The sequence below is a fragment of the Sphingomonas gilva genome (assembly GCF_003515075.1).
Lineage (GTDB): Bacteria > Pseudomonadota > Alphaproteobacteria > Sphingomonadales > Sphingomonadaceae > Sphingomonas > Sphingomonas gilva.
In genome coordinates this window covers 113,150-213,411 of sequence record NZ_QWLV01000006.1, presented here as the reverse complement: position 1 = coordinate 213,411, position 100,262 = coordinate 113,150, and the positions used below count along the sequence as shown (strand labels likewise).

Below are 100,262 nucleotides of genomic sequence, written 5' to 3'. Positions count from 1 at the left end.
CGAAATCGCTGATGTTGAGCCCGATATGATCGATCATGCGGGTGATAACGCGCGCGACGGCGGCTGGCTCCACGATTCGCCGGGAGGCACCGTCTTCCCCCCATTCAAACCGGAAGACAGGTGTTTTGGCGCGGGGGGGGGGGGGGGGGGGGGGGGTGGGGGTGGGGGGGGGGGCGGGGGGGGGGGGGGCCGGCGGGGGGGGGGGGGGGGGGGCGCGGGGGGGGGGGGGGGGGGGCCCCCGCCACAAGCGATCCGCTCGCGGCGCTTCCCCCTCCACCAGCCTGCGGCTGGTCCCCCTCCCCCAGACAAGCTGGGGGAGGATCTTACTCCGGCGCGACCAGGGCGGCCGCCTTGACGCCGGGCTGCTCCACCAAGCGGATGTTGAGCTCCCTGAGCTGCTTGGCGGTGACCGGACCGGGCGCCCCCATCATCAGGTCCTCGGCGCGCTGGTTCATCGGGAACAGCACGACCTCGCGGATATTGGGCTCGCCGGCCAGAAGCATGACGATGCGGTCGATGCCGGGGGCCGACCCGCCGTGCGGCGGGGCGCCGCATTTGAACGCGTTGATCATGCCGGCGAAATTGGTGTCGACATCGGCCTGGCTGTAGCCGGCGATCTCGAACGCCTTGTACATGATGTCCGGCCGGTGGTTGCGGATCGCGCCCGAGGACAGTTCCACGCCGTTGCAGACGATGTCGTACTGATAGGCGAGGATGTCGAGCGGGTCCTTGGTCTCCAGCGCCTCCATCTCGCCCTGCGGCATGCTGAAGGGGTTGTGGCTGAAGTCCACCTTCTTCGCGTCCTCGTCATACTCGAACATCGGGAAATCGACGATCCAGCAGAATTCGAAGCGGTCCTGGTCGATCAGCTCGAGCTGCTCGCCGACGCGGGTGCGGGCGAGGCCGGCGAGCTTCGCGGCCTGCGCTTCCTTGCCCGCGGCGAAGAAGATGCCGTCGTCCGGGCCGAGGCCGAGCGCGTCCGCCAGCGCGTTCATCTTGTCCTCGCCGTGGTTCTTGGCGATCGGGCCGCCCCATTCGCCGCCCTTGCGCGTGGCGTAGCCCAGGCCGGGAAAGCCCTCCGACTGCGCCCAGGCGTTCATGTCGTCGAAGAACTTGCGGCTCTTCTCGGCGGTGCCCGGCGCGGGGATCGCGCGGACGACGTCGCCGCCCTCGACGATCGAGGCGAAGCGGCCGAAGCCCGAGCCACGGAAGTGATCTGAGACGTCGGCGATGATCAGCGGGTTCCTCAGATCGGGCTTGTCGTTGCCGTATTTGAGCATCGATTCGCGGTAGGGAATGCGCGGGAAGGGTGCGGCGGACACGCTGCGGCCCCTGCCCTGCCAATCGGCGAACTCCTCGAACACGCCGTGAAGAACGGGCTCTATCGCATTGAAGACATCGTCCTGCGTGACGAAGCTCATTTCGAAATCGAGCTGGTAGAACTCGCCCGGCGAACGGTCGGCGCGCGCGTCCTCGTCGCGGAAGCAGGGGGCGATCTGGAAATAGCGGTCGAAGCCCGCGACCATCAGCAGCTGCTTGAACATCTGCGGCGCCTGGGGAAGCGCGTAGAACTTGCCCGGATGGACGCGGCTGGGGACCAGATAGTCGCGCGCGCCCTCCGGCGAGGACGCGGTCAGGATCGGCGTCTGGAACTCGGTGAAGCCGGATTCGACCATGCGGCGGCGGATGCTGGCGATGACGTTCGAGCGCAGCATGATGTTGGCGTGCAGCCGTTCGCGGCGGAGATCGAGGAAGCGGTATTTGAGGCGGATGTCCTCGGGGTAGTCGGCGTCGCCCGCGACCGGCATCGGCAGGTCCTGCGCGGCGGACTGGACGATCGCCTCCTCCGCGCGGATCTCGACCGCGCCGGTCGGCAGGTTGGGGTTCACCGCCTCCGCCGCGCGCGCGACCACCTTGCCGGTGATCGTCACCACCGATTCCGCCCGCAGCGACTCGATCACCTTGAAGGCGGGGCCGTCGACCTCGGTGACGATCTGGGTCAGGCCGTAATGGTCGCGCAGGTCGACGAAGACGAGATCGCCGTGATCGCGCTTCCGGTGCACCCAGCCGGAGACGCGGACCGTCTGGCCGACATCGGATTCGCGCAGGGCGGCGCAGGTGTGGGTACGATAGGCGTGCATGACCGCGATCTCTTGAAAATGCCGTTCGGAAGGCCGCGCGCATCCCCGCCCAACCCCCTTTTGTCAAGGCGCACCGCCTCAGCTATGGGGCCGCGATGCATATCCATGACCTGATTACGGACTCGGCCGCTCTCGCCAATCTCTGCGCCCGTCTGGCCGATTCGCCCTTCGTCGCGGTCGATACCGAATTCATGCGCGAGAACAGCTATTGGCCAGAACTGTGCCTGATCCAGATCGCCGACGAGAACGAGGCGGCGGCGATCGACCCGATGGCGCCGGGCATCGACCTCAAGCCGCTGCTCGACCTGCTGACGACGAACGAGGACGTGCTGAAGGTGTTCCACGCCGGCGGCCAGGACATCGAGATCGTCCACAACCTGACCGGCAAGACGCCGCACCCGCTGTTCGACACCCAGATCGCGGCGATGGCGCTCGGGCAGGGCGAGCAGATCGGCTATTCGAACCTGGTCGATGCGTGGCTGGGCGTCGCGCTCGACAAGGGCGCGCGCTTCACCGACTGGAGCCGCCGGCCGCTCGACAAGCGCCAGATCGACTATGCGATCGCCGACGTCACGCATCTGGTGAAGATCTTCCCGCGGATGCTGGAGAAGCTCAAGAAAACCGGCCGCGGCGAATGGCTCGACCAGGAGATGGAGCGGATCGCCGATCCATTCAATTACGAGAATCCGCCCGAGCTCGCCTGGCAGCGCATCCGCATCGCCAGCCGCAAGCCGGAGGTGCTGGGCCGGCTGAAGGCGCTGGCCGCGTGGCGCGAGCGCGAGGCGCAGACCAAGAACCTGCCGCGCGGCCGCATCGCCAAGGACGAGACGATCGCCGATCTCGCCGGCAACCCGCCGCGCCAGCAGGCCGACCTCGCCAGGGTGCGCGGACTTTCGGCGAGCTGGGCGGGGAACGACATCGGCCGGCGGATGATGGAGGCGATCGCCGCGGCGGCGCCCATGCCCGCGAGCGAGTTGCCCGCGCGCGAGGACAGGAAGCCGGGCCTGGGCAAGGAGGGCGCGCTGGTCGCGGACCTCCTGAAGCTGCTGCTCAAGATCCGCGCCAAGGAGATCAACGTCGCCCCGCGGCTGCTCGGCCGCTCGGACGATCTGGAAGCGCTGGCGGCGGGGCAGCGCGAGGGGCTGTCGATCCTCGAAGGCTGGCGATGCGACCAGTTCGGCCGCGACGCGTTGGATCTGGTCGAAGGCCGGCTTGCCTTCGCCGTCGTGAACGGCAAGCTCAAGATGACCCGCACCGAAGGGGAGAATGCATAGATGACCCGCTCGATCGCCCTCTTGCCGCTGGCGGCACTCGCCATGGCCTGCACCCAGACGCCCGCGATGAACAACGCCGATCAGGCGTCGGCGGACGAGACCGTGGCGCCCGCAAGCAACACGCAGACGCCGGCGGGCGAAGGCATGGCGGACATGCCGATGGTGTGCGACGCCGAAGCCGTGCAGGACCTTGCCGGCAAGCCCTATACCGAAGCGGTGGGCCAGGACGCGCAGACGCGCAGCAACGCCAGGTCGATGCGCCTGATCCGCCCCGGCATGGCGGTGACGATGGATTACCGCAACGACCGGCTGAACATCGAGGTCGACGACAAGAACGTGATCACGACGGTCCGCTGCGGGTAGATTTTTGGAAACAAGCCCGTCGCCCCTGCGCAGGCAGGGCCTGGAACGCAACGAGTATGGCAAGCTTCGGCTGCCGGTGACGGGCTGATCTAAATCCTCCCCTGCATTCGGGACTGCATCCATTGCCACCACGTCACCCCCCGGACTTGTTCCGGGTCCATCGTGCCAAACAGCACAGCTCACGCGTTTTGGAGAGATGGATGCCGGAACAAGCGCGTCCCGAGCCTGTCGGAGGGTCCGGCATGACCGTCGAGAGTTGACGCGGTTCGTGCGCGTATAGATCAGACGAAGAAATTCCTCGAAGGCTTGCCGGCCAATTCTCCCTCAAACCACCAGATCCACAACCTCCGCCTCCTCGCCTTCCGCCGCCAGCAGCAGCGTCCGGTGGCACATGCCGGGATCGCGTTCGAAGCAGAGCAGCGCGCTCGGCTTCTCCGCCGCCAGTTCGCGCATCCGCGCCGCCGCGGCCCGCGCCTCGGGCAGTTCGAGCTGCCCGGCATAGACCGCCTCCAGCGTCGCCCGGTCCCCCTTCTTCGCCGCGTCGCGCCCCGGCTTGGGCGTGCCGAGCGGCTTCAGATGGACATAGTCGATCCCCACCGCCTCCAGCTCCGCCGCCAGGCTCGATTTGGAGAAGCCGGGGCGCCGCGACAACGGCAGCGCGCGCACGTCGATCACCCGCTCGACACCGGCCTTGCGCAATGTGGCGAGGAATTCGGCCATGGTCGCGCCTTCATAGCCGATAGTGAACACCTTCATGGCATCTCGCGGAAACCCGCCTCGATACTGTTGCCGTCGGGATCGATCAGGAACGCGGCATAATAATGCTGCGCCTCGCCGCCGCGCGGGCCCGGCGCGCCATTGTCGGTGCCGCCGGCCGCCAGACCCGCCTCGTGGAACGCGTCGACCGCTGCGAGGTCCGCGGCCGAGAAGGCGACATGCAGCGGACTCGCCGAGGTCCGGTCACCCTCGCGCCAGAAAACGGGCCGGTCGGTGCCGATCCACAGAAAGGGGATCGGCGCTTCGGCACTCCGTCCGATCAGGAACGATGTCGGCGAATTGTCGATCACCGCCAGCCCGATCGCACCCATCGTCGCGTCATAGAAACGGCGCGACCGCGCCAGATCGGCGACGCGAAAGCCGAAATGGTCAAGCATCGGGCCTCCTCATTCGGGCAGATGGCACACCGCCTCGACATTGATCCCATCGGGATCGAGCGCGAAGGCGGCGTAGTAGCGCCCCTCATATTGCGGCCGCAGCCCCGGCGCGCCGTTGTCCTTGCCGCCCGCCTCGAGCGCGGCTGCGTGGAAGGCGTCGACCTACGCCGCGGTCTTGGCGCGGAAAGCGACATGGCTGCCTTCGCCCGGCTGCTCGCCATCGGCGATGACGAAGAAGATCTCGTCGTCGCCCATCAGCAGCGCCTGGTTGCCCAGCGTGTTGGTCTCGGTGCGGACGGTGCGGATGCCGAGCGGCGCGAGCGCCGCCTCGTAAAACGCCCGCGACCGCGCGAAATCGCTGATGTTGAGCCCGATATGATCGATCATGCGGGTGATAACGCGCGCGACGGCGGCTGGCTCCACGATTCGCCGGGAGGCACCGTCTTCCCCCCATTCAAACCGGAAGACAGGTGTTTTCACGCGGAGCCGCGGAGATCGCGGAGAAGAAGAAGAAGAAGAAGAAGAGGGGTTCACGCGAAGGCGCGAAGGCGCGAAGAGGTATGTTCGCGCCGAGATCGTGGGAGGAAATGGCCCTTTGCCGCGCAGCGCCTTATCCTTCTCTTTCTCCGCGCCCTCCGCGCCTCCGCGTGAAAACACCTTCTTCTTCGCGCCTTCGCGCCTTCGCGCCTTCGCGTGAACCAATCCTCCACACGATCAGCATTTCCACGTCCTGCGACTTGACTCCAACACGATGTCCTGTTATTTCTGTCTTTACAGAAAGGACGGTATAGTGCAGCTGCTCGACCATCCCGACGCCCGCGCCTTCATCCTTCACTGGGGGGAGATGGGGACGCATTGGGGGGTCAACCGTTCGGTCGCGCAGGTCCATGCGCTGCTCTATCTCTCGGACAGGCCCCTCCCCGCCGACGACATCGTCGAGGGGCTGACGCTGGCGCGCTCCAACGTGTCGACCGCGCTCAAGGAGCTGCAGGGCTACGGCATCGTCCGCCGCGTGCATGTCGAGGGCGACCGGCGCGACCATTTCACCGCGGAGACCGATCTGTGGGAAATGCTGATGCGCATCGTCGCCGAGCGCAAGCGGCGCGAGATCGATCCGACCATCGCGCTCCTGGGCGAGCTCGCCGCGCGGCTGAAGGATGACGCCGCCGCCCCCGCGCAGCTGCGTGAGCGCGTCGGGCGGATGCACGAATTCCTCGGCACATTGGGCGGCTGGTACGAACAGGTCCGGGTCCTGCCCAGGCCCACCCTCGTCGCCCTGATGAAGCTCGGCGGCAAGGTCGCCCGCTTCGTCGCGCCGCTTGCCGGCAAAGCGAAGGATTAGGGTCCAAACTCAAGAAGCAAGGAGGTTGTCATGCATGTGCTCGACGAACGCCAAAAAGTTTCTGGATTTACAGAACTGAGCGAAGGATCGAAGGCGGCGCATTTTGGCTTCGATTGGGAACGGGATTATGGCGGAACCTATCGCCAATGCCCCTCCGCCTTCTGGCTCGCGCCCGACGCGGCGGACGTGTTGCCGCCCGCCGATCTGCTGCATCCCCGCCCCGCGCCGCCCGCGGCCGAGCCCCAGCCGATGATCGACCCGCCCGATGAGAGCGTCGACAACCGCGCATTCGGCGCAGGCCTGGCGATCCTGCTCGCCGGACCGATCTTCGTGATGAGCATCCCGCTCGTCGAAGGCCTTGCTGCGCCCGCGATCGCCTTCGCGATGATCGCAGCGCTTCCCTTCACGGTCGTGATCGGCGCGATCCTGGCCGCCGTCCCCGTCTGCCTCGGCTCGCTGCTGATGGGAAAGCTGGGCGAAGCGGGGCGCGGCTGGCGGCACCCGCTCGCCTGGATGGGCGTCGGCGCGCCGTTCGGCATGGTCCTGGCGGCGCTGTTCGGCTCCGGCCCGCAGGGGATCGGCGCGATGGCGATCACCGGCGCGCTCTGCGCCGGGGTCGCGCGGTGGAAGGTGCGCTGGGGCACGCCTGCTCAGCCCGCCCGCAACGTCCGGACGCCCGCCGTCGCGATCAGCGCCTGACCGCCGAAATAGGTCGGCCATACCAGCAGGTCGGGTATGGCCGAACCGGCGAGCGGCCCCATCCGCGCGAAGATCAGCAGGTCGGAAATCACGAACAGCACCGCGCCCAGCCCCAGCCGGTAGCGCGGGAACCGGCTGGCCCAGGCGGCCGCCGCCATCGCGCCGAGGCCCGTCGCATACAGCGTCACCAGCGGGTCGCGGGTCAACAACCACGAAATCAGCGGCGTTCCGATCAGCAGTGCGGTCGCCAGCGCGATCTGCGTGGAGCTCGGATTCGGCCGCCGGTTACGCAGATAGAGCGCGACCGCGACGATATGGCCCGCCAGGAAGGCGACCGCTCCCACGGTCAGCCCGTGCGTCTCGAGCAGCACGTCGCCCAGCGCATGCAGCGCCAGCACGAGCGCGAGCAGCCTACCGTCGCCGCTCTCCGCCTGCGTCGCCGCCCATGCCGCCAGCAGCCCGACGCCCGCGCCCTTCCAGGCGATCAGCGCCGCGCCGTGCACGCCCAGATCGTCGGCAAAGAAATAGCTCACCCCCGCGACGATCGCCGCCCACCAGATCCACCGCATCCCCTGTCCCCGCTGTCCTACATGATCGCGTTTCGCTATCGTGGTCGGGAGCTTGAAACAAAGCAACATGGTCGCGCAACGGAATTGCCGAACTGCTGCGACTTTTGCGACGCAAGGGCGAATCATTGGCGAATCACCAGGTGCATATCGTGGGCGGCGGCCTCGCCGGATCGGAGGCCGCATGGCAGCTGGCGGAGGCTGGTGTGCGCGTTCGCCTGTCGGAAATGCGCGGCAGTGGTGAGGTGACTCCCGCGCACCAGACCGATGGCCTCGCCGAGCTTGTCTGCTCGAACAGCTTCCGCTCCGACGACGCCGAATCCAACGCGGTGGGGCTGCTCCACGCCGAGATGCGGTCGCTGGGATCGATCATCATGGCGCAGGGCGACGAGCACCGCGTCCCCGCCGGTTCGGCGCTGGCGGTGGATCGGGACGGCTTCTCGGCCGGCGTCACCGCCCGCCTCGCCGCGCATCCCAATATCGAGATCGTCCGCGAGCGCATCGACACGCTGCCGTCGGAAGGCCTCACCATCGTCGCGACCGGCCCGCTCACCGCGGCGACGCTCGCCGCCAGCGTCGCCGGCGCGACGGGCAGCGATCATCTCGCCTTCTTCGACGCGATCGCGCCGATCGTCCACCGCGACAGCATCGATTTCGACACCGCCTGGTTCCAATCGCGATGGAATAAAGGCGACGGCAAGGATTACATCAACTGCCCGATGGATCGTGATCAATATGCCGCCTTCCACCAGGGCCTGCTCGATGGCGAGAAGACCGAGTTCAAGGACTGGGAGCGCGACACCCCCTATTTCGAGGGCTGCATGCCGATCGAGGTGATGGCGGAGCGCGGCTTCGACACGCTGCGCTTCGGGCCGATGAAGCCGGTAGGGCTCGACGATCCGCGCACCGGGCGCTGGCCGCACGCGGTCGTCCAGCTACGGCAGGACAACAAGGACGGCACGCTGTGGAACATGGTCGGCTTCCAGACCAAGCTCAAACATGCCGAACAGGTCAGGTTGTTCCGCACGATACCGGGCCTCGAGAACGCCGAGTTCGCCCGGCTGGGCGGGCTGCACCGTAACACCTTCATCCAGTCGCCGATCCTGCTCGATCGCACGCTGCGGCTGAAATCGGCGCCGCATATCCGCTTCGCTGGCCAGATCACCGGCTGCGAAGGCTATGTCGAAAGCGCCGCGATCGGTCTGCTCGCCGGCCGCTTCGCCGCGGCCGAGCTGGCCCGCGCGGATCTGCCGCCGCCGCCCCGCGAGACCGCGCTCGGCGCGCTCCTGTCGCACATCACCGGAGAGGCGGAGGTCGAGACCTATCAGCCGATGAACGTCAATTTCGGCCTGTTTCCGCCGATCCCGGGCAGGACCCGGAAGGCTGATCGCAAGAAGCTCTACACCGCCCGCGCGCGCGAAGCGCTCGCCGGATGGACGGCTAACCGTCCGACTCGACCGGCGGACAGTCGCGCCGAGCCGGAGCACGCCGCTTGACCGCGGTGGTGGCGAATTCGGTGCGGCTCATCGCGCCCGATTTGTCGCCGTCGGCGGTGGCGAACTTGGTGGTGGTCCTGATCGCCCACTCCTCGAAGCCCAGCCGGCCATCGCCGTTGGTGTCCAGCTTGGCATATGCCTTGCGCCGTTGCCGCAGATATTCCTCACGCGTGATCGCGCCGTTGCGGTCCCTGTCGTAGCGGTCGAAGCGGCGCTCCTCGCGGGTCTTGGCGGTCGCGGCGGGGACGGTCTCCGGCAAAGGCCGGGCGGTCGCCGCGGCTGGCGGCGGTGGCGGCGGATCGGGGATTGCCTGCTCGCTCGCGGCTTGCGAGTTCCACAGCACCAGCCCCGCCCCCATCAGCAGCATCGCCGACAGCGCTCCGGCAAGAAATCGCCACATTTTCAGTACCTCCCCGGCGCCGGATGCTAAGGCAATCACTATCGGCCGGTCAAACGGTGCCGAAGCGCCCGCAGCGTCCTGAGCGGGTGGCCCGCCGGCCGCAACCTGTCCGCGCCGCGCACCGTATCGCCCTGGGCCAAGGCCGCCAGCGCACCCAACGCCCGCAGCCGCAGCGGCCATGCCGCGTCCATTGCATGCCGCAGGGCACGCCCCGCCATGGCCAGCGCGCGCGCGCTCAGCGCCGGATCGGAACTGTGCCGCGCCAGATCGCACAACGCCCATCCGCGGCCCGCATCGTCCAAGGCTGGATGATCGGCGCCCAGCATCTCGGCGCCGAGCGTGAACATCCGCGCGCCCCGCCCTTCGGCGAAGGCGGCGAGATCATCATCGGTCATGTCCGGTTCGAGCAATGCCTCCCAGCCGTCGACCAGCGCGGCAAGCGCCGTCCCGGACATATCGGGCACCACGCCTGCCTCGATCAGTTCGACGAGCGCGGGGTCGGACGGAGCAGGCCCGCCGCCCAACCCCGACAGCGCCTCGTGCCACCAGGTCAGCCGCATCTGGCACAGCAGCGGATCGCGCGCGCCGCGCACCACCTGACCCAGCGCTTCGTCCAGCCCGAACAGGGCCGCCAGAGCTCTGCGGCGATCGACCGGCGCATAAGCCAGGGCCAGCACCCGGTCGGGATCGGACAGACTTTGCGTCATCGCGGGCCAACATATGGAAAACGCGCCATTAACCCTGTCGCTTGAGCGGCCATTAGCAACGATTGCCCGATAGCGTCCCTGATGGACCGGTAATTCGCCGGGTGGGGCATGCGCATGACTTCTATTCCTGACGCCAAGAATCCGCGGGCCGGAACGCTCCAGCGTCTCCGTCGCGATCGCGCGGGCAACACGATCGCGATGCTGGCGATCAGCCTGATCCCGCTCGCTGGGCTGGTCGGCGGCGCCGTCGACATGAGCCGCATGTACCTGACCAAGACGCGCCTGCAACAGGCGTGCGACGCGGGCGCGCTCGCCGGCCGCAAGGTCATGGGCGGGGGCACCTGGGGGCAGAGCAGCTATGCGCCGCGCAACGCGGCCGAACAGTTCTTCGACGGCAATTTCAAGACCGGCGATTACGGCACCAGCGACCTGACGCGCACCTATACCGAATCGGCGGGCAAGGTGTCCGGCACGGCGTCGGCCAAGGTGCCGATGACGCTGATGAAGATATTCAAGCACGCGACCGAGACGATCAGCGTCACCTGCGACGCCGAAATGCGTCTGCCCAACACAGATGTGATGTTCGTCCTCGACACCACCGGGTCGATGGCTTCGAAGGCAAGGTCATCGGACACCGACACCAAGATCGTGGGTCTTCGCAAGGCGGTGCGCTGCTTCTACGAAGTCGTCGCGCGGCTCGATACCGAGGCGACCTGCGGCTCCGGACCGGGCCCGAACGGCGGCACCGGATCGCAGGTGCAAATCCGCTTCGGGTTCATGCCCTACGCGACCAACGTCAATGTCGGCCGTCTGCTGCCCACGGCGTGGATGGCCGATCGATGGCAGTATCAGTCGCGCGAGGCGCAAACCACGACCGAGACGTATTACACGTACGAAACGCCCGGCCAGGTCACGCAAACCGGCAGCGACGGCCGCGACAATCAGGATACCGACAGCTGGGAGCGCTACGACCGCCACTATAATGTCACCTCGACCTGGTGCCGCGACAACCAGCCGGCAAACACCGCGCATGTTCCGGAGGAGAATGAGAGCGGGCCATTTGACGAGAGCACGACCGAATCCAACGGCGTTCGCACCGTCACATGGAAGACCAGGCAGCGGCACGAATATGTCGAATACAGGCGGACGCATAACAACAACAATCGCTGCACCTATGACATGCGCGACGTCGAATATGACATGATCCGCACCTATTCGCGGTCGGATGAAGGTGTCGAGAACACGCGCGTGGTGTTCAACCAGTGGCGTTACGCGCCAGTTATGCTCAACGTCAGCGGACTGAAGAACGGCACCGGCTGGAACGATGATCTGGTGCTGCCGATCGGCAATGGCGGATCGGATCGAACGATCGCCTGGGACGGCTGCATCGAGGAACGCGCCACGGTCAAGCAAGCGAGCTATTCGCCCATTCCCGCCGATGCCGAAGATCTCGACATCGACAACGTGCCGGTTGCCGGCGACCAGCGGACCCTATGGGGGCCGGCGCTGCCGGACGTTATCTATCCGCGACGCGTCACGAGCAACTGGAACCAGATGAATCGGGCGGAATCGCTCACCGCGACCAATTACTACAACAACGTTCCCTATTACTGCCCGACCGAGGCGCGGCGTTTGCAGCAATGGCCGAATGCAGCCGATTTCGACGATTATGTCGATCGGCTGGTTCCGGATGGAAACACCTATCATGACATCGGCATGATCTGGGGGGCGCGTTTCATGTCGCCCACGGGCATCTTCCGCGCCGACAACGAGTTCACGCCCCAGGGCGGCGAGATCGAACGCCACATGATCTTCATGAGCGACGGCGACACGGTGGCGAGCAACACGGACTATGGGCCCTACGGTTTGCCATGGTTCGATCGCCGCACCACCGACGACGGCGAAGCCCCATCGAGCAGCCAGCTGGTCGACCAGGTCAACGCCCGGTTCGAGGCGCTATGCACCGCGGTGAAGAACAAGAACATCACGCTGTGGGTGATCTCGTTCGGCGACGGCAACAACGAGACGACCAAGAACCGGCTGAAGAACTGCGCCACGCCGGGACGGTTCTTCCAGGCCGACGGCTCCGACGATCTGATCGCCACCTTCCGCTCGATCGCCGACCAGATCTCCCAATTGAGGCTCACCAAATGAGGCGCCTTGCCCGGTCTCTCCGGCGCGACAGGCGCGGCGCGACGCTGGTGGAGTTCGCTATCGTCGCGCCGGTGCTGTGCCTGTTGCTGATCGGCGCGTTCGACATGGGGCACACCCTCTACATGAAGACGGTTCTTCAGGGCGTGATGCAGAAGTCGGCGCGCGATTCGGGCCTGGAATCGGGGCTGGACAACCGTGAGACGATCGACGCCAAGGTGGAGAAGCAGGTGAAGGCGCTGGCCAACAATGCCGAAATCACCTTCAAACGGCGCTATTACCGCACCTTCTCGGCCGCCGCGGCGGCCAAGGCGGAGCCGTTCACCGACACCAACGCCAACGGCAAATGCGATGCGGGCGAGCCCTTCGAGGACCAGAACCATAACCATGTTCGCGACGCCGATGGCGCCGACGACGGCCAGGGCGGCGCCAAGGATTCGGTGCTCTACACCGTCACGGTCGAATATCCCCGGATGTTCCCGATGAATGCCATGCTGGGCTTTTCGGACACGACGACGGTCACCGGAGCCATGATCCTGGCCAACCAGCCCTATGGCGATCAGGGCAGCTATGCCGCGCCGACGGTGCGCAATTGTGCATGAGGACCGCGCGATGAAAGCCATTCCCGATACTCTGCGTCGGTTGCGGACGGACAAAAGCGCCGTCGCGCTGCTTGAATTCGCCTATGGCATGCCGGTCTTCCTGCTGATGATGCTGAGCGGGTCCGAGCTCGCCAATTATGTGACGACCAAGATGCGCATCAGCCAGGTCGCGTTGCACGTCGCCGATCATGCCTCGCGCATGGGAACCGGCTCGCTGCTGTCGGCCAAGACGATCAGCGAAACCAACATCAACGACGTGCTGACGGGGGCCGGCCTGCAGGCGGGCGAGCTGGACCTGTACGAGCACGGGCGCGTCGTCCTTTCGAACATCGAACCGGCATCCGCGCCCACCGGAAACGGCCGGGTGAAGGTGACCTGGCAGCGGTGCCGCGGGCTTACGTCGTTTCCATCCGACACCTACGGCAAGACGGGGAACGACAACCTGCCCGGCATGGGGCCGCCGGGCCGAACCGTCGGTGTGCCCGCAGGAAGCGCGACCCATTTCGTCGAGGTATTCTATGAATACCAGCCATTGATCGCAGGCAAGTTCCTCATGGGCGACCTTGGCACCATCCGGGAGATCGCGTCGATGACGGTGCGCGAGCGTCGCGATCTGACCAAGATCTACAATACCGAGAACGCGACCAAATCCACCTGCTGAGCCTTACATCTCGCCGCGCGCGCGGCGGATGGCGTACCATTTCTGCACGTTGGCGTTGTGCTGCTCCAGCGTGTCGGCGAAGATGTGCCCGCCGCTGCCGTCCGCCACGAAATAGAGCGCGGTCGAAGGGGCGGGATCGAGCACCGCGTCGATCGATGCGCGCCCCGGATTGGCGATCGGCCCCGCCGGCAACCCCGCCATCGCATAGGTGTTGTAGCCGTTCTGCGCCTGCAGCTCCGAACGCAGGATGCGGCGGCCGAGCGGCTTTCCCTTGGTTACCGGATAGATCACCGTCGGATCGGCCTGCAGCGGCATGCCGCGCTTGAGGCGGTTCGAATAGACCGCCGCGACCGTGCGCCGCTCGGCAGGCACGCCCGTCTCCTTCTCGACGATCGAGGCCAGGATGACCGCCTCTTCGGGGGTGGACACGGCGATGTTGGGCTTTCGCTTCTTCCAGGCGGCGGCGAGATATTCGCGCATCGCCTTCTGCATCCGCTCGAGAACCTGCGCGCGCGTATCGCCGCGCTGGAAGCTGTAGCTGTCCGGCAGCACGCTGCCCTCCGCCGGCACCGCCACCGGCCCCGTGAGCAGCGGCTCGGCCATCAGCTTTTCGTGCACCAGGATCGAGGGCATGCCTTCGGGGATGGTGACCATGCGCTGCAGCGTGCGGCCGCCCTGCAGCATCTTGAGGATGTCCGACTGGCTGATCCCGGCGGGCAGCTGATACTCGCCGGCGCGGATCGGCTCGCCCGAGCCGAACAGCCTGGCGAACAGCAGGAAACGGCCGGCGGAGGGGATCGCGCCCGCCTCCTCCATCGCCGTCGCCGCGCGCGTCAGGCTGGCGCCTTCGGGAACGAGGACGGTCCTGGGCTGCTCGAGCGGTCCCCTGCCGCCCCAGCTCTGCGCGACGAGGAACAGCGCGGCGATGACCGCGAGCGCCGCCGCCAGCCCGAAGCAGCCGAGCTTTCGCATGGGATCAGAGCGCCCGCATCACCAGGCTGGCATTGGTGCCGCCGAAGCCGAAGCTGTTGTTGAGCACCGCCTTGATCGGCCGCTGCTTCGCCTGGTGCGGCACCAGATCGACGCCCGCGCAATTCTCGCTTGGATTGTCGAGGTTGAGCGTCGGCGGCGCGACCTGATCGCGCATCGCGAGGATGCAGAAGATGCTCTCCACCGCGCCGGCGCCGCCCAGCAGATGGCCGATCGCCGACTTGGTCGACGACATGGACAGGTCGCCGATCGCGTTGCCGAACAGCTTCCTGACCGCGCCCAGCTCCAGCTCGTCGCCCAGCGGGGTCGAGGTGCCGTGCGCGTTGATGTAGTCGATGTCGGAGAGGGCGAGGCCGCTCTTCCGCATCGCCATCTCCATCGAGCGATAGGCCCCCGACCCTTCCGGATGCGGCGCGGTGACGTGATAGGCGTCGCCCGACAGGCCGTAGCCGATCACCTCGGCATAGATCTTCGCGCCGCGCGCCTTGGCCCGCTCATATTCCTCGAGCACGACGACGCCCGCGCCCTCGCCCATCACGAAGCCGTCGCGATCCTTGTCATAGGGCCGGCTGGCGCGCCAAGGTTCGTCGCGGAAACCGGTCGAAAGCGCGCGCGCCTGGCCGAAACCGGCGATGCCGATCGGGCAGATCGCGCCTTCCGCGCCGCCCGCCAGCATGACGTCGGCATCGTCCATCGCGATCATCCGCGCGGCGTCGCCGATCGAATGCGCGCCGGTCGAGCAGGCGGTGACGACGGCGTGATTGGGGCCCATCAGGCCGTATTTGATCGAGACCTGGCCCGAGATCAGATTGATCAGGCGCCCATGGACGAAGTGCGGCGAGACGCGCTTCGGCCCCTTTTCGGCGAGCACGAGCGATTCGCTCTCGATTCCCGGCAGCCCGCCGATGCCCGCGCCGATCGAGCAGCCCGCGCGGAGACGCTCTTCTTCGCTCATCTCGGTCAGGCCGGCGTCCTCGAGCGCCTGTCCGGCGGCGTCGATGCCATAGACGATGAACGGATCGACCTGGCGCTGGATCTTGTGATCGACGCGCTTGCCCGGATCGAAGCCATATTCGTGATCGGCCGGCTTCACCTCGCACGCATAGTTGGTCTGGAAATCGGTGGCGTCGAAGCGCGTGATCGTGGCCGCGCCCGATTTGGCGGCGAGGATGTTGGCCCATGCGGTTTCCACATCGGCGCCCAGAGGCGTGACGAGGCCCAATCCGGTGACGACGACACGACGCATAACAAGTCCCTCAATCAATCCGTAATAACGAAACGGCTCCCCGCCCCTGTCAAGGGATGGGGAGCCGGTCAATCGCGGCCCCCGAAGGGGCGGCACAGCCCTGCGGCCTTTCGCCTCAGCCCTTGTGCTCGTCGATATAATTGATCGCATCCTTGACGGTTCCGATCTTCTCGGCGGCGTCATCGGGGATCTCGACGCCGAATTCCTCTTCGAACGCCATCACGAGCTCGACGATGTCCAGGCTGTCCGCGCCCAGATCGTCGATGAAGCTCGCATCCTCGGTGACCTTGTCGGCCTCGACGCCGAGATGCTCGACGACGATCTTCTTCACGCGGTCAGCGGTCTCGCTCATGTAAGGGCTCCTGTTTTCGTTGTCCGTTGTTCAGCTTCGGCAGTTAGTGCGCAGGCGCGCGGGAGGCAAGCCCCGCACGGGTTCACTTTGTCCGCTTGACGACGGCGAGCGCCTCATCGGCCATGATGAGGCTTGTCATCATGGTTCCGAGTTTCGCGCCCATAGCTTGGTAGTCGGCGTCTTCGAATCCATCGATCTTGGCGCCTCTTTGAACGAAGAATTCGATTTGCTCCGCATAATCTTGTTCGGTCAGCGTTCCCGCCATGACGGCGACCCGCTTGGCGGGAGGCAACTGGGCGACATATTCTGCGACAGTGGCGTAACTGACGCCAAAGCTGGCAAGTTGGGATGCTGCGGCGTCCTGGGCCATGAGGGCAAGAACATAAGGGAAAGCAGCCTTCTCGCGCTCTGCCGACCAGCCGGATGATCGCGCGCACTCATTCACCAAAGCCAGCAATCTTTTGACGAGCTCCCGATCAGCTTCGCTTTCCGGATTAACGCCCCGCTGGAACACCACAGCAGCGCCTGCACGATCGTCAGGTGATGACAATCGATATCCACATCCCGCATCTTGGTCGTGCGGGACGTTTGTTGCCAACATAGTTGCAAGTAGAACGGCAATCATCGACATATCCCCCCATTTTTAGAATAGAGGCCTCATAGCATCGCCATGCCGCCGTTAACATGGATCGTCTGGCCGGTGACATAGCCCGCCTCATGGCTGGCGAGATAGGCGACCGCGGCGCCGATATCCTCGCCCTCGCCCAGCTTGCCCACGGGGATGCGGCCGGTGAGGGCATCCTTCTGCGCATCGGGCAGCACGTCGGTCATCGCGGTGCGGATGAAGCCGGGGGCGACGCAGTTGACCGTGATGCTGCGGCTGGCCAGTTCCTGCGCCAGCGCCTTCGACATGCCGACCAGCCCCGCCTTCGACGCGGCATAGTTCGCCTGGCCCGGATTGCCCGTCGCGCCCACGACCGAGGTGATCGAGATGATCCGCCCGAACCGCGCCTTCATCATCGGCTTGGCGGCGGCGCGGGCGAGGCGGAAGGCGGCTTCGAGGTTGACGCGGATCACCTGATCCCATTCCTCGTCCTTCATCCGCATGGCGAGGTTGTCGCGCGTGACGCCGGCGTTGTTGACCAGGATATCGAGCCGTCCGCCCAGCGCCTCGACCGCCTGCGGCACCAGCGCATCGACGGCGGCGCCGTCCGAGAGATCGCAAGGCGCCGCGACATGATCGCCGCCGAGCGAGCCGCGGAACGCCTCCAGCTTCTCGACATTGGACCCCGAAACCGCCAGCCGCGCCCCCTGCCCCGCCAGCGCCCGCGCGATCGCCGAGCCGATGCCCCCGGATGCGCCGGTTACGAGGGCGGTCATGCCTGTAAGATCGAACATCATCTGATTCCTTGATTTTGGTTCACGCGAAGGCGCGAAGGCGCAAAGGGCTTATAGTCGTTGACGACGCGCTTCAGCCCTTCCTTGAGCGTTACGCCGCCAAAATTGATAAGCAGCCCGAGGGGCTGCTTCGTCAGTCGCAGATAGGTCAGCAACTGCTTTGGATGTACCCCGTTCAGGCGATCAACAGACTTGATTTCGACCAGGAGTCGGCCGTTCACCAAAAGATCAATTCTGAACGCATTCTCGAAGCGGAGACCATCGAACTCGATGTCGACCGGCTGCTGGCGAAGCGCAACATAGCCCATCTGAGAAAGCCTGCCAGCAAGCAGCGCTTCGTACACGCTCTCCAGCAATCCAGGACCCAGCTCACGGTGCAACTTCAGCGCGACATCGATGACGTCCGACGCGATCGCCTCCAAGTCCGACATCTTCGCCTCCGCGCCTTCGCGTGAACCAACCCTTCTACCGCCTCACAGCGCCTTCGCCAGCGCCTCGATGTCGGCCATCGTCACCACGCTCGTCGGGGTGGCGTCGGGGGTTATGCGTTTGACCATCGGGCCGAGGACCTTGCCGCCGAATTCGATGAACTCGGTGACGCCGGCTTCCGCCATCGCCAGGACCGATTCGCGCCAGCGGACGGTGCCGGTGACCTGTTCGACCAGCAGCGCGCGGATCGTGTCGGGGTCGGCGACCGGCGCGGCGGTGACGTTGGCGTAGAGCGGCACCAGGGGCGCGCGGAGCGACGCCTTGGCCAGCGCGTCGGCCATCGCATCGGCGGCGGGCTGCATCAGTGCGCAGTGGAACGGGGCGGAGACGGGAAGCAGCATCGCCTTGCGCGCGCCGCGTTCCCTGGCGATCTCGATCGCCCGCTCGACCGCGCCCTTGTGGCCGGAGATCACCACCTGGCCCGGCGCGTTGTCGTTGGCGGCGGTGCAGACCTCGCCTTGCGCGGCCTCGGCCGAGATCTCGACGGCGGGCGCGAAATCCATGCCGAGCAGCGCCGCCATCGCGCCGACGCCGACCGGCACCGCCGCCTGCATCGCCTGGCCGCGCAGCTTGAGCAGCCGCGCGGTGGTGGCGAGATCGAGCGAACCGGCGGCGCACAGCGCGGTGTATTCGCCAAGCGAATGGCCCGCGACGAAATCGGCCTTGTCGGCGAGGCGGACGCCGCCCTCCTGCTCCAGCACGCGCAAGGTCGCGATGGCGTTGGCCATGATCGCCGGCTGGGCGTTCTCGGTGAGCTGCAGCTGGTCCTCCGGGCCTTCGCGCATCAGGCGGAAGAGGTGCTGGCCCAGCGCATCGTCGACCTCCTGAAACACCGCGCGCGCGGCGGGACTTGCGTCGGCGAGCGCGGCGCCCATGCCGACCGACTGGCTGCCCTGGCCGGGAAAAACGAATGCGCGCATGGCAATTCTCTCCAAAAAAACAGGCGCTCGCCCTAGAAAGCTGAACGATGCGTGGCAAGCCGACACCGCTTGCGACACTTTCGCTGCTTCCGCGACAATCGCCGGTTACACGCCGCCCCCAGATTGCTCCTGTCGCCGCTGAAGCGCGGCTCGAACAGGAGACAGTTCATGAGGAAGTTCATTCTCGCAGCCGCCGCAGCCGCCGTCGTGCTGACGCCGGTCGCCGGCGCGTCCGCCGCCCCCCGCAACGACCGGGTGGTGGTGAAGACGGTCAAGGCAAACAAGGTCAACAAGCGGATCGTGCGGCAGAACCGCCAGGTCATCCGCCAGAACCGCCAGATCGCTCGCCAGAACCAGCGCCTCCAGCGCCAATGGGCCAAGGGCCAGCGGTTCGATCGCCGCTATGCGGCCAACTACCGGGTGATCGACTATCGCCAATATCGCGGACGCCACCTCTATGCGCCGCCCCGCGGCTATCAGTGGGTCCAGTCGGACGACGATGCGGTGCTGGTCGCCGTCGCCAGCGGCCTGATCGGTGCGGTGCTCGGCGGCGTGCTGTTCAACTAAGGCCCGGAAGGACCGCCTGCCGGGGGCGGGGAGTTCGTCTCCCCGCCCCCTTTGATTTGCGCTTCGCGCGCCGCGATGAAGCGGCGCAGCAGCGCCAGGCGCAGGGCGATGTCGTCGCGATAGGAGGCGTCGGGCCCGGCCAGGGCGAGCGCGCGCGACCAATGGCGTTCGGCGGCGTCGAGCTCGCCCACGCGCACCTCTGCGAGGCCGAGGAAGAACCACGGCGCGGGATTGCCGGGCGCAAGACCCGCGGCATGTTCGAAGGCGAAGCGCGCGGCGGGCGAGATGTTGCCGCCGTCATGCTCGACCAGCGCGCTGCCGAGGGCGGTCCACAGCGTCAGGCTGTTGGGGTTCTGATTGAGCCCGCTCTTGATGAAGGCGATCGCTGTGCGCGTGTCCCCGCCGCGCAGCAGCGCGTCGGCGGGCACGAGCCACTGCGCGCTCGAACCGAAGCGTTCGGTCATCTCGCCGCGCAGCAAGGTCAATTCGGGATCGACCTCGATGCTGCGGCCGGCCGCGGCGACCGGGAAGCCCGGCTGGGACGGCCTGCCCTGCCAGGCATAGCCCGCCGCCGCCAGCATCACGCCTGCGAAGACGAAGGTCCACAGGTCGCGCCCCAGCCCGGCGAAGCGCCACAGCGCGGCGAGCACCGCCGCCGCCAGGCCGGCGAAGACGAGCCAGCCGATCATCGCCGCCTCCGGAACAGCCCGCGCGCCAGCCACAGGCCGAAGGCGAGGACGATGAGGGGCGCGATCCACAAGGGCGCGCTGCGCCACGACCAGGGCGGATCGTAGCTGACGGCGTCGCCGTAGCGGGCGATCAGCCAGTCGCGCACCTTGCCGGGGCTCTCGCCCGCGGCGATGCGCTCGCGCACCAGCGCGCGCATGTCGCCCGCCATGTCGGCGTCCGAATCGGCGATCGACTGGCCCGCGCAGACCAGGCAGCGGATCTCCTCCATCAGCGCGCGCGCCTGCGCCTCCCGCCGGGGATCGGAAAGCTGCCGGTTGGCGAGCTCCGCCGGCGGCAGCGCGGTCTGCGCCGCGGCGGGCGTCGCCGCCGCCAGCAAGAGAAAGCCGAGCACCCTCATCGCGCCTTCTCCAGCTCGGCGAGCAGCACCGGCACATCCTCCTCGGTGATGTTGCCGAGATGCTGGTGGCGGATCACGCCATTGCCGTCGACGACGAAGGTCTCGGGCACGCCGGCCGAGCCGAGCGCGAGCTGCACCTTGCTCGCATCGTCGCGGCCGATCGCGGCGAAGGGATCGCCGTGGCGATCGAGGAAACGCGCGATGTCGGCGGGCGTATCGCGGATGGCGATGGCGTCGATCCGCGCGCCCGCGGCCTCCAGCTGCAGCAGCTGCGGCGCCTCGGCGATGCAGGGGACGCACCAGCTGGCGAAGATGTTGATCAGCCGCGGCTCGCCGGTGGCGGCGCCGGTCACGGTGGGTCGGCCGGGAAGCGCCGCCGGGAGGGAGAAGGCGGGGAGCCTCTGCCCGACGAGGTGCGAGCGCAGCGGCTCGTCGGGCGGGCGGACCAGGCCATAGCCGACCACCGCCAGCACGACGGCGAAGAAGGCGAGCGGCAGCCACAGCGCCCAGCGTCTCACAGCCAGCTCTCCCTGAGCGCCGCCGCGCGCTCGCGCCGCCAGCGGCCGACGAGCGAGAGCAGCCCGCCCAGCGCGATCAGCGCGCCGCCGAGCCAGATCAGCGTGACGAACGGCTTCCACCACAAGCGGATCTGCCAGCGGTCGTCGTCGCGCGCGCCCATCACCGCGTAGAGCTGCCCGTCCCATAGCGTGCGGATCGCCGCTTCGTTGGTGTTGGTCGGCGGCGAGGCGAAGAAGCGCGCCTGGGGCAGCAGCCGCATCGGCGCGCCCCCCCGCACGGCGCGCAGTTCCGCCTCCAGCGCCGACCAGTTGGGCCCGGCGACGGGACGGACGCCCATGAACTTCACGCGGAACGGCCCGACCTCTAGCACATCGCCAAAGCGCGCGGCGGCGAGCGTTTCCTTCGTGAAAGCGGCGTTCGCGCTCATGCCGGCGAGGCTGACGGCGATTCCCAGATGGGCGATGACCATGCCCCAGGTGAACAGCGGCGTCCGCTTGAGGTTGCGGCCCCAGAGCGGAGCGAGGCTCGCCACCGCGACGCCGGCGGCGAGCACCAGGCCGATGAAGGGCATGACGCCCGCCTCCGCGCCGAGGATGACGAGCGCCAGCGCCATCGTCGCGCCCGCGATCACGGCGAAGCGCAGCCTTGCGCCCAGCGCCCCCAGCCGGTCGCTGCGCCAGCGCAGCAGCGGCCCGGCGGCCATGATCGCGACGAGCAGCAGCGCGATCGGGCCGGCGGTGGCGTTGAAATAGGGCGGGCCGACCGACAGCTGCTCGCTGAACAGCCCGTCGGCGATCAGGGGATAGAGCGTGCCGATCAGCACGATGGCGAGGATCACGGAGAGCAGCAGGTTGTTGGCGACGAGCGCGCCCTCGCGGCTGACCGGATCAAACGGCGCGCCGCTGCGGACATGCGCCACGCGCGACCCGTAGAGCGCCAGCGCGCCGCCAATATAGAGCGCCAGCAGCACGAGGATGAAGGTGCCCCGCGTCGGATCGACCGCGAAGGCGTGGACGCTGGTAAGGATGCCGGAGCGCACCAGAAAGGTGCCGACCATGGACATCGAGAAGGCGACGACCGCCAGCATCAGCGTCCAGGCGCGCAGGCCGTCGCGGGTCGCCAGCACGCTTACCGAATGGAGCAGCGCGGTCGCGGCGAGCCAAGGCATCAGCGACGCGTTCTCGACCGGGTCCCAGAACCACCAGCCGCCCCAGCCGAGCTCGTAATAGGCCCAATAGCTGCCCGCGGTGATGCCGATGGTCAGGAATATCCAGGCGATCAGCACCCAGGGCCGCATCGCGCGGGCGAATTTCGGCCCGACCTCGCCCGTCACCAGCGCGCCCACCGCGAAGGAGAAGGCGATCGAAAGCCCGACATAGCCGATATAGAGCGTCGGCGGATGGAAGGCCAAGCCAGGGTCCTGAAGCAGCGGATTGAGCCCCAGGCCTTCGGGCGCGGGCGGGCTCAGCCGCGCGAACGGGTTGGAGGCGAACAGCAGGAAGGCATAGAAGCCGAGCCCGATGAACGCCTGCGCGCCCATCGTCGCGGCGTGCATGGCGGAGGTCAGCTGGCGCTCGAAGGCGGCGATGCAGGCGCCGGCGATGGCCAGCACCGTCACCCACATCAGCATCGATCCCTCGTGGTTCCCCCACGCGCCGGCGATGCGGTACATCAGCGGCTTGGCCGAATGGCTGTTGGCGACGACCAGCTCGACCGACATGTCCGATCGCACGAACAGCCAGATCAGGATCAGGAACGATGCGGCGGCGAGCAGCCCCTGCACCATCGCCACCGGGCGCACCGCGGCGATCAGATCGCCGCGCCCCTCCTTCATGCCGATCGCGACCAGCGCCAGCTGTAGCGCGCACAGCGCGGCGGCGAGCCACAACGCCGCCAGCCCGGCCTCGGCGATCATGGCTCCAGGGTCTCGGTCTTGTGCTTCCCGCCTTCGAGCTGCGGCGGCATGTAGCGCTCGTCATGCTTGGCGAGCAGATTGTCGGCGATGAAGGTGCCGTCGGCGCGGAAGCGGCCCTCGGCGACCACGCCCGAGGCTTCCTTGAACAGATCCGGCGTCACCCCGCGGAACTCGACCGGGGTCCTGGCGGGGCCGTCCTCGACGGTGAACAGGATCGTCACGCCGTCGTCGCTGCGGCGGATCGATCCCTTCTCGACCATCCCGCCCAGCCGGATCGCGCGGCCGACCGGCACGCCCTCGCGCGCGACATCGGCGGGCGAATAGAAATAGGCCGCCTGCTCGCCCAGCGCGGAGACGGCGAGCACGCCCGCGCCGACGATCGCCGCCAGCGCCGCCAGCGCCAGGGTCAGCCGCTGATGCTTGGCCTTCATCGGCGCAGATCTTCGACCGCGCGTTCGGCGCGGCGCATCGCACGCCAGCTCGCGCCGATCAGCAGCGCCATGGCCGCCGCGACCACGCCATAGGCGGCGAGAATGAAGGGCCAGTGGTTCATGCCGCCATCCGACGCATCCGCGCCTCGAGCCTTTGCTGTGCGAGCATCGCCCGCATCCGCATCAGAACGATGGCGCCGAACACCAGGCTGAACCCGGTAAGCGTCAGCCACAGCGGCCACAGGATCGATCCGTCGATGCTCGATCCCGACACGGTGATGCTCGGCCCCTGATGCAGCGTGCGCCACCACACCACCGAATAGCGGATCACGGGCAGCAGCGCCGTCCCCGCGAGCCCGAAGATCGCCGGGATGCGCCCGTCGCCGCCGCGTTCGGCATCGGCGCGCGCCAGCCCGATCCAGGCGAGATAGAGAAAGAACAGCAGCAGCATCGACGTCAGCCGCCCGTCCCATTCCCACCATGTGCCCCAGGTCGGCCGCCCCCAGATCGATCCGGTGATCAGGCATAGCGCCGCGAAAACAGCGCCGGGCAGCGCCACCGCGCGCGCGGCGATCGCCGCCAGCGGATGCCGCCAGACGAGCAGGCTGAAGCTCGCCAGCGCGATGCCGGTCCAGCCGCCCATGCCGAGCCACGCGCTCGGCACATGGACATAGAGGATTCGCACGCTTTCGCCCTGCAGATAATCGGGCGGCGTCAGCGTCAGCCCGGCCCATGCTCCGACGGCGAGCAGCAAGAGGCCCGCCCACAGCAGCACCGGGGTCAGCGGGCGCGCGATCGACAGGAAGCGCGTCGGGTTGGCGAGGGCGTGGAGGGCGGGCACGATTGATGGCGGATTAGGGAAGATCGGACGGCAAATCCAGCCCGGAACCGTCGCCCCTGCGCAGGCAGGGGCCGCTTGGCTTGTGGCACATCCAAACGCCGCGCTTGCCGACCGAGGCCCCTGCCTGCGCAGGGGCGACGGGAATCACCCCCGCCCGATCAGCCGCTGGGCGATCCGGTCGGCGACGTCGGCGGCGGGCGCGCTCGTGCGGTCGCTCTCGTCCCACACCTCGGTCAGCCGTTCGGGGATGCGGGCGATCCGCGCCTCGACCTCGGCGCGGTCGCCCTGCCCGAGATATTCGAGGCCGACATTGATGATGCCCCCGGCGTTGATGACGTAATCGGGGGCGTAGAGGATGCCGCGCGCATGCAGCCGCGCCCCGTCCTCGCGCGTCGCCAGCTGGTTGTTGGCGCCGCCCGCGACGACCTTCGCATCGAGCGCGGCGATCGACGCCTCGGTCAGGATCGCGCCGAGCGCGTTGGGGCTGACGATGTCGCACGACACCGCGAGCAGTTCCTCCGCCGGGACGACATGCGCACCAAGCTCGGCAGCCAGTTCCTCGGCCTTCGCCGCGTTGACGTCGGCCAGCGTCAGCCGGGCGCCGTCCTTGGTCAGCAGCCTGGCGAGGCCGCCGCCGACGCTGCCCACGCCCTGCACCGCGACGTGCACGTCGCGCATCGAATCGACGCCCAGCGCGCGCTTCGCAGCGGCGACGACGCCCAGATAGACGCCCATCGCGGTAAACGGCCCGGGATCGCCCCCGGCATGCCCCGCGCCCACCGGCAGCCCGGAGACATGGCGCGTCTCGGTCGCCACCACCTGCATGTCCGCCTCGCTGATGCCGACATCCTCCGCCGTGACATAGCGCCCGCACAGCGATTCGACCGCGCGGCCGAACGCCTTCAGCATCTCCGGCGTCTTGGTGCGGTCTGCGTCGGCCAGGATCACGCCCTTGCCGCCGCCCATCGGCAGGCCGGCCATGGCGTTCTTGAAGCTCATCCCGCGCGACAGCCGCAGCGCATCGGTGATGGCGCGCGCTCCTTCGGGATAGTGCCAGAAGCGGGCGCCGCCCGCGGCGGGGCCGAGCGCGGTCGAGTGGATCGCGATAATCGCCGTCAGCCCGGCGCTCTTGTCGCGAATCAGGTGGACGCCCTCGTGATCGTCGAAATCCGGATAATCCCACACGGCCGTCATCGCGCACCTTCAGGTCTAGAAATGAAATGTCGCAGGTGCGTAATATTCTTATCGCGGCACGATGGCCAGTCCCAAGGGAAAAATGGGGCGATCGACGGGATCCGAACCCGCGACCTCCGGTACCACAAACCGGCGCTCTAACCGACTGAGCTACGATCGCCACGCGCAGCATCACTGCGAGAGCGCGCTCCATAGGAGTGAGCGTGCCCAGCGGTCAAGCAGCACCGCGCCCCCTCGCATCGGATGAGGCGAGACGCTATGGGCGCGGCCATGACCGCCGCCGCCCAGCCCGCAGGCTCCGGCCTGCCCCCCGAACCCGTCATCGCCAATCTGATGCGCGTCCGCGGCATCCAGCGCGTGCCGAGCCCCAGGCTGACCCTGTTCGTCCAGCGCGGCTTCCTCCCGCCCGATCTGTGCGCCGCCATCTGCGGGCTGATCGATTCGAACCGGCGTCCCTCGACCGTGTCCGATCCCAATGGCGACGACGCCTTCCGCACCAGCGAGACGTGCGACCTGTCGCCCGACGACCCGATCGTGATCGAGGTTGAAGCGCGCATCGCGGCGCTGACGGGCCTCGACCCGCAATATGGCGAGCCGATACAAGGCCAGCGCTACGCCGTCGGCCAGCAGTTCAAGGCGCACACCGACTTCTTCGACGTCGATGGAGTGGATTACGAGCGCTACACCTCGGTCGCGGGGAACCGCACCTGGACGGTGATGATCTACCTCAACGAACCCAAGGCCGGCGGGGCGACGCGGTTCAAGGAAATCGACAAGATCGTGCCGCCGGAGACGGGCAAGCTGCTCGCCTGGAACAACCGCCTGGCCGATGGCGGCCTCAACGGCGCGACGCTGCACGCGGGGATGAAGGTGCGGGCGGGCACCAAGTACGTCATCACCAAGTGGTTCAGGGAAAGGCCGTGGGGTTGGTAGGCGAGCGAGAAGCCAGCTTTTGCCGATTCCATCCTTGTCGCCCCTGCGAAGGCAGGGGCCTATCCCGACGCGCCATCAACCGCCGCGCTCGCGGACGGCAAAGATGGGCCCCTGCCTTCGCAGGGGCGACGGTTCAGGTCGATCTATTCGGATCAGATGCGGCAAACCGCCGGGCGTGGTGGGCGCAGCAGGGATTGAACCTGCGACCCCACCCGTGTGAAGGGTGTGCTCTACCGCTGAGCTATGCGCCCACGCCCGATCGGGAAAAGCCCAAGGGCCCTTCCCGGAAAAGACACGGGCGACACATCGTGCCGCCCGGTCCGAAAGCTCATATTGGCGCTCGCCGGGCTTGTCCAGCCCGCACGCGCGCCGGGCGGTCTTAGTTGACCGCGTCCTTCAGCCCCTTGCCGGCCTTGAACTTGGGCTGGGTCGACGCCTTGATCGTCATCGGCTCGCCGGTGCGCGGGTTGCGGCCCGTCGACGCCTTGCGCTTGCTGACCGAGAAAGTGCCAAAACCGACCAGGCGAACCTCGTCGCCCTTCTTCAGCGCGCCGCCGATCGTATCGAAGACGGCTTCGACCGCCTTGCTGGCGTCGCCCTTGGTGAGCCCGGTGTGGTCAGCGACCGACCCGATCAGTTCTTGCTTGTTCATGCCCTGGGAACCCCCATTTTGTTGCTATCGGCGATTAGACTCGGTGACTCGGGCCTAGCCGGTGGCGCAGTAAGGCCGCCACAAATCCCCGTGTCAAAGGCTTTTGCGCGATTCCGCCGCGGTTTTGCGGCGGAATCGCGTCAAAATGCTCCAATCAATGCCGAACCGCCTCGCCAAGCGGGGAAATCGGGTGCGGCGGCTGGGCGGCGAGCTCGTCCGCCTCGCTCCACTCGATCGCGGTGAGCGGCTCGACCAGCGCCAGCTTGAGCGCCTCGTCGACATGGCTGACGGGCACGATGTTCAGCCCCTCGCGGATGTTGGCGGGGATCTCCACCAGGTCCTTCTCGTTCTCCTGCGGGATGAGGACGGTGGTGATGCCGCCGCGCAGCGCCGCCAGCAGCTTCTCCTTGAGGCCGCCGATCGGCAGCACGCGCCCGCGCAAGGTGACCTCGCCGGTCATCGCCACCTCGCGCCGCACCGGCACGCCGGTCAGCGTCGAGACGATCGCGGTGACGATGCCGATGCCCGCCGACGGACCGTCCTTGGGCACCGCGCCCTCGGGCAGGTGGATGTGGATGTCCTTGCGGGCATAAAGGCTGGGCTTGATGCCGTAGCTCGGGCTGCGCGCCTTCACATAGCTGAACGCGGTCTCGACCGATTCCTTCATCACGTCGCCCAGCTTGCCGGTGATCTTGGCCGATCCCTTGCCGGGGACCGTGACCGATTCGATCGTCAGCAGCTCGCCGCCCACCTCGGTCCAGGCGAGGCCGGTGACCGCGCCGATCTGGTGCTCCTCCTCGCCCAGTCCGTGGCGGAATTTCCGCACGCCGGCGAAGTCGGCGAGGTTGTCGGGCGTGATCGTCACGCTCTCCACCTTGCCCTCCAGGATGCGGCGCAGCGCCTTTCTCGCCAGCTTGGCGATCTCGCGCTCCAGCGTGCGCACGCCCGCCTCGCGCGTGTAATATTGGATCAGCGCGCGCAGGCCTTCGGTGGTGAGGGTGAACTCGCCGTCCTTCAGCCCGTGCTGCTTGATCTGCTTGGGCAGCAGGTGGCGCTGGGCGATCTCGACCTTCTCGTCCTCGGTATAGCCCTCAAGCCGGATGATCTCCATGCGGTCGAGCAAGGGCTGCGGCAGGTTCAGCGTGTTCGCGGTGGTGACGAACATGATGTCGGACAGGTCGACGTCGATCTCCAGATAATGGTCCTGGAACTTGCCGTTCTGCTCAGGGTCGAGCACCTCGAGCAGCGCCGAGGCGGGATCGCCGCGGAAATCCTGGCCGAGCTTGTCGATCTCGTCGAGCAGGAACAGCGGGTTCATCGTCCCCGCCTTGCGCAGGTTGGAGACGACCTTGCCGGGCAGCGAGCCGATATAGGTGCGCCGGTGGCCGCGGATCTCGGCCTCGTCGCGCACGCCGCCCAGCGACTGGCGGATGAACTCGCGCCCGCACGCCTTGGCGATCGAGCGGCCAAGCGAGGTCTTGCCGACGCCGGGCGGGCCGACGAGGCACAGGATCGGGCCCTTCAGCTTGTTGGTCCGCGCCTGCACCGCGAGATATTCGACGATCCGGTCCTTCACCTTCTCCAGCGCGAAATGATCCTCGTCGAGGATCGCCTGCGCGGCGGTGATGTCCTTCTTGATCTTCGATTTCTTGCCCCAGGGCAGGCCGAGCAGGGCGTCGAGATAGTTGCGCACGACGGTCGCCTCGGCGGACATCGGCGCCATCGCCTTCAGCTTCTTGAGCTCTCCGGTGGCCTTGGCGCGCGCCTCCTTCGACAGCTTCAGCGTGGCGATCTTCTGGGTCAGCTCGGCGATCTCGTCGCCCTCGCCTTCCTCGCCCTCATTGCCCAGCTCGCGCTGGATCGCCTTCAGCTGCTCGTTCAGATAATATTCGCGCTGGGTCTTCTCCATCTGGCGCTTGACGCGGCTGCGGATCTTCTTCTCGACCTGCAGCACGCCCAACTCGCCCTCCATGAAGGCGAACACCATCTCCAGACGCTTCTGCGGATCGCCCTCGATCAGCAGCGATTGCTTGTCGGACACCTTGATCGCGATATTGGCGGCGACCGCATCGGCCAGCTTCGAGGCGTCCTCGATCTCGGCGAACTGGACCGCGGTCTCGGCCGGCAGCTTCTTGTTGAGCTTGGCGTAGTTCTCGAACTGGTCGACCACCGAGCGCATCAGCGCCGACACTTCGGGGCCCTCGACCACCGCATCGTCGATCAGCGTCACGTCGGCGTTCAGGAATTCCGCCCCCGCCTCGATCGATTCGAGGCGCGCGCGCTGCTTGCCCTCGACGAGCACGCGCACTGTGCCGTCGGGCAGCTTCAGGAGCTGGAGGACGGTCGCGGTCACGCCCATGTCGTAAAGATCGTCGCGGCCGGGATCGTCCTCGGCCGGATCGAGCTGGGCGACCAGGAAAATCTCCTTGTCGCCGGTCATGGCGGTTTCCAGCGCCGCGACCGACTTGTCGCGGCCGACAAACAGCGGCACGATCATCTGCGGAAACACGACGATGTCGCGCAGCGGCAGAACAGGGTAGGACTGGGTCATGCAATCTCCGAAGGAAGGCGCGCGTGCGCCTCGTTTGCCTGCATATATGGGAATGCTTGCCGCCGCATCAATCGCGTGCGCGATTCCGGCCACCGCGGCCGACCCCGGCAAGCCGCCGCTCACCCCGCAGACCGCCAAGTCGGGCGGGAAGCTCGACGCCGACCAGGCCAAGCTCCAGTTCGACACCGCCGACCTCGCCTTCGAGATATTCCCCGATCGCGAGGCGATCTCCGGCATCGCCACGCTCAACTTCACGGCGAAAGCGGCCACCGACCGGCTGGTCATCGATCTTGACCGCAACCTTCCCGTCACCGCCATCGCGATCGACGGACGAGACCTGCCGAAGACGGCGTGGAGCAATCCCCAGGGGCAGCTGACCATCCGCCTGCCCCGCCGCATATCGGCGGGCGGCAAGGTCTCGGCGCGGATCACCTATGGGGGCACCCCGCACGTCGCGATCCGCGCGCCATGGGATGGCGGCTTCGTCTGGGCCAAGACGCCCCAGGGCGCGCCGTGGATCGCGACCGCGGTGCAGGGCGCGGGCTGCGACCTGTTCTGGCCATGCATCGACCATCCGACCGCAGAGCCCAAGCGGATCGATCTCCACATCACCGTGCCCGACGGGCTGAAGGCGATCTCCAACGGTCGCCTGCTGCGGACCGATCCCCTGCCCGACGGCCGGTCGACCTGGCATTGGTCGGTGGCCAACCCCACCAACTACGGCATCGCGCTCAACATCGCGCCCTATGAAGTCATCCGCGGCACCTATCAGAGCCGTTTCGGCAACAGCTTTCCGATGGAATATTGGCACCTCCCCGGGCGCGAGGCGAAGGCCAGGGGCCTGTTCGCCGAGTTCGCGCCGACGCTCGACTTCTTCGAGGCGACGGTCGGCCCCTACCCCTTCGCCGGGGACAAGATGGGCGTGGTCGAAACGCCGCATCTCGGCATGGAGCATCAGACGATCAACGCCTATGGCAATGAGTACAAGAAGGACGCGACCGGCTTCGACTGGCTGTTCCAGCACGAATTCGCCCATGAATGGTTCGCCAACCAGCTGACCGCGGCCGACTGGGACGATTTCTGGCTGCACGAAGGATACGGCGCGTACATGCAACCGCTCTACGGCCGCTGGCGGGAGGGCGAGGCGCGCTACGCGTCGATGATGGAGAAATCCCGCAACACCATCGCCAACGCCGCGCCGCTGGTCTCCGGCAAGCCGATGGCGGCGGAGGACGTCTACCGCATCGAAGATGGCGGGCCGGGCCAGGACATCTACGTCAAGGGCGCATGGATGCTCCACACCTTGCGCAACCTGATCGGCGACGCGGCCTTCATCGAAGTGACGACTCGCGCCGTCTATGGCCGGCCCGACCCCAAGCCGGGCAATTTCGAGCCGCGCTTCAGCTCCTCGGCCGAGTATCGCGCCATCGTCGACCAGGTGACCGGCAGCGACTATGGCTGGTTCTTCGACGTGTACCTCGATGAGGCGGCTTTGCCCGAATTGGTCGAGACGCGGCGCGGCAACACGCTGTCGCTCGCGTGGAAAACCCCGGAGAACAAGCCCTTCCCCATGCCCGTGGAGGTGCAGGTCGACGGCCGGGTCCAGCGGCTGGCGATGACTGGCGGCAAGGACACGCTGACGGTGCCCGAGGGCGCGCATGTCGTGGTCGATCCATGGGCGAAGATCCTCAAGCGTTCGAAGGCGGTGGAGGACTATCAGGCGTGGCAGGAGGCGCAGGCAGGGAAATGACGAACAAGATCGCGGCCATGGTCGCGGGGCTTGCCCTGCTTTCGGCTGGCATGGCGCACGCGCAGCGGAAGGTCGAATCCCCGCCCGACCCCTATGTCCATGGCGAAACCGGCTTCAACTTTCCGGCTGCGGTGGGATCGTTCGCCCGCCAGGCGGTGATCGAGTATAACGAAGAGGGGACCGATGTCGGCGTCAGCTACGAACTGATCGCGGACGGCAGCATAGTCGCGCTGGTCAGCGTCTATGTCTATCCGTCGCCGTCCGATGACGGCGCGGAAGACGCCCAGTGCCGGACATCCTATGACGGGGCCAAACAGGCGATCACCGAGCGTTTTCCCGATGCGAAACTCGTGCGGGAGGATAGCCGTCCCGCCCCCGACGCCGACGCCCGGCTGGCGGGCGATCACGTCGCCTACACAATCACCGCCGATTTCTTCAGCCGGCAGGGCGCGGTCGCGTCCGAACTCTACGTCTACTGCCCGCCGAAGAGCGGCTGGCAGGTGAAATACCGCACCTCGACGCCGGCGGGCAGCGAACACGACGACGCCGTTCAGCGTTTCATGGGCGCGTTGGAATGGCCGGAAAATCTCGGCGGCTAGGGTTCGATCAGGGCACGATCGTCGTGAACAGATAGGCCGCGAAGATCACGAGATGGACGACGCCTTGCAGCACCGTCGTCCGTCCCGTGCCCAGGGACAGCACCGCCACCAGCAATGACAGGCCGAGCAGCGTCAGCCCTTTGGGATCGATGCCCAGCGCCAGATCCCAGCCCATCGTCAGGCTGACGATCGCAACCGTCGGGATGGTCAGGCCGATCGTCGCCAGCGCGGAGCCGAGCGCGAGGTTGAGGCTGGTCTGCAACCGGTTGCGCCGCGCCGCCTTGACCGCGGCCAGGCTCTCGGGCGCCAGCACCAGCGCGGCGATGACGACGCCGACGATCGCGATCGGCAGGCCCGCGCCAAGCACCGCGGCTTCCACCGTCGGCGCCAGGTCCTTGGCCAGCAGGACCACGCCGACGAGCGCGACCAGCAGCACGCCGAACGCGATCCACGCCTCGCGGCCGCTGGGCGGCGCGGCGTGGAGGTCGGCCGGTACGTCGCCCTCCACCGCGGGCAGGAAATAGTCGCGGTGGCGAACCGTCTGGATCAGCACGAAGGTGCCGTAGAGGATCAGCGAGACGATCGCGGTGAAGGCGAGCTGCGCGTTCGAATAGAATGGCCCGGGCGTGCTCGCGGTGTAGTTGGGCAGCACCAGGCTCAGCACCGCCATCGCCGCGAGCACGCCCAGCGCTGCGCTCACCCCGCGCTGGACGAAACGCTGTTCGTGGTGGCTGACCCCGCCGACCAGGATGCAGATGCCGACGATGCCGTTCAGGATGATCATGATCGCGGCGAACACCGTGTCGCGGGCGAGCGCGGTGGTGTCCCCGCTGCCCGACATCATCAGCGATACGATCAGCGAGACCTCGATGACCGTCACCGCCACCGCGAGCACCAGCGTGCCGAACGGCTCGCCCACCTTGTGCGCGACGACCTCGGCATGATGCACCGCGGCCAGCACGCAGCCGATCAGGATGGCGGCCGCCGCCACCACGCCGATCCCGCCCAGCTTCGCGAGCGACGAGACGATCGCCAGCACGCCGATCGCGGGCAGCGCCAGCGACCAGATTGGCAGCGCCTTGTGGGGCTTCGCGCTCATTCGAATCCCAGCACGATGGCGATGGCCGGAAACAGGTTCTGCAGGGCGTGGACGGTCGCCGCCATCAGCATGGCGATCCAGAAGCCGCGCGGCCGCCAGGTGACGAATATGGTCGAAAAGATCAGGAAGGGCCACCAGATGACCAATCCCCAGGTGGCGGCCATCAGGCTGTGCACGCCACCCCATGCGGCCGCGCTCGCCAGCACGGCCTGCCAGGGCCGCAGCCAGCGCAGCAGCAGGTCGATCACCCCGCCCATGATCAGCGATTCGATGAGCGGGCTGAGGACGACGACGCCGATCAGCACCACGGCAATGTTGTTTCCGAGCTCAGGCGCCTCCGCTTCGGGAACGATCAGCGCGATCGCCGCGCCCAGCGCCATGCTGCCGCCGATCGACAGCAGCCAAGCCAGGGCGATGGTCAGATAGGGCCGATCGCTCCGAAAGAGCAGACCGGGCAGGATAGCGAGCGGGCCCCGGCCGTGCTGCCACGCCGGGGCAAACGCGACCTCCGTCAAGCGGCGTCGCCCGCCTTTTCCTTTTCCTTCTTGGCGTAGACGCGCACGGGTTCCTTGCGGCCCTCGATCACGTCCTTGTCGATGATCACCTCATCGACGCCGTCCATGCTGGGCAGATCGAACATCGTGTCGAGCAGCGTGCCCTCCAGAATCGATCTGAGGCCGCGCGCACCGGTCTTGCGCTCGATCGCCTTCTTGGAGACCGCGACCAGCGCCTCGTCGGTGAAGCCCAGTTTGACCGATTCCATGTCGAACAGTTTCTGATACTGCTTGACCAGCGCGTTCTTCGGCTCGGTCAGGATCTTGACCAGCGCCTCCTTGTCGAGATCCTCGAGCGTCGCGATCACCGGCAGGCGGCCGACGAATTCGGGGATCAGGCCGAACTTGAGCAGATCCTCGGGCTCGCCCTGGCGCAGGATCTCGCCGGTGCGGCGCTCCTCGGGCGCCGCCACATAGGCGCCGAAGCCGATCGACTTGCCCTGCAGGCGGTCGGCGATGATCTTCTCGAGGCCCGAAAAGGCGCCGCCGCAGATGAACAGGATGTTGGTCGTGTCGACCTGCAGGAACTCCTGCTGCGGATGCTTGCGCCCGCCCTGCGGCGGCACCGAGGCGGTGGTGCCTTCCATCAGCTTCAAGAGCGCCTGCTGGACGCCCTCGCCCGACACGTCGCGGGTGATCGAGGGGTTCTCCGCCTTGCGGCTGATCTTGTCGATCTCGTCGATATAGACGATGCCCCGCTGCGCCCGCTCGACATTGTAATCCGACGCCTGGAGCAGCTTCAGGATGATGTTCTCGACATCCTCGCCGACATAGCCCGCCTCGGTCAGCGTCGTCGCATCGGCCATGGTGAAGGGCACGTCGAGGATTCGCGCCAGCGTCTGCGCGAGCAGCGTCTTGCCGCAGCCGGTGGGGCCGACGAGCAGAATGTTCGACTTGCTGAGCTCGACATCGGCGCCCTTCGCGCCGTGGTTCAGCCGCTTGTAATGGTTGTGCACCGCGACCGAAAGCACGCGCTTGGCGCGGTTCTGCCCAATGACGTAATCGTCCAGCACGTCGCAGATCTCCTGCGGCGTCGGCACACCCCCGTCCTTCTTGGAGACGAGCGCGGACTTCGTCTCCTCGCGGATGATGTCGTTGCACAGCTCGACGCATTCATCGCAGATGAACACCGTCGGGCCCGCGATGAGCTTGCGCACCTCGTGCTGCGACTTGCCGCAGAACGAGCAATAGAGCGTGCTCTTCGAATCACCGCCGCTCAGCTTCGTCATTCAATCCATCCTTGGCGCGGGGCCTCCGCGCACAGCTCATCGTGGCGGACCATGGTAGCCCGCAAACATCCTAAGCGGCAATTGCCTAAAATCTTTACCGCCTAATCGGCCTTGTCGCCGTTCACCGCCTGACCGACGGGATCGTCCGCCGGGCTCGGCCGCTTGTCGAACACCTCGTCGATCAGGCCGAACGCCTTGGCTTCGTCGGTCGACAGGAACTTGTCGCGATCCATTGCTTTTTCGATCTCCTCCAGCGGCTGGCCGGTATATTTCGCGTAAAGCTCGTTCAGCCGGTGGCGGATGCGCAGGATTTCCCTGGCCTGGATCTCGATGTCGGTCGCCATGCCCTGCGCGCCGCCCGAAGGCTGGTGGATCATGATTCGCGCATTGCTGAGCGCGACGCGCATGCCCGGCTCGCCGGCGGCGAGCAGGAAGCTGCCCATCGACGCCGCCTGGCCGATGCACACCGTGCCGACGCGCGGGCGAATATACTGCATGGTGTCGTGGATCGCCATGCCCGCCGTCACCACGCCGCCCGGCGAGTTGATGTACATGTAGATGTCCTTCTTCGGGTTCTCGGACTCGAGGAAGAGCAGCTGGGCGGTGATCAGCGAGGCCATGTGGTCCTCGACCTGGCCCGTCACGAAGATGATGCGCTCGCGCAGCAGCCGCGAGAAGATGTCGAAGCTGCGCTCGCCGCGGTTCGACTGTTCGATGACGATGGGAACGAGTGCATCGTGAAGCGGGTGCATAAAGTCTCTCTGGTTTGCCCACGGCGCGAAGGGAGCGCCGCCCGGGCCCTACATCGCGGTTCGTGCGCCGCGCTTCAAGGGGTGTCGGCGCCGGGCGCGGGATGCGCCAGATAGGCGAGCCGCTTCACCTCGCGCCGTCCGCGCACCACGGTGTCGAGGATCAGCCCGGCGAAGAAGCTCAGCGACGCGAGGATCATCAGGCCGGTGGCGAGGATGGCCGTCGGGAAGCGCGGCACCAGCCCGGTCTCGGCATAGGTCAGCATCAGCGGGATGGCGAGGATCACCGCCGCCAGCGCCAGCAGCGCCGCCAGCACGCCGAAGAACAGCAGCGGCCGCTCGATGCGATAGAGCGTGGCGATGGTGCGCAGGATGCGGAAACCGTCGCCATAGGTGCTGAGCTTCGATTCGGACCCCTCGGGCCGCGCGAAATAGGGCGTCTCGATCTCCGCCACCGGCATCCTGAGTTCGAGCGCATGGACGCTGATCTCGGTCTCGATCTCGAAGCCTGCCGAAAGCAGCGGGAAACTCTTCACGAAGCGTCGCGAAAACACCCGGTAACCCGAGAAGATATCGCTGAAACTCCGGCCGAACAGCTGCGCGAGGATGCCGGTCATCAGCCGGTTGCCGAACCGGTGCCCGCGGCGATAGGCGGCGACGTCGTCATCCACCCGCGCGCCGACCACCATGTCGAGCTGCTCGTCGAGCATGCGCGCGATCAGCTTCGGCGCGGACGCTGCGTCATAGGTCGCGTCGCCGTCGGCCATGACATAGATGTCGGCGTCGATATCGGCGAACATCCGCCGCACGACATGGCCCTTGCCCTGCATCCGCTCGCCGCGAACGATCGCCCCCGCGCCGCGCGCGACCGACACGGTCCGGTCGCCGCTGTTGTTGTCGAAGACGTAGATCTTCGCCTGGGGCAGCGCGGCATGGAACGCCGCGACCGTCTGCCCGATCGCGGCTTCCTCGTTATAGCAGGGCAGAAGAACCGCGATCCGCAAACGACACCCCCTGCCCCGTCCCTAGCGGACGAAGGTTTACGCCTTCTTGGCGGCCGGCTTCTTGGCCGGAGCCTTCTTGGCGGGCGCGGTCTCCTTCGCAGGCGCGTCCTTCTTCGCGGGCGCCTTCTTGGCCGCTGCGGGCTTGGCTTCGGCCGCCTCGGCCTTCTTCACCGGCGCCGGCTTGGCTTCGGCCGCTTCCGCCTTCTTGGCGGGAGCCTTCTTCGCGGCGGGCTTCGCTTCTTCGGTCACGGCTTCGGACTTGGCGGGCTTCTTCGCCGCCGCCTTCTTCGCCTTGGACTTTTCGTCATGATCGTGATCGTGCCCGCAGCCCGGCCCGTGGACGTGGCCGTCCTCGGATTCGATCGCCGCTTCCAGATCGGCGCGGGCGACCTCGCGGTCGCTGATCTCCGCCTTGCCGAACAGGAAATCGACCACCTTGTCCTCGTAGAGGGGCGCGCGCAGCTGGGCTGCGGCCATCGGCTCCTGCTGGACGTACTGGATGAAGCGCTGCTGCTCCTCGCCGCGATATTGCTGCGCGGCCTGCATGATCAGCCGGTTCATCTCCTGCTGGCTGACCTCGACGCCGTTGGCCTGGCCGATCTCGGAAAGGAGCAGGCCCAGCCGCACGCGGCGTTCGGCGATCTTGCGGTAATCGTCGCGCTCGGCCTCCATCTCCTTCATCGCAGCGGCCGGGTCGGCCTCATGGCTCGCCTCATGCTCCAGCTGCGCCCAGATCTGGTTGAACTCGGCCTCCACCATAGACGGCGGCACGTCGAAATCATGGCCCTCGGCCAGCTGATCGAGCAGCTTGCGCTTCATGTGCGTGCGGGTGAGCCCGTTATGCTCCTGCTCGATCTGCCCGCGGATCAGCTCCTTGAGCTTGTCGAGGCTTTCGAGGCCCAGAGACTTGGCGAAGGCATCGTCGATCCTGGTGTCGCCGGGCAGCTTCACCTGCTTGATCACCAGATCGAAGGTCGCGTCCTTGCCGGCCAGATCCTTCGCGCCGTAATCCGCCGGGAAAGTGACCTTGATCTGCTTCTCGTCGCCGGTCTTGACGCCGACCAGCTGGTCCTCGAAGCCCGGGATCAGGCGGCCGGAACCGATCGCCACCGACATGTCCGTGCCCGTGCCGCCCTCGAATGCGACGCCGTCGACCTTGCCGGTGAAATCCATCACCACCAGGTCGCCTTCCTTGGCCTTATGGGCCTTGGGCGCGTCGTCATACTGGGTCTGGCCCTCGGCGATCCGCGCGATCTGCGTGTCGACCGCGGTGTCGTCGACCGGCGCGGTCAGCCGCTCGAGCTTCAGCTCCTCGATCTTGGGCGCCGGCACCTGCGGCAGCACTTCCAGCTCGACCTTCACCTCGGCATTCTTGCCGGGCTCATAGCCCTCGCCCAGCTCGACCGAGGGCTGCATCGCGGGACGCAGCTTGTTGTCGGCCATCAGCTTCTGCACGCCTTCCTGGATCGAGCTGTTGAGCGCGTCCTGCATCAGCGCCGGGCCGTGCATCTTCTTGACGAGGTTGGCGGGCACCTTGCCGGGGCGGAAGCCGGGCATGCGCACCTGCGGCGCGACGCGCTTCAGCTCGGCGTCGACCTTGCCGTCGATCTCCTTGGCGGTGATGGTGAGCGTATAGGCGCGCTTCAGGCCCTCGTTCAACGTCTCGACAGTCTGCATTGCTCGTTCGATGCCTTTAATCGGAAGAGAATTTCGGGTGCCCCAGCTTCCGCTTCGGAAAACTGGTGCGGGCGAAGGGACTCGAACCCCCACATCTTGCGATACCAGAACCTAAATCTGGCGCGTCTACCAGTTCCGCCACGCCCGCTTGGACACCGCCGGTCGGCGGCGGTCTATAGCAGGGCGCGGGCGAAGGGCAAGCGAGCGGTGGAGCCGGGCGGCGACTGACGCGTTGAAGAGGGCCAAAGGAGATATGTGATGGCCAGCGTACCTAATAATCCGGACCCCGGCGGCGATCCGCTGTCCCCCGGCAGCACGCCCGACGAGATCATCCCGCCCACCCCCGATCAGGACAATCCCGCACCGATCGACGATCCCTCGCCCGATCAGGGCCCGATCGAGACCCCGCCGCCGGGAGAAGCCGCATGAGCGGCCGGCGCGGACCCGAGGATCGGGACGACGATCCCCGCAGCGATATCCAGCAGGTCGTCGAAAGCCGCAAGGACGATGCGGAGCGCGCCCAGGGCGGCGACGAGACATCGCCCTTGGAGGACGCCGGCGCGGAGGACGGCGTCGGCGGCACCGCCGGCGTGGTCAAGAACCAGGACGTCGCGCCGGGATCGCCGACCGGGGATGGCTGAGGCAGATTAGTTCGCGCCCGGGGCCGAAGCGCCAGCCTGATCGCCCGTCAGATCGATGACCCTGTCCCGGTCATAAGCAAAGACGCCGGGAATTGGCTGCAGTCGGCCTATCGGTAGCCCGAAGAAATTTGGCAGCTTGCCGGCGGGGCGGTATGCCGCAGGTTCAATCGTAGCGCTGGACAGACGTGGATCGACAGGCATGGCAGGCGTCGCCGGCTCTATTCCATAGCCGATCACCTTAGGAAAGGAAGAGTCGCCGGCCGGCACCGTCGGCAAGGGCAGCAAGACAGCCTTACCCAAATCGGTGACCTGACCCGCCCTGGCAGTGAATCGGACGCTGCCCATGCAGAAGCACATGCCGGCCATGCCCTGTGGCCCCTCCATCACCGGTCCGTACAGACGATAGGTCCCTGGGGTGACTTCCGTAAGATACACGGAATTGCCCTTTGCCTTGCTCAGCCTGTTCACCGGCCCCACCGCGACCTGTGCAATCAGAGGAAACGGCGTGAAGGCAAAGTTCGCTTCCGTCAGTTCGTCCGGTTTTTTTGGAGGCGCGCGCATCGCGCCTGCCCCCGCCTTGTCATGGGCAGCCATGTCGCGCTCATATCTTGCGAGCTTCTTGGTGTAGCGCTCACGTTCCTCGGCATAGGCTTCGGCGCGCAACCGGTCGTATTCGGCCTGATCCTCGGGATCGGGATCCTTCATGAACATGAACGCCGTCTGGTCTTCGGCGCGTATCATAATGTAGGCGCGGTCCGGCGACAGCGCGATCGTGGGCTTATCCTTGACCGGCTTCGCCTCGACAAAGACATGGTCTTGCGCCGGCGCCGCCGAAGCAGTGAAGGCGGCGGCTATGGCCACGACGATTGCGATGCGCTTCATTGCCCCAAAGCCTTCCCGACGGGCAATGCGGTCGCCGCAACCAGCGCCTGCTGACGCAGCATAGCGACGCGGCGCTTGGGCTCGACCGATCCCATACCTTCCTCGAAATTGAACTTTTCCCAGAAGGCCTTGGGCAGACCATACCGGTCATACCCCTTGAAATGCATGCATGCCCGCATGTTCATCCGTCGGACGCGGCGGCGTTCGCCCGAACCGAAGATCGCGTCCGCAATGGCATTGCCGAGTGCGCCGCCAATCGCGCCGCCCAGCGTGCCGGCATAGGGATAGGGCACCTGCGTATACCCCATCCCGCTTGAAAGGCCGCTGGCATAGCCATCGCATTCGCTGATATCGGCATAGGCGGTGGCGAAGTCGGTCTCCGCGCGATGGAAGTAATAATATTTGTCGAAGTCTTTCGCCTCGTCGCCTTCCGGCTCGAAGGTGAGCGCCGGCATGGTCACGCTCGCCGCATCCGTGTTGCTGATGGTCGCAGCCGCAAAGGGTGATGCGCTCTCGGCGATCACCGCCCCCGCGGTTTGTGCCTGCACGACCGAACCGACGCACGCCATCGCGCACGCAGCCGCGAATACCGATCTCTTCATAAGCCCCCCGGCCATGCTCCCCCGAATGGATCGAACCGCCCCCGATTCGTCTCCTGCTTCGATACTATCCGCCGCGCGTCCTCGCGCAAGTCGCGTCAGCCCAGCGCCTTCTTCAGCAGCTCGTTGACCACGGCCGGGTTGGCCTTGCCGGCCATCGCGCGCATCGTCTGGCCGACGAAGAAGCCGAACAGCTTGTCCTTGCCGCCACGATACTCGGCCACCTTGTCGGGGTTGGCGTCGAGCACCTTGGCGATCTCCGCCTCGATCGCGCCGGTGTCGCTGGTCTGCTTGAGGCCGCGTTCCTCGACGATCTGCTCCGCGCCGTCGCCGGTCTCCAGCATGATCTCGAACACCTGCTTGCCGAGCGTGCCCGAAATCGTGCCGTCGGCGACCAGCGCCAGCAGTTCCGCGCCCTTGAGCGGCGAGACCGGGCTGTCGTCCAGATCCTTGCCCAGCCGGTTCAATGCGCCGAACAGATCGGACAGCAGCCAGTTGGCCGAGGCCTTGGCCACTTCCGCCTCGCCCTTGCCCTGGATGCGCGCGCCTTCGGCGAGCAGCGCCTCGAACCAGCGCGCGGTCTCGGCCTCGGCGGTCAGCACCGCGGCGTTGTAGGCGGAAAGGCCCAGCGCCTCCTCGTACCGCCGCCGCTTGGCGTCGGGCAGCTCGGGCAGCGACTGGCGGCATTCCTCCAGGAACGCGTCGTCCAGCTCGAGCGGCAGCAGGTCGGGATCGGGGAAATAGCGGTAATCGTGCGCATCCTCCTTGGACCGCATCGATCGAGTCACGCCCTTGTCGGGATCGAACAGCCGCGTCTCCTGGACGATCGTGCCGCCGTCCTCCAGCACCTCGACCTGGCGGCGCGCCTCATGCTCGATCGCCGCCATGACGAAGCGCACCGAGTTCACATTCTTGGTCTCGGTCCGCGTGCCGAACGGATCGCCCGGCTTGCGCACGCTGACATTGACGTCGGCGCGCATCGACCCTTCCTCCATATTGCCGTCGCACGAGCCGACATAGCGCAGGATCGATCTCAGCTTCCGGACATAAGCCCCTGCCTCGGCGGGAGAGCGCATGTCCGGCCGGCTGACGATCTCCATCAGCGCGACGCCCGAGCGGTTGAGGTCGACATAGCTGCGCGTCGGATGCTGATCGTGCATCAGCTTGCCCGCATCCTGTTCGATATGGATGCGCTCGATGCCGATCTCCTTGGTCGCGGCGTCGGGGTCCTTCTCGTCCAGGCTGATCGCGATCCGCCCCTCGCCCACGATCGGGTGGTAGAGCTGGCTGATCTGATAGCCCTGGGGCAGATCGGCGTAGAAATAATTCTTCCGGTCGAACCGCGACCAGCGATTGATCTCGGCGTCGATCGCCATGCCCGTGCGCACCGCCTGCCGCACGCATTCCCTGTTGGGCACCGGCAGCATGCCCGGCATCGCGGCGTCAACGAGTGACACCTGCGTATTGGGCTCCGCCCCGAAATCGGTCGCAGCGCCGGAGAACAATTTGGCCTTCGACGTCACCTGCGCATGGACCTCAAGGCCGATCACGACCTCCCACTCGCCGGTTGCGCCCTGGATGCGGTATGCTGTGTCGGTCATTCGTCGGTCTCAGACTTGAATTTCGCCTGATCGCCCTATTCAATCGCTTGCCGGCTCGTCAAGATAAACATATCATATGTGGTATGAATCTCGTGCTCGATACCGATGTTGTTGTCGCGGGTATCCGCAGTCCAACGGGAGCATCTGCGGAACTGCTGAGACTGGCCAGACACGGCGCATTTCGACCTGTCGTAAGCGTGCCTCTGTTGCTTGAATATGAAGCCGTCGCAACATTGCCCGACCATCTGGACGCCGCCGAACTCAACGCAGGCGAAGTTCAAGCGCTCCTCGACCTGTTGGTCGGAGTGGCGGAATGGACCAGGGTCTATTATCTTTATCGCCCGCTCATCCGTGATCCGGCTGATGAGATGGTGCTCGAAGCCGCCCTGAATTCGGGCGCCGATGCAATTGTGACATTCAACCGCAGAGATTTCGGTTCCGCACCCGCAGACTTCAACCTGGGATGCTGGCTGCCGCATGAAGCTTTGGAGAAGGTAAGATGACGACACCGGCAATTTATCAACTTCGCTTGCCGCGATCGATCAAGCAGGCGGTAGAACGCTATGCGAAGCAGGACGGCATTAGCATGAACCAATTCATGGCGACGGCGGTGGCCGAGAAGCTTTCCGCACTCGAAAGCGCGCGCTTTTTTGAAGAGCGTTATGAGCGCATGAATCTCGAAAAATTCGATGAGATCATGTCCCGCAAGCGCGGCGTTCCGCCGCGCGAGGATGACGTGATCGGCTAGGGTTCAAGATCAATCACCACCAGCGCTGCGGCCGCGCGGTGAAGCCGGCGCGTTCCTCGATCGCGAGGCCGGCGTTCAGCACGCCCTGTTCGTCCAGCGCCGGGCCGATGATCTGCAGTCCCAGCGGCAGTCCGTCCTTGTCCAACCCGCCCGGCACCGACATCGCCGGCAGGCCCGCCAGCGAGCTCGGCACGGTGAACACGTCGTTCAGATACATCGCCAGCGGATCGGCCGATTTCTCGCCCAGCGCGAACGCCGCGCTGGGCGCGGTCGGGGTCAGCAACAGGTCGCAGCTTTCCCATGCGGCCTCGAAATCGCGCGCGATCAGCGTGCGCACCTTCTGCGCCTGGGTGAAGTACGCGTCGTAGAAGCCTGCCGACAGCACATAGGTGCCGATCATGATGCGCCGCTTGACCTCCGCGCCGAACCCCGCCGCGCGCGTCGCCGCATACATGTCCTGCAGCCCCGCCCCGTCGGGCAGGTCGCGCAGGCCGTAGCGCACGCCGTCATAGCGGGCGAGGTTGGAAGACGCCTCTGCCGGCGCGATGATGTAATAGGCCGGCAGCGCGTACTTGGTGTGCGGCAGCGAGACCTCGACGATCTCCGCGCCCGCATCCTTCAGCCAGGCGATCCCCTGTTCCCACAGCGCGTCGATCTCGCCGGGCATGTCGTCGACGCGATATTCCTTGGGAATGCCGATGCGCTTGCCCTTCAGGTCGCTCGACAACCCCGCTTCCCAATCGGGCACCGGCAGGTCGAGCGAGGTCGCGTCCTTCGCGTCGAACCCCGCCATCGCGCCCAGCATGATCGCGCAGTCGCGCACGTCGCGCGCCATTGGGCCCGCCTGGTCGAGCGACGAGGCGAACGCCACCGTGCCCCAGCGCGAGCAGCGGCCATAGGTCGGCTTGATCCCCGATATTCCGACGAACGCCGCGGGCTGGCGGATCGAGCCGCCGGTATCGGTGCCGGTCGCCCCCGGACACAGCCGCGCGGACACCGCCGCCGAGCTGCCGCCCGAGGAACCGCCCGGCGCCAGCGGCGCATTGCCGCCGTCCTTCCTGCGCCACGGCGAGACGACGTTGCCGAACGCGCTGGTCTCGTTGGACGAGCCCATGGCGAACTGGTCCATGTTGAGCTTGCCCAGCATCCCCGCGCCCGCGCGCCACAGATTGGCGGAGACGGTCGATTCGTACTGCGGCACGAACCCGTCGAGGATGCCCGAGGCGGCGGTGGTCGCCACGCCTTCGGTGCAGAACAGGTCCTTCATGCCGATCGGCACGCCCGCCATGCTCCCCATCGGCGCACCCTCGGCGCGCGCCTTGTCGGCGGCGTCGGCGGCGGCGAGCGCGTGGTCGGGCGTCTCGACCAGAAAGGCGTTCAATGGCTTGGCGGCCGCGACCGCGGCGATGAACCCCTCGGCCACCTCGCGCGCGGTGAAGTCGCCGGCGCGCACGCCGGCGCGGATCGCGGCGATGCCCAGATCGGTCAGCTCGCTCGTCATTCGATCACCTTGGGCACGGTGAAGAAGCCGTGCTCCGCCTGGGGCGCATTCGCCAGCACCTTGTCGCGGACATTGCCGTCGGTCACCACGTCGTCGCGCAGGCGCAGATGATTGGGGATGACGGCGGTCATCGGCTCGACCCCGGAAACATCGACCTCGCCCAGCTGCTCGATCCAGCCGAGGATGTTGTTGAGCTCGGGCGCGAGCGCCTCCGCCTGGGCGTCGTCGATGCGGATGCGCGCCAGGCTCGCGATCTTGCGGACGGTTGCGGTATCTACGGACATGGGGCGCGGCTAGCATCCGCGCCCGCGCCCTTCAAGCGGCCTGCGCGTGCATGACTTGCACCCGCCCCCTCAAGCAACGACATTGCGCGTGCGGGCGTTTACGCTGCACTGCACCACGGAGATCGATCTTGGCCCGAAAGTTCCTCTATGTCGTCGCAGTCCTGATCGTGATCGCCATCGCCGCCCTGTTCGCCTACCGCCTGTTCGGTCCGGAGCTGATGCGCGTCGCGCTGGTGCCGACCGCGCGGTTCGAGCCGGCGCCCGCCCGCACGATGAGCGCCTATGCCGATCCCGACGCCTGGATCGCCCGCCCCGACAAGCCCGGCAACCCGGCGCTCTACCTGCCGCCCGGCGTCGAGATGCCGGCGGAGAAGGGCGACGCCGCGATCTTCTTCATCCATCCGACCTCCTATCTCGAGCGCACCCGCTGGAACGCGCCGCTCGACAATGCCGAGGCCAATGACCGCGCCGCGCTGTTCGTCCGCGGCCAGGCGAGCGCGTTCAACGCCGCCGGGGACATCTGGGCGCCGCGCTACCGCCAGGCGACCTTCGGCGCGTTCCTCACCGGGCAGGAGGAGGCGCAGCAGGCGCTCGATCTCGCCTATGGCGACGTCGCCGCCGCGTTCGACGAATTCCTCGTCGAAGCGGGCGACACCCGCCCGATCATCCTCGCCGGCCACAGCCAGGGCGCGCTTCACCTGACGCGGCTGCTGCGCGAGAAGATCGCCGGCAAGCCGGTCGCGAAGCGGATCGTCGCGGCCTATGTCGTCGGCTGGCCGGTCTCGCGCACCGCCGATCTTCCGGCGCTCGGCCTGCCCGAATGCACCGCGCCCGATCAGGCGGGCTGTCTCCTTTCGTGGCAGAGCTTCGCCGAGCCGGCCGATCCCTCGCTGATCCTCGACACCTTCGACGCCAGCACCGGCTTCAACGGCCAGCCGCGTGAAGATACGCCGATCGTCTGCACCAATCCCCTGCTCGGCATGCCCGGAGACGCGCCCGCATCGGCCAATCTCGGCACGCTCGTCCCTTCGGCGGACCTGACCAGCGGAACGCTGACGCCGGCCGCCGTCCCCGCGCGCTGTTCCGATCGGGGCTTCCTCCTGATCGGCGACCCGCCGGAAATGGGCGCCTATGTGCTGCCGGGGAACAACTACCACGTCTACGACTACAGCCTGTTCTGGGCCAACGTCCGCGCCGACGCCGCCCGGCGGCTTGACGCGTTCGAGGGCGCGGGCGAGAGCAGCGCATGGTCACGACCGAAGCCGCCGCCTTCCGCGCCCAGCTCCCGCAAGGCGGCCGCCTGATCGGGCTCGATCTCGGCACGAAGACCATCGGCACCGCGCTGTGCGACGCCGGCTGGAGCTTCGCCAGCCCGGCCGGCACCATCGCCGTTGGCAAATTTGCCAAAACAAAGGCCGCCCTGGCCGATCTGATCTCCAGGCAACAGGTCAAGGGCATCGTCTTGGGCCTGCCCCTCAACCTCGACGGCACCGCCGGCCCCCGCGTCCAATCGACCAGGGCCTTCGCGCAGAACATCGCCGATCTCGGCCTGCCGATCCTGCTATGGGACGAACGCTGGTCCACCCAGGCGGTCGAGCGCCAGATGATCGCCGAGGACCTGAGCCGCGGCAAACGCGCCGGACGCGTCGATGCGCTCGCGGCCGCGCACATCCTGCAAGGCGCGATCGACGCGCTGACGATGGGGTGAGTGCAGTCGTCCCTTCCCGTCACCCGGAATTAGGCGCACTACCTCCCCAGCCCGTCACCCCGGACTTGTTCCGGGGTCCATGGGGCCACAAGGACCACCTACCGGCTCGAACACAACCCCACCGCAAGATCATCCCACGTCGGGTTCAGCTCCTCGATCACGTTGATCTTCCACTGCCGCGGCCACTTCTTGATCGTCTTCTCGCGGGCGATCCGTGAAACCGCTCGCCAGAAGATAGACGCAAGGCTGCCGCTCCCTCGTAGCTTACCGAATGCCGCCCGATGGATGCCGGAACAAGCCTGTCCTGAGCCTGTCGAAGGGTCCGGCATGACGAGGGTGGATTGGCCGCTCTACCTCCCCCAACCCGTCACCCCGGACTTGTTCCGGGGTCCATCGTGCCGCCAAAATTATCCTAGCGGCTCGAACCCAAACCCCACCGCAAGGTCATCCCACGTCGGGTTCAACTCCTCGATCACGTTGATCTTCCACTGCCGCGGCCACTTCTTGATCGTCTTCTCGCGGGCGATCGCGGTCGCCATGTCGTCATGCATCTCGAACCACACCAGCCGCTTGACGCCATGCCGCGCAGTGAACCCGCCGGTGATCTCCTCGCGATGCTGGTGGACGCGGGCGAGCAGATCGGACGTCACGCCGGTGTACAGCGTTCCGTAGAAACCGCTCGCCAGAAGATAGACGCAAGGCTGCCGCTCCCTCATAGCTTACGGAATGCCGCCCGATGGACCCCGGAACAAGCCTGTCCTGAGCCTGTCGAAGGGTCCGGGGTGACGAGTCGGAACAGTATGAAACGAACTTTTCATCGTCATGCCGGACTTGTTCCGGCATCCATCGCGCCGCGGGAACTACCGTAACGACTTGACGCCAAACCCCACCACAATCTCATCTCAACTCGGGTCTGCCCTGACTCTGCCGCGCTCCCCGCCGCACGCCCCACGGGCGCTCGCGATACCATTTGGTCACGATATATTTGACGCCCTCGGCCACGGGCAGCCCGGCATGAAGCGTCGCCGGATTGGGCTCGCCCGCCTCGTCCAGATTGTTCCAGACGACGAGGCTGCCGATGCGCGGCGGGATGGTCAGCTCGATCCGCGGGAATTGCGTCTCGCCGCCCCGCCCCGGCACGTTGAGGAAGGCCATCGCCGTCCAGGTCCGCTGGCCGCCGATCTCCTTCTGCCTCCCCCAATAGGGCTCGCTCGGGCGCAGATAGTCGTGATGCGGCTTGAACTGCTGGCCGACGCCGTAACGCTGCCCCTGCAGGATCTCGCCCAGCCGCGGGTCGATACCCAGCAGTCGGGCGATGCGAGCGTCGATGCCCCTTACCAGCGGATTCTCCCGATCGAGGTTGCACGTCTCGCTGGTCCTGAAGGCGGCATCCGGATTTTCGGACAGCAGGCGCGAAGGCTTCCGGTTGGCGTCGATCATTCCGATCAAGGCCGCGCATTCATCCGGCGAAAGGAAATCCCTGAGGATGAACAACTCGATCATCGCGAGCGGCGGCCGAACGACCCCCGGCGTCGCCCCCAGCCTCTCCCGCGCGATCCGGGCGGTCTCGGCAATGCCCATAGCGCAGGCTCCGCTGCTGCACTCCATGCCGGACATCTGTCATCGCAACGACCGGATCGCACAAGCGATTTAGTGGCGCGGGCCGGCAGCAAGAAATCGCTGTCCTACATGGCCGCGAAATGCCACCGTCGAGCTCGATGTCCCACCGGTCCGCTATCTCCTCCTTGCTGCGTCGTCGTCCGAGCGCAGTCGCAGGGGGCAACCCACCGGGGACGTATCCTCACTTTCCTCACCTTTCGATTGCGTTTGCTGCAACCCTCACCGCGCGCCCGAGTCGCCCGGGCCGCTTGCCCGCCGCCCCATCCGGCGCTAACCGGCCTCTTCGATGAGCGAGATCGACCACCGCCCCGGCTCCCAGATCAAGGGCGGCGCCGTCTTTCCGCATCGCCATCTGCTCGGCATCGCCGGGCTCCAGCCGCACGAGCTCCTGTTCCTGCTAGACGAGGCCGAGCAGTGGATCGACATGAACCGCGCCGCCTCCAAGCATGACGGCCGGCTCGAAGGCCTCACCCAGATCAACGCCTTTTTCGAGAACAGCACCCGCACGTTGCTGTCGTTCGAGATCGCCGGCAAGCGGCTGGGCGCGGACGTGGTCAACATGGCCGCCGCCACCTCCAGCCTCAAGAAGGGCGAGACGCTGATCGACACCGCGGTGACGCTCAACGCGATGCGCGCCGATGTGATCGTCATCCGCCACGCAGCCTCGGGCGCGGTGGGGCTGATCGCCGACAAGGTCGATTGCCCGGTCCTGAACGCGGGCGACGGGCGGCACGAGCACCCCACCCAGGCGCTGCTCGACGCGCTCACCATCCGCCGCCGCCGCGGCTCGATCGCCGGGCAGATCGTCGCGATCTGCGGCGACATCCTCCACAGCCGCGTCGCGCGCTCGAACATCCTCGCGCTGACCAGCCTCGCCGCGCAGGTCCGCGTGATCGCCCCGCCCACGCTGATGCCGCCCGCGATCGAGGAGCTGGGCGTCACCACCTTCACCGATTTCGACAAGGGGCTGGAGGGCGCGGACGTGGTGATGATGCTGCGGCTGCAGAATGAACGCATGTCGGGCGGCTTCATCCCCTCCACGCGCGAGTTCCACGCGCTCTACGGCCTCACCGCCGAACGGCTGAAGCGCGCCGCGCCCGACGCGCTCGTCATGCACCCCGGCCCGATGAACCGCGGCGTCGAGATCACCAGCGAGGTGGCCGACATGCCCGGCCGCTCGGCGATCACCGAGCAGGTCGAAATGGGCGTGGCGGTGCGCATGGCCTGTCTCGACATACTCACCCGTCGCGCGCGCAAGGTGGAGGGTTGGGCGTGACGGTGCGCCTCTTCACCAATGCGCGGCTGGTCTGCCCCGTCGCGGGCGTGTCGCAGGGCGGCCTGCTGGTCCGCGACGGCAGGATCGCCGAGATCGGCAAGGTCGCCGCGCCGTCGGACGCCTACACCACCGATCTCGCCGGCGCGACGCTCGCCCCCGGCATCGTCGATATCGGCGTGTTCGCGGTCGACCGGGCGGCGTTCCGCGCCGGCGGCATCACCCGCGCCGCGACCATGCCCGGCGTGTCGGGCGAGCGCGACGACGATGCGCTGTCGCTCCACCGCATCGTGCCCGGCCTGGTCGGCGAGGACCTGTTCGAGATGGCCGCGGCGAAGCGGCGCGGCGCGGTGGCGGTCTCCACCGGGCGAAGCTGGATCGGCGATTCGGGGCTGATGCGCCGGGTGATGGCCTATGCCGCGGCGCTCGACCTGCCGATCGTCAGCCATGCCGAGGATGCCGGGCTGGTCGGCGATGCGGTCGCGACCGACGGCGCCACCGCGACGCGTCTGGGGCTGGCCTCGGCGCCCGCCGCCGCCGAGACGATGGCGGTGATGCGCGACCTGTTCCTTTCGGAGGTGACCGGCGCGCGGCTTCATTTCCGCCAGGTGACCACCGCGGGCGCGCTCGACATCATCCGCGCGGCGAAGAAGGGCGGCGCGCCGGTCACCTGCGGCATCACGCCCGCGCATCTGTTCCTCTCCGACATCGCGGTCGAGGATTTCCGCACCTTCGCCAAGCTCTCGCCGCCCCTGCGCAGCGAGGCCGATCGTCAGGCCTGCCTGCGCGCTGTGGCGGACGGGACGATCGACCTGATCTGCTCGGGCCATGATCCCAAGGGGCCGGAGGACAAGCGCCTGCCCTTCGCCGAGGCCGAGGCGGGCGCATCGGGCGCGGAGACGCTGCTCGCGCTGTCGCTGGGCCTGGTGCGCGACGGCCTCATCACCGTCGATCGCCTGTTCGCGCTGCTCGCCGCCAATCCGGCCAAGCTGATCGGAGTCCGGGCCGGCACGCTCGAGCCCGGCATGCCCGCCGATCTGATCGTCATCGACGAAGGCGCACCGTGGCGCATCGACGCGCTCCGGATGCAGGCGCGCGCCGGCAACACGCCGTTCGACGGCCTGCCCACCCAGGGCAAGGTGCTGCAATTGATGGTGGGCGGGAAACTGGTCGCTTAGTCCGTCGCCCCTGCGAAAGCAGGGGCCTCAGTCGGCAGACGCGACATCGGATGTGCCCCAAACCAGCGGCCCCTGCCTTCAGCCGCAGGCTGAAGTTTATCCTGAGCGTCTGCCTTGCAGGCAGTCGAAGGGCAGGGGCGACGAGTTGCTTAGCGGCTTGCAACCCGGCGCTGGACGCTCGCCCAGCGCACCGGCGCATCGGCCGCGACCATGCGGACGAAGCACTTGCCGCCGCCCGCCTTCAGCCGGCCGCAGACCTTCAGCGCATCGCGCTCGCTGGCGAAACCGGCGACCGACACGCGGACCAGGCCGGCATCCTCGCCCTCGCCTATGGTCATCGAAGAGGGGCTGTAGCCCGCCAGCACCTTGTGGCGGCGCACCGCGCGGTTCCAGCCGTCCTCGGCGACGGCGGCGCTGTCATAGGCGCCGATCTGCACCACATAGCGCCCGCCATTCTGCTCGGGCGCCGCGAAGGACGCGGTGCGCACGGGCGACCGCTCGGCGCCGACGGGCTGCGCGGCGCGCGCCGGAACCGCCTGGACGATCTCGGCGCGCGGCAGGAACACCACCGCCGCAGTCTCGACCATCGCGAGCGCCTGTTCGACCACCGGTTGCGCTGCTTCCACCGCTGCTGCGGTCTGCGGCTCCGGTTCGGGCGCGGCGGCGACCTCGACGACCGGATCAACTGCGACGACTTCAGCCACGACCGGCTCGGACGCGGCGACGGGCTCCGCCGCCGCGAGCGCCACCGGCGCGCTCTGCACCAGCGCGAGGCGCGTCGGCTGGCCGGGATCGTAGGCCGGCGTCACACCCAGCAGCGAAGCCACCTGGTCGGCGGCGTCCTTGGGCTGCGAGAAGGCGGCCCACGCCATGATCCGCTTGTCGACCTCCTGCGGCGCAACGTCCTGCGACGCCACCACCTTGGCTTCCTGCCAGCGCCCCGCGAGCGCCAGCGACAGCGCCAGGTTCTGCCGCGTCTTGGCGTCGGCGTCGGGCGCGCGCGCGGCGTTGGTCAGGATGTCCACCGCCAGCACCGGATCCCCCGCCAGCGCATAGGCGAGGCCGCGGTCGGTCGGCGCGATGATCGCCTGATGCGCCTCGAGCGAGTCGCGCGCGCCCGCCCAGTCGCCCTGCGCGGTCTGGGCGAGCGCGAGGCTCAGCGCCGCGCGTCCGTCCGCGCCGTTCAGCGTCAGCGCGTCGCTCAGCGCCGATTCGGCCGAGGCGAAGCGGCCCGCCGCCAGATAGGCGTTGCCCAGCAGCGCGCGGTATCCCGCATCGTTCGGCTGCGCGGCGACGGCGATCTCCGCCTGTTCCACCGCCTTTTCGGTCTGCCCCTTGGCGAGCGCCTTGGCCGCCTTCCCGGCGGCCTTGGCGGCGATCTTCATCGCGCGCGCCTCGCTCGTGCTGCTTGCCGATTCGATGCCGGCGCCCTCAGGCGTGCAACCGATGGTCGAGACGCCCAGCGCGAATGCGGAGACGGCGATCTTGATCGACATGCGCTTCATCTGTCTGGTCCTCAGCGTTTGACGGCCGCGGGAAGGCGCGCGGCGAGCGCCTCCACCTCGGGAAGGGAATCGAGCAGGCGGTCGACCGCCTCGGTGACCAGCATCTGCGCCGAGCAATGCCTAACCGCACAGGCAAGCCGAAGTCGCAGGTGCCGTTCCCCATCCAACCGCAGCGTGAAGGCGGCCTTGCCCTTCTTCGCGCCGACGTCGCGGCTGACCTTGGCGAGCGTCGCGTCCGCCACGCGGCGCGGGCTGCGGCGCTCGGTTTGCCCGGCGACGGGGTCGACCAGTTCCTCGACCAGCTTTTCGCGCTGGCGGAGCACCGGCGGCAGCGGCTGCGCGGGCAGTTCCGGCGCCGCTTCGACCGCGACGGGCTCGAACGGCTGGGCGTCGTGGCCCATGTCGTTCCAGCCGAGATCATCGACCCCGTTCGTCATCATGCCGAAGCCGCCGAACCCTTGCGGGCGCATCGCGGGCTTGGCGTGGCCCTTGCGCGCGAGCAGGCTGGACGACAGCGAGGCCATCGGTTTCGGTTCGCCCATGGCGGCCATCCCCTTCACTGGCCGGCCACCCGGCGGCCGAAGCCCCCGGCGCCTGGACGCTGCATGCCGAAACTCGCCGTGGGCGCCGGCGGCGCGAACACGGTGCGACGGAAATTCTTCTCGAGCCGGTCGGAGATATAGGCCCACAGCGCCTGCACCTCCTGCGAGGAGCGGCCGTTCGGATCCACCTCCATCACGGTGCGGCCGTCGATCATCGAGGCGGCGAAATCGGTGCGGTGATGGAGCGTCACCGGAGCAACCGTGCCGTGCTGCGACAGAGCGACTGCGGCCTCGCTGGTGATCTTGGCCTTGGGCGTCGCGCCGTTGACGACGAAGATCAGCGGCTTGCCGGCGCGGTCGCACAGGTCGACCGTGGCGCCCACGGCGCGCAGGTCGTGCGGGCTGGGGCGGGTCGGGATGACGATCAGCTCGGCGACGGCGATCACGCTCTGGATCGCCATGGTGATGGCGGGAGGCGTGTCGAGCACCGCCAGACGGAAGCCCTGCTGACGCAGCACCTCCAGATCGGCGGCGAGGCGCGCGACCGTGGTCTGCGCAAAGGCGGGCATATCCGTCTCGCGCTCGTTCCACCAGTCGGCCAGCGATCCCTGCGGATCGATGTCGATCAAGACGACCGGGCCGGCGCCGGCGCGTTGCGCCTGCACGGCAAGGTGCCCGGACAAGGTCGTCTTGCCCGATCCCCCTTTTTGCGATGCCATCGCCAGAACGCGCATGTCTTCCCCTGTGGCTCCCGGACTTCGCCGCCGAAGTGACATGCGGAGGGATAAAATCCGGTTAACGTCATTGCGCCGGAATGGAGCAATCGCCTCTGCGTTGGGGGATCATGGTGAGGAATATGTTAACCGCTGGCGCCGATAGACGGCTGCCAAGAGATACGCGCGGAGATGACGCATATGAGCATCGCTCTCACCCTGTTCCTGGCGCTCGCCGCCGCCAGCCAGCAAAAGACGCCGGAGCCCGTCGTCAAGCAAGGAGTCGAGGCCTGGGAACGCGGCGAGTTCAAGGCCGCGACCGATATGTGGCGCTCGCCCGCCATCGCCGGGGACGCCGACGCTCAATTCAATCTCGGCCAGGCCTACAAGCTCGGCCGCGGCGTGCCCGCCGATCTCCGGCAGGCGGAGGACTGGTATCGCCGCGCGGCGTTGCAGGGCCACACCAAGGCGCAGGACAATTACGGGCTGCTGCTTTACCAGAACGGCCGGCGCAAAGAGGCGATGCCCGTGCTGGAGACCTCCGCCAACCGCGGCGAGCCGCGGGCGCAATATGTCTATGGCACCGAGCTGTTCAACGGCGAGCTGGTCGCGAAGGACTGGGTGCGCGCCTATGCGATGATGACGCGCGCCTCGACGGCCGGCATCCCGCGCGCCTCGGAAAATCTGGCGCAGATGGACCGTTTCATTCCCGCGCCCGAGCGGCAGAAGGGCATCGAGCTCGCCCGGACGATGGAGCGCACCCCGAGCCGCGCGCAAATAGCTGCGGTGGCTCCCGAAGAGGCAGCAATACCGGCGCCCAAGCCGGCAGCACCGGTCGCCACGAAACCGAAGCCGGCGCCCAGGCCTCCTGTCGCCGGCGGGCCCTGGCGTGTCCAGCTTGGCGCATTCAGCGAAACCGGCCGGGCGCGCTCGGCCTGGTCGGATCTGAGCGGCAAGGTCGCCGCGCTCGACGGCCTTGAGCCGGATTACGTCAAGGCGGGACCGATCACGCGGCTGCAGGCCAGGGGCTTGTCGTCGTCAGCTGCGGCCTCCGCGGTCTGCGCCAAGGTCAAGGCGTCGGGCGGACAGTGCCTGGTGGTGAAACCCTGAGCCTCCCGTCGCCCCTGCGCAGGCAGAGGTCGCCTGGTTTGTGGCGCACCAATGTTATGCTGGCCGCCTGAGGCCCCCTGCCTTCGCAGGGGCGATCGTCATTCGCCGACCCACTCGCTCCGCGCATAGCCCTGCGCGAACAGCAGCGCGGACAGGTCGTTGTGATCGATCCGCGCGCCCGCAGCTGCGGCCACGACCGGCTTGGCGTGATAGGCCACACCCAACCCGGCGACACCGATCATCGCCAGATCATTCGCGCCGTCGCCGACTGCCATCGTCAGCGCACGATCCATCCCTTCCGCCGCGGCCTCCAGCGTCGCCTGCTTGACCGCCGCATCGACGATCGGTTTGCCGACCGTGCCGATCAGCCGCCCGTCAGCCAGGTCGAGCGTGTTGGCGATCGCCCGGTCGAAGCCGATCTCGCGCGCGACCGGCTCGGCAAAACGCGTGAAGCCACCGGAGACGAGAATCGTCGTCGCCCCATGCGCCCGCATCGTGCGGACCAGTGCCTTCGCGCCCGGCATGATCGTCACCCGCTCCGCCAGGCAGCGGTCGATCATCGCCTCCTCGAGACCGGCGAGCAGCGCCACGCGTGCGTCGAGGGCGGCGGCGAAATCGAGCTCGCCGCGCATGGCGCGCTCGGTCACCTCGGCGATCTGCGGCTTGATCCCGGCATAATCCGCCAGCTCGTCGATGCATTCGACCGTGATCATGGTCGAATCCATGTCCGCGACGAGCAGCTTCTTGGCGCGCGTCTCTTCGGCCTGCACTACTATGTCGGTGGCGGAAAACATGCCTTCTATCGCAGCGCGGGCCGCAACGGGATCGCTTGCGAAGGGAATATCCGCCGCTTCACCCTCTTCCACCCAGCGCCAGTCGCCGGGGACGCATCCCACCGACGCCAGCCGCGCATACGCTTCCGTCACGGTGGATGACCCAAGCCCGCTAGCTGCTATCAACGTCGCAATGAACACCCGGAACTCCCCTGAACGGCCGACGGTCGCGCTCATCGCAGGGCCGACCGCCAGCGGCAAGTCCGCGCTTGCGCTGGCGCTGGCCGAGGCTCGGGGCGGCACGGTGATCAATGCCGATGCCAGCCAGGTCTATCGCGATCTCTGCATCGTCACCGCCCGGCCGTTGCCGGAGGAGGAAGCGCGCGCGCCGCATCGGCTGTTCGGCCATGTCGACGGCGCGGACACCGGCTACTCCTCGGCGCGCTGGGCAAACGAAGCCAAGGCTGCGGTCGATGAGGCCGTCGCGGCTGGAAGACTGCCGATCCTGGTGGGCGGCACAGGCCTCTATATGCGCACGCTGATCGACGGCATCGCGCCGGTGCCGTCGATCGACCCCGACGTGCGGGCGCGAGTGCGTGCGCTGCCGGTCGCCGAGGCGTATCGCGAGCTTGCCGAGCACGATCCCGAAGCGGCGGCGCGCCTGGCGCCAGCGGACAACACTCGCATCGCCCGCGCGCTGGAGGTCGTGCGATCGACGGGCCGGCCGCTGGCGCTTTGGCAGCGGTCGCGGGAGGGCGGCATCGGCGCGAAGATCGATCTGCGCGCGCTGATCCTCTTGCCCGATCGCGAATGGCTGGGCGCGCGGATCGATCGCCGTTTCGCCGCGATGATGGAGGAAGGCGCGGTCGAGGAGGTTCGGACGCTGCTCGCCCGGCCCGACCTGCCACCGGATGCGCCCATCCGCCGCGCAATCGGCGTGCCTCAAATCGCGGAATTGCTGGCGGGAGAGATCAATCCAGACCAAGCTGGCCTATGTGCGGCCATCGCGACACGGCAATATGCCAAGCGGCAATATACCTGGTTCCGCAATCAGCCGCCGTCGACTTGGAAACGCCTTTATGAATCACAAAATTATGATCTTGATGGTGTGATAGAAATATTATTTCATGGTTAGGCATTGACGCATCCGATTCGTGCGATTAGCGACGCCGTTCCAAAACTGCTATTGCACTGCGGCAAAATCGCCGGAGCGAAATGGGGAAGACGAATGACGCGCGAACTGAGCGGAGCCGATATCCTGGTCGAGGCGCTTGTCGATCTCGGCGTGGAGATCGTGTTCGGCTATCCAGGCGGCGCGGTCCTCCCGATCTACGATGCGCTGTTCAAGCAGAACGGTCAGAAGCGCATCCGCCACATTCTGGTTCGCCACGAGCAGGCGGCGACGCACGCGGCGGAAGGCTATGCCCGCTCGACCGGCAAGCCCGGCGTCGTCCTCGTCACCTCCGGCCCGGGCGCGACCAATGCGGTCACCGGCATCGCCGATGCGCTGATGGATTCGATCCCGATGGTCGTCATCACCGGCCAGGTGCCGACGACGCTGATCGGCACCGACGCCTTTCAGGAAGCGGACACCGTCGGCATCACGCGGCACTGCACCAAGCATAATTATCTGGTGAAGGATCCCGCGCGGCTGGGCGACACGATCCACGAGGCGTTCCACATCGCCACCTCCGGCCGTCCCGGCCCGGTCGTGATCGACATCCCCAAGGACGTGCAGGTCGCGACCGCGACCTATCGCAAGCCCGCGGGCGCGATACAGCACAAGAGCTATCGCCCTCAGGTCAAGGCCGAGACGACGCTGATCGAAGCCGCCGTCGACATGCTCGCGGCGGCCGAGCGGCCCGTCTTCTACACAGGCGGTGGCGTTATCAACGCCGGGCCGGGCGCCAGCCAGCTGCTGCGCGAGCTGGCGCGGATCACCGGCGCGCCCGTCACCTCCACCCTGATGGGCCTGGGCGCCCTGCCCGCCTCATCCGACCAGTGGCTCGGGATGCTCGGCATGCACGGCACGTTCGAGGCCAATATGGCGATGAACAAGGCCGATCTGATCATTGCGCTCGGCGCGCGCTTCGACGATCGCGTCACGGGCCGGCTCGATGCCTTCGCGCCGCACGCGCGCAAGATCCACATCGACATCGATCGCTCTTCGATCAACAAGACGGTGGCGGTCGATCTTCCGATCGTGGCCGATGTCGGCCGCGCGCTTGAGGACATGGTCCGCATCTGGAAGGCGCGCCAGCATCCCAAGCCCGACCTCGGCGAATGGTGGCGGCGGATCGAGGGCTGGCGTGCGCGCAAATGTCTCGACTTTCCCGAGAACGGCAAGGAGATCATGCCGCAGCGCGCCATCCGCGCCCTGTGGCAGGCGACGAAGGACAAAGCGCCGATCATCACCACCGAGGTCGGACAGCACCAGATGTGGGCGGCGCAGCATTTCGCGTTCGATGCGCCCAACAAATGGCTGACCTCAGGCGGGCTCGGCACAATGGGCTACGGCCTGCCGGCGGCGATCGGCGCGCAAATGGGCAACCCCAACGCGCTGGTCATCGATATTGCCGGCGAGGCCTCGATCCAGATGAACATCCAGGAGCTGGCGACCGCGACGCAATACCGCCTGCCGGTCAAGGTGTTCATCCTCAACAACGAATATATGGGCATGGTCCGCCAGTGGCAGGAGCTGACCTATGAGAGCCGCTACGCCGAAAGCTATTCCGACAGCCTGCCCGATTTCGTGAAGCTGGCGGAGGCTTACGGCTGGAAAGGCATCCGCATCGAGGGGCCGGATCAACTCGACGCCGGCATCGCGGAGATGCTCGCGCATGAGGGGCCGGTGATGGTCGATTGCATGGTGGCGAAGCTCGCCAACTGCTTCCCGATGATCCCCAGCGGAGCCGCGCACACCGATATGATCCTGCAGGCCAACGAGGTCTCCGGCACGATGGACGATGAGGCGAAGGCACTGGTGTGATGAGTAAACAACGGATCGTCGCCCCTGCGGAGGCAGGGACCCCTGGGTTTGTGGCACATCCAACATCGGCAATGCCGCTTGAGGCCCCTGCCTTCGCAGGGGCGACGGAGTAGTCATGCATATTGCCGAAGAGACCAAGGAACGGCACACGCTCGCCGTCATCGTCGACAACGAGCCCGGCATTCTTGCGCGGATCGCGGGGCTGTTCACCGCGCGCGGCTATAATATCGAGAGCCTGACGGTGACCGACATCAGCGAGGACGACGCGATCAGCCGGATCACCATCGTCACCAGCGCAGCGCCGCGGGTGATGGAGCAGATCATCGCCCAGCTCGACCGGCTGGTGCCGGTGCACAAGGTGAGCGATCTGACTGCGCTCGGCCCGCATGTCGAGCGCGAGCTGGCGCTGGTGAAGGTCGCCGGTATCGGCGATCACCGGATCGAGGCGATGCGTCTCGCCGAGGTGTACCGCGCAAGCGTGGTCGATGCGACGATCGGCAGCTTCGTGTTCGAGGTCACCGGCAGCACCGAGAAGATCGACACCTTCGTCGCGCTGATGCGCGAGGTTGGCCTGGTCGAGGTCGCACGAACGGGCATCGTCGCCATTTCACGCGGCAAGGACGCCGCCTGACATCAACGCCCGCCGCGATGGACGGGCATCAAGGGGAAATCGAAGAATGCGCGTTTACTACGATGCCGATGCCGATCTGAGGCTGATCAAGGACAAGAAGGTCGCGATCGTGGGCTATGGCAGCCAGGGCCATGCCCATGCCCAGAACCTGCGCGATTCGGGCGTGGGCGACGTCGCGATCGCGCTGCGGCCGGGCTCGGCGACGGCGAAGAAGGCCGAAGCCGCGGGATTCAAGGTGATGACGGGCGCCGAAGCCGCCGCCTGGGCGGACATCGTCATGATGCTCGCCCCTGATGAGCATCAGGCGGCGATCTACGCCGATGACCTCCACGCCAACATGAAGCAGGGCGCCGCCCTCGCCTTCGCGCACGGCCTCAACGTCCATTTCGGGCTGATCGAGCCGCGCGCCGACCTGGACGTGATCATGATCGCGCCCAAGGGCCCCGGCCACACCGTGCGCAGCGAATATGTCCGCGGCGGTGGCGTTCCCTGCCTGGTCGCGGTGCACCAGGATTCGAGCGGCAACGCGCACGACGTCGCGCTCGCCTATGCGTCGGGCGTCGGCGGCGGCCGGTCGGGCATCATCGAGACCAATTTCCGCGAGGAGTGCGAGACCGACCTGTTCGGCGAGCAGGCGGTGCTGTGCGGCGGCCTGACCAACCTGATCATGGCCGGCTTCGAAACACTGACCGAGGCGGGCTACGCCCCCGAAATGGCCTATTTCGAATGCCTGCACGAGGTGAAGCTGATCGTCGACCTGATGTATGAGGGCGGGATCGCCAACATGCGCTATTCGATCAGCAACACCGCCGAATATGGCGACTACCACACCGGTCCGCGCGTTATCACCGACGAGACCAAGAAGGAGATGAAGCGCGTGCTGGAGGATATCCAGGCGGGCCGCTTCGTCCAGCGCTTCATAGTCGACAACCGCATGGGCAATCCGGAGATGAAAGCAGCGAGGAAGCGCCAGGCCGAGCACCCGATCGAGAAGGTCGGCGCCGAATTGCGCGCGATGATGCCGTGGATCGGCGCCAACCAGCTGGTCGACAAGGCGAAGAACTGACGACGCGCCGCGCGCTGGCCGGCCTTGAGCGCGGACCGGCGTGATCCGATTGCGGCGACGGGGGGCGTCCTGTACCTCCCCCGTCGATGCGCGCGGTGTCCTATCGCCAACATGCGTACGGGTCGCACACCTCGCTCCGCCGGCGGCTCGCCGCCGGAGGCCTGGCGCTCGGCCTTGGCGCGCTGCTGCTGATCGGGCTGATCACGCTGGGGGTGCTGCCCGAGCGGCGGCGGGAGAGCGACGTGCTGGCTACCTTCGACGTGCGCCCCCAGGCGCCCATCGAGACGCGCGGCGCGCGCCAGGCGCCAAGGGCGAGAGCGACACGCCGGCCCGAAAGCCCACCGCCGGTCACCGTCCCGCCTCCGCCGCCGACGCCGTTCCCGGCGATGATCATCCTGACCCGCCAGGAGTTCGCCGCGGCGGACATCGGCCGGATCAAGCCGAGCCGGAACACCGCATCGAGCGCCGCCGACACCGCCGGGACCGCCGATAGCGGGTCGGGCAACACCGTCGGCACCGGGCCCGACGGCCAACCCCTCTATGCCGCGCAATGGTATCGCGAGCCGACGCGCGCGGAGATGGCGACCTATATCCCCAAGCGCAGCCTGGGCGGAAACGAATGGGGCATGATCATCTGCCGCACGGTCGAGCGATACCGCGTTGAGGACTGCCGCGAGCTGGGCGAATCACCCGGTTCCGGGCTAGCGGGCGCGATGCGGCAGGCGGCTTGGCAATTCCTCGTGCGCCCGCCCAGGGTCGGCGGCAAGCCGCTGGTCGGCGCGTGGGTGCAGATCCGCTACGACATAATCGAGGCGGGGAGGGAGTGAGCGGCAAACGCTGCGTTTCCATGTGGATATTTGACTTGGCGGCGGGCACGGCCGAAACCTCCCAGGACCCGTTCGCCAGGAGACCGGACATGCGCACCCCCCTCGCCCTTCTCGCCCTTGCCCTCGCCACGCCGCTGATCGCCATGCAGGCGGCGCAGCTGCCCGGATCGAAGAACCCGGCGGCGGTCAGCGGCGGCACCTATACCGTCGATTCGGCGCACACCCTGGTCGGCTGGCGCGTCGATCACTTCGGCTTCAACGATTATTTTGGCATCTTCGGCGGCGCCACGGGCACCCTCACCATCGATCCCAAGAACCCGGCGGCCGCCAGGGTCGACATCGCCATTCCCGTGTCCAAGGTGACGACCGCCAACCCCGGCCTCACCGCGCATCTGCTCAAGCCGGCCGCCGAGGGCGGCAAGCCCGATTTCTTCGGCGCCAATCCGGCCGATGCGCGCTTCGTATCGACCCGTGTCGACGTGGACGACGACGGCGACGAGGCGAAGATCACCGGAAACCTCACGCTCAACGGCGTGACGAGGCCGGTGGTGCTCGAGGCCGATTTCGTCGGCGCGGGCAAGATGCCGACCGAGATGGGCGGCAAGGAGAATGTCGGTTTCCATGCGGAAGCGACGATCAAGCGCAGCGATTTCGGCATCACCTTCGGTCTCCCGCTGGTGTCGGACGAGGTCGAGCTGGACATCAGCGTCGCCTTCCAGAAGTGAGCGCGGCCGCGGATGGTTGCAATTGTTACGCTGGACATCATCGCCCGCCGCAGGCTAACCGGCGGGCGATGACGCAGGCGCTTCGCCCTTCGCTGCTTCGACTTACGCGCCCTTAGGCGTGATCCTCGCCGTGCGCCCATGAGCGCCGCGCGACCCGCCTGAGGGCCGACACCGAACCACGAAGCATCCGCGAAGCCAGCGAGACCGACCCATGTTGCGCGATCCATCCGCCAAGTACCGCCCCTTCCCCCAGGTCGACCTGCCCGACCGGCAATGGCCGTCGCGAACGATAACCCGGCCGCCGCGCTGGCTTTCGACCGACATGCGCGACGGCAACCAGGCGCTGATCGACCCGATGGACAGCGAGAAGAAGCAGCGCTTCTTCGATCTGCTGGTGAAGGTCGGCGTCAAGGAGATCGAGATCGGCTTTCCCAGCGCCGGGCAGACCGAGTTCGACTATATTTCGGGCCTGGTCCGTTCGGGCGCGATCCCCGACGACGTGACCGTGCAGGTGCTGACCCAATCACGCCGCGATCTGATCGAGCGCAGCTTCGAGAGCCTGGAAGGCGCGCCCAAGGCAATCGTCCATCTCTATAACGCCGTCTCCCCCGCCTGGCGCAAGATCGTGTTCGGCATGAGCCGTGACGAGATCCGCGGCATCGCGGTCGAGGGCGCCAAGATCCTGCGCGACGAGGCGGCGAAACGGCCCGGGACCGCCTGGCATTTCGAATACAGCCCCGAGACCTTCTCCACCGCCGAGCTCGATTTCTCGATCGAGGTGTGCGCCGCGGTGATGGACGTACTGCGCCCGACCGCGGACAAGCCGATCATCCTTAACCTGCCCGCCACGGTCGAGGCGGCGACGCCCAACATCTATGCCGACCAGATCGAATATTTCGGCCGCAACATCCCCAACCGCGACGCGGTGGTGATCAGCCTACACACGCACAACGACCGCGGCACCGGCATCGCCGCGACCGAGCTGGGGCTGCTGGCGGGCGCGGACCGGGTCGAAGGCTGCCTGTTCGGCAATGGCGAGCGGACGGGCAATGTCGATCTCGTGACGGTGGCGCTCAACATGTACACCCAGGGGATCGATCCCGGCCTCGATTTCTCGGACATCGACGAGGTGATCCGCACGGTCGAATATTGCAACGCGTTGCCGGTCCACCCGCGCCATCCCTATGCGGGTGAGCTGGTGTTTACCGCATTTTCGGGCAGCCACCAGGACGCGATCAAGAAGGGTTTCGCGAGCCAGGAGGCGCGCAACGACGAGTTGTGGGAGGTGCCCTACCTCCCGATCGACCCGGCCGACCTGGGGCGCAGCTACGAAGCGGTGATCCGGGTCAATTCGCAGTCCGGCAAGGGCGGCGTCGCCTGGGTGCTCGAGCAGGACAAGGGGCTGAAGCTGCCCAAGCGGCTGCAGGCCGATTTCAGCCGCCACGTCCAGGCGCTGGCCGACGCGACCAGCCGCGAGCTGAACGCCGGCGATATCTGGACCGCGTTCGAAGGCGCGTATCTGCCGAACGGCAGCGACCGCTTCGCGCTGGTCGACTATCTCGAAAGCCATGCCGCCGGCACGCGCCAGTTCATCGGCCGCATCGCCGTGGACGGCGAGGAGCAGTCGCTTTCGGGCCGCGGCAACGGCCTGATCTCGAGCGTGCTCGACGCGCTGGGCGCGGCGGGCGTGCCGCTAGACGTGATCGACTATTCGGAGCACGCCATCGGCCACGGTTCCGACGCGCAGGCCGCCGCCTATCTCGAATGCCGCACCGGCGACGGGCGGACGGTGTTCGGCGTGGGAATCGACAGCGACGTGGCGACGGCGACGGTGCGCGCGGCGCTGGGCGCGGCGAACAGGGCCTAGGACGGTTCGATATTCGAAGAGATTGGTTCACGCGAAGGCGCGGAGCGCGAAGAAGGAAGAAGAGGGTTTGGTTCACGCGGAGGCGCGGAGACGCGGAGATGGTCCTGCCGTGTCGGCGGCTCTCATCTTTTCGCAGGGTTCCGCCGGCCGCATCGTAGCAGGGTGAATGCGCTTCGCGCAGGGCTCCGATATCTCCGCGCCCTCCGCGCCTTCGCGCGAAAACCGTCTTCGCGCCTTAGCGCCTTAGCGTGAACCCTAAATCCCGCGAGATGGGCAAATGTCGATTCGCCCAAGTTTGAGCAGGGCAGGCGCTAGCCGAGCCCAAAGTTTACAAAGTTCACGCTAAGGGCGATTTCGCGAACCGCCGTTTTCCGCCAAAGGTAACGGTTTGCACCGATGCGTTTTACCTTTGGCCGGTTCCGCGAATGGCGCAGGTGCGGCATGACGCCGCGACGAAGGTTGATGGACGTGAGAAAGAACAAAAAAGGAACATACCCCATCGCTCTCATGTAGGAAAGAGATTTTTTTTCTCCATCCCCAACTTCACGAAATCGCGGTCGAACGCGACCAGCGACGCACCCCCGTCAACATAGAGTATCTGCCCGGTGCTGGCTTCAGCGCCGGCGAGCCAGGCCACCGCATCGGCGATCCCGGCCGGATCGGGCAGCCGGTCGAGCGGCATCAGCTGCGCCAGCCGTTCCATCTGGCCAGGCGCATAATCGTCGGTCGGGAGGGTGAGGCCGGGGGCGACCGCGTTGACCCTGAGGGCCGGCGCGAGCGCGCGCGCGGCGGCCTGGGTGAGGCCGGCGAGCGCGCATTTGCTGAGCGTGTAGCCGAGCTGGTCGCCGTGCGGGTGGGCGATGCGCTGGTCGAGGATGTTGACCACGGAGCGGTCACCCTCCCCGCCCGCCGCTGCCATCGCCTCGATCAGCAGCGCGGGCGCGAGAGTGTTGATGCGGTAGTGGCGGACGGCGAGCTCGGGATCGATGCGGCCGAAGCCGTCTTCGGCGAACAGCGCGGCCGAGTTGACCAGCAGCGAGGGCGGCGCGCCGAACGCTTGCGCGACGCGGGGGATCAGGGCCCTCGCTTCGTCCGCGTCCGCCAGATCGGCGGTGAAGACGCGGCCCTCCACGCCTTCGGGCTCGGGGTGATCGTGCGCGTGGAGCGCGAGCGTGTAGCCGTCCTCCGCCAGCCTTGCGGCGATCGCTGCGCCGAGCCGGCGCGTTCCTCCGGTGACGAGCGCGAGCTTCATTTGTTCACGCGAAGGCGCGGAGGCGCGAAGAACGGGTTCGCGCGGAGACGCGGAGACGCGGAGAAGGGAAGAGATTGGTTGCCGCTTCGCGACACTTTTTCTCATCGCGCTTTCGCACGATCAAATCTCTTTCTCTCTTTCTCCGCGTCTCCGCGCCTCCGCGTGAACCCCTTTCACTTCTGCTTCGCGCCTTCGCGCCTTCGCGTGAAACAGAAGAAGCTGGATTCCCGCTTTCGCGGGAATGACGAATACGGGAGCGGGATGTTGAACGTCTCACGCCGCCGTAAGCCCCATTAGCGCGAGGACTTCCTTGCGGCTTTTGTCATCGTCGCGGAACACGCCCATCATGCGGCTGGTGCGCATGACGACGCCGGGGGTGCGCACGCCGCGCGAGGTCATGCAGCCGTGCGTCGCCTCGATCACCACGGCCACGCCCTGCGGCTCCAGATGCGTCCAGATGCAGTCGGCCACCTCTGCGGTCAGGCGTTCCTGCACCTGCAGGCGGCGGGCATAGGCATGGAGCACGCGGGCGAGCTTGGAGATGCCGACGACATGATCCTTGGGCAGATAGGCGATGTGCGCGCGGCCGGTGATCGGCGCCATGTGATGCTCGCAATGCGACTGGAAGGGAATGTCCTTCAGCAGCACGATCTCGTCATAGCCGCCGACCTCCTCGAACACGCGGGAGAGGTGACGCGCCGGATCGTCGCCATAGCCCGAGCAATATTCGCGCCATGCCCGCGCGACGCGGCGTGGCGTGTCGACCAGGCCCTCGCGCGCCGGATCGTCGCCCGACCAGCGGATCAGCGTGCGGATCGCCTCCGCCACATCGTCGGGCACGGCGAGCTTGCCGTCCTCCGCGATCAGATCGCCATCCTCGGGCTCGGCATGTGTCTGGTTCGCCATGCGGAAGACTGCTAGGCGAAGCCCGCGCCGGGCGGAAGGATTATTCGGCGGCGGGCTGCTCCGCTTCGGCCTTTTCCTCCCCCTCCGACTGCGCGGCCTCGGCGATCGGCTCCGCGATCAGCACCGGCGGCTCGGCGGAGCCGGTGGCGGTCGTCTCGCCCTGATCGGTCGCGAAAGTGTAGGTGAAGCCTTCTCCGCCGACGCCGACGGTGATCCCCTTCACCTCCTCGCCCGACATCTGCCGCTCGAGCAGCGCGATCGACATCTCGGGCAGCATCGTGTTGGTCAGGATCGCGTCGATCACGCGGCCGCCCGACGCCACCTCGTTGCAGCGCGAGACGATCAGGTCGACCACGTCCTGCCCGTAATCGAACGCGATCTTGTGGTTGTCGCGGATGCGCTTCTTGATGCGATCGAGCTGCAGCTTGACGATCCCGCCGAGCATCGTCGGCGTCAGCGGATAATAGGGCAGCACCAGCAGGCGCCCGAGCAGCGCAGGCGGGAACACCTTGAGCAGTTCGGGCCTGAGCGCCTGGGCCAGCGCCTCGCTGTCGGGCTTGGTCTCCTCGTCCTCGGCCATCTGCATGACAAGATCGGTGCCGGCGTTCGAGGTCAACAGGATCAGCGTGTTCTTGAAGTCGATGAAGCGGCCTTCCGAATCGTTCATGAACCCCTTGTCGAACACCTGGAAGAACATCTCGTGCACGTCGGGATGCGCCTTCTCCACCTCATCCAGGAGAACGACCGAATAGGGCCGCCGCCTGACCGCCTCGGTCAGCACGCCGCCCTGGCCGTAGCCGACATAGCCCGCCGGCGCGCCCTTCAGGGTGGAGACGGTATGCGCCTCCTGGAACTCGCTCATGTTGATGACGATCATCGATTCGTCGCCCGAGAACAGCAGCTCGGACAGGACATGCGCGGTCTCGGTCTTGCCGACGCCCGAGGGGCCGACCAGCATGAACACGCCCACCGGCTTGTTGGGGTTGTCGAGCTTGGCGCGGCTGGTCTGGATGCGCTTGGCGATCGCGTCCATCGCGTGATCCTGGCCGATCACGCGCTCCTTCAGCTTGTCGGCGATGGTGAGGACGGACTGGATCTCGTCCTTGACCATCCGGCCGATCGGGATGCCCGTCCAGTCGCCGACGACCGAGGCGACCGCATCCTGATCGACCACGCCGAACACCATCGGCTGGTCGCCCTGCACCTCGGCCATTTCGGCGATCGCGGCGTCGAGAGCGGCCTTCAGCTCGTCCTCATCGGGTGCGCCGCCCTCGGCCCCGCGCGCTTCGCGCAGCGCGGTGCGCGCGGTGATGAGCTTTTCGAGCGCGGCCTTCTCCGCTTCCCATTTGGCGACGATCGCGTCGGCGCGCTCACGCGCCTCGGCCAGTTCCTCGTCAAGCTTCTCCAGCCGGTCGTCCTTGCGATACTGGTTAGAGCGCTCGCGCTCGACGATCTCGCGCTCGACCTCGAGCAGCTCGACGCGGCGCTTCCTGTCCTCGACCTCCGCCGGGGTCGCGTGCTGCGAAACCGCGACGCGCGCCGACGCGGTATCGAGCAGGCTCACCGCCTTGTCGGGCAGCTGCCGCGCGGGGACGTAGCGCTGCGACAGGGTGACCGCTGCGGCCACCGCCTCGTCGAGCACCACGACATTGTGATGCGCTTCCATCATCGGCGCGACCGAGCGGATCATGTTGATCGCCTTGGGCGTATCCGGCTCGGCGACGTCGACCGTCTGGAAGCGGCGGGTGAGCGCCGGGTCCTTCTCAAAATACTGACGGTATTCGGCATAGGTGGTGGCGGCGATGGTGCGCAGCCGGCCGCGGGCGAGAGCGGGCTTCAACAGGTTCGCGGCGTCGCCCGTGCCGGCCGATCCGCCCGCGCCGATCAGCGTGTGCGCCTCGTCGATGAACAGGATGATCGGCGTCGGCGAGGATTCGACCTCGTCGATCACCGCCCGCAGGCGCTTCTCGAACTCGCCCTTCACGCTCGCGCCCGCCTGCATCAGGCCGATGTCGAGCGAGCGCAGTGTCACGCCCTGCAGCGCCGGCGGCACGTCGCCGTCGACGATTCGCTTGGCGAAGCCTTCGACCACCGCGGTCTTGCCCACGCCCGCCTCGCCGACCAGGATCGGGTTGTTCTGGCGGCGGCGCAGCAGGATATCGATGCACTGGCGGATCTCGGCGTCGCGGCCGACGATCATGTCGATATCGCCTGCCTTGGCCTTGGCGGTCAGGTCGACCGAATATTTGACCAGCGCCTCGCCCTCGCCCGCGGGCGCGCCGTCGGCCTGGCCGCCACCGCCGCCGGTCGCGACCGCCGCCGAGCCGCCGCCGTCGGCCTGCGTCACCTCGCCCGACTGCCTGGTCGCGGTATCGAATTCGGCGCCCAGCTTTTCGACCTGGACCTTGCGGAACTCGCCCGACAGCGCGAACAGCGCGTTGCGCAAGGTGGGCGTCTTGAGCATGCCGTAGAGCAGATGGCCGGTGCGCACGCGGCCCGCGCCGAACTGCAGCGAGGCGTAGAGCCAGCCCTTTTCGATCGCCTCTTCGATCTGGGGTGAGAAATCGCTGATCGAGGTCGCGCCCCGCGGCAGCCCGTCGAGCACCGCGACGACATCCTTGGCGATCTGCGCGTCGTTGAGGCCGAAGGCGGTGCGGATCGACGCGATGTCGTTCTGCGCGTCCTGCAGCAGGATATGGACCCAGTGCGCCAGCTCGACATAGGGGTTGCCGCGCATCTTGCAGAAGCCGGTCGCGGTCTCGATCGCCTTGAGGGCGGTCGGGTTGAGTCGCCCGAACAGGGCGCTGCGGCTAATCTCGGTCATCACTCATTCCCCCGTCGCTCGGCGCGGCCTGACCGCCGCCCGTGTCAGATGCGCATCCGCGCGTATCCGGCCGCTTTCCCCCTTGGGGCAGAGCCAGCCGGTCCAGCCAAGCCTGGTGCGACCGTCGAGGCGCGCCGGCCTGGCGTGGCGCTCCTCCATTTCGATCATGATATCCCACTCCAGGTGGCTGGGCGCAAACGAATCCAGCGCCTCCTGGGCGATGGCGAATCGCGGGCCCGAGGGGAGCAATTGCTCATATTCGCGAATCGAGTGCGCCCGCACCACGACGCGGAACGCATCGGACGCGGTGCGTACCCGCGCGCCGACCATCAGATCGCCGCCGAGCGTCGCGAATTGCCGGCCCAGCCGGCTCTGATCCTCGTCCGAGACGTCGCGCCAGCGCGGGCAGAATTCGAGCACGCGCACCGGCTGGCGCAGCAGGTGGCCGAGCGTATCCTCGATGGCCCCGGCGCTGCGGCGCGAGGCGTAGAGCCCGGCATAATGCAGCCGCGCGCGCGCCGGCAGCACGGCGCGATCGCCCACCCCTTCCTCGGCGCCGGTCAGCGCCGACAGGTAATCACCGAAGCGGTCGTCCGCGGGCCGGTCGAGGCTCGCGGCGGGCTGCGAGTCGGCCCAGGCGCGGTAGAAGAATTGCAGCATCCGATCGGCGAGCAGATCGAGCCAGCGGCCGAAAGGCTGCGCCTCGCCATAGCGACGCTCGTAATCGGCATATTCGGTCAGGTGGCTGGGCAGCGGCCCCATCGGCCCGGTCAGCCCCAGCCAATAGCCCTCCAGCACCGCGCGGCCGTGGCGGTGGGCGATCGAATCGATCGTCGGCGCGGGGAAGCGAAGCGACGGGATCTGCGCCATCTCCACGACATTCTGCGCGGGCAGCTTCGCCCGCCCGACCCGCGGCAATTCCGGCGCCCGCGCCTCCGCGCCGCGCACGACCGGGAACAGGCCGGACTTCTTCAGCCGGCCCGCCGCCTCCCCGAGGAAGCTCAGATGACGTGCTGGCGGCCGATCCGCGGGGGCCATTTGACGAACTCTCCTTCCAGCGGGCTTTCGAACACCGTCTCGGTGAACGAATTGATGCTGGAAAATTCGGACAGGAACCGTTCGAGGACGGCGGTGAACAGGAACATACGCGCCTTGTCGAAGGCGACATCGTCCAGGTTGATGCGGATGCGGTGACCGCGCGCGATCGCCATCCGATCGAGCCCCGGCACGCGCCGCGCGACCTTCTCCGCGCGGATCGACAGCACGCCGTCTATCTGGCGGCGCGCGGCGGCGTCGTCCTGCCGGCCGTAGAGCATCAGGTGATCGCGCAGGATCGCCGGGCTGTCATGGTCCTCGGGCGCAAGCGTCGCGTAATTGGGCGTCAGATGGGCGATCACCCGCCAGGCCGAATCGCCCTCTATCCCCATCGGGGGGCGCGGCTTGGTCGGCGCGCGCAGCACCGCGACGCCCCGCGCCGAGACGCCGGAGAAGGTGAAATGCTTGTCGCCGCGGAAGGTCAGCAGCTCGGGCAGCTCGCGGTTGGTGACCAGCGCGCGGACCGAAAGCTCGGCGACGTCGTCCAGCCGCTCGGCATCGCCCGGCGCGGTCAGGCTGATCCAGGTTTCGGTGCCGACATAATCGGTGCGCCGCCTGAGCCGCTGCTCGCGCGTCGACATGCGGCGCGGGCGCAGCTGGGTGGAATAGAAGATCGCCTCGCGCCAATCATAGAGCAGCGCGCCGAAGGCGTAGAGCGGCGCGATGTCGCGGGGCGGCGTGGCGTCGCGCCCATGCGCCTGCACCTCCTCGACGCGGAACACCTCGAAATCGAGCGGCCGGGTGCGATCGGGCACGACATGATATTCGTGCTCGTTGGGGGACACCTGGACGCGACCCAGCTGCTTTTCGAACAGGTTGATCGCGGGCGTCGCGAACAGCCGGAAGTTGGAGGTGTCGATCGCGCCCGGCAGGATCGTCGAGCTGCGCGAGAACAGGAATATCACGTCCAGCGCCTTGCCGGCCTCGTCCATCGCCCGGTCCAGCCGCTGGAGGTCGGCGAACAGGAAGCGTTCGGGGCAGGCGAAATACTCGGTCAGCAACCGGTAACCGCGGAAGGAGCGGCGTTCGGGCGGCAGCAGCGCGTGCTCGTCGTCGAAACCGATCTGGCCCGGCGGCGGCAGCTTCACCCATCCGCCCGCGCCGGCCGCCGATTCGGCGCCGCGCGCGATCACCGTCACCGTCTCGCCGATCAGCTGGCGATAGAGCTCGCCCGGCACCGCCTCCGATCCGGCGAGATAGATCGGCAGCGATCTGGGCTTGATCTGCGAAAGCTTCATGCCGCCGGTCGCTTCGAAGCGCAGCCGCAGCCCCGCCTCGGCGCGCACGCCGGCCGCCGAGGCGAAGGATGCGATCGCGGCGCGGCTGGACAGATATTCGGCCTGGGTGATGGCGAGCGGCCACAGCGTCACCTCATGCCCGGTGCGGAAGGTCACCGGCGCATTGTCATGATCGGCGGCGCTCGCGACCAGCTCGGTCAGACGCGGCACGCGCTGCCCCTGGGCGAGCTGCTGATCGCCCTCCTTGGGCTCGAAGGCGGCGATGCAGATCGACGGCGTCGGCGCCAGATAATGCGGCTGGATCGCGTGCAGCAGGTGCTGGGTGAATTCGGGATATTGATCGGCGAGCTTCAGCTGCACCCGCGCGCCGAGAAAGGCGACGCCCTCCAGCAGCCGCTCGACATAAGGATCGGGGTCGGTCGGCGTCTTCAGCCCCAGCCGGGCCGCGACCGTCTCATGCTCCTCGCCGAATTCGCGGGCGGTCTCGCGCAGATAGCTCAGTTCGTCATTGTAGAAGCGAAGCAGGCGGGGATCCATCGGGCCTTACTCGCTGACTTCGACGCTGGCGTCGTCGGCGTCGACATCGGTGCGGAACTTGACCGGCATGGCGCCCGCCGCCGCGCTGATGTCGCCCTTGATCAGATAGGTCACGGTGTTGGCCTTGTCGCGCGCCTCGACCGCCTCGACGGCGAGCGACTGCGGCTCGATCCGCGGCTCGAAGGTGCGGATCGCCTTCCTGATCTCGCGCGCGCGCTGCAGCACCGCGCGCCGATCGTGGATCTGCCCGGCGAGATCGGGCACGCCGTAATTGACCACCGACGTCTGCACCTGCGGATAGGCGTCGAGCGCGCCGCCGGCATCGTAGTTCACCGTGTTGAGCAGCCAGGCGAGCTCGCGCCGCACGGTCATCCTCAGCGCCGCCTCGTTGAAGCGCTCGAGCTGAGGCACCGAATAATATTTGAAGACGTCGCTCGAAATATCGCTGGTTTCAGCCTCGGCGATCTTCGCGTCGGTCTTCTTTAGCCCGGACATCTTGGTGTCTGCCACCAGCTTGTCGAAAAGCGTGGGCGTCAGGCGCTGCTTGACCGCCACGGGTCAGCCCTGTTCGATGGTCAGCAGGCGCAGATCGAGCAGCGGGTGGTCCTCGCCGTCCGAGGTCGTCCACAGGCGCTGGCCGACGCCGGCCTCGCCCCACGCCTCCTCGCGCCAGGAGGTGCCCCGGCCCAGCTTCTCGAGGCCGGTGCCGCTCGCCTCCGTTCCCGGATAGCGCGCCGGCAGCATCGCCGCGATGGTCTGTCCGGCGGTCAGCGCGATCTGCACCGGATACCACATGACGTCGCGGAGATCCTTTGGGCCCTCGCTCTCGATCCGCTCGACCTTGTCGAACGGTATGATTCCATAGCGCCCCCCGACGATCGCTTCGAAAGTAGGCCCGAATCGCCCGTCCCCATCCGCGATCCAGTCGAAGGCCACGTCGTTGAAGCTGCCGCGCATATCGGGCGCGGCTTCGAAGGCCGCATCGCGCGCGGCCTCGCCCTCGGCGGTGCGCCCGGCGGCGAAATGGGTGATCGCGTCGGCGATGCCCTGCGCCCAGTCCGACGCGTCGAGCTGGATCATCGGCTGGCGGCCCGCGAAGACGTCCGCGCGCAGCCGTTCGGCCTCGATCGCCTGGCCGTAGGCGACGCTCAGCATCTGCGCCTCGGGCGACAGCTGAGCGAGCATATTGAGATGGGTGCGCGCCTTGTCCCATTCGCCGGCGAGCGCCAGCAGCTGGAACAGGAACATGCGCGCCTGCTGGTCGGCAGGTTTGGCACGGACGACCTCGATCAGCGCCGCGCGGGCACCATCGAGGTCGCCGTCCCTGAGCCGACGGTCTGCTTCTTCCATCACGTCGGCCCCCTTCGTGCGGATCAGCCGGCTTCGGCCTTGCGCACGTCGAAGAACGCCTTGACCGGCGCGCCCTTGCCGCCTTCCTTGGTCTGGCCGGTATAGACGAAGTCGAGACGCGCGAAGTTGAACGTCACCGTCTCCATGATGGCGTCGCCGCCGCCCGAACCGCTGTTCTGGTGCGAGGAGACCATCAGATCGGTCATCTTGATCTCGTAATAGGTCACCGGCGTGTTGTTGCCGCCCGCCTTCTGCGAATAGATCGTCGCATCGGGAATGTGGCGGCCGGTGGCGCATGCCTGGAACAGCAGCGGCGAGGACTTGTCGACTTCCTTCATGATCGACAGGTCGCTGATCGACGCCTTGCCGGCGCCGCCGCCCTGACCGCCCTTGTGGAACGATCCGGTCTGGTTCGCGCCGAACGAGAACGACATCACCTCGATCTCGTTCTCATGTCCCTGCTTTTCGCACTCACCGGGAATTCCGGCCAGTTTCAGATAAATATCAACCGACATTTGTACCTCCTGAGCCAACTAACTGTGGGGTAAACGATTATGTTACGCGACCACTGCCCGCCGGATCAGGCGGATTTCGGAAGGCGGGAAACCATGCTCAGCGCCACATCCATGCCTTCAAGCTGGTAGTGGGGGACGAACATGAACTTGCCCTTGTAGTACCCCGGATTCTCTTCGTCCGGCACGACCTCGACCTTGGCGTCCTTCAGCGGAAGCTTGGCCTTGGTTTCCTCGCTCGACATCTCCGGCGCGCCGTCGACGAACTGCATCACCCAGTCCGACAGGTCGCGCGAGAGCTGCGGCGCCTCACGCGTGCCGCCCACCCAATCACGCACCATGCACTTCAGGTAATGCGCGAAGCGGCAGCTCGCGAAGATATAGGGCAAACGCGCCGACAGGTTTGCGTTCGCCGTGGCGTCCGCATTCTCGAACGCCTTGGGCTTGTGCAGCGTCTGCGCGCCGATGAAGGTCGCCTGATCGGTATTCTTGCGATGGATGAGCGAGATCAGCCCCGCGGCCGAAAGCTCGGCCTCGCGCCGGTCGGAAATGGCGATCTCGGTCGGGCACTTCATGTCCAGCCCGCCATCGTCGGTCGGGAAGGTCGCGGTTGGCAGACCTTCGACCGTGCCGCCCGATTCGACGCCGCGGATGCGCGTGCACCAGCCATAGTTGCTGAACGCCTCGGTGATCCTCACCGCCATCGCATAGGACGCGTTGACCCACGAATAATTCTCGTGATCGCCGCCGATATCCTCTTCGAAGTCGAACTCGTCGACCGGCTCGGACTTCGCTCCATAGACCGGACGGCCAAGGAAACGCGGCATGGTCAGCGCCATGTAGCGCGAATCCTCGGACGCGCGGAAGGTGCGCCAGGCCATATAGTCGGTCGCGTCGAACAGCTTGCCCAGATCGCGCGGATTGCTGAGCTCGGTCCAGCTCGACATGCCGAACAGCGTCGGCGCGGCGCCGGCGATGAAGGGCGCGTGGCTGGCGGCGCCGATCTTCGACAGGCCCTTCATCACCTCGAGATCGGGGGCCGAGTGATCGAACTGATAGTCGCAGGTGAACGCGCCATAGGGCTGCCCGCCCAGCTGGCCGAACTCGCTTTCGTACACCTTCTTGAACAGCGGGCTCTGGTCCCACGCCGCGTCGCGATACTGGCGGAACATCTTGCGACATTCCTCCTTCGACATGTTCATGACGCGGATCTTGAGATCCTTGCCGGTCGAAGTGTTCATCACGAGATAGTTGAGCCCGCGCCACGCCGATTCGAGCTGCTTGAAATCGGGATGGTGGATGATCGCGTTGACCTGATCGCTGAGCTTGCGGTCGAGCGCCGCCACCATCGCGTCGATCGTCTGATAGACGTCGCCCGACACCGTCTGCGCATTGGTGAGCGCCTGCTGCGCCAGGGTCTGCACGGCGTCCTCGATGCGCGACTTGCGCGTATCGTCGCCGGGCTTGAATTCCTTTTGCAGCAGCGACGAAAAATCGTCGAGCGCGATCGCTTCAGCCTGGGGGGCGTCCTGCCCCTGAAGCGCTTCCTGAGCCATGTCCGTCTCCACCCCCTAAAGAGAAATCAGTTCTCGGTCGCGCCGTCTTCCGCGGCGGGCGCGGCGGCCGCGCCCTGCTCGCGCGCCGAGGACAGCGCCTGCAGCAACGCGGGATCCTTGAGCGCCTGCTCGATCAGGTCCTGCGCGCCGTTCTTGCCATCCATATATGTCAGAAGATCGTTGAGCTGCTGCCGCGCCTCGAGCAGCTGCGCGAGCGCGGGCACGTTCTTCGCCACCTCGCCCGGCGAGAAGGACTGCATGTTGGTGAAGGTCAGGTCGACCCCCAGCTTGCCTTCGCCGGACAGCGTATTGTCCACGTTGAAGGCCGCGCGCGGCGCGATCGCCTCCATCCGCTGATCGAAATTGTCCATGTCGAATTCGACGAAGTCGCGCTTGTCGGGCGCCTTCTTCTCGACCAGGCTCTTGCCCGAAAGATCCGAGAGCACGCCCATGACGAAAGGAAGCTCGACCTTTTGGCGCGAGCCATAGGTCTCCACCTCATATTCGATATGGACGCGCGGCGCCCGGTTCTGCTTGATGAACTTCTGCCCGCTCTTGGCAACCATCGCCGCTTCCCCCGTATTTCCGCAAACGCCAGCTATAGCGTTGCCGGACTTTAACCCACCTTCGCCACGATAGACGACCTGTAGATGATATCAATATCCCGATTGCGCGTCACGCTCCGCCTTCGTCCACAATACACGCTTGGCGTCGGTCGTGCTTTCGGGCGCAATATCCTCCAGCACCGCCATGAAATCCATGTTTACCCAGCTTCTTGCCCGCTGGATCAGCGCCAGAATGGGACTGCTCGGCTCGCGCCGGCGATAATAGTCGCCGATCGCATCGAGCGCGGTGATCACATCGTCGCGGGAATCGACTCGCCCGCCGATGCGCGGACCGCCTCCGCCCGAGGACGCGACGGCGCCGGAGTCGAAATCCGCGCCCGGCGACTCGGGTTCCTCCGCGGCAATGCCCGCATAGGGCGCGAGCGCGCTGCGAATCGCCTCGATCGCTTCGTAGGTCGGCTGGAAGTTGGTGCCGGTGTCGCCTTCGGCATTGGCGGTCAGCACGGCGTCCGCGCGGCGGATGCCGTCGCGGATCGAATCGAGCCGGTCGATCGCCGCCTGCAGATCGGCCGTGTCCGCTTCGGCGATCGCCGCGCGGAACATGCCGTAGCCGTCGGCCCCCTCGCCTTCGCTCGCGAACCGTTCAAGGTCGGCGCCCGAATAGACGCCGAGCCGGGGGTGCTCGATCAGCACCACGCGCTTGAGCGGGCCCAGGAACTCAGAGATCTTGGTGAGCGACTCGCAGGGCCCCTTGCGCCCCTGGAAGCCGAGCTCGTCGAGCGTCGGGTGCACGCTGTCCCAATAGCGCTCGAACAGTCCGGCGAGCATCTGCGCGCCGGCCTCGACCGTCTCGAGCCGCCCCTGGCGCGCCCCGGCGCGGGCGAGGTAGATCGCCAGCCAGACATCCTTGGTCCGCTCCGACTGCGCGGCGATCAGCTTGATCGTCTCGCGCCAGTCGGGCTGCTCGGGCGAATCGGCGGGAACATCGAACGCCTGTTCGATGACCTGGCGCTCATTGTCGTAGGACAGATCCTCCCCGGCGGGCGATTCGTCCGAAACCGGCGCAAGCAGAGTTTCGAGGTCCATCAGCGAACCCCGTACTTATCAGTTGAAAGTCTCACCAATTCCCCCTGGCGTGACTGGCGACGCTCAGGAAATCAGCGCGGCCTCTACCCGACGATTCTCATCCGCGCTGGCGGGCTTGCCCGGCAGCGGCTGGTCATAGCCGAAGCCCTGCACCTCGAGCCGGCTGCGATCGACTCCCTGGGCGACCAGGAAATCCGCCACGGACTGCGCCCGCCGCTGCGAAAGCTCGCGATTGGCCGCACGGCCGCCGACCGAATCGGTATGCCCTTCGATCAGGAAGCGGCTGTTCCTGAGCTCGGGCGTGTTGAGCGCCTGGGCGAACACCTTGGCGCGGTCCTTGGCGCCCGCGGTCATCTCCGCCGAATTGAGCTCGAAGCTCAGCATCAGATCGGCGCGCGCGCCGGTCGCGCGCGCGGCCGGCGTTGCGCGCGGCGTCGCCGCGGCGGCGCGAGCGGGCCGCGCCCGCGCAGGCGCGGCGCGCGCCGCGGCGGGCTTCGCCGCCGGCTTGGCCGCTTCGGCGCGCCGCAACGCGAAGCCGCGCGTGTCCGGCGCTGGCGCCGATTGCGGCTTGGCCTTGGGCTTGGCGAGCGCGAATCCCTTGGTGTCCGGCGCGGGCGCCGTCTCCTGCGGGCGACGCGCGAGCGAGAAGCCCTTGGTCGCCGGTGCCGCCTTCACTTCCTCTTCCTGGGCAGCCTCGCCGCACTTGCCCGCGAAGGTGCACAGATACTCGTCGACGCTGCTGCGTTCCTGCGCCATCACTGCGCCGGGCAGAGTCGCTGCCGTCGCAAGTGCCGCGAAATAGACGAAACCACGCATTTCAAACCCCCTAGCGCAAGATCGGCCGTATTAGGAATAGCTAGTTCATAAGCAATTTCGACTTTAGCCGCAAGGCCAGAGCACAGTTAACCGCAGTCCTTTATTGCGCCACCAAGATGCTGCTATATGATCGGTAGCGTTCGATAGCGCGTTGTTGACGCGCGGCTGTTTTGGGGGAAGCGGGAAAATGGCACCGGGTCTGGGTGTAACAACCGACCGGCAGACGACCATGGTCGTCGATCTGGGCGACGAACAGGTCGTGCTGGAGCGCGTGGTCATCCGCGAGGCGTTGAGCGAGCCGTTCGAGATCTCGGTCGACATCCTCTCCGAGCATGGCGAACTCGATCTCAGGCCGCACCTGGGCAAGGTGATCAAGGTCAAGGTCGAACAGGGCGGCGAAATCGTCCGGCGGGTGCACGGGTACATCATCGAGGGCATGTTCGTCGGCGAGGCGAAGGCCGGCTGGCGCTATCGCCTGACCGTGCGCCCCTGGACCTACTTCATGGACGCGAACCTGGAATACCGCATCTTCCAGGAAAAGAACGCCAAGCAGATTCTGGAGGACATCTTCCGCCTCGCCGGCCAGCCCGACGTCGATTTCAGCAAGCTCACGAGCAAGCGCATCAAGCGGACTTATTGCGTCCAATATGGCGAAAGCGACTTCGATTTCGCCTCGCGGATAATGGAAGAGGAAGGAATCTATTACTACTTCGTCCATGAGGACAACCGCCATCAGATGGTGTTGTGCGAGGGCCCCGGCAGCCACGCCAAGGGCGCGCCGGACATGCTGACCTACAATGCCTATTCGCAATCGATGGTCGGCGCGCTCGCCGACAACGAGACGGCGACCCCCTTCGTGACGCTGTGGATGGAGCGCCTGCGTACCGCGGCGCGCGGCAAGGTGACGATGCGGGACTGGGACTTCCGCCGGCCGCAGAAGCCGATCAACCGGGCGGCGGAGCGTTCGGGCAATCCGTGCGACAAGGCGGAAGTCTATATGGGCGCGTCACGCGTCGTGCTCGGCGAGCCGATGGAAAGCGAGACGCTGGCGGACGCCAACACCCTATCTGCGCTGTACGCATCGCGCGTCGATCAGGCGACCTATACGGGGATGAGCCAGTCGCTGGGACTGACCGCCGGCTTCAAGGTCAAGATCGATCACGAGAACGACCGCTTCGATGACGACTATCTGATCACATCGACCCAGCATACGATCGTGTCCGAAACCTATCGCAGCGGCGATTCGATGGACGCGGCGCATGGGCTGGACGTGGCGTTCGAAGCGATTCCCGCCGCCACGCCGTTCCGTCCGCAGCAGCGCACCCCGCGCCCGGTGGTGCGCGGCCTCGAATCGGCGATCGTCACCGGCCCGCCGGGCGAGGTGATCTACACCGACGAATATGGCCGGGTGAAGGTGCAGTTCCACTGGGACCGGCTGGGCAAGAAGGACGACAAGACCAGCTGCTGGATCCGCGTGTCGCAGACCGGCGGCCTGGGCAACCTCATCCTGCCGCGCGTCGGGCATGAGGTGCTGATCGATTTCCTGGGCGGCGATCCCGATCGCCCGATCGTCGTCGGCCGCGTGTTCAACGCCGAGCATATGCCGCTCTACAAGCTGCCCGATCACCGCACGATCGCCACCTGGCGGTCCAAGACGGTTGGCCAGCCGGCCGCGATCGGCGAGGCGAAGGCCGTCGGCGACGACCATCCCGGCATCAGGGACAAGCCCGCCGTCGAATCCAACGAACTGCGCTTCGAGGACAAGGCGGGCCAGGAGGAAGTCTATCTCCACGCCAACCGCCTGCTCAACGTGCGCGTGCGCATGGACGAGACCCACAAGGTCGGGCAGGACCAGACGATCTTCGTCGGCCGCAACCGCACCGAGAAGGTCGAGAAGGACGAGAAGGTCGAGATCCTGGGCAAACGCGATTACACGCTGACCGGGAACGAGACCGAGATCATCAGCGAAGGAAACCGCACCACGACGATCAAAAAGGGCAATCGCACCGCAACGCTTGAGATGGGCAACGATGCGCTCAACGTGAAGATGGGCAACATCACGGTAAAGGCCGCGATGGGCAAGATCGAGATGGAGGCGATGCAGTCGATTGAGCTCAAGGTCGGCCAGAACTCGATCAAGATCGATCAGATGGGCGTCACCATCAAGGGCATGATGGTCAAAAGCGAGGCCCAGACGATGAACGAGGTGAAGGGCGCGATGACCACCACCCAAGGCAGTGCGATGATGACCGTCAAGGGCGCCATCACGATGATCAACTAGGCCCGACGCATGACCGAATGGATGCTCTGCAAGTTCACCGAGGCCCGCCAGGTCGTGCAGCTGATGCGCGTCGAGGAGGCCGAGCTGCCCGAACCGGCGGTGACCCCGGTCACGCATTTCGCTTCGATCCGCGGCGCCGAGCAGCGCGCGGAGGCGGTGAAGTTCCTCGCGCTCGCCCTGCCCCGCTTCGAAAGCATCGCCTGGGCCGGCCATGTCCTGGAACGCGAGGCGCTCGACCGCCGGCTGCCGGCGCGCGACCGCCAGGCGCTCGATTTCGCGCTGCGCTGGCTCGGCGATCCGGACGACGCGCGGCGGCGCGCGGCGTTCGAGGCGGCGGAGGCGGCGGGCGACCGCGCGCCCGAGCGCCTGCTCGCGCTCGCCGTGTTTTTTTCCGGCGGATCGATCTCGATGCCCGATCTTCCGCCGGTGCTGCCGCCGCCCGAATCGAGCGGCACCTTCGCGGGCGCGGCGGTGCTGGCGGCCGCCTTCCGCAGCGACAATCCGGACGAGGTGCTTGATCGCGCGCTCGATCTGGGCGAAGCCGTCGCATCCAATGGGATGGACGCGCTTACGGCGAGATGACGCTTACCTTTCGTATCCGGAACTTCGACCGTCTCGACAACGGGATGCCGACCGAGTTCGTGCTGAACCGGCGGGGGGCGATGATCGGCCGTTCGCCGACCTGCGACTGGAGCCTGCCCGACCCGCGTAACTACATCTCCTCACGCCACTGCGAGATCGGCTATGGCGACGGCCATTACCAGCTGACCGACGTCAGCACCAACGGCACCTTCCTCAACGGCGCGCCCGATCGCATGGCCGAGCCGCGCCGCGTTGCCCAGGGCGATGTCTTTTTGATCGGCCAATATGAGGTCGTCGCCGAATTGTCGGGCGAAGCGGTCGCCGCGATCGAGCGCGAGCAGGACGCGGCGCAGGCGGCGCAAAGCAGCGGCTGGACCGGATGGGACAGCCATGGCGGCGCGCAGCAACCGCCCGCCGAGGCGCCGGCCGCCGCATCGAGCGGATGGGCGACGCCCCCGGCGGCTCCGTCGGGCGGCGGTTCCGGCTGGGCCGCACCGCCGCCCGCTCCATCCGGTGGAGGCCAGAGCTGGGCGCCGCAAACCGGCCCTTCGCTCGCCCGGCCCGCGGCGCATCGTGCGCATGAAGGCGGCGCGGCGGCCGCGCCGTCGGTCTCCGGCGCAGGCTGGTCGCCGGCGCAGCGCGCGCCCGAGCCGCCGGTGCGCTCGACCTGGGAAGAGCAGATGCCCGCGCCCGATCCGGCGTCCGGCTGGTCCAGCGCCGCGCCCGATCGCGCGCCGCCGCCCAGCCCCGACGATATCTGGGGCAAGATATCCGAAGGCAATGTGGTCGATTGGGCGCGCGGCGGCTTCGGCCAGCCGATCGAGACGCCGGCCGATCCGCTGGGGCTCAACAAGCCGCAGGCGCGCGAGGCGCTGCCCACAGCACAGCCGCAGATGAGCAAGTTCGACGACGGCTGGGGCGCGCCGCCCGCGGGTGCGCCCGCGCCATCAGCCAACGAAAGCTGGGCGGCGAAACCGCCCGAGCGGACCAGCGCGCCGCGCGCCGCGCCGGCCGCTCCTCCTCCTCCTCCGGCGGCTGCCCGTCCCGCTCCGGCGCCTGCACCCGCGCCGGCGGCTTCGTCCGCGCAGGCGCTCGAAACCTTCATCGCCGGCGCGGGCATCACGCGCGATCAACTGAAGGAGATGTCGCCCGAGACGCTGGCGCGCGCGGGCGGGCTGTTCCGCAAGCTGATCGCCGGGCTGGTGGTGATGGTCGAGGCGCGCGCGCGCGCCAAGTCGCAGATGGGCGCGGAGGCGACCAGCCTTGAGTTCGACGGCAACAATCCGATCAAATTCGCGCGCACCCCCGAACAGGCGATCGCTCAACTGCTCAACCCGCCCGAACGCGGCTTCATGGATTCGGGCCGTGCGGTCGAGGACGCCTTCTACGATCTGCAATCGCACCAGATGGCGACGCTGAAGGCGATGCAGGGGGCATTGAAGGCGACGCTCGACCGCTTCTCGCCGACCGCGATCAAGGCGCGGGCGGAGAACAAGGGCCTGCTGGCGAAGATCATGCCCGGCGCCCGCGACGCGGCTTTATGGTCCGCCTATGAGCGCGAATTCGGCGGAGTCGCCCAAGGTTCGGACGAAGCATTCATGGACGTCTTCGCCAAGGAATTCCGCAAGGCCTATGAGGATCAGGCGCGCAAGCGGCGATGAGCCGCTACAGATGAGGGGGCGGCAATGGCAAGCTTACCAGTCGAACTCGGCAGTACGGTGCAGCGCGGCGGCATGGTGGGGCCTCTGCTATGGAGCGGGGTGCGCCCACCCGCCAATGTCGAGAAATCCCTCGGCTTTCACGCAGGCCGGCTTTCCCAGGGCTATTTCATCCTGCTGCTGAAGGAACAGCTAAAGCCAGGCGACATTCAAATGGACGGCACCACCCTGCGATCCGGGGGCAAGTTCGGCCTCCCGACGGGGGACAAGGCAAGCGATGCAACGCGCCCGCGCGTGCACGACAGCATCGACCCTGCGATGCTCGCCCACCATCAGAAGGGTATGAGCGGCGACGCGACCGTCCTCCGCGGGATTAATCGCCTGTCCAAGATCCTGCCAGTCATGCCGCATAGCGACAACATGGCGCCGCGCGATCAGTATCCGATGGGCGGTGGCGGAGGGCAATGGACGCTCAAGGCGGCATATGCCTTTCTGGTGGCGGCCTATGTCGGGCCCGATGCGATCGCGCAGACGATCCCGCAGGTGGGAATCACCGCCAGCTTGGCCGAGGGCGCATCCTATGACGCCCGCGCTCGGCTGATGCGATATCTCGAAACAGCCTGATCGCGATTAACCGGACGCGTCAGTCGCGCACCTCGTCGACATTCTTGAACCACACCATGTTCGACTGCCAGCCGCCCGCCGCGGCGGCGGAGACGAACTGGTTGGTCCAGTCGGGACCGCGCGAGACCAGGCCCGGCGCGATCAGCTCTGGCGGAAACGGGCCTTTTCCGGTCAAGAGCATGATCCCCGACCAGCCGTCGTGATCGGCATCGATCTGCAGGCGATAGCGGTCGCTGCCGACATCCGTGACGACAATGACGCCACCCTCACGCAGTTCGTCGAACTGGGCGCGCGACGTGATCAACGACGTGATGACGCCCGACGGCTCGATGCCGACCAGCGCGAAATCCAGCGTCGGGTCACCGACATTGATGTTGATCAGCGCGTTCGCCGCCAGTTGGCCGGCATATTGGCCGGCCTCCTGCATCCGCTTTTCGAACTTGCGCTGCGGCACCGCCAGCCGCTGGCCGTCGGGCGCGCGGACCTGGCGATAGGTGTCGAGCGCGCCGCAGCCCGATTGGGTGATGGTCGAGACTTCCTCGAAATTGATGCTCGCGCCGTTGATCCCCGCCCCCGCCAGCGCGCGCGAAATCTCGCTCTGCGCGGCAGATGGGTTGCCGGCGACGCCGGTCAGCGCGACCGTGACCGCATCGCCGTCGCGCCCGATATCGACGATGTCGAGCCAGGTGCAGGCGACCGACGGCAGCACCGAATTGACCGCGCCCCGCGCCACATCGACAGGGTCGCTCGAGACGGCGGCAGGCGCGCCGCCCTTGGCGACCTGCGGCTCTTCACCGCGGCCGAGCAGCAGCCAGCCGAGCAGTGCGATCACCAGCAGCGCCGCGATGCCGCCACCGATCAGCACGCCCTTGCCAGGCCCGGAAGGCGCCGCGGGGGCGCCCGGCGGCGTGCTCGGCAGCCGCCCGGTGAGCCCGGTCTTGTCGAGCTCGGCCAATACCTCGTCCATCGAGCGCAAGCGCTCGGCGGGGTTGGCCTTGGTCATCTTTTCGAGCACCGGCCTGAGCGCCTCGGGCGCGGCCGACAGGTCCGGCCCCGCGCGCCTCTTGTCGACCGCATCGACCAGCGATCCGCCCATCTGCACATTGCGCCGGCCGGCCACCGCCAGGATCACCAGCGCCAGGCTGTAGACGTCGCTCCACGGGCCGACATCGCGGCCGAAATCGCCGAGCTGCTCGGGCGCGACATAGTTTAGTTTGCCGGCAAACCCATCGCCGACGATCGTCGCCGATCCGGGGTCGAGATCCTTGGCGATGCCGAAATCAATGATCTTGGCCTTGCCGAGATTGCCATCCTCCAAGAGGACGTTGTCGGGCGACATGTCGCGGTGGATGGCGCCGAGCGCGTGGGCCACGCGCAGGCCCGCGGCGAGCCGGCGGAGCAGCTGCGCCAGCTCCTCGGGCGTGGCCTCAACCTGGCCGAGCACGTCGGCGAGGTTAGTGCCGTCAACATATTCGGTGACGATGTAGAGCACGCCCAGTTGCGGCTCCTGCGCGAGCACGCGGTACTGCACCAGCGCCTCGTGCTGCAGCCGGGTGAGCGTGCGCGCCTCCTTCCTGAACATCGAGATGACGTTGGGATCGGCGGCGAGCGAGGGCAGCATCACCTTGATCGCGACGCGTTCGTCGGTGTTGACGTTCACGCCCTCGAACACCTCGCCCATGCCGCCGCGGGCGATGAAGCGCTTCACCTCGAAGATATGGTTGAGGACGTCGCCAACCTGGATGCCCTGGCCATCGGTGCGCGGCGCGAACTGCGTGCCGAAATGGCCGGTAGCCTCGCGCGGCGGCTGCGATGTCGGCGGCGGATCGAAGGTAGTGGCCGGTTCGGACGGTTGGGCGACGGGCGGATTTGCAGCCGGAGGTTCGAAACCGCCAACAGGCTCGGGCGGTTGCGGCGGCACCGTTGCCTCGTCCGCGTCGGCGGGCGGCTGAACGGAGGGCGGCGGAAAGTCCCCGGACGGCATGAACACGGTCCGGTCCTCCTGGTCCTCGGGCGGGCCGGGCTTGTTGTCGTCCTGGTTCATGGGTTCACCGTAACGGCCGGTTCGACAAAGGAAAGTAGGGTCGGCTCGTGCACCGCGACGGTGATGATCGTCACATTGTCCGGTGCGCCGCGATCGAGCGTGAGGTCGACGAGCTTGCGCGTCGCCGGATCGGGCTCGTTGAGGTTCAGTATCTCGCCGATCTCGAAATCCTCGACCTGTCCGGTCAGCCCGTCGCTGCAGAGCAGGAAGATGTCGCCCGGCTCGACTTCGTCCTGGATGACGTCGACCTCGACATCGTCGCGCACGCCGACCGCACGCGCGAGCACATGGCTCATCGGATGGTCCTGCGCGTCCGCCTCGGACAGCAGGCCGCGATCGAGCATCTCCTGCACCTGGGTGTGATCGCGGCTGAGCTGATGGATCATGCCGCCGCGCACCAGATAGGCGCGGCTGTCGCCGACCCACAGCACGGCGAAGCGCCGGTCGCGGATGAACAGCGCGACGACGGTCGATCCCATCTGGGTGCCGCGCTGCTCGGCCTGGCGCCAGATGCGGCGATTGGCGCCGTGGATCGCATCGGCGATCGCCTCGCACGCCTCCTCGAACGGCTGCGGGATGACGACCATGCTCAGCGCATCGGCGATCGCGGCCGAGGCCCATTCGCCATTCTCGTGCCCGCCCATGCCGTCGGCCACCGCCCAAAGCCCTTCGCGCGGGCGTTCGCAATAAGCGTCTTCGTTGTTGGTGCGGACACGCCCTTCATGGCTCAAAGCCGCGCTGTCGATGCGCATGCCCGTCATTCCGCCCCCTCCCTGTGCGCATCCTCGCTCGACCGCGCGGGCAATGTCAGCATCGCCCGGATCAGCAGGTCGGGCCGCTCGCCGGCCAGCGTCGCCGCTTCGCGATCTTCGCTGCCCATCGTCCACCAGCCGGCATGGCCGGGCCAATCGTCCTCCCAGAGGGCGGGGGCCTTCCCGACCGCAGCCTGGAGCCGGTCGGCGTTCCAGCCTTCTCCAAACGCGTCGTAGATCGCCGCCTCGCAGTGCGCCGCCCCGTCGCGCGCCTGCTCGCGCCCTGCTACAGCGACCTGTGCAAGGATCGGGTAGCGCCGCCCGACGCCGTCAACCGAAGGCGCGATCGCCCCCGCGACCCAGCCGCCAGCTTCCTCCCAGGCGAAGCGCCACGGCGGCGCGCTGTCGAACGCATCCTCGAACGCGTCGCCCAGCGCCTCGCGCGCATCCGCCATCGAGGTCGAGAGCCAGTCGTCGAGCGCGTCGCGCACATCAGGGGCGAAGCCGCGCGCGATGAAATCGCCGTGCGCGGGCAGCTTGCCGAAGATGGCGGCGCTGGTCACAGCGCGGTCGGGCAGCGGAACGACCACAGGCCGCCGCGGCTGAAAGGGTTGTTCTCGCTGGGCAGCGCGATCTGGAAGGTGACGGTGCGCCCGCCTTCGCCGAAGCTGGCCTTCAGCGCCTGCGCGCCGGCGTTTTCCTTGTCCGCCTGGTCCATCAGGCGGAACAGCGCCCAGGGGCCTTCGGCCTCGAACTTGCGCAGCTCCTGCTTGCCGTCCTGCCCGAACAGCGTGACCGAGGCGGTGGGCAGCCCGCCCGAGACCGACCACAGGATCGGCTTGGGCTGGTTCGAATCACGCGCGAAGCGGTAGTTCGCGCCGCCGCTGGCGAATTCGACCGCGCCCACCTCGCTGCCGAAGCTCGCCACCGCGACCTTCAGGGGAAGCCCGCCGACCAGCAGATCGCGGATCTCGCCCGCCTTGGCGAACTCCTCGGGGCTTCCGGGCGCGAGCGTGGCGGCGACCGGATCGTCCGGGTTCCAGCGCCAGATCGGGCCCTCGGTCTGCATCATCGGCCTCAGCCGCTGGGTGACGAAGCCGTCGATCGTGCCGCCCATGCCGAACACGCGCAGCATATCAACCACTGCCGCATCCTGCTGGGCGCCCCCGAAAAAAGGGTAGCGCTCCTGGGCAACCTCCCTGCACGCCGGCATCACGCTTTGCGCATAGGCGTCGCTCACCGCGCCCTGCGCCGCGCTTGTCTGCGCGGAGGAACCGCCCTTCGCGGCTTCGGAGACGAAGCCCTGCAACTGCGCCGGCGCGCCGGCGGCCGCCGCGGCGACCGAGGCCATCGCGGTCGCCATCTGCGCCTGGGTCGCTTCCGACCCGCCGCCGCCGCCGACCGATTGCGCCGCCATCACCGCCTGCCCGGCCTCTTTCACCGCGCCTACGAAATCGTCGATCGGCGCCGCGCCCTTGCCGTCGCCAACATATTCGTGGACTCCGGTGAAATAGGCGGTGATCTCCGCGCCCGCATCGATCTGCTGCGCGCGGTCGCGCAGCGCGGCGTTGGCATAGTTGCCGATCCGGCTGGACCCAAGCCGCTGCTTGGCGATCGCCGCCGCGCCGCCGCGCAATCCGCCCGAGAAGATCGTGTTGCGGCGCAGCTCGAGCAGCACGCGCTTCAGCGGCGAGGGCATCTTGGTGAAGGCGCCGAACGCGGCCGGATTGGCGAAATAGGGGCCGGGCTGCATCACGTTCACGACATTGTCCCACGCCGCGATGTAGTCCTTGGCGTAGAGCCCGGCGACGCCGGGGCGGACATTGCCCATCTCGCTCTGGATGCCCTGCGAATTGGCGTCGCCGCCCATCACCCACAGGTCCTTCTCCAGATCGGCCTGCACCGTGGCGAGGCCGAGGAGATAGGATTTCTCGTAACCCTCGCGCGTGAAGAAATAGGGCACCTGGGTGGTCAGCACCTGATCCGGGTTGGAGAAGGCGAGCGCGTCGCCCTGGGTCAGGACATTGGCCATCAGCCATGCCTGGCCCTGCGTCGCCGCCTTCTGCTTCATCACCGCATAGGCGCGGTCGGCGAGGCTCAGCGTCTGCACCGCCGCGCGCGCCGAAGCGACGAGATTGCCGTCGAGCGGCGCGCGCCGGCCTTCCCACACGCTCGCCAGATTCTCGTCCTCCAGCAGCGCGGCGAGATGCTGCGCCAGCTGGTTGCGCTCCTGATTGGCGTCGGAGCCCGGATAGACCTCGGTCGCCCAATCGGTGGTGACGAACGACTGCACCGCCTTGCGGTCCATCGGCCCTTGCGAGCCGAGCATCAGATAGACCTTGAGCGGCTCGTAGAGGCGCATCGGATCGCCGGCGTTCGCCTGCATATATTGCTCGAGCCGGAGCAGCACGCGCGGCAGCAGGATGCGGCGCAGCGATTCGCGGTACGCCTCTTCCGCCTCGCGGCTCAGGCTGCGCTGAAACAGGCCGAAGCGCATGGTGAGCGGCGGCCCGCTGGCGCGGCGCTGGGCATAGCCGTAGGGCAGCGCGCGCATCGCGTTGAGCCCGGGCAGCGCCGCGCGCAGATCGGCGTCGCTGTCGCGCACTTCCTGCAGGTCCACGCCCGATTGCTTGAACAGGCCGTTTGCCTCGGTCGACTTGGCGAGCAGATCGTTCTGGAAGCTGCGATTCTTGGCGAAGCTGACGCCCCAGGCGCCCAGCGTCAGCACGCTGATCGCAGCGACCGCGGCCAACGCGCCGACCAGCTTGGTCTTCTGGCGCGCGCGCGCCTTGGGGTCCATGGTGACGAGGCCCGCTTCGGGGAACATCGTCTCGGTCAGCAGCCGGTTGAGGAAATAGGCGCGGCCCGATCCGCCGCCCGTCTGCGGCCGGTCGTAGACGTCGGCCATGCCCGAAAGGATGCGATCGAGCGGCGCGCCTTCCTGCACGCCCGAGGTGAGATAGAAACCGCGCAGCACCCCAGCCGGCTCGGCTCCCGCCGGGAACGCGCCGTCGAGGAAGCGCATCAGCCGCGACCGCAGCGATTGCAGCTGCGAGGGGAAGCCGAGCAGCAGGCTGCGGCGGTGGAGATCCTGCTCCTCGAACAGCCGCTTGGCCTGGCGGTCCGCCACCGCCTGCGCCATCTCGTCGAACGCGCGCGCCAGCGCCTCGGCGGTCGGCTTGCCGTCGGCATAGGTGACCGTCGCCCCCAGCACCGCTCGGCGGCCCTCGACGTCGAGATCGTCGTAATATTCGACAAAGCCCGCCAGCAGATCGGCCTTGGTCAGCATGACATAGACCGGAGCGGCGACCTCCAGCGTCTTCCTCAACTCGCCTAAACGGCGGCGCACCGCCGCGGCGTGCGCGTCGATCTTGGCGCAATCGGCGCGGATCAGTTCGTCCACGCCGATTGCCACGATCACCCCGTTGATCGGCTGCAGCGGCCGGTGCTTCTTCATCAGCTCGAGGAAGCTGAACCAGCCGCGCTGATCGACCGCCGCGTCCGAATCCTGCGTGGTGTAGCGGCCCGCGGTATCGACCATCGCCGCTTCGTCGGCGAACCAGAAATCGAGGTTCCGCGTGCCGCCGACACCCTTCAGCGCCTGTTCGGCGAAGGGGAAGCGCAGCCCCGAATTGAGCAAGGCGGTGGTCTTGCCCGCGCCCGGCGGGCCGATGATCACGTACCAGGGCCGATTGTAGAGATAGCCGCGCTGCTTGCCCGACGCCTCCTTCAATCCCTTCAGCGCTTCGGCCATGCGCAGCGCCAGCGCCTTCGATTCCTCGTCGGCCGCGCTCGGCTGGGCGAGCTCGTTGGCGATCGCGTCGTTCGCCTTCTTCGCCTTGCGCCAGCGCCAGAAGGCGGCGAAGCCGAGGATCGCGAAGCTCAGCAGGACGAAGCTGACGCGGATCCACATGGTGGCGAACCAGGTCGAGAACATCGGCAGCAGGAAGCCGAATATCGCGGCGATCAGGACGGTGCAGAAGATCGAGACCGTCCACCAGTTGCGCATGAAGCGATACATTTAGGCAGCCCCCCTCAATACCGCCTGGGCACGATGATCTCGACGCGGCGGTTCTGGGACTTGCCCTCTTCCGTGTCGTTCGACGCGATCGGCACCGTCTCCCCCATGCCCTTCTGGGTGACGCGGCCCGGATCGCTCAGCGTGCCGCGCAGGATCGCCGCGATCGTCTCGGCGCGCGCCTGGCTCAGCGCCATGTTGTCGGGGAATTTCAGGTTGGACACCTTGTCGCTGTCGGCATGGCCCTCGACCAGCACGCTGCCCTGCTCCTCCTCGATCGCCGCGCCGATCCGTTCGAACAATGCGCGCCGGCCTTCCTCCAGTTGCTCCGAACCCGATTCGAACAGCTGGCCTACGGTGGTGCGCACGCGCACGGTCTGCGAATCCTCCTCGACCACGACGAGCCCCTCGGCGATCTCGGGGGCGAGGAACTGCTTGAGCTTCGACGCCTGCGCGCTTTCCGCCGGCGGAGGCAGCGCGCCGCCCTCGCGCGACAGGCGCAGCCGGTCGTCGGGAGCGATCCCGCCCAGCGTCGTCGACGGCGCGTCGCCAGACGACATCAGGATCAGGCGCAGCACGATATAGATCAGCAGCAGCAAGGTCGCAGCCGCCGCCGCCGCCATCGCGACATAGCTCCACAGACCGAGCTTGCCGACCGGCGCCTTCTCGCCGCGCCAGCGCGGAGCCATCTCGATCATCGAAAGACCGCGGACATGGCCCAGCGCGCCCTGCAGCCGCGCCATGATCTCGTGCAGCCGCCGCCTGCCGTCGGGCATCACGCGGAAGCGGCCTTCGAAGCCCGAGGCGAGACAGGCGTGGTAGAGCTCGATCAGGTCGAGATTGTCGCCCGGCGTGCGCAGCATGTCGTCGACCAGCTGCCAGAAGCGATCGCCGCCGATCGCCTCCTGGAAGAACTGGACGACCATCGATCGCCGCGCCCATTCGGCGCCGTCGGTGCCGAGCCCGGGCAGGTTCTGCGCGATGTCGTCGATCGTCGCGCACACCGCATATTTCGCGCGCTGGCGCGTCTCTTCCGAGTAATGCGGCGCGATCGCACGCTCGAAATTGGCGATCGCCTGCGTCGCCTCGCGGTGGAACTGGGGCAGCGGCGTGCGCACCCGGCCCGATCGGATACCCGCCGCGAGCGCCAGCACCGGGCCGGCTTCGGCCAGCATGATGTTGCGCACCTGCCGCGGCGTCGCGGGCAGCGGCACATCGTCTTCCGACAAGCGCGACGGCGCGAGAGCGGGGGCCTGCACGCCCATGCCGGAGCGCGTCATCGCCGGCGGCGCGTCATAGCCCGAATAGTCGCCCTGCGGCGCGGAGCCATAGCTTTGCTGCGGCGGCGGAGGCGCAGCATAGCCCTGCGGCGGCGCGCCGTATCCGGCCGGATCGGGCTGGCTGGCATAGCCGCCCGGCGCGGGCGGCTGCCCCCATCCGGCGCCGCCCGCCGGCGGCTGCTGCGGGGGCTGCTGGCCCTGCTTCAATCCCTGCAGCGGCGAAGGACGGAACACCGTCTTATTGCCGCCGCCTCCGCCCGAACCATTGCTCATCGGCTGGCCCTCTTCACGCACCACAGCTCCATCTTGAGCTGCGGCCAGTCGCCTGCGACATGGAGGCCAAGCGCGGGCGCGGTCGCGAACTCGGCCCAGTCGGGAACCCCGCGGTCGAGCTCGAAATAGACATAGCCGGGCAGCACGCGCAGCTGCGGCGGCGGGGTCGGCGTGTGGCGCAAGGGCACGCCCGGCAACGCCGAATCGACGATCTGGCGCATCTTCTGCACCGGCCCGAGCTTCGCCACCTGCGGGAACAGCCCGCGGATCTCCTCGACCGGCGAGGCGGCCGCGACCGCCAGATAGAAATAGCCGGTCTTGTAGAGATTATGGTCGACGATCTTGGAGACGTAGGCGCCCGGCCCGGCATTCTCGAGCGGCATCTGCACCGCCGAGCGCTCGAACACCGCCGCCAGCATCGATTGCAGCAGATCGAACACCGGATCGAAGCAGGTCTGCGGATTTTCGTGGTCGTAACGCGGCAGGGGCGGCGGCTTGCGGTCCGACCGGATCAGCGTGGCGAGCTCGCCCGACAGGCCGACCAGCGTCTCGTACAGCCGCTCGGCATGGACGTTCGGCAGTCCTTCGAGATGCTGCAGCATCGGCACCCAGCGGTTGAGCGCCTGGAGCAGCAGGAAGCTGGCGAAGGTCTCCGCCCCGCCGTCGGTCGCCTCGACCGCGCGCATCGCCAGCTCCTCGGCGCGCTGCTCGGCGCGGCCGATAATATCGGTCAGCCCGCCCTTCAGCCGCCGCGCCGCGTCGATCGACAGCGAGGGCGGGATGAAGCGATCGTCGAACATCAGCTTCTTGTTCTGCACCTCGCGCACGCGCACCGCGCCCAAGGTCACGCGGCCGTAGATCTGGTCGCGCGTCACGCCGAAGCGCAGATTGGGGCGGCCGAACTCGACCGGCTCGGTCGCGCGGTCGTCCGAAAAGGCGTCGGCGACCTCGCCCTCGTCGACCAGGAAGCGCGCCTCGACCGCCTTCGAATCCGCCTCGCGGAACTCGACCGCGCCGATCTGCTGGGCGGGGAGCGTCAGATGGATGACCGCGTCGCGCGCGTCGCCCGGCACCTCGAGCGGCTCGGGCGGCGGCAGGTCGTCGGGGATCGAAAAGGGCGTGCCGTCGGGCATCACGCCGCTCGCGCGGACCACGCCGAACTTGCCGAGCGTCGCCAGATCCTCGTCGACGACGATCTCGGTGAAGCCCCACGCCCATGGCCGCACGCTATCCACCCGGGCGCGCAGCTGCGTCTCGATGAAGCGGTCCTGAGCCTGGAAATGCTGCGGCCTCAGGAACATGCCCTCACGCCACGCAACACGGTTCTTGCCCGACATTCAAATCCCCCCAAGGACGCCCACCCTTTAAGCACAGCTTCCGCTTTGCATAAAGCGGCGTTATTGGTGAAAGCGGGGCACGGGGGAAGATTTTCGAACCGATGACTTGGTCGCGATTGACATGAGCCGGGGACAGGACGGCGGCGGTTCTTTCGACCCGCGCACCTGGGCCGCGGACGCGCCCGCCGCAACTCGTTCCTCCCCGCGCACCGATTCGACCTCGTTCGATCCCCGCGCCTGGACCGTGGAGGACGCCGCCGGCGCGCCACCGGTTCCGCCCGCCGCTCCCGCGGCACGCCGATCGATCCCGCCGCTCGCGGCTCCGCTCGGCGCATCGATAGCGATCCTGCTCGCCGGAGCGGTCACGGCCTGGACGATGCATCAGCCACCCGCCGCGCCGGTCGCCGCGCAGGCCGAGACGGCCGGCGCAGAACCCGCCGCGAATGCCAGCCGCCGCACGCTGATGCTCGCCGCGCCCGACGCGATCGTCGGCACGCTGACCGAAGCGGGACTGCCGCCGGCCGACGCGCAGGCGCTCGCGGCGATGGCGCTGGAACGGATCGGCAATGCACCCGGCGAGATCCGGCTGGTGATCGATCTGGTCGAATCGCCCGGCGCCGCGCAGGTGACCCGGCTGGAGGCGACCCGCGCCGACGGATCGGGCCTGGTGCTGACCGCGAGCCCCGAGGGCTATGTCGAGAAGCTGATGGAGGCGGAGCTGACCGCCACCATCGCCTCGGCGCGCGGCGAGATGGATGCGACCAGCTTCTATTCCTCCGCCGTCGCCGCGGGCATCCCCGACAGCCTGATCGGCGAGATCGCCAAGGCCTTCGCCTTCGATTTCGATTTCCAGCAGGAAATCGCCCCCGGCGACATCTTCGAGGCGGCGTGGGAGCAGCAGGTCAATCCGGCGGGCGATCCGGTGGGGCCACCGTCGCTGGTCTATGCGCAGATGGTGACTCAGACCAAGTCCAAGGCGCTGTACCGCTTCCTCGCGCCCGGCGACACGGAACCCGGCTGGTACGACGGCAACGGCGCCTCGACCGTCCGCGCCCTGATGCGCACGCCGGTCGACGGCGCGCGGATCAGCTCCAAGTTCGGTTTCCGCACGCACCCGATCCTCAACTATCAGAAGCTCCACCGCGGCACCGATTTCGCCGCGCCCATCGGCACGCCGATGTACGCGTCGGGCGATGCGGTGGTCGAAGTGGCGGCGCCGCGCGGCGCGGCCGGAAACTTCGTCATCCTGCGCCACGATAACGGCTGGCAGACCCGCTACATGCACCTCAACCGCTTCGCCGACGGGCTGGTCCCCGGTGCGCGGGTGAAGCAGGGGCAGCAGATCGGCGAGGTCGGCACCACCGGCCGTTCGACCGGCCCGCACCTTCATTACGAAGTGTGGATCGACGGCGAGCCGGTCGATCCCCAATCGATCGACACCGGCACGGGCAAGCAGCTGGAGGGCGACGCGGTGAAGGCGTTCCGGACCGAACGCGACCGGATTGACCTCAGCCGGTCGCAGCGGACGTAGCGAGCTTCGCCTCCGCCTTGGGCCGCCGCGCGAGCATCAGCAGCGGAACGACGATGGCGAGGAGCGCGAAGGTCATCGCGATGCTGGCGTTCAGTCCCTCTTCCGATCCGCCCCACAGCACTCGGCCGGCCAGGTCATAGTCGATCGCTGCGCCGAAGCTGCCGGTGCCGGGATTGGGATCGAGCCCGACGCCGAGCTGCTCGGTGGCGTTCCAGGCGATGTGCGCGCCCAGCGCGGCGGCGATCCCCTGCCCCTTGAGCGCCAGCAGCCCGAACATGACGCCGCCCAGGAACAGGTTGAGCAGCGATACCGGCGCGCGCGCGCCGCCCATGATGTGCAGCCCGGAAAAGGCGACCGCGGTCAGCAGCACCGCCGCCGCGCCGCCCCAGGCCTGCTGCAGCACGGGCTGCAGCCAGCCGCGGAAATAGATCTCCTCGGCGCCCGCCTGCACCGCGATCGCCGCGACGCCCCACAGGATCATCGCCGCGCCCGCGCCGCCGCCCTCCCCCGCGACCGCCGCGCCCGACAGGGCGGCATAGCCCGCCGCGACGAGCAACCCGCCCGCACCGATCGCCACGCCCAGGCCGAACGACGGCAAGGGCCGCGCGCCCATGCGGAGCGGGTTAACCCCCATCAGACGGCCCGCCACCAGCGCGGCGACGATCATCGCGCCGAAGATCACCGCGACGAACAGCGTTTCGATCAGCGCGTAATTCTCGGCCTGGCTCGCGGGGAGCAGCGGAACGAGCCGCTCGGCAAGGCCGGGGCCGAAGAAGACGAACGCGGCGCACAAGGCGACTGCCACGACAAGCGCGACGACGGCACGGATCATGCCACCTCTGAAGTCCGCAGGCGCAGTGTCAGCCTTCGACGGCATTGACCACGACCGGTACATTGGCGAGCGGGCCGAGCCGCGCGATCATCTGCCCTTCCTCGCTGAGCGCATCGTGTTGCCCGCCAGCCGGGCGGAACGCGGGTACGGTTGACCGGAGAGAAGGCGATTCGCTCATCCGGGTCAATCTTCAACGGCGTTGGTCATGACGCCAATCGTACCGAGCGGCCCGAGTCGGGCAACGAGCTGACCTTGTTCGTCGATCGATGGAAATGCGGGCCGTGGGCCTTCGGATGTATTCACCGGACGGGCGATCGATTCTAGGCCCGGCCGCCCCCTGATGAAACCCAGCTCGAAGAATAGTGGGCGTTGCTCCACAACGGGTCGATGACTGGCTCTGTAGCGGCGATAGGGCGTGGCCGGCAGAAGCGGCAAGCCCACGGTCATGCGTCCTTGATGGGATTGCCCAGGCGGCAGTCGCGTGGGCAACGGGTAATTCAGCGTTTCCACATCGATATCGGGCGGCGGCATGATCAGCTTGCGCGAAAGGGTTACGCTGTCGGCGGCGAATTCGACCCATGGAGCGTCGCGCATCGGCAATATACCCTCGTTTCCGATCTCATCGTGTAGTCCATCCAGCAGGAACAGCGTCTCGTCGATTTTGTTGGTCGCGGTGTATGAAAGGCTCAGCGCGGCCTCACTCATCTCGAGCGACACTTCGACAAGCAGTTCGCGAAGCTCAATCGTTCGAGACATCCTGTTCGCGCCTTTCTTCGTGCAACCACCCAATGCCGGCCAGAGCGCTGCAATCAACAAAGTTTCCAGCGCCCGCCGTCGGTCCATGTCAGTAATAGGGCCGGCTAGGCTGCGGCGGATCCCACTGGCTGCGAATGAGGTTCTCCGAATAGGGTTCGTTATCATAGGGGGGAATGCCCACCGTGCGAACCTCCTCCTTCTTGAAATGGTCGTAGCCCGAAGGATGGGTCGAAGGCTTGTGATCATTCTGCACGGGGGTGACATCGCGTTCGCCGTGCGCCGCGTGAGTCGAATGGACGAGTTCATGGGCCAGCCCGACTCCCGTCGGACGGTTTTGCCACGACTCTGTGCCGCTTCCCACGGTGGTCTTGGTCGGATTGAATTTGATCGTGGAATTGCTTCCGGAGCCCGGCTTGCCGTCCGGTCCGACCGAGGCGTTGGTTACGCTGTCATACCCTACGGCGTTGCCTCCGGTTGTCGGCACGATCTTCACCTTCTTTCCCGAACTTTCGAGGTCGCTCAGCATCTTGGCGCCGGCCGGAGTTTTCATGATGTCCGCCAATGCCGAGACGGTGGCCTGCTGGAACGCCAGGTCGCCCTCAATGGTGATCGCTGTGCCGACCTGGATCGACGGAGCACCACCGCCAGCGTTGCCGATCAGGACGGTGAAGCAGCCCAGCACGATCACGCCGCCATGCGCCGTCATGTCGCCCATTCGCGCGGCGGGAAGCTTCATGACGAGCACGGTCGGCGCCCCGGGCGAGACGATCATGTCGGGCGGGCCGACACAGGTGCACATGTCGGTCAACCGCGCCTGGGGCAGTTTGCAGGTAAGCACAGTCGTGGCGCAGGGCGGGATGATCGGCCCGCCGACATGCGGCTTCGGCCCGTCAAACATCGGGCAGACATGCATGTCGGTCACGCGGGCCGCGGGCTGGCTCAACCTATCCGACTCCCCTTCGCCTTCTCGCCGCCGGGGCGATCAGCGCGCCGCCACCTTCGCGGCGCTTCCCGATAGCATCATCTTGCCCGAATCGCCCACGACGAAATACGGCCCCCAATAGAATGGGTGCGAATATTGCGGCTGGGCGATCAGCGCGCGCTGCGCATCCTGCAGCGATCCGCCGATATCGCGCGCCCGCGCTGCGCCGTAGAAGGTGCGGATGAACTGATCGGTCTCCTCTTCGGCCGACACCTGCCAGAAGGTGGCGAGCACCGCGCGCGAATTGGCGGTGAGGAAGGCCCGGACCAATCCTTCGAGCGTCTGCCCCGCCTCTTCCTGGCCCGATCGCCGCGCCAGCGCCTCGTCGGTCACGCCGGATGCGGTGTCGCAGGCGGAGAGCACGACGAGATTGGCGTCGAGCCTGAGCTTGGCGATCTCGTCGAAGGAGAGCAGCCCGTCCGAATTCTCGTCGCCGAACGAGGTGACGAGCGCGGGCGGCGACTTGGCGCAGCCCCACACACCTTCCTCCAGGCCGTGGGTGGCGAAGTGCAGCACCTCGAACTGGTCGAGGTCGCCCCGCGCGCTCACCGCGGTGTCGGTGAAGGCGGCGCCGATCATCCCCGGCGCGCTCGGCACACCGAGCGCGGTCGAGGCGATCTCGATCTCCTTGCGCTGGATCGGCTCGAGCGATCGGGCGAGCGCGGTGAGCTCGGCCATCGGCACCGCGCAGCCGAAACCGACATTGACCGTCCGGTCGCCGGCGCCCGCCGGGACGGTATGCTCAGCGAAGCCAAGGAAGGGCTGGCTGGCCGATGAGGGCGGCAGCGCCCGCGCGACGAGGAAGGATCGAGGGCTGACCGCGGTCGAGATGGTCAGGCGGTTGGCGAGAAACTGGACGCCGGAGAAGTCGAAGGTCGACGGCCGGTTCTTGGTCCCCGCCAGATCGGTGACGAGCACCCCCGCCGGAATCCGCTCGAGCGGCCCGGCCGGGTCGATCACCAGCGCGCGGCTGGCGAGGATCGCCTGCGTCGCCGGCCCCGTGATCAGGCGGAACAGCGCATAGGCTTCTTCCGCCTTGTACGGCACCAGCACGCCCTCGCTCAGCCGCCCGTCGATCGACGCGCGCACCGTGCTCGCCAGCCGGTCGATATCGGCGATCGACAGCGCCAGCGGATAGATGAAGGTCTGGTCGCCCACCACCGCCAGGCCATAGGCGCGGCGGTTGAGCTCGGTCACCTTGAGGAACGCCTCGCCCGGCTTCAGCGCGGCGCGGATCTCGGCGAGCGTCGCCGGCGTGTCGTCGATCGTGCGGAACCGCCGGTCGGACGAGAGCTCGGCGTCGATCGCCAGCAGCCGCGCCTCCGCCGCCTGGCGCTGGCGCTCCAGCTCGGCGATCGGGACGGTGCCGTCGTTCGCCGCGATGTCGTAGCGCAGCCGCGTGATCTCGCGCTCCAGCTCGGCGCGGTCGCGCACCTTCACGCCGATCTCGGGATCGGCGGTGACGACGTTCTGCAACTGGCTCAGCTGGCGCGCGACGGCGGGCTCGCCCACCGCCTGCATCGCGCGGAAGAAGCGCTCATAGGTGTCCGGCCGCACGCCCCGCTCGGCCTCGGCGACGAGCAGGTCGAGATAGCCCTCGACACCCACCGGCAGGATGCCGCCGCCCGATTTGGAGGCGGCGATCAGCGCGTCGATCGCCGCGTCATATTCGGCGCGCGCGACGTCGGGCGACACGCCCGATTGCGCGACAATGCCGGCCCGTTCGAGCTGGGTTTCGGCCACCGCCGGCTCGTTGCCGGTTCCCGCGGTCGCGATCGCGCCGCGGCGCTGCTGGTCGAGTGCGCGGTCGAACGCGGCGATGGCATTGGGGTAGTCGCCGCGGCGCGCGGCCAACCGTCCCCGCTGGCGATCGATGCGCGCGCCAAGCCACAGCACCGGCACCTGATCGATCCGTTCATTGGTCAGCGGCGCATAGGCGGCCGACGCCGCCTCGATCGCGCTCAGCGATGCGGCTTCGTCGCCCAAGGCGAGCAGCGCGACCGAGCGCGCCCAATTGGCCTGCGCGTCGAGCACGAGCTGCGACAGCACCTGCGTATCGGGCACCGAAACCGAGTTCGCAGCGGCGTTGTCGCCCAGGTTCGGCTGGTTGAGCGCGCGGACCAGCGCCGGGTTCTGCAGGGGCTGGCCGCTCTCGACCGGCGCGCTCGCCAGCCGTTCGAGCGCGGTCAGCGCCTGGCGGAACTGGCGGCGGTTGAGCAGGTCGAGCGCGATATATGCGTCGCGCTTGCGCTGGAGGAACGGCGTGCGCGCATCGGCATTGGCGGCGATCACCTCGTCCGCGCGGGCGAAATGCTCCTGCGCCGCATCTTCGAAGCGGATGTTCGAATCGGCGAGGCCAGCCTCCAGCAGCAGCTCGGCGCGGATCGAGGCGGGGGCATCGGCGGGAAGGCGCGAAATCCCGTCGTTCAGCACGCGCGAGGCTTCGACGTGCAGCCCCTTGTGGTTGTAGCCGATGCCCTGCGCCAGCGCGATCGACGGATCGAAGCTGCCGCTGGTGTCGCCGCTCGCCACCACGCCGGCCGGCGGCGGCGCCAGCGCGGCGACCTGCACCGCCGCGGTGGTGTCGCGGCGCGGATCGGCGTTGGCCGCTTCCAGCCCGGCGACGATGCGCAGCGCCTCCTCGGTCGGCCCCAGGATCGATGGTGTCGCGGAGGCGAGATACAGCTGGCCGTCCCTGCTCAGCTCGATCGTGACCGATTCGGCGCCCAGCGCGGTATCGAAGCAGCGTCGCGCGGTCGCCGCGCCGAGGCGCGGCAGCGTCACCTCGGACGCCGCGCCGCAGCTCAGCGTCGCGTCGATCGGCCCGCGCGCCGCCGGGTCGACCACGCGGACGATCCCCAGCGCGCGGCTGGCGGCGACGTTGCGGCAGCTGATCGCATAGCTTTCGTCGAACATCCCCGGCACGGCGGGATCGCGCCAGTCGCGCGTCGCCTGGCACGGCTCGCCCGCGGCGTTGCGGCCGAGACTGAGGGTGTCGGACCGGGCGGCGATACCGCCGCCGGTCGTCGCGCAGCCGGCAAGACCGATGCCCAACCCTGCCAGGAGCGCGGTGGCGCTAATCCGATGCTTGATGGTCACTGCACGGTTTCCTCTTCGCTGGCCTTGCATTCGGGCGCTTCCGGATCCGCCTCGCACTCGTCGCCGGTCACCGGCGCGTCGATCGAGGAAACACCGGAGAACAGCGCCTCATTGTTGGTCCCAACCACCGGATCGAACGGCAGCGACAGGTCGTCCGCAGCGCGCAGCACGTCGAGCCGGCTCGAATCAAACACGTTGAGCGTCGGCTGCGAGACCACCGTAGTCAGGCAGCCCGCGCCCGATCCGATCAGGCAGCCGTTGATCCGCGCATTCTGCGGATCGACCGCGTTGACCACGATCACGCTCGGGCCGAGCAGCGACGTCGCCGACCCGTTCACCCCGTTGATCGATCCGAACATGGCGAAGCCGTCCGCGCCCGCGCTGTTGCTGCCGTCGATCGTGAGCGCCGGCGTCACCGGCGAGGCGGTGGTGCCGCCCAGCACTGCGCCGCCGGTCAGCCCGGCGACCTCGGTGTTCTGGAACAGCGCATATTCGCCGAACCGGACCGTCAGGCTGTTCGCCACCAGCGTGTCCTTTGCGGTGTAGAGCTGGCCCGAGATGGCGGCGTTGTAGAGCGTCGAATTGGGGTTGCTGATGAAGCGCGACGCGATCTCCCCCGCCGACAGCGGCGTGCCGCCGAGGATGGTGTCGACGAACTGCGTCTCCAGTCCCATGACGATGCGCTGGCCCGCCAGCTCGACATCGGACGTGTCGAACAGCAGCCGCCCGCCGGCATCCACCGTGCTGACGATGCGGATCTGGTCCGCCATCCCCGTCGCCGAGCCGTCGCCGCCGAAGCGGAACAGCCGGCCCGAGCCGCTGCCCGAGATCGTGCCGGTGATGTCGAGCCCGCCGGTGGTGAGCACCGCCAGGCTGTCGCGCCCGGCATCGGCGTCGAAGGCGAGATCGCCGATCTCGACCGCGCCGTCGCCGCCGTTGAACTCCGCCGTATCGGCCTCGACGAAGCCGATCTCGGCCTCGGACAGGGTGAAACCGCCCGCGTCGAGCCCGTCGCCCAGCCGCAGCACGATCGAGGCGGGGCTGCGGTTGACGAAGCGGACCGTGCCCGCGCGCTGGATGCCGGTGATCGCGGCGTCGCTTGCCGTCACGCTGATCGTCGAGCCGGCGCCGGCGAGGACCTGGCCGAGCGAGGCGGTGCCCACCGCATCGAAGGTCGCGTCGCCGCCCGCCTGGCCGCTGGCGAGCGTGATGCCTGCGCCGCTCGTCATGGCGATGGTCGTCCCCGCCTGGGTCGCGCCCGCGGTAATGTCGCCTGCGGTCACGGTGACCGCCCCGCCTGCCGTGGTCGTGCCGAGCGACGCCGCACCCGTCGTGTCGACGGTGGTGGCGCCGGTGGAAGTGAGCGTAGTGGTGGTCGCGCTGGCGCCCT

General features: G+C 67.5%; 99 protein-coding genes and 3 tRNA genes (1 of these 102 cut by a window edge). 34 read left to right on the top strand and 68 right to left on the bottom strand.

The features are described from left to right. Positions 1-323 precede the first annotated feature (323 nt). Positions 324-2,141, bottom strand: coding sequence for an aspartate--tRNA ligase (gene aspS, locus D1610_RS13270; RefSeq protein WP_118864661.1), 1,818 nt, complete (start codon positions 2,139-2,141; stop codon positions 324-326). Positions 2,142-2,236: 95 nt separating this feature from the next. On the opposite strand from aspS, the gene rnd reads away from it, so the two are divergent. Both rnd and D1610_RS17425 read left to right on the top strand, forming a co-directional pair. Beyond that, a complete protein-coding gene (gene rnd, locus D1610_RS13265; RefSeq protein ID WP_118864660.1) occupies positions 2,237-3,415 on the top strand; it encodes a ribonuclease D in 1,179 nt (392 codons plus the stop codon). Then, a complete protein-coding gene (locus D1610_RS17425) occupies positions 3,416-3,778 on the top strand; it encodes an I78 family peptidase inhibitor (RefSeq protein ID WP_118864659.1) in 363 nt (120 codons plus the stop codon). 324 nt (positions 3,779-4,102) lie between these two features. Here D1610_RS17425 and D1610_RS13255 read toward each other — a convergent pair whose 3' ends face one another. The 3 genes from D1610_RS13255 to D1610_RS17420 all read right to left on the bottom strand — a co-directional run bounded on the left by D1610_RS13255 (position 4,103) and on the right by D1610_RS17420 (position 5,355). Next, positions 4,103-4,534, bottom strand: a complete 432-nt coding sequence (locus tag D1610_RS13255) for a DUF488 domain-containing protein (RefSeq protein WP_118864658.1) — start codon at positions 4,532-4,534, stop codon at positions 4,103-4,105. Further along, on the bottom strand, positions 4,531-4,932 hold the full coding sequence (locus D1610_RS13250; protein ID WP_118864657.1) for a VOC family protein: 402 nt from the start codon (positions 4,930-4,932) through the stop codon (positions 4,531-4,533). The genes D1610_RS13255 and D1610_RS13250 overlap by 4 nt, the downstream gene beginning before the upstream one ends. 162 nt (positions 4,933-5,094) lie before the next feature. Continuing rightward, complete coding sequence (locus D1610_RS17420; protein ID WP_245942228.1) at positions 5,095-5,355, bottom strand: VOC family protein; 261 nt, start codon at positions 5,353-5,355, stop codon at positions 5,095-5,097. A gap of 367 nt (positions 5,356-5,722) precedes the next feature. Here D1610_RS17420 and D1610_RS13240 point away from each other — a divergent pair, with 367 nt between their 5' ends. After that, a complete protein-coding gene (locus D1610_RS13240) occupies positions 5,723-6,274 on the top strand; it encodes a GbsR/MarR family transcriptional regulator (RefSeq protein WP_118864656.1) in 552 nt (183 codons plus the stop codon). 30 nt (positions 6,275-6,304) lie between these two features. Next, complete coding sequence (locus D1610_RS13235; RefSeq protein ID WP_118864655.1) at positions 6,305-6,973, top strand: hypothetical protein; 669 nt, start codon at positions 6,305-6,307, stop codon at positions 6,971-6,973. Here the strand turns inward: D1610_RS13235 and D1610_RS13230 are convergent. Beyond that, positions 6,925-7,542 (bottom strand): lysoplasmalogenase family protein, encoded by a 618-nt coding sequence (locus D1610_RS13230; protein WP_118864654.1) that lies wholly within the window; start codon positions 7,540-7,542, stop codon positions 6,925-6,927. The two genes, D1610_RS13235 and D1610_RS13230, sit on opposite strands and share 49 nt — an antisense overlap. A gap of 125 nt (positions 7,543-7,667) precedes the next feature. Here D1610_RS13230 and trmFO point away from each other — a divergent pair, with 125 nt between their 5' ends. After that, entirely contained in the window at positions 7,668-9,035 is a 1,368-nt protein-coding gene (gene trmFO, locus D1610_RS13225; RefSeq protein ID WP_118864685.1) for a methylenetetrahydrofolate--tRNA-(uracil(54)-C(5))-methyltransferase (FADH(2)-oxidizing) TrmFO, read from the top strand. Here the strand turns inward: trmFO and D1610_RS13220 are convergent. Beyond that, positions 8,980-9,435 (bottom strand): EF-hand domain-containing protein, encoded by a 456-nt coding sequence (locus D1610_RS13220; protein ID WP_118864653.1) that lies wholly within the window; start codon positions 9,433-9,435, stop codon positions 8,980-8,982. The two genes, trmFO and D1610_RS13220, sit on opposite strands and share 56 nt — an antisense overlap. A 38-nt stretch (positions 9,436-9,473) precedes the next feature. After that, the gene (locus tag D1610_RS13215) at positions 9,474-10,142 is read right to left on the bottom strand and encodes a squalene/phytoene synthase family protein (protein ID WP_118864652.1); all 669 of its coding nucleotides are present in this window, start codon (positions 10,140-10,142) and stop codon (positions 9,474-9,476) included. 114 nt (positions 10,143-10,256) lie between these two features. On the opposite strand from D1610_RS13215, the gene D1610_RS13210 reads away from it, so the two are divergent. The 3 genes from D1610_RS13210 to D1610_RS13200 are packed head-to-tail and all read left to right on the top strand — an operon-like array spanning position 10,257 to position 13,556. Then, entirely contained in the window at positions 10,257-12,296 is a 2,040-nt protein-coding gene (locus D1610_RS13210) for a TadE/TadG family type IV pilus assembly protein (protein ID WP_118864684.1), read from the top strand. After that, on the top strand, positions 12,293-12,895 hold the full coding sequence (locus tag D1610_RS13205) for a TadE/TadG family type IV pilus assembly protein (RefSeq protein ID WP_118864651.1): 603 nt from the start codon (positions 12,293-12,295) through the stop codon (positions 12,893-12,895). Before D1610_RS13210 ends, D1610_RS13205 begins: the two co-directional genes overlap by 4 nt. A gap of 10 nt (positions 12,896-12,905) precedes the next feature. Next, complete coding sequence (locus D1610_RS13200; RefSeq protein WP_147414341.1) at positions 12,906-13,556, top strand: TadE/TadG family type IV pilus assembly protein; 651 nt, start codon at positions 12,906-12,908, stop codon at positions 13,554-13,556. A gap of 3 nt (positions 13,557-13,559) precedes the next feature. Here D1610_RS13200 and mltG read toward each other — a convergent pair whose 3' ends face one another. The 7 genes from mltG to fabD all read right to left on the bottom strand — a co-directional run bounded on the left by mltG (position 13,560) and on the right by fabD (position 18,951). Next, positions 13,560-14,528, bottom strand: coding sequence for an endolytic transglycosylase MltG (mltG, locus tag D1610_RS13195; RefSeq protein ID WP_118864649.1), 969 nt, complete (start codon positions 14,526-14,528; stop codon positions 13,560-13,562). Between the two features lie 4 nt (positions 14,529-14,532). Then, a complete protein-coding gene (gene fabF, locus D1610_RS13190) occupies positions 14,533-15,792 on the bottom strand; it encodes a beta-ketoacyl-ACP synthase II (RefSeq protein ID WP_118864648.1) in 1,260 nt (419 codons plus the stop codon). Between the two features lie 115 nt (positions 15,793-15,907). Further along, the gene (locus D1610_RS13185; protein WP_118864647.1) at positions 15,908-16,144 is read right to left on the bottom strand and encodes an acyl carrier protein; all 237 of its coding nucleotides are present in this window, start codon (positions 16,142-16,144) and stop codon (positions 15,908-15,910) included. A gap of 82 nt (positions 16,145-16,226) precedes the next feature. After that, positions 16,227-16,775, bottom strand: a complete 549-nt coding sequence (locus D1610_RS16880; RefSeq protein ID WP_147414340.1) for a hypothetical protein — start codon at positions 16,773-16,775, stop codon at positions 16,227-16,229. Between the two features lie 26 nt (positions 16,776-16,801). After that, positions 16,802-17,542 (bottom strand): 3-oxoacyl-[acyl-carrier-protein] reductase, encoded by a 741-nt coding sequence (gene fabG / locus D1610_RS13175; protein WP_118864683.1) that lies wholly within the window; start codon positions 17,540-17,542, stop codon positions 16,802-16,804. Further along, positions 17,542-17,973, bottom strand: a complete 432-nt coding sequence (locus D1610_RS13170) for a GxxExxY protein (protein ID WP_118864645.1) — start codon at positions 17,971-17,973, stop codon at positions 17,542-17,544. The genes fabG and D1610_RS13170 overlap by 1 nt, the downstream gene beginning before the upstream one ends. A 42-nt stretch (positions 17,974-18,015) precedes the next feature. Next, positions 18,016-18,951: an ACP S-malonyltransferase gene (gene fabD / locus D1610_RS13165; protein ID WP_118864644.1), complete on the bottom strand. Its 936-nt coding sequence runs from the start codon at positions 18,949-18,951 to the stop codon at positions 18,016-18,018. A gap of 168 nt (positions 18,952-19,119) precedes the next feature. Here fabD and D1610_RS13160 point away from each other — a divergent pair, with 168 nt between their 5' ends. After that, complete coding sequence (locus tag D1610_RS13160; RefSeq protein WP_118864682.1) at positions 19,120-19,518, top strand: RcnB family protein; 399 nt, start codon at positions 19,120-19,122, stop codon at positions 19,516-19,518. On the opposite strand, the gene D1610_RS13155 is transcribed toward D1610_RS13160, so the two are convergent. From D1610_RS13155 to D1610_RS13115, 9 genes are all read right to left on the bottom strand, one after another. Beyond that, positions 19,515-20,207, bottom strand: coding sequence for a tetratricopeptide repeat protein (locus D1610_RS13155; protein WP_147414339.1), 693 nt, complete (start codon positions 20,205-20,207; stop codon positions 19,515-19,517). The two genes, D1610_RS13160 and D1610_RS13155, sit on opposite strands and share 4 nt — an antisense overlap. Beyond that, positions 20,204-20,605: a cytochrome c-type biogenesis protein gene (locus D1610_RS13150; RefSeq protein ID WP_118864642.1), complete on the bottom strand. Its 402-nt coding sequence runs from the start codon at positions 20,603-20,605 to the stop codon at positions 20,204-20,206. The genes D1610_RS13155 and D1610_RS13150 overlap by 4 nt, the downstream gene beginning before the upstream one ends. Further along, positions 20,602-21,123: a redoxin family protein gene (locus D1610_RS13145; RefSeq protein ID WP_118864641.1), complete on the bottom strand. Its 522-nt coding sequence runs from the start codon at positions 21,121-21,123 to the stop codon at positions 20,602-20,604. Before D1610_RS13145 ends, D1610_RS13150 begins: the two co-directional genes overlap by 4 nt. Further along, positions 21,120-23,039 (bottom strand): heme lyase CcmF/NrfE family subunit, encoded by a 1,920-nt coding sequence (locus tag D1610_RS13140; protein WP_118864640.1) that lies wholly within the window; start codon positions 23,037-23,039, stop codon positions 21,120-21,122. The genes D1610_RS13145 and D1610_RS13140 overlap by 4 nt, the downstream gene beginning before the upstream one ends. Further along, on the bottom strand, positions 23,036-23,470 hold the full coding sequence (ccmE, locus tag D1610_RS13135; protein ID WP_118864639.1) for a cytochrome c maturation protein CcmE: 435 nt from the start codon (positions 23,468-23,470) through the stop codon (positions 23,036-23,038). Before ccmE ends, D1610_RS13140 begins: the two co-directional genes overlap by 4 nt. Further along, complete coding sequence (gene ccmD, locus D1610_RS13130; protein WP_118864638.1) at positions 23,467-23,592, bottom strand: heme exporter protein CcmD; 126 nt, start codon at positions 23,590-23,592, stop codon at positions 23,467-23,469. Before ccmD ends, ccmE begins: the two co-directional genes overlap by 4 nt. Further along, positions 23,589-24,311, bottom strand: a complete 723-nt coding sequence (gene ccmC / locus D1610_RS13125; protein WP_118864637.1) for a heme ABC transporter permease CcmC — start codon at positions 24,309-24,311, stop codon at positions 23,589-23,591. The genes ccmD and ccmC overlap by 4 nt, the downstream gene beginning before the upstream one ends. Positions 24,312-24,455: 144 nt before the next feature. Beyond that, positions 24,456-25,505, bottom strand: a complete 1,050-nt coding sequence (locus D1610_RS13120; protein ID WP_118864636.1) for a Glu/Leu/Phe/Val family dehydrogenase — start codon at positions 25,503-25,505, stop codon at positions 24,456-24,458. 83 nt (positions 25,506-25,588) lie between these two features. Next, positions 25,589-25,665 (bottom strand) — tRNA-His (locus D1610_RS13115). Between the two features lie 110 nt (positions 25,666-25,775). Here D1610_RS13115 and D1610_RS13110 point away from each other — a divergent pair. Then, positions 25,776-26,438: a prolyl hydroxylase family protein gene (locus D1610_RS13110; RefSeq protein WP_118864681.1), complete on the top strand. Its 663-nt coding sequence runs from the start codon at positions 25,776-25,778 to the stop codon at positions 26,436-26,438. A 176-nt stretch (positions 26,439-26,614) separates the two neighbouring features. Here D1610_RS13110 and D1610_RS13105 read toward each other — a convergent pair. The 3 genes from D1610_RS13105 to lon form a co-directional block, all read right to left on the bottom strand. Then, positions 26,615-26,689 (bottom strand) — tRNA-Val (locus D1610_RS13105). 128 nt (positions 26,690-26,817) lie between these two features. Further along, positions 26,818-27,090 carry an HU family DNA-binding protein gene (locus D1610_RS13100; RefSeq protein WP_118864635.1) on the bottom strand — a complete coding sequence of 91 codons (273 nt, stop codon included), beginning with the start codon at positions 27,088-27,090 and terminating at the stop codon, positions 26,818-26,820. Between the two features lie 154 nt (positions 27,091-27,244). Then, on the bottom strand, positions 27,245-29,641 hold the full coding sequence (gene lon, locus D1610_RS13095) for an endopeptidase La (protein ID WP_118864634.1): 2,397 nt from the start codon (positions 29,639-29,641) through the stop codon (positions 27,245-27,247). A gap of 52 nt (positions 29,642-29,693) precedes the next feature. On the opposite strand from lon, the gene D1610_RS13090 reads away from it, so the two are divergent. Continuing rightward, complete coding sequence (locus D1610_RS13090; protein WP_425453225.1) at positions 29,694-31,391, top strand: M1 family metallopeptidase; 1,698 nt, start codon at positions 29,694-29,696, stop codon at positions 31,389-31,391. Then, on the top strand, positions 31,388-31,990 hold the full coding sequence (locus D1610_RS13085; protein ID WP_118864632.1) for a hypothetical protein: 603 nt from the start codon (positions 31,388-31,390) through the stop codon (positions 31,988-31,990). Before D1610_RS13090 ends, D1610_RS13085 begins: the two co-directional genes overlap by 4 nt. Before the next feature lie 7 nt (positions 31,991-31,997). On the opposite strand, the gene D1610_RS13080 is transcribed toward D1610_RS13085, so the two are convergent. From D1610_RS13080 to D1610_RS13050, 7 genes are all read right to left on the bottom strand, one after another. Continuing rightward, complete coding sequence (locus tag D1610_RS13080; protein WP_118864631.1) at positions 31,998-33,089, bottom strand: calcium:cation antiporter; 1,092 nt, start codon at positions 33,087-33,089, stop codon at positions 31,998-32,000. Continuing rightward, positions 33,086-33,604, bottom strand: coding sequence for a hypothetical protein (locus tag D1610_RS13075; protein ID WP_118864630.1), 519 nt, complete (start codon positions 33,602-33,604; stop codon positions 33,086-33,088). The genes D1610_RS13080 and D1610_RS13075 overlap by 4 nt, the downstream gene beginning before the upstream one ends. Beyond that, complete coding sequence (gene clpX / locus D1610_RS13070) at positions 33,601-34,872, bottom strand: ATP-dependent Clp protease ATP-binding subunit ClpX (RefSeq protein WP_118864629.1); 1,272 nt, start codon at positions 34,870-34,872, stop codon at positions 33,601-33,603. Before clpX ends, D1610_RS13075 begins: the two co-directional genes overlap by 4 nt. Before the next feature lie 101 nt (positions 34,873-34,973). Beyond that, positions 34,974-35,624, bottom strand: coding sequence for an ATP-dependent Clp endopeptidase proteolytic subunit ClpP (gene clpP / locus D1610_RS13065; RefSeq protein ID WP_118864628.1), 651 nt, complete (start codon positions 35,622-35,624; stop codon positions 34,974-34,976). A 74-nt stretch (positions 35,625-35,698) separates the two neighbouring features. Further along, positions 35,699-36,625: a glycosyltransferase family 2 protein gene (locus D1610_RS13060; protein WP_118864627.1), complete on the bottom strand. Its 927-nt coding sequence runs from the start codon at positions 36,623-36,625 to the stop codon at positions 35,699-35,701. A 36-nt stretch (positions 36,626-36,661) separates the two neighbouring features. Continuing rightward, a complete protein-coding gene (tig, locus tag D1610_RS13055) occupies positions 36,662-38,302 on the bottom strand; it encodes a trigger factor (RefSeq protein WP_118864626.1) in 1,641 nt (546 codons plus the stop codon). A gap of 63 nt (positions 38,303-38,365) precedes the next feature. Beyond that, a tRNA-Leu gene (locus D1610_RS13050) sits at positions 38,366-38,450 on the bottom strand. 110 nt (positions 38,451-38,560) lie between these two features. Here D1610_RS13050 and D1610_RS17150 point away from each other — a divergent pair. Then, a complete protein-coding gene (locus tag D1610_RS17150; protein WP_182466829.1) occupies positions 38,561-38,731 on the top strand; it encodes a hypothetical protein in 171 nt (56 codons plus the stop codon). Beyond that, positions 38,728-38,943, top strand: a complete 216-nt coding sequence (locus D1610_RS13045; RefSeq protein ID WP_118864625.1) for a hypothetical protein — start codon at positions 38,728-38,730, stop codon at positions 38,941-38,943. The genes D1610_RS17150 and D1610_RS13045 overlap by 4 nt, the downstream gene beginning before the upstream one ends. A gap of 6 nt (positions 38,944-38,949) precedes the next feature. Here the strand turns inward: D1610_RS13045 and D1610_RS13040 are convergent, their stop codons facing one another. From D1610_RS13040 to gatB, 3 genes are all read right to left on the bottom strand, one after another. After that, positions 38,950-39,825: a hypothetical protein gene (locus D1610_RS13040; protein ID WP_118864624.1), complete on the bottom strand. Its 876-nt coding sequence runs from the start codon at positions 39,823-39,825 to the stop codon at positions 38,950-38,952. Beyond that, on the bottom strand, positions 39,822-40,394 hold the full coding sequence (locus tag D1610_RS13035; RefSeq protein ID WP_245942227.1) for a hypothetical protein: 573 nt from the start codon (positions 40,392-40,394) through the stop codon (positions 39,822-39,824). Before D1610_RS13035 ends, D1610_RS13040 begins: the two co-directional genes overlap by 4 nt. Positions 40,395-40,522: 128 nt before the next feature. After that, on the bottom strand, positions 40,523-42,025 hold the full coding sequence (gene gatB, locus D1610_RS13030; protein ID WP_118864622.1) for an Asp-tRNA(Asn)/Glu-tRNA(Gln) amidotransferase subunit GatB: 1,503 nt from the start codon (positions 42,023-42,025) through the stop codon (positions 40,523-40,525). Positions 42,026-42,108: 83 nt separating this feature from the next. On the opposite strand from gatB, the gene D1610_RS13025 reads away from it, so the two are divergent. Continuing rightward, the gene (locus D1610_RS13025; RefSeq protein ID WP_118864621.1) at positions 42,109-42,528 is read left to right on the top strand and encodes a putative toxin-antitoxin system toxin component, PIN family; all 420 of its coding nucleotides are present in this window, start codon (positions 42,109-42,111) and stop codon (positions 42,526-42,528) included. After that, positions 42,525-42,773, top strand: a complete 249-nt coding sequence (locus tag D1610_RS13020; RefSeq protein ID WP_118864620.1) for a toxin-antitoxin system HicB family antitoxin — start codon at positions 42,525-42,527, stop codon at positions 42,771-42,773. Before D1610_RS13025 ends, D1610_RS13020 begins: the two co-directional genes overlap by 4 nt. A gap of 13 nt (positions 42,774-42,786) precedes the next feature. Here D1610_RS13020 and gatA read toward each other — a convergent pair whose 3' ends face one another. After that, positions 42,787-44,274, bottom strand: a complete 1,488-nt coding sequence (gene gatA / locus D1610_RS13015; RefSeq protein WP_118864619.1) for an Asp-tRNA(Asn)/Glu-tRNA(Gln) amidotransferase subunit GatA — start codon at positions 44,272-44,274, stop codon at positions 42,787-42,789. Continuing rightward, positions 44,271-44,558: an Asp-tRNA(Asn)/Glu-tRNA(Gln) amidotransferase subunit GatC gene (gene gatC / locus D1610_RS13010; protein ID WP_118864618.1), complete on the bottom strand. Its 288-nt coding sequence runs from the start codon at positions 44,556-44,558 to the stop codon at positions 44,271-44,273. The genes gatA and gatC overlap by 4 nt, the downstream gene beginning before the upstream one ends. Before the next feature lie 128 nt (positions 44,559-44,686). On the opposite strand from gatC, the gene D1610_RS13005 reads away from it, so the two are divergent. Beyond that, positions 44,687-45,862, top strand: coding sequence for a DUF3089 domain-containing protein (locus D1610_RS13005; protein WP_118864617.1), 1,176 nt, complete (start codon positions 44,687-44,689; stop codon positions 45,860-45,862). Then, positions 45,805-46,266 (top strand): Holliday junction resolvase RuvX, encoded by a 462-nt coding sequence (gene ruvX, locus D1610_RS13000; RefSeq protein ID WP_118864616.1) that lies wholly within the window; start codon positions 45,805-45,807, stop codon positions 46,264-46,266. Before D1610_RS13005 ends, ruvX begins: the two co-directional genes overlap by 58 nt. 407 nt (positions 46,267-46,673) lie before the next feature. On the opposite strand, the gene D1610_RS12990 is transcribed toward ruvX, so the two are convergent. After that, positions 46,674-46,982 carry a GIY-YIG nuclease family protein gene (locus tag D1610_RS12990; RefSeq protein WP_118864615.1) on the bottom strand — a complete coding sequence of 103 codons (309 nt, stop codon included), beginning with the start codon at positions 46,980-46,982 and terminating at the stop codon, positions 46,674-46,676. 181 nt (positions 46,983-47,163) lie between these two features. Then, positions 47,164-47,706 (bottom strand): prolyl hydroxylase family protein, encoded by a 543-nt coding sequence (locus D1610_RS12985; RefSeq protein WP_245942226.1) that lies wholly within the window; start codon positions 47,704-47,706, stop codon positions 47,164-47,166. Here D1610_RS12985 and D1610_RS17415 point away from each other — a divergent pair. The 3 genes from D1610_RS17415 to D1610_RS12975 all read left to right on the top strand — a co-directional run bounded on the left by D1610_RS17415 (position 47,693) and on the right by D1610_RS12975 (position 50,337). Then, on the top strand, positions 47,693-47,920 hold the full coding sequence (locus D1610_RS17415; RefSeq protein ID WP_245942225.1) for a hypothetical protein: 228 nt from the start codon (positions 47,693-47,695) through the stop codon (positions 47,918-47,920). The two genes, D1610_RS12985 and D1610_RS17415, sit on opposite strands and share 14 nt — an antisense overlap. Before the next feature lie 252 nt (positions 47,921-48,172). Continuing rightward, positions 48,173-49,162: an aspartate carbamoyltransferase catalytic subunit gene (locus D1610_RS12980; protein WP_118864613.1), complete on the top strand. Its 990-nt coding sequence runs from the start codon at positions 48,173-48,175 to the stop codon at positions 49,160-49,162. After that, a complete protein-coding gene (locus tag D1610_RS12975) occupies positions 49,159-50,337 on the top strand; it encodes a dihydroorotase (RefSeq protein ID WP_118864680.1) in 1,179 nt (392 codons plus the stop codon). Before D1610_RS12980 ends, D1610_RS12975 begins: the two co-directional genes overlap by 4 nt. A 149-nt stretch (positions 50,338-50,486) precedes the next feature. Here D1610_RS12975 and D1610_RS12970 read toward each other — a convergent pair whose 3' ends face one another. The 3 genes from D1610_RS12970 to D1610_RS12960 are packed head-to-tail and all read right to left on the bottom strand — an operon-like array spanning position 50,487 to position 53,118. Continuing rightward, complete coding sequence (locus D1610_RS12970; protein WP_118864612.1) at positions 50,487-51,842, bottom strand: SPOR domain-containing protein; 1,356 nt, start codon at positions 51,840-51,842, stop codon at positions 50,487-50,489. Positions 51,843-51,853: 11 nt separating this feature from the next. Then, positions 51,854-52,384: a hypothetical protein gene (locus tag D1610_RS12965; RefSeq protein WP_182466830.1), complete on the bottom strand. Its 531-nt coding sequence runs from the start codon at positions 52,382-52,384 to the stop codon at positions 51,854-51,856. 14 nt (positions 52,385-52,398) lie between these two features. Then, positions 52,399-53,118, bottom strand: a complete 720-nt coding sequence (locus D1610_RS12960) for a ParA family protein (RefSeq protein ID WP_118864610.1) — start codon at positions 53,116-53,118, stop codon at positions 52,399-52,401. 180 nt (positions 53,119-53,298) lie between these two features. Here D1610_RS12960 and D1610_RS12955 point away from each other — a divergent pair, with 180 nt between their 5' ends. Continuing rightward, complete coding sequence (locus D1610_RS12955) at positions 53,299-54,207, top strand: SPOR domain-containing protein (protein WP_245942224.1); 909 nt, start codon at positions 53,299-53,301, stop codon at positions 54,205-54,207. Positions 54,208-54,305: 98 nt separating this feature from the next. On the opposite strand, the gene serB is transcribed toward D1610_RS12955, so the two are convergent. Continuing rightward, entirely contained in the window at positions 54,306-55,181 is an 876-nt protein-coding gene (serB, locus tag D1610_RS12950) for a phosphoserine phosphatase SerB (RefSeq protein ID WP_118864678.1), read from the bottom strand. Here serB and miaA point away from each other — a divergent pair. The 7 genes from miaA to leuA all read left to right on the top strand — a co-directional run bounded on the left by miaA (position 55,174) and on the right by leuA (position 63,085). After that, entirely contained in the window at positions 55,174-56,115 is a 942-nt protein-coding gene (miaA, locus tag D1610_RS12945; RefSeq protein WP_118864679.1) for a tRNA (adenosine(37)-N6)-dimethylallyltransferase MiaA, read from the top strand. The two genes, serB and miaA, sit on opposite strands and share 8 nt — an antisense overlap. 93 nt (positions 56,116-56,208) lie before the next feature. Beyond that, complete coding sequence (locus D1610_RS12940; RefSeq protein ID WP_118864608.1) at positions 56,209-57,969, top strand: acetolactate synthase 3 large subunit; 1,761 nt, start codon at positions 56,209-56,211, stop codon at positions 57,967-57,969. A gap of 115 nt (positions 57,970-58,084) precedes the next feature. Continuing rightward, positions 58,085-58,600, top strand: coding sequence for an acetolactate synthase small subunit (gene ilvN / locus D1610_RS12935; RefSeq protein ID WP_118864607.1), 516 nt, complete (start codon positions 58,085-58,087; stop codon positions 58,598-58,600). 46 nt (positions 58,601-58,646) lie between these two features. Continuing rightward, positions 58,647-59,666: a ketol-acid reductoisomerase gene (gene ilvC, locus D1610_RS12930; protein ID WP_118864606.1), complete on the top strand. Its 1,020-nt coding sequence runs from the start codon at positions 58,647-58,649 to the stop codon at positions 59,664-59,666. A gap of 86 nt (positions 59,667-59,752) precedes the next feature. Continuing rightward, on the top strand, positions 59,753-60,493 hold the full coding sequence (locus D1610_RS12925) for a hypothetical protein (RefSeq protein WP_118864605.1): 741 nt from the start codon (positions 59,753-59,755) through the stop codon (positions 60,491-60,493). An 89-nt stretch (positions 60,494-60,582) separates the two neighbouring features. Continuing rightward, positions 60,583-61,218: a YceI family protein gene (locus D1610_RS12920; RefSeq protein ID WP_118864604.1), complete on the top strand. Its 636-nt coding sequence runs from the start codon at positions 60,583-60,585 to the stop codon at positions 61,216-61,218. Positions 61,219-61,429: 211 nt separating this feature from the next. Then, positions 61,430-63,085, top strand: coding sequence for a 2-isopropylmalate synthase (leuA, locus tag D1610_RS12915; protein ID WP_118864603.1), 1,656 nt, complete (start codon positions 61,430-61,432; stop codon positions 63,083-63,085). Positions 63,086-63,590: 505 nt separating this feature from the next. Here leuA and D1610_RS12910 read toward each other — a convergent pair. From D1610_RS12910 to D1610_RS17265, 12 genes are all read right to left on the bottom strand, one after another. Then, complete coding sequence (locus D1610_RS12910) at positions 63,591-64,337, bottom strand: SDR family oxidoreductase (protein ID WP_118864602.1); 747 nt, start codon at positions 64,335-64,337, stop codon at positions 63,591-63,593. 273 nt (positions 64,338-64,610) lie between these two features. Further along, positions 64,611-65,243, bottom strand: a complete 633-nt coding sequence (gene folE / locus D1610_RS12905; protein WP_118864601.1) for a GTP cyclohydrolase I FolE — start codon at positions 65,241-65,243, stop codon at positions 64,611-64,613. A gap of 40 nt (positions 65,244-65,283) precedes the next feature. Continuing rightward, a complete protein-coding gene (gene tssH / locus D1610_RS12900) occupies positions 65,284-68,067 on the bottom strand; it encodes a type VI secretion system ATPase TssH (RefSeq protein WP_118864600.1) in 2,784 nt (927 codons plus the stop codon). A gap of 3 nt (positions 68,068-68,070) precedes the next feature. Further along, entirely contained in the window at positions 68,071-69,105 is a 1,035-nt protein-coding gene (gene tssG / locus D1610_RS12895) for a type VI secretion system baseplate subunit TssG (protein ID WP_118864599.1), read from the bottom strand. Continuing rightward, complete coding sequence (gene tssF, locus D1610_RS12890; protein ID WP_118864598.1) at positions 69,069-70,937, bottom strand: type VI secretion system baseplate subunit TssF; 1,869 nt, start codon at positions 70,935-70,937, stop codon at positions 69,069-69,071. Before tssF ends, tssG begins: the two co-directional genes overlap by 37 nt. Positions 70,938-70,943: 6 nt before the next feature. After that, on the bottom strand, positions 70,944-71,492 hold the full coding sequence (tssE, locus tag D1610_RS12885) for a type VI secretion system baseplate subunit TssE (RefSeq protein ID WP_118864597.1): 549 nt from the start codon (positions 71,490-71,492) through the stop codon (positions 70,944-70,946). Between the two features lie 3 nt (positions 71,493-71,495). After that, positions 71,496-72,287, bottom strand: a complete 792-nt coding sequence (locus D1610_RS12880) for a type VI secretion system accessory protein TagJ (RefSeq protein ID WP_118864596.1) — start codon at positions 72,285-72,287, stop codon at positions 71,496-71,498. Positions 72,288-72,310: 23 nt separating this feature from the next. Then, positions 72,311-72,802: an Hcp family type VI secretion system effector gene (locus tag D1610_RS12875; RefSeq protein ID WP_118864595.1), complete on the bottom strand. Its 492-nt coding sequence runs from the start codon at positions 72,800-72,802 to the stop codon at positions 72,311-72,313. A 65-nt stretch (positions 72,803-72,867) separates the two neighbouring features. Next, a complete protein-coding gene (tssC, locus tag D1610_RS12870; protein ID WP_118864594.1) occupies positions 72,868-74,355 on the bottom strand; it encodes a type VI secretion system contractile sheath large subunit in 1,488 nt (495 codons plus the stop codon). A 26-nt stretch (positions 74,356-74,381) separates the two neighbouring features. Beyond that, entirely contained in the window at positions 74,382-74,921 is a 540-nt protein-coding gene (gene tssB / locus D1610_RS12865) for a type VI secretion system contractile sheath small subunit (RefSeq protein ID WP_118864593.1), read from the bottom strand. A 90-nt stretch (positions 74,922-75,011) separates the two neighbouring features. Then, positions 75,012-76,007 carry a type VI secretion system protein TssA gene (tssA, locus tag D1610_RS12860; RefSeq protein WP_118864592.1) on the bottom strand — a complete coding sequence of 332 codons (996 nt, stop codon included), beginning with the start codon at positions 76,005-76,007 and terminating at the stop codon, positions 75,012-75,014. A gap of 63 nt (positions 76,008-76,070) precedes the next feature. Further along, the gene (locus tag D1610_RS17265; protein ID WP_222927014.1) at positions 76,071-76,823 is read right to left on the bottom strand and encodes an OmpA family protein; all 753 of its coding nucleotides are present in this window, start codon (positions 76,821-76,823) and stop codon (positions 76,071-76,073) included. Positions 76,824-77,010: 187 nt separating this feature from the next. Between D1610_RS17265 and D1610_RS12850 the strand changes: the two genes are divergently transcribed. From D1610_RS12850 to D1610_RS12835, 4 genes are read left to right on the top strand one after another with little or no spacing between them, the layout of a single operon-like run. Continuing rightward, the gene (locus D1610_RS12850; protein ID WP_118864591.1) at positions 77,011-79,104 is read left to right on the top strand and encodes a type VI secretion system Vgr family protein; all 2,094 of its coding nucleotides are present in this window, start codon (positions 77,011-77,013) and stop codon (positions 79,102-79,104) included. A 9-nt stretch (positions 79,105-79,113) separates the two neighbouring features. Next, a complete protein-coding gene (locus D1610_RS12845; RefSeq protein ID WP_118864590.1) occupies positions 79,114-79,686 on the top strand; it encodes a DUF6931 family protein in 573 nt (190 codons plus the stop codon). Next, positions 79,683-81,347: a type VI secretion system-associated FHA domain protein TagH gene (gene tagH / locus D1610_RS12840; RefSeq protein ID WP_118864589.1), complete on the top strand. Its 1,665-nt coding sequence runs from the start codon at positions 79,683-79,685 to the stop codon at positions 81,345-81,347. Before D1610_RS12845 ends, tagH begins: the two co-directional genes overlap by 4 nt. 24 nt (positions 81,348-81,371) lie before the next feature. Next, positions 81,372-81,968: a hypothetical protein gene (locus D1610_RS12835; protein ID WP_222927013.1), complete on the top strand. Its 597-nt coding sequence runs from the start codon at positions 81,372-81,374 to the stop codon at positions 81,966-81,968. A 19-nt stretch (positions 81,969-81,987) separates the two neighbouring features. Here D1610_RS12835 and D1610_RS12830 read toward each other — a convergent pair whose 3' ends face one another. Genes D1610_RS12830 through tssK form a run of 6 tightly spaced genes read right to left on the bottom strand, consistent with a single transcriptional unit; the run spans position 81,988 to position 91,672 of the window. Next, positions 81,988-84,012 (bottom strand): serine/threonine-protein kinase, encoded by a 2,025-nt coding sequence (locus tag D1610_RS12830; protein ID WP_118864587.1) that lies wholly within the window; start codon positions 84,010-84,012, stop codon positions 81,988-81,990. Further along, a complete protein-coding gene (locus tag D1610_RS12825) occupies positions 84,009-84,773 on the bottom strand; it encodes a PP2C family protein-serine/threonine phosphatase (RefSeq protein ID WP_222927012.1) in 765 nt (254 codons plus the stop codon). The genes D1610_RS12830 and D1610_RS12825 overlap by 4 nt, the downstream gene beginning before the upstream one ends. Continuing rightward, positions 84,770-85,327, bottom strand: a complete 558-nt coding sequence (tagF, locus tag D1610_RS12820; RefSeq protein WP_182466828.1) for a type VI secretion system-associated protein TagF — start codon at positions 85,325-85,327, stop codon at positions 84,770-84,772. The genes D1610_RS12825 and tagF overlap by 4 nt, the downstream gene beginning before the upstream one ends. After that, positions 85,324-88,785, bottom strand: a complete 3,462-nt coding sequence (gene tssM, locus D1610_RS12815) for a type VI secretion system membrane subunit TssM (protein WP_118864585.1) — start codon at positions 88,783-88,785, stop codon at positions 85,324-85,326. Before tssM ends, tagF begins: the two co-directional genes overlap by 4 nt. A 14-nt stretch (positions 88,786-88,799) precedes the next feature. After that, on the bottom strand, positions 88,800-90,356 hold the full coding sequence (icmH, locus tag D1610_RS12810; RefSeq protein WP_245942222.1) for a type IVB secretion system protein IcmH/DotU: 1,557 nt from the start codon (positions 90,354-90,356) through the stop codon (positions 88,800-88,802). Continuing rightward, complete coding sequence (gene tssK, locus D1610_RS12805) at positions 90,332-91,672, bottom strand: type VI secretion system baseplate subunit TssK (protein WP_118864584.1); 1,341 nt, start codon at positions 91,670-91,672, stop codon at positions 90,332-90,334. The genes icmH and tssK overlap by 25 nt, the downstream gene beginning before the upstream one ends. Before the next feature lie 121 nt (positions 91,673-91,793). Here tssK and D1610_RS12800 point away from each other — a divergent pair, with 121 nt between their 5' ends. Further along, the gene (locus D1610_RS12800) at positions 91,794-93,203 is read left to right on the top strand and encodes a peptidoglycan DD-metalloendopeptidase family protein (RefSeq protein WP_118864583.1); all 1,410 of its coding nucleotides are present in this window, start codon (positions 91,794-91,796) and stop codon (positions 93,201-93,203) included. Here D1610_RS12800 and D1610_RS12795 read toward each other — a convergent pair. The 6 genes from D1610_RS12795 to D1610_RS12775 form a co-directional block, all read right to left on the bottom strand. Next, positions 93,181-94,035 carry a CPBP family intramembrane glutamic endopeptidase gene (locus tag D1610_RS12795; RefSeq protein ID WP_182466827.1) on the bottom strand — a complete coding sequence of 285 codons (855 nt, stop codon included), beginning with the start codon at positions 94,033-94,035 and terminating at the stop codon, positions 93,181-93,183. The genes D1610_RS12800 and D1610_RS12795 overlap by 23 nt on opposite strands. 28 nt (positions 94,036-94,063) lie before the next feature. Then, positions 94,064-94,213: a hypothetical protein gene (locus tag D1610_RS17145; protein WP_182466826.1), complete on the bottom strand. Its 150-nt coding sequence runs from the start codon at positions 94,211-94,213 to the stop codon at positions 94,064-94,066. 5 nt (positions 94,214-94,218) lie between these two features. Further along, positions 94,219-94,878 carry a hypothetical protein gene (locus D1610_RS12790; RefSeq protein ID WP_222927011.1) on the bottom strand — a complete coding sequence of 220 codons (660 nt, stop codon included), beginning with the start codon at positions 94,876-94,878 and terminating at the stop codon, positions 94,219-94,221. Between the two features lies 1 nt (position 94,879). Then, on the bottom strand, positions 94,880-95,704 hold the full coding sequence (locus D1610_RS17140) for a M91 family zinc metallopeptidase (RefSeq protein WP_245942232.1): 825 nt from the start codon (positions 95,702-95,704) through the stop codon (positions 94,880-94,882). 69 nt (positions 95,705-95,773) lie between these two features. Further along, positions 95,774-98,872 (bottom strand): CHAT domain-containing protein, encoded by a 3,099-nt coding sequence (locus D1610_RS12780; RefSeq protein WP_147414335.1) that lies wholly within the window; start codon positions 98,870-98,872, stop codon positions 95,774-95,776. Then, positions 98,869-100,262 carry the 3' portion of a filamentous hemagglutinin N-terminal domain-containing protein gene (locus D1610_RS12775; RefSeq protein WP_118864579.1) on the bottom strand. 9,169 nt of this gene lie beyond the right edge of the window, so the window shows 1,394 of its 10,563 coding nt (coding positions 9,170-10,563); its start codon lies off the right edge, out of view; it ends in the stop codon at positions 98,869-98,871. Before D1610_RS12775 ends, D1610_RS12780 begins: the two co-directional genes overlap by 4 nt.

Bases quoted from the DNA above. Each gene is read 5' to 3' on its own strand.
- aspS (WP_118864661.1), bottom strand. From the start codon at position 2,141: ATGCACGCCTATCGTACCCACACCTGCGCCGCCCTGCGCGAATCCGAT.
- rnd (WP_118864660.1), top strand. From the start codon at position 2,237: ATGCATATCCATGACCTGATTACGGACTCGGCCGCTCTCGCCAATCTC.
- D1610_RS17425 (WP_118864659.1), top strand. From the start codon at position 3,416: ATGACCCGCTCGATCGCCCTCTTGCCGCTGGCGGCACTCGCCATGGCC.
- D1610_RS13255 (WP_118864658.1), bottom strand. From the start codon at position 4,534: ATGAAGGTGTTCACTATCGGCTATGAAGGCGCGACCATGGCCGAATTC.
- D1610_RS13250 (WP_118864657.1), bottom strand. From the start codon at position 4,932: ATGCTTGACCATTTCGGCTTTCGCGTCGCCGATCTGGCGCGGTCGCGC.
- D1610_RS13235 (WP_118864655.1), top strand. From the start codon at position 6,305: ATGCATGTGCTCGACGAACGCCAAAAAGTTTCTGGATTTACAGAACTG.
- D1610_RS13230 (WP_118864654.1), bottom strand. From the start codon at position 7,542: ATGCGGTGGATCTGGTGGGCGGCGATCGTCGCGGGGGTGAGCTATTTC.
- D1610_RS13220 (WP_118864653.1), bottom strand. From the start codon at position 9,435: ATGTGGCGATTTCTTGCCGGAGCGCTGTCGGCGATGCTGCTGATGGGG.
- D1610_RS13215 (WP_118864652.1), bottom strand. From the start codon at position 10,142: ATGACGCAAAGTCTGTCCGATCCCGACCGGGTGCTGGCCCTGGCTTAT.
- D1610_RS13210 (WP_118864684.1), top strand. From the start codon at position 10,257: ATGACTTCTATTCCTGACGCCAAGAATCCGCGGGCCGGAACGCTCCAG.
- D1610_RS13205 (WP_118864651.1), top strand. From the start codon at position 12,293: ATGAGGCGCCTTGCCCGGTCTCTCCGGCGCGACAGGCGCGGCGCGACG.
- D1610_RS13200 (WP_147414341.1), top strand. From the start codon at position 12,906: ATGAAAGCCATTCCCGATACTCTGCGTCGGTTGCGGACGGACAAAAGC.
- mltG (WP_118864649.1), bottom strand. From the start codon at position 14,528: ATGCGAAAGCTCGGCTGCTTCGGGCTGGCGGCGGCGCTCGCGGTCATC.
- fabF (WP_118864648.1), bottom strand. From the start codon at position 15,792: ATGCGTCGTGTCGTCGTCACCGGATTGGGCCTCGTCACGCCTCTGGGC.
- D1610_RS13185 (WP_118864647.1), bottom strand. From the start codon at position 16,144: ATGAGCGAGACCGCTGACCGCGTGAAGAAGATCGTCGTCGAGCATCTC.
- D1610_RS16880 (WP_147414340.1), bottom strand. From the start codon at position 16,775: ATGTCGATGATTGCCGTTCTACTTGCAACTATGTTGGCAACAAACGTC.
- fabG (WP_118864683.1), bottom strand. From the start codon at position 17,542: ATGTTCGATCTTACAGGCATGACCGCCCTCGTAACCGGCGCATCCGGG.
- D1610_RS13170 (WP_118864645.1), bottom strand. From the start codon at position 17,973: ATGTCGGACTTGGAGGCGATCGCGTCGGACGTCATCGATGTCGCGCTG.
- fabD (WP_118864644.1), bottom strand. From the start codon at position 18,951: ATGCGCGCATTCGTTTTTCCCGGCCAGGGCAGCCAGTCGGTCGGCATG.
- D1610_RS13160 (WP_118864682.1), top strand. From the start codon at position 19,120: ATGAGGAAGTTCATTCTCGCAGCCGCCGCAGCCGCCGTCGTGCTGACG.
- D1610_RS13155 (WP_147414339.1), bottom strand. From the start codon at position 20,207: ATGATCGGCTGGCTCGTCTTCGCCGGCCTGGCGGCGGCGGTGCTCGCC.
- D1610_RS13150 (WP_118864642.1), bottom strand. From the start codon at position 20,605: ATGAGGGTGCTCGGCTTTCTCTTGCTGGCGGCGGCGACGCCCGCCGCG.
- D1610_RS13140 (WP_118864640.1), bottom strand. From the start codon at position 23,039: ATGATCGCCGAGGCCGGGCTGGCGGCGTTGTGGCTCGCCGCCGCGCTG.
- ccmE (WP_118864639.1), bottom strand. From the start codon at position 23,470: ATGAAGGCCAAGCATCAGCGGCTGACCCTGGCGCTGGCGGCGCTGGCG.
- ccmD (WP_118864638.1), bottom strand. From the start codon at position 23,592: ATGAACCACTGGCCCTTCATTCTCGCCGCCTATGGCGTGGTCGCGGCG.
- D1610_RS13120 (WP_118864636.1), bottom strand. From the start codon at position 25,505: ATGACGGCCGTGTGGGATTATCCGGATTTCGACGATCACGAGGGCGTC.
- D1610_RS13110 (WP_118864681.1), top strand. From the start codon at position 25,776: ATGACCGCCGCCGCCCAGCCCGCAGGCTCCGGCCTGCCCCCCGAACCC.
- D1610_RS13100 (WP_118864635.1), bottom strand. From the start codon at position 27,090: ATGAACAAGCAAGAACTGATCGGGTCGGTCGCTGACCACACCGGGCTC.
- lon (WP_118864634.1), bottom strand. From the start codon at position 29,641: ATGACCCAGTCCTACCCTGTTCTGCCGCTGCGCGACATCGTCGTGTTT.
- D1610_RS13090 (WP_425453225.1), top strand. From the start codon at position 29,694: ATGCTTGCCGCCGCATCAATCGCGTGCGCGATTCCGGCCACCGCGGCC.
- D1610_RS13085 (WP_118864632.1), top strand. From the start codon at position 31,388: ATGACGAACAAGATCGCGGCCATGGTCGCGGGGCTTGCCCTGCTTTCG.
- D1610_RS13080 (WP_118864631.1), bottom strand. From the start codon at position 33,089: ATGAGCGCGAAGCCCCACAAGGCGCTGCCAATCTGGTCGCTGGCGCTG.
- clpX (WP_118864629.1), bottom strand. From the start codon at position 34,872: ATGACGAAGCTGAGCGGCGGTGATTCGAAGAGCACGCTCTATTGCTCG.
- clpP (WP_118864628.1), bottom strand. From the start codon at position 35,624: ATGCACCCGCTTCACGATGCACTCGTTCCCATCGTCATCGAACAGTCG.
- tig (WP_118864626.1), bottom strand. From the start codon at position 38,302: ATGCAGACTGTCGAGACGTTGAACGAGGGCCTGAAGCGCGCCTATACG.
- D1610_RS17150 (WP_182466829.1), top strand. From the start codon at position 38,561: ATGGCCAGCGTACCTAATAATCCGGACCCCGGCGGCGATCCGCTGTCC.
- D1610_RS13045 (WP_118864625.1), top strand. From the start codon at position 38,728: ATGAGCGGCCGGCGCGGACCCGAGGATCGGGACGACGATCCCCGCAGC.
- D1610_RS13040 (WP_118864624.1), bottom strand. From the start codon at position 39,825: ATGAAGCGCATCGCAATCGTCGTGGCCATAGCCGCCGCCTTCACTGCT.
- D1610_RS13035 (WP_245942227.1), bottom strand. From the start codon at position 40,394: ATGGCGTGCGTCGGTTCGGTCGTGCAGGCACAAACCGCGGGGGCGGTG.
- gatB (WP_118864622.1), bottom strand. From the start codon at position 42,025: ATGACCGACACAGCATACCGCATCCAGGGCGCAACCGGCGAGTGGGAG.
- D1610_RS13025 (WP_118864621.1), top strand. From the start codon at position 42,109: ATGAATCTCGTGCTCGATACCGATGTTGTTGTCGCGGGTATCCGCAGT.
- D1610_RS13020 (WP_118864620.1), top strand. From the start codon at position 42,525: ATGACGACACCGGCAATTTATCAACTTCGCTTGCCGCGATCGATCAAG.
- gatA (WP_118864619.1), bottom strand. From the start codon at position 44,274: ATGACGAGCGAGCTGACCGATCTGGGCATCGCCGCGATCCGCGCCGGC.
- gatC (WP_118864618.1), bottom strand. From the start codon at position 44,558: ATGTCCGTAGATACCGCAACCGTCCGCAAGATCGCGAGCCTGGCGCGC.
- ruvX (WP_118864616.1), top strand. From the start codon at position 45,805: ATGGTCACGACCGAAGCCGCCGCCTTCCGCGCCCAGCTCCCGCAAGGC.
- D1610_RS12990 (WP_118864615.1), bottom strand. From the start codon at position 46,982: ATGAGGGAGCGGCAGCCTTGCGTCTATCTTCTGGCGAGCGGTTTCTAC.
- D1610_RS12985 (WP_245942226.1), bottom strand. From the start codon at position 47,706: ATGATCGACGCCAACCGGAAGCCTTCGCGCCTGCTGTCCGAAAATCCG.
- D1610_RS12980 (WP_118864613.1), top strand. From the start codon at position 48,173: ATGAGCGAGATCGACCACCGCCCCGGCTCCCAGATCAAGGGCGGCGCC.
- D1610_RS12970 (WP_118864612.1), bottom strand. From the start codon at position 51,842: ATGAAGCGCATGTCGATCAAGATCGCCGTCTCCGCATTCGCGCTGGGC.
- D1610_RS12965 (WP_182466830.1), bottom strand. From the start codon at position 52,384: ATGGGCGAACCGAAACCGATGGCCTCGCTGTCGTCCAGCCTGCTCGCG.
- D1610_RS12960 (WP_118864610.1), bottom strand. From the start codon at position 53,118: ATGCGCGTTCTGGCGATGGCATCGCAAAAAGGGGGATCGGGCAAGACG.
- D1610_RS12955 (WP_245942224.1), top strand. From the start codon at position 53,299: ATGAGCATCGCTCTCACCCTGTTCCTGGCGCTCGCCGCCGCCAGCCAG.
- miaA (WP_118864679.1), top strand. From the start codon at position 55,174: ATGAACACCCGGAACTCCCCTGAACGGCCGACGGTCGCGCTCATCGCA.
- D1610_RS12940 (WP_118864608.1), top strand. From the start codon at position 56,209: ATGACGCGCGAACTGAGCGGAGCCGATATCCTGGTCGAGGCGCTTGTC.
- ilvN (WP_118864607.1), top strand. From the start codon at position 58,085: ATGCATATTGCCGAAGAGACCAAGGAACGGCACACGCTCGCCGTCATC.
- ilvC (WP_118864606.1), top strand. From the start codon at position 58,647: ATGCGCGTTTACTACGATGCCGATGCCGATCTGAGGCTGATCAAGGAC.
- D1610_RS12925 (WP_118864605.1), top strand. From the start codon at position 59,753: ATGCGCGCGGTGTCCTATCGCCAACATGCGTACGGGTCGCACACCTCG.
- D1610_RS12920 (WP_118864604.1), top strand. From the start codon at position 60,583: ATGCGCACCCCCCTCGCCCTTCTCGCCCTTGCCCTCGCCACGCCGCTG.
- leuA (WP_118864603.1), top strand. From the start codon at position 61,430: ATGTTGCGCGATCCATCCGCCAAGTACCGCCCCTTCCCCCAGGTCGAC.
- D1610_RS12910 (WP_118864602.1), bottom strand. From the start codon at position 64,337: ATGAAGCTCGCGCTCGTCACCGGAGGAACGCGCCGGCTCGGCGCAGCG.
- folE (WP_118864601.1), bottom strand. From the start codon at position 65,243: ATGGCGAACCAGACACATGCCGAGCCCGAGGATGGCGATCTGATCGCG.
- tssH (WP_118864600.1), bottom strand. From the start codon at position 68,067: ATGACCGAGATTAGCCGCAGCGCCCTGTTCGGGCGACTCAACCCGACC.
- tssG (WP_118864599.1), bottom strand. From the start codon at position 69,105: ATGGCCCCCGCGGATCGGCCGCCAGCACGTCATCTGAGCTTCCTCGGG.
- tssF (WP_118864598.1), bottom strand. From the start codon at position 70,937: ATGGATCCCCGCCTGCTTCGCTTCTACAATGACGAACTGAGCTATCTG.
- D1610_RS12880 (WP_118864596.1), bottom strand. From the start codon at position 72,287: ATGGAAGAAGCAGACCGTCGGCTCAGGGACGGCGACCTCGATGGTGCC.
- D1610_RS12875 (WP_118864595.1), bottom strand. From the start codon at position 72,802: ATGTCGGTTGATATTTATCTGAAACTGGCCGGAATTCCCGGTGAGTGC.
- tssC (WP_118864594.1), bottom strand. From the start codon at position 74,355: ATGGCTCAGGAAGCGCTTCAGGGGCAGGACGCCCCCCAGGCTGAAGCG.
- tssB (WP_118864593.1), bottom strand. From the start codon at position 74,921: ATGGTTGCCAAGAGCGGGCAGAAGTTCATCAAGCAGAACCGGGCGCCG.
- tssA (WP_118864592.1), bottom strand. From the start codon at position 76,007: ATGGACCTCGAAACTCTGCTTGCGCCGGTTTCGGACGAATCGCCCGCC.
- D1610_RS17265 (WP_222927014.1), bottom strand. From the start codon at position 76,823: ATGCGTGGTTTCGTCTATTTCGCGGCACTTGCGACGGCAGCGACTCTG.
- D1610_RS12850 (WP_118864591.1), top strand. From the start codon at position 77,011: ATGGCACCGGGTCTGGGTGTAACAACCGACCGGCAGACGACCATGGTC.
- D1610_RS12845 (WP_118864590.1), top strand. From the start codon at position 79,114: ATGACCGAATGGATGCTCTGCAAGTTCACCGAGGCCCGCCAGGTCGTG.
- tagH (WP_118864589.1), top strand. From the start codon at position 79,683: ATGACGCTTACCTTTCGTATCCGGAACTTCGACCGTCTCGACAACGGG.
- D1610_RS12835 (WP_222927013.1), top strand. From the start codon at position 81,372: ATGGCAAGCTTACCAGTCGAACTCGGCAGTACGGTGCAGCGCGGCGGC.
- D1610_RS12830 (WP_118864587.1), bottom strand. From the start codon at position 84,012: ATGAACCAGGACGACAACAAGCCCGGCCCGCCCGAGGACCAGGAGGAC.
- D1610_RS12825 (WP_222927012.1), bottom strand. From the start codon at position 84,773: ATGACGGGCATGCGCATCGACAGCGCGGCTTTGAGCCATGAAGGGCGT.
- tssM (WP_118864585.1), bottom strand. From the start codon at position 88,785: ATGTATCGCTTCATGCGCAACTGGTGGACGGTCTCGATCTTCTGCACC.
- tssK (WP_118864584.1), bottom strand. From the start codon at position 91,672: ATGTCGGGCAAGAACCGTGTTGCGTGGCGTGAGGGCATGTTCCTGAGG.
- D1610_RS12800 (WP_118864583.1), top strand. From the start codon at position 91,794: ATGAGCCGGGGACAGGACGGCGGCGGTTCTTTCGACCCGCGCACCTGG.
- D1610_RS12795 (WP_182466827.1), bottom strand. From the start codon at position 94,035: ATGATCCGTGCCGTCGTCGCGCTTGTCGTGGCAGTCGCCTTGTGCGCC.
- D1610_RS17145 (WP_182466826.1), bottom strand. From the start codon at position 94,213: ATGAGCGAATCGCCTTCTCTCCGGTCAACCGTACCCGCGTTCCGCCCG.
- D1610_RS12790 (WP_222927011.1), bottom strand. From the start codon at position 94,878: ATGGACCGACGGCGGGCGCTGGAAACTTTGTTGATTGCAGCGCTCTGG.
- D1610_RS17140 (WP_245942232.1), bottom strand. From the start codon at position 95,704: ATGCATGTCTGCCCGATGTTTGACGGGCCGAAGCCGCATGTCGGCGGG.